Genomic DNA, 108,441 nt, shown 5'->3' on the forward strand with positions numbered 1-108,441 from the left:
TGTCCCGCGCCTGCTCTTTTTGCAGCGCCAGTTCAAAGGTTGCCATGTCCTCGGAGTAATCCAGACCCTTCTGGGCCTTCCACCGCCAGATCAGGCCCAATGTCAGCAAACGGCCATCCAGAACAAACTCATCATCGTCCGCCGTGAATTGAGCCTTCGGCTGTCCGCTTTCCGAACGCGCCCATTGATTGGAAATATACGGAAACGCCGCCTGATCAGTCGGGGCCGGATAGAACTGGAATTCCCCGCCAATGATGATCCATCCACCGGGCTGCACCAGGCCATACCCGCCATTGACGAACTGCATCCACTCATTGACTGACCGGAAGGGGTGATAGCCCCAGAACCAATTGGCCACGTCATCGACAGCAGACGACCCGACCATGCGATCATAGTCCGCAGGCTTCGGGAATGCGGTCTGCACCCCGTCGCCCGTGATCGTGTGGACTTTGGTCAGGTCGCGCCAGTCATGGCCTTTCGCGATATCCGCCGCGACCTCGTTTGCCAGATCCGCCATTTCAAGCGCCACCTGATCCGACGACGAATATGCCTCGGTGATGGTCGTTCCGGATGTCCGAAGGACAGCGCGCTTGATGCTGGCGAATACGGTCATATCAGACACCCTGCGGCTGGAGTTCGGACAGCGTCTTTTCCAGCGTCTCGACGGAGGGGTTCCCCTTCGGACGTGCGCCGGTCAGTTCCTCGATCTTGTCTTTCAACGCCACGCGGGGATCGTCCTCGCCGGTGTTGGCGCGCTCCAGCGCAGCTTCCAGCGCCTCGATGCGCGCCTTCATTGCCGCTTTGTCCTCGGCGTCGGCCAGCGCGTCACGGCTGCCCTCGGCTGTCTGCAAGAACGCCAGTGCCTGCTGCTGCCATTTCCGACCCGAAGGCCCGAGATTGCGCAGCGGTGCGCCGCCCATGTCGGAAAGCTGTTCGACGCTGTAGATGTTCTGGGCCTCCAGCATCGACACCTCGGCTTTGCTGAGGAACGGGCAGTGTTTCAGCGGCAGCCCGGTGATGGCCGCGCCCTGACCGCTCTGGAACCGCTCGTAATCCTCGGGGAACCGCTCGCAATAGCGAACCTGATCGCCGCTCGGCATCGTGCAGGACGAATTGGCCGGGGCGTTGATCGTCAGTTGCTTGTCGCCCGGGACGTTGATCGAAACCATCTCGACATTCTCGTAAACGGCATAGCCGCGCTCGCGCGTCAGCTTCTCGTTCTTCCGGTCATCGATGAAGAATTTCACAACCAGATGCTCATCGCCGGGAAACGGGCGATAGGTCGAGTTGTTGCGGGGGGAATAGTGCATGCCGTGCTGCATGGCTTGGCCTTTCTGAGAGGATGCGCATTAAAAAAGGGCAGCCGAAGCCGCCCTTTCCGTTATCGTTGACGGGATTAACCGTCGCCGCCGCCTTCTTCCTCGACTTCGACCCAGCCAAGCGTGGTCATCTCGTAACGCGCGCTTTCGCCGGTATCGTCATCGAGAACATCGACAATCGAGCCGAGTTGCGGGGATTTGCCCGCGTCAACGCCGGTCCAGTAGGGGATGGCGTCGGGGGCGGTGAAAACTTCCGGGGTGAAGCCCAGAACGGGGGTGGTGCAGATGAGCATGGTGATGCCTTTCTACTGATGTGGGATTGTCGGGGCGGATCAGCCGCCCCGCTCAAGATCAGTTTGCCGGATCGCTGTCATACAGACGGGCGTGGAACACGGGGTTCGTCATCGTCATGTTGCCCATCCAGCCGACGAACTGCGCGATGGCGTCCTGGTTGATCGGCTTGGCACCGTCGCCCGAGAACAGCGTGTCGAAGTTGCGCTCGGGATTGTAGCGCATGCGCAGCGTGTCGGTGTTCAGGAAGAAGCTGGTGTCGTTGGGCATATTCGTGCCGCGACCCCCGCCCCAGACGATTTCCGCCCGGCCACCCGGCCCCACATATTGCAGGGTGCGGAAGCCGAGACGGCCAACGCCGCCCTCGTTGGTGTTGATCCGCTGGATCGCGACCGTGGCAGCAGCATAGGCTTCCCAGTGTTGCGCCGACGCGAGGATCAGGTCCGGAGCGTTGTTCCCCCGGGTGTGTTGTCCCATCACGCGGTCGAAGATCGGCTTGACCGTGGTGGCATCCAGTTGCGTCCCGATATCAGGGAAGTCGCTGTCGATATCGTAGCTTCCGGTCTGCCAGATGGTTTCCGTCGACCGGTTGATGCCGCCATACAGGTTCGTCGGCGTCACGGGCACAGCAGCGCCCAGACCGTCCAGCGCTTTGCCGCCAGCCCCGGTGCCGTCGCCATACAGCGCAGCATCCAGACCCTGCGCCAGTCCGGTTTCAGCGGCGCGGATATACTCGCGCAGCACCGGCAGAAGCTGGTTTTCACCGCGGTTGTTCAGAATCTCGGTCATCGACAGCGAGATCGGAACGGCGGCCTGCTTCGGCGTCCAGTATGCGTCGTTGAACAGTTCGCGCGGCGCATTCTGGAGGAAATCGTAGTCACGATACCACTGGATGCCCGGCAGATCGATCAGAAGGGTCTGACGGATGCGCGGGCCGCTGTAGCTTTCCCACAGGCCTTTGCGGCGCAGAACGTCGAACAACGGGATGTTGTCCGAAACAAGATCCTGCCATGCGGTGGAGCGATCCTCCAGCGCCATCGACAGCACCTGCTGATAGTGAACGTTATCGTTGATGGGCATGACCCATTACTCCGTTTGCTCAGGAAGCCCGGCGCACTGCGTTGGCAAGGGCTTCATCGATTGAGGGGGGCGATTTCTTCTTGCCTGACGGTGTGAGCGTCCCGGCGGAAGGAGATCCGCTGATCGATTTCCGACCCTCGGGCTTTGGCTGCCGGGGTTCGGGGGTCTGGGTCTGAGCCAGTGTGTCAGTGCCGGTATGAGCGGCGCTCGGAGCAGGGTTGCGGGCAATGACGATGGCATAAGCATCGGCAAGGCGCTCCCTGATCGTTATGTTATCACTCGCCGGATACTTTTTCAATGTATCCGCGATTTCCTCTTGCAATTCCTCGGCGCGCGGGTTCTCGCGGGCGAAGGATTCCCATTCGCTGGATGCGGCTGCCTCTCGCTGCTGCACCTCTTGGCGCTGGAAATGCTGCTGGACGCCGCCAAGCTGTTGCGTCAGGGCCTGAACCTGCTGTCGCAACTGCATGATGGTCGCGTCCTGCTGTGACGTCACCTTGTCCTGCGGCTGACCGACGACATGCGCCGCGATGGCCCGGAATGTCAGCGGCTGGCCGTTCGGACCTTTCAGACCCATGTTGCTCACGATCTGCTCAAGCCCCGCAATGGGGTTCTGGCGCAGCGCCTGCTCAAGGCCAACATAGCTGTCCAGAGCGGCTTTCAGCGTCGTTCCGCTCTGCTTTGCCATATCCGCGTATTGGCGGACCTCTTCGTATTCCGCGACCTGCTGCCGGTATTTCTCGATCCCCGTTTCCAGCTCTCGCTGCATCCGGTGGACATTGCCCCGAACGCTTTCCGGAACCGCTTCCCATTCGCCCTTGGCGCTGTCGTCGAACCGCTGGGGCGGCTCGCGGAATGCCGTGGGTTTCGTCTGAGGGTTATCCTTGGCGATTGGCTCGGCAGGCTTATCCTCGGCTGGCTGTTCTTCGGCAGGTTTCGCCTCAACCTTCTCGGCCTTGGCTTCCGCCTTCCTCTCGGCAGCCTCGCGGCCCTTCTTGAAGGCCTCTTTCAGGCTGTCATCGAGGGATTTTTTCGGCTTCTCGGCCTCAACAGGCTCGGCTTTCGCTTCCGGCTGTTCCTCGGGCGTTTCAGGCTCGGGGATGTTCATCTGCCCCTCAAGCGCGGTCGGGCCGGGCTGCGAGGGTTCAACAGGGATCATCTCCGGCGCGGGTGCGTCAGTCATGGCAGTTCCTTTCTGAGAGGATGCGTCAGGCGTTGAGGCGCGAAATGGCCTTCTGGATGCTGGCGTCGATGCCAGAGGTGTCAGTCTCCGGCGGCGTCAGCGGGATGGTTTCATTGCCCACTTCGTCGTAGCGGATGCCGTCCGGGTTGCCGCTCGGCAGGTAGGATGCCCGCAGCGCGGCCTTGCTGGTGTAAAGCTTGCCGTCCGCGCCGCTGTAGAGCGGTTCATCCAGCATATCGCTGGCCAGCATCGGGCATGGAAAAGCCCCGCGCGCTGGTGCGATGCGGGGCTTGTGGATCTTCGGCAGAGGTTTTGACCAGTCGATGAGGTCATACCCGCGCCGGTATGCGTCGTCAGCCATCGCGGCCTCCTATTCCGGGATCATGTGCGCGGCGCTGGCGTATGCACCTGTCACTTCGCGGCTGAATGTTTTCATATCAGCACGGGAAAGAACGCGTCCCGACAGGGGGCACGCGGCGATTGGGTGCTGTTGATTTTCAGGCCCCAAGGGAAACGTTCTTGCCTTGCAGATTGCACACTCGAACGCGTCATTTTGTTGGCCCTGAACAAGCAAAGACATGACTACCTCAAAAATTGGCCCGATCAGCGGGAACTTGGTGCTTGACAAGCGGTCCGCCAATAAAACTCCATCTGTCGGCATCGACCAAGGGAAATTTATCTGCATTATCCACGGCGTCGAACCGTCCGTCAGAGTGTATCCACTCGTGATCTTCATTAGTCCCCGAGCAACCCCAGATAACCGGGCAGCGTGGGCTTGTGATATCTGCCGCGTAACGGATGCAGGTCGCCAGATCGCGCGGTGAAATCCAGATTGCGCGATCTCGTCTCGTTCCTCTCGGCTTTGGCGATACAACCCCTATGCGGATGATGCTGGCCGACAGCCCAAACTCCCTAACCATCTTCTCTCGAAGCACATGCATTTGCCCATAGAAGCTGCTCGTCCTCGGAGGGGATGCAGGGGATATGCCTTCGCCTAGTTCGTAGTCTGCCACGACGTGCATGCTGCTCAGCAGAACAATGCGCTTCACGCCAGCAACCTTCATCGCATCGAGGACGCACCGAAAGGGCGGGATCATGGATGCCTCGATCTCAGCATCCGGCTTCTTCCACCCCACCCCGACAGCGTGAATGACCGTGTCATGGCCCGCCATCGCCTCGGCCACGAGACGCGGATCGCACAGGGCCAGTTCCGCGACATCATCTGCGCGTCTTACATCCGTTCGTGTGATCTCGTCGCGGTCGAAGTAAGGCGAAATGAGAGTCGCCGCCACACCGGCACCGCCTGTCATGAAAAATTTCTTCGCCATCCCGTCCTCCATCACACCGTTACGTCACGACGGGATCGCGTCGGCGAGCGCCTGTAGCGCCTCCGTCAGCGATCCGCCCGCGAAGCTGAAATTGGCAGCCGTGATGGCCCCGATCTGGATGTTGTCCGGGTGCGAAGGCTCTAACCACCCGGAGCCGTCCCACCAGATCGGCCTACCAATCGTCATGTCGAAACTAAGTTCGCCAAGCTGGGCGTTGGTTGGGCGGGCCGCTGTCGTCGTCGCCTGCTGCGTGGCGAGGAACATCCAAGTCGTCCACGCATTTCCGGTCGTGTTGCGGTGCCGGATCGCCATGCGGTTGCGCCCGTTGAAGGTGTTGCAATATGCGATCTGGGTGGAGACGGTTTCTCCGGTATAGATGTTCTCGATCACCCATCCTTGGTTGGCGATGGGGTTTCCGGTCGCACTGAGGGCGGTCCTGACGCGGCGATGTGCGTTGGCCATCGTGTCTATGTTCGCGACTTGAGGCGGCAGTCTCTGGCCCGTCATGGCCCCGTGCCCGATCTTCATCAGCCGACCTTCGGTGCTGTCGTCGGGGTTGCTCTCGACGGCTGTTCCGGTCACTTCTCCCGGAATGATCGTGATCTGATCCGTTCCCGCTCCGCCGCGATCTACGGTCATTTCAACGCGGTCCTGCGTTCCGACCGTGCCGGTGTAGGCAGGGTTTCCATTGCCGATGAATACGGTGGCAAAATATTTGTTGTAGTTCCCGCCATCGAAATCAAACGGTGTCAGGCCACCAGTAGCCGACACGGTGAATTCGCTCTTATCACCAGAGTTGCTCACAATTGGGATAGTGGTTGACCCAAGGCCGCCCGGCTGACACACCACGTCGAACAGGTTGTAGTAGCCCTCGTTGCGGACATAAGCCCCGTCGATCTGGTTATAGACATAGACCGAAAAGCGGTTGCGGTCGCCAGCATTGAAAACGCCCGCCGTCTTGGCAGTCTCGACGTTGACGCCGAAATACGACCCGCCGCCGCCTGCGACCACGCCGATGCCGTAGCGGTGGCAATTCGTATGGATGCCCTTGCGCCAGATCGCGCCATTGGACCAGCGCACCAGCTTGGTGATGTGCGCGGCGTCGAAGGTGTTATCAGCCGCCTGCGACGGGCTGGCGATGTTGATGTTTGACCAGTTGCTGTCGCTAATTTGCCAGTCAATCCCATGCCCGCCGCATACGTCGATAAAAACGCCCTCAAGGTTGGCGTTATACGGGCTGGTCCCCGACCCGCCGACATTCATGTAATAGCAGCGCAGGCCATGCCGAGGCGCATTGCGAACGTAAAAATTACGCAGCAGGAAATCCCGACCGTAGATGCAGACGCCATCGCCTGCCACATCGCTGAAACCGCCGCGGCCCGATTGGTTCGCGTCAATCTCCAGATCATCGAGGACGAAGCCCTGTGAGCCTCCCGCCGCGCTGTTGCCGTTGGCGGAAAGCGTAGCCCAGTCCCGCGTCTCCAGAACGTTGCCGGTCAGGCTATCCAGCGCCCGGATAACCGCCCGTCCCGCGTGACCCCTGATCGAGGTCTTGGTCCCAAGCAGCAGCGTCTGGCCCGTATTCCACGCCCATCCGAGCGCAGGCAGCCAAAGCGTCCCGCCGCCTTGATCGTCCAGAAAGTCCAGAGCCGCCTGAATGGCGGGGCCATCGTCCCCGACGCCGGTTGCTCCGAAGTCGAACGGGGTGACGCCAGCGGCCAGCTTGGCGCGCTCGGCAATCGCAAGCGCCTCGGAGCCATCCGCCTCGTCGATCTCTTTCGCGACCTCGACCGACAGTCGGTAGGGCATGCCCAGACGCGTGAACCGCAGCGATTTATGCATGGCCATACGTCACCTCAATGCAAAAAGCCCCGCGCGGGGCGGGGTTGGTGTGGTCTGTCTGGCGGGTCATTTCGGCGGCTGCCTCTCGGCTATCTGCTGCTGTCGGTCAGCCCGTTCCTCGCCTCGCGCCCGGAACTGAGCCTCGGTCTGCCGGTCCTGCGCAGCCATTGCCTGATCGGCGCTGCGCATCTCGATATCGACCGCGGTCTTGATGTCCTCGCGTTCCTCTCGCTGTGCTTCCAGCCCCAGCTTTTGCTCGGCAAGCATGATTTCCGCGTGGATCTTCTCGATATCCGCCTGCGTCTTGGCGATCTTGCCTTCCGCATCCTGAACGGACAGCGCGAATTCCTGCTGCGACTGGCTGGCCTTCTCTTGCGCCTCTGCCGCCTTTAGCTGCAACTCCTGCATCTTCAACTGCGCATTCGCCTGATTAGCCTCGGTCTGCGACTGGACCTTGGCCATTTCCGCCTCTGCCAGCTTCATCTGGGCGGCAGCCAGACCTTCATCTTCGCCTTCGCCTTGCTGACCCATGCGGTCGGCGATCTGCGGCGCGCTATCCACGAAATCATCAATCAGGCCCTCAAGTTCTCGACCCACACGATACGGGGCCAGAGCGAATTTGATCGTCGCTCCAGCCAGCGCCAGCGCCTCAGGACCCATCTGCGCCATAGGTGCAAGCCCCGCCATCGACCCCATGAATACCTGCATGAACTCGGCCCGGCTGGCCTTTTCCTCGGCCTCGTCGGGATAGATCGTGCTGTCCGTCTCGATATCCAGCACGAAAGGCCGAAGCTTCTCGTCCTGCAAAAACTCCATGACCTGATCAATCGTGACCTGATCACCAGCCTGACGGATCTGCGGTGCCCATTTGGCTAGGATTTCCTGCTGCTGCGCCTGTAGCTGCTGCGGGTCCGCCTGACCCTGCTGGACAGCCTGTTCCGCCTGCTCGGCAAAACCCTCCAGTTCGTCCTTGGCCTGCTTCTCCAGCGCCGCGACCTGTTTTTTCACGTCAGCATCAGTCGGCAGGTCCATCTGCGCCATATCGATCAGCGTGTCCTGGTCGAAATCCTCGGCCATGATTTCCGCGCCGAGGCGAACCAGATCCCGCGCAATGCGGACCAGCGCCTGCTGTTTGTCGCGGACCCGCGCCGAACCATTCTGCTGTTTGATCCGCTGCGCGCCATACGTCTCATCAGCCTGCGTCTGACCGCGCATGATGTCGGACAGGCCGACGATCTGATACACGTCATCGATCAACTGACGGCGCAATTCAGCGCAGGCGAGGATGGTCTGCGCCACCTGATCGATCGGCAGCCATACAATCCCGTCGCTGCCGCTGCCGAATGCCGCCAGAGACGACACCGGCACCATGATTTTGCCATCGTCCTGCAGGCTCATCGCCGCCTCGATGGCGTCACCAATCTCACCGCCCGCTGCGTAAAATCCCTTTAGAACCAGCGCCTTGCCTAGACCATGCATGCGGGACGTAAGGTCGTTAATTTCCTCCAACTGATCCTTGTAATAGACCATATCCGGCACGGGGATGAGTGTGCGCCGCTGCACAGTCGAATATGCAGGCTCGGGGCACGGAAAGAACCCCTCCAGCGTCAAATGCGGCTCGGCGTCCTCCAGCACCGTCTCGACGCCCTCGCTGACCCAGACGACGCGATTGCCGGGTTTGTGCCAGATCTCCCAGACCCCGCATTTCTCGCGGTGATCCGTGGCACCTGTGACGACCTGTCCCTCACCGGGTCGCGTCGAATAGCTGGCATTCGCGGCAGCCTCTGCGCCGAAACGCTCGCGCATCTCCCTGCGGGTCAGCCAGCCACGCCGGGCAACCCATGACACATCGCACCAGCGGCGCGCAGGCTCGTGCAGGAAATCGCGCCGGTCAACATGCTCGTAGCAAACACGCTCGCCGTTGTCGTCGTCCTCGTAGCGCACCCACGCGGCCCCACGCCCGACAATCGCCAGATCATCGCGCAGTGCCTGCATGGTCCCGTCGATATCGGCCATGTCGAAACTGACCACGCAGCCGCGTTCGAGGAACTCAGACGCCGTGCGATACAGCGGGCGGCGGTCCTTGAATTTCGGCGTGACAACCGGGATTGGCGACCGGGCATAGATCGCGGGAAGCATGACCTGGATGTTGGACCAGAACAGCGCAAACTGCCGATCACGCGCAGCCCCTGCCATCCGCTCCAGATCGGAATACAGCCGGTCGATATTGTCGGCCTTGCCCTGCCATCCGTCGAAATACCGCTCGGCATCCTCGATCATTTCCAGCCATTCAGCCGACCGGGACGGCTCGTCGATGTCGTCAATGTCGGTCATAGGCTAATTCTCCCGCTCTTGTTGAGCGTCGGCGGCACCATGCGGACACGGGCGGCGGTGGTTTCTGCGATGTGGGGGCGCAGGAATGCAGTTGACGGCACCGTGCGCCATGCCAGCGACAGGTAGCGAAAACTATCCGCTAGGTGGCTCGTCCAGTCATGCAACGGGTTGGCCTTGAATGCCTTTTTGTCGTCGTCCCACTCGCGTCTGTATTGCTCCAGCGCGGACAGGCCTACATCCTCGCACCGGCTGTGGAACACGCAGCGTGGCAGCGTCTGGCGCACCGCGTTGATGCCGTCCAGCAATCCTGCGTTCGTCACTAGCTGAGGATGCAGGCCAAGACCTCTCATCGTCTCGACGCGCGTCCGCCCGCTTCCCCATTCCTTGACTTTGGCATCATGCGGCACGAAATCAATGCCGTCCTGCCAGCCGTGCTCATCGCGGCGCTTGGCGATCACCTCAGCGTAGTGATCAACCCCAGCCCCGCTGGCGCTGTAGCAGTCCAGCACGAACACCTGACCGCCTGCGACCTGAAACCACCAGATGCTGGTATCGTCCCGCACCCCGATGTCCCATGCGCGATGCACGGGCCTGCCGGGGATGGCCTCCAGCGTCGGATCGATCCGCCCCTCGTTGCGAACCGCCACCATCTCGCGGGCGTAGAATGCGCCGAGGATGGCAGCGTTGAAACTGCACAGGTATTCCTGCTCGAATTGAGCCTGCCCGATATCCTCGCCGAACAGGGCGATGTAATCCGTCAGCCGGATTTCCTCTAACTCCGCGCCCTCATATGCCCGCGTATGCTCAACGCTCAGGCGCTCAGCGAACCAGTCAGGGTTATCCTGCGCCATGTTGAACAGGGCGTGGGCGTGGTTTCGCCCCCTAGGGGTTGTGATAAACGCAGCCCAGCCGTCATTCTCTCGCATCATCGGACTGATGAAGCCCCACGACGCCGGATTGCAGAGCGCCCACTCGGAAAACGTGACCCCGGCAACACCAGCCCCCACGAGGCTGTTATAGCGGTCTGACCCGATCACCTGCCATGTCGCCCCGTTCTTGAAGCGAATGAACATCTCGTTATCGTTGATGCCGTCCCTGATGGCGTTAGGAAACGCCTCGTCTATCCGCCTGATGCCCGTGTGGGGGTTGACCGCGTTCCAGATGGCTTTCCGCGCCTGCGCATATTCAGGCAGGCAATGCCAGTATGTCGCGGGCCTCTCAAATGCAGCGACAGCAGCACGGTGCAGCATCAGGTCGTCTTTACCTGCTCGTCGGTGCCATATGCCGATAGCGCGCTTGCCGCCCTTCTCCAGATAATCCCACAGCGGGCGCTGATATGGCCGAGGCGCCCAGCCGTTCGGCAGATCAATCGTCGCCATATCGCCGGATGATTACCTGCAACGGGCCACCATCAGCATCTGCCAGACCGAGAGACTGGTGCGGCCTGCCAAATCCTCGATCCAGAATGGCATTCGCGGCGGACACCCTGGCGCTATGCGGAGCCTCTGCATCCTGCATGACATCAACCAACGCCGACAGCGCGGCCTCTCCGTGCGTCTTGGCCCGCTCTGCTATGTCCATCTTGGCCTTTGCGACAGCGCCCGGCCTACGGCCTGCGCCGGGGCGCGCGCCTCCATGACCCTTTGCCATCTTGATTTCCTTGATTGTTATTCAAGTCTCCGCTGTCAGACTTGCTGCTGATGTGAGCGGGATGGTTTGCCAGAATCACCGGCCTGTGCTGAGATGGGGTTTCAGCTTTGAAAGGGTATGGCGATGAGCGATAATATCAGCGTTAATTCCGAACCGCTTCGTGAAGCTATTTCGCGAGCCATTCTTCAGGCTTGCTCTGATCTGGGAATCTCTGAAAAGGATGCCGTTGAAATCCACGACAGGGCAATTCGGAACCTGAAAGATCAGGGATCTGTAGATCTTACCGTAAGCGAGTGACCCGCACAGAATTGATTGATTGTAGAACCCCACGCTACCGAGCCGGGAACTCCATCAGCTGATCCGCACCCCGAAGAAAGCGAATACGGCCAGTTTGTGACCGGGACGCCGGGGTATGGCATCATCTTCATCGGAACGCACGGGCATCTCGTGACGCTTGGCGCGTTGCCGCCGCCGCATTTAGGGCAAATCCATCCCTGCATCCCGATGCCCTCCTTGAATGAATGACCCGGCCACCGCGTTAGCGACGCCGGGCTGTGCCTGCCTACAGGCTTGGCGGATGACAGGCGGTGGAGGCCATCCCACCGGCCACGCTCTGAACGTGGACTTCAAGCCCGGATACTTGCGGTGATCAATCCGCGCAGAGCCGGATACGATGTGAGCGCGGGCCTCAGCCACGATCGGCAAGCAACACCATGTCGTCACATGGCCGGTGGCACGGTTGCCGCTGTTGCGTTGGCTCTGTTCCGCGTGATCCGCGCTCAGGAGGATGTGACGGATGGGATTTGCACCCACCTGCCCGTGAGGGTCTGCAACTTGGCATCACATCCACCAAAGAGCGGAAGTGAGAAAAGGCGCAGCTTTCGCATACGCCCGTCCCGATCTTATAAAAATCACCATAGCGACATCATGGATATTGTCAAGCGCCTTATAGCCTGCCTCTATATTGCATGCGTTTTCCCTTGATCCCATCAGACACACAGCGCAGAGCCGATATCAGCCCGGCAGTGTCCACGCAGATGGCATCATCCAGGACAACCCGCTTTGCCTCACTGGCGGCGGTCTTGTCGGTGTAGCCCAGCCACCCCTCTATCCGCATCAGGGCTGACGTCGCCTGCCGCTGTTTGTCGGCATCGCTGCGTGTGTCGGCGGGCGGCGTCTCTGCGTCTGCCTCCATTGCGTCCATCGGGGCCAGAAGGCGCAGGCAGACGGCGTGGCGGCGAGGCGCGCCGATGGCGGCGTCATGTGACGTGACCACCCGGCGCATATGGACGATAGCCGACCACAGGTCTTTGCGCGTGGTTTCGTCCATGATCTCCCGACCAATCACCCTGCCTGCGGTGCAGCCCCACCACGGCGCGCGCATCTCTCTGATATTTGCTGGCGTGATTTCTTTCCCCATCTGGATGCACCTCGCTTTCAGGGTCTCGATATCAGGGCTGCGCGCCTTCCCTCGGCGGGATGGCTGGCCGTTCCTCTCTCGTCTGGGGATGGGTGCCAGACCGGGCATTTCGGCGTCTGACGCATTGCGGTTGCGCTTGTCTGCCAGCTTCCGTGCTTTTGTCCGCGCCTTCATTGCTTGTCCCTCGTTAGCTTGTGGTCTGCCTGCTTCCTCGCCCTGCGGGCCTTGCGTTTTTCCAGCCGCGCCTGCTCTTTCAGGCTGCGGTCTTTGCGGCGGGTGGTCGTCGGCGGGTCGGGTTTGTCCGTCATGGCAGGTCCCCCACCGGCTCGCCGTTGCCGTCGATGCGCACATTCCGACCGTCCAGCGCCACGGTGTAGCGGTCTCCTGCGCAATACGCGCCATACCACGCCATGATGTCAGGCACCGATGCTGTGTCGCAACGGATCGTCGTGTTTTTCGGTGTCGCGTCGGCATTGCTGAATACGAGTGTGCGGATCATATCGCGAGCCTCCCCTGTTCTGGCGTGGTGTCGATTGATGCTGCCTCGGCACGGGCGCGGGCGGCGCATTCCAGCAGCCATTCCGCGAATTCAGGCTGGTGCTGACGGGCTGCGGCTTCCCGCTCATCCACGGCTGCGATGTAAAGCAGCGTGGCGAGTCGCTCGGCTGGGGTCTGCGGCCTCATGCCTCTGCCCTCACGATGATCTGACTGACACGCTGCTGACAGACCCCGACGCGCCTGCCGATCTCCGACAGGGACACCCCCGCATCTCTCATGGCAAATATCTCGCGCTCGCGGTCGATTTTGCGATTGGGCCGGATAGGGCTGCCCAGCATTTCCAGATGGCCATACCGCTCCAGATGATTTCGGACCGTATTTTTATGGACGCCAGCCGCCTCTGCTACCTCGCGCTGGGTGTCGTATAGCTGGTCGCGCCATAGGTAGGTCATGCTGCGGCCTCCACGATCTTTTGCCGGGCTGCCACGATGGACGCCGCGCCGCCGGTGACAAACGCCATCGCCATGTCGGGCCGGTAGCCGATGCCTGCCAGATCGCAGACCTCGCGCCAGTCCGGGCTGTTGAAATACATGCGGGCCTGCTCGATCTCGCGGGCCTCGCTGCATACGATGTGGCGGACGCTGTCGATGACGGCGGAATGACCGCGGCGCGCGGCGCTGATGCGGCGGTGGTGGTCTTTCAGCGCCATGACGGCCACCGACTGCCAGAGATTGCGCATCCCCTCGATTTCGTGCGGTGTCATGCTGCCCTCCCATTCCATGCGCGGCTCACCGTGGTTCTGGCGCAGCCCATCATTCTCGCGACCTGGCTGTAGGACAGGCCCTGACGAACCAGCGCCACGATCTGCTCATCGCGCTCTGTGTTTTTGGTCCTGATCGGTGCCGGGATGTCATGCTCGCGGATGATGCGTTTTACGGTCCCCTCGCTCACTCCGATGCGATCTGCGATCTGATGCACATGCAGGCCCTCGATGCGCAGTCGGCTGACCTCGGCTGCGCGTTCATCGCGTCTCTGCCGGGCGCTTTCGCAGGCACCGCCAGCCATGCGCAGATCCTGCCGCTGTGGGCGCAGTTCCTCGGGGATGCTGGCCAGCCAAGCCTCGCGGATCGCGTCTTGCAGAGAGACGCCGGGGGCCATGTAGGGGGCGAGACGATCCATCATAGCAAAACCTCCTGTCGTGCATCGATCCTGTCCATCCACCGAAAATCCGGGTCGGCCTTGCCCTGCGCCCGCCCGCGCGGATCGCGCCGGTCCCAGACGAACCAGGCATTGCGCTGCGGTGGGCTTCCCTCGCCGGTGAAGTCCAGCTTCCAGCGCATCAGGTAGCACCAGCTGAACGGGTGACGGTCCAGCAGCTCGCCTAGTCCGTTGGCGCGGGCGGCAGGCCAGTCCCACGACAGCAGCAGCGCCAGATAATCCCAGCCCGGTAGATCGAGAGTATGACGCAGCCAGCGGCCCCTGCCGTCGCGCGCGTTGATCTCGCAAAAGGGCGGATTCGTGATGATCGCACCAGCCGGACTGTGGGTCGCGCTGTAGAAGTCCGCCACCGTGCTGTCGGGGCAGCCCCGATCAATCAGGTCCGACGCGGCGCATTTGAGGCCCAGTGCGCGGATCTCGCGCACAAGAGCGCCGTCGCCGCAGGCGGGTTCCCACACGCCCCCGCTATCCCAGATTCGCTGGCCGTCATAGGCAAGCAGCGCCCGGATCGCCTCGGGCTGGCCGGTGGGGTAGAAATCTTCAGCGCGGCGTGTGGCGGTAGGTTGCGGCTTGGCCTGTTCCGGCAGGTCCGCGAACATCGGAGCGGCAGCAGGCGCACGCTTGGCCTTGCCGCTGATGGCGCGGAACAGGGGCTTGGCGGACGGTGCGGCGGTGCGGTTCTGGGTCATGCCGATGCCTCCGATTTGCGCTTGGCGACTGCGTGGATAGCGTGACGCACCGATGACGGATGGCAGCAGAATTGCCGGGCAATCTCGTTCATCCGCATGCCGTCATCGTAGAGCCGGGCCTGTGCGCGCTGGCGAGCATGGGCGATCATCGGCTCCTTGCTGTCGCTGAGAATGGCATCGCGCGATACGCCGGTTTCCAGCGCCACGCAGTCGATGGCAGCGCTGGCCATGTCGGCTGGACGCGGTGCGTCGATGAAGCGGGGGAGCATCATTCCTTCACCTCGGGCATGCGCTTGGCGATGGTCGGGAAAAGCTGAGAGACGACTTCCAGATTGCGCTGGCGGGCTTCCTCGGTGACGACCGGCTGCGCTTCCGCAGGCTTCGGCAGCGCGGCCAGCTTCTGGGCGTATTGCTCGCCACGGCGTTTTTTCAGCATCTGCACGATGTGGCCGGGGTTCGGGCGGCGGTTCGGATTGTCCATCTGCCACGCGATCAGAGCGCCACGAACCTGATCCAGCGGCCAGTCCTCCAGCGCGTCCAGCCAGTGAGCGAGGACCGCCTTCTGCATCTCGGGGCTTTCGTCAGGCTGCCAGTATCCGTTGAGGATGATCCGAACCTCAACGCCAATCCGCCCCCGATGTTCTGCGCATTGCTGCGGCGTCATTGATGAGGTCGCGGAAGGCGTCGGATTGGGCAGCGGCGCGAGGCTGTGAACGGGAAGATTTGCGGTCATCGTATTGCCCTTCCATCAAACGGGTGAATTTTTCTTTGCTGATGAGGAAGTCGAAACTTGCGACCCATCCGCGTTCATTGTCGCCAGTGCAGAGCGGCGAAGCGCGGGCCTTGGACATGGCGACCCGCCATCCCTCGATCCCTCCAGCTTCACGGAGACGGGCAGCCAGTTTGCCCCGGCGCTCACGGCTCAGCTTCTGAACCTTTGACCACCCGACAGCTTCGGCCGCTTCGTTGTAAGCCGAGACAGCCTGCGAAATTTCATCGACATGGGCGAGGTCCGGCAAAGTCGGCTGTGCCGACAAGGAAGCTTTAGCTTCCTCTCTTGTTGTATTGTTATATTCTTTCTTTACTGCGTCTTCGGCGCGTCCCCGGTGCGTCCCCGGTGCGTCTTTGGTGCGTCCGTCTATCTGATACTTGTCGTAATTACATATAGTTACATGCGTCTTTGGTGCGTTCGCCGAGCCCACTGTCGTGCGTCCGATCATGCCCTCCCTTTCGAGCACGGTCAGAAACGTCCTGACGCGCTTGTCAGACCGCCACATGAAAACGGACTGCATCTCGCGGAGCGTGGTGACGAACGATCCTCTCGGGACCTCGATCATCTCAGAGCCTACACGGTGGCGGGTATCGTCCCACGCCGACTGCGCCAGCATCCACATCCATGCTTCGCGCTCGGTCATCTCAGAGCGCTTGAAAAGCGGGTGATCCCACAGGTCGCGCTCAATGGTGATGAAGCCAGCCATTATTCCGCAGCCTCCGACACGATCCGGTCACGCAGATCGCGATAATCGTTGGGTTTCCACGCAGGCCATTCGGCCATGATTTCGCGCGCCAGAAGGCAGAAGCCGTCCAGCGTGACCTCGGCCCATTGATCGGCAGGCCATGCGTCACACAGGGCGCTGAGGGGGATGGCAACGCGGGTCGGCTGGCGGTCGAACCGGAAGATCACCGCCGGGCGCTTGCCGGTGGCGGTGGCGGCTGCAACGGCCTGCACCTTCCATGCGGCCAAACAACTGATGCCGGTCGCATGGCGCTTGCATTCCAGAGCGAACGGGAAGGCCGGATCGTCGGCAATCAGGTCGCCATGCTCGGCTGCGCGGTATTGTTCCAGATCGCGGCGGAAGGTGATGCCGAGGCGGTCATGCAATTGCCCTGCGACCTCGCGCTCGAATGAAGCACCCTTTTCACGGGATTTGCGGCTCATGCCCTACCCTCCGAACAGGTCAGATTGAGCAGCAGCATCGTCAGCGCCTGTGCCTGCCCTTGGTGGTAGCGCCGGTTCGGTCCGGTCTTGGCGAGGCGGCAGGCCCGTTCCCGAGCCTCCGTAATGCTGGCGATGCCAATCTGATGCGGCATCGACATGCGCGGCGCAGGCCCAGACGGTTGGCCCTTGCTGATCATGGGCCGGTCCGAAGCCTCGGATTGCCCATGAGCCGCAGCGGCCACAGCGATGTGCGCGAGGGGCCATGTCATTACCGCGCCCCTTGACGTGAGGGGAAACTATCCCCACGTCCAGATTTATGCACAGCGCCGTTTTCATCCATGAAGGCGCGGAGCCTGTCGGCCACCTTCATGGTCGGGCTGGATTCGCCGATCTTCCACTTCTGCCATTGGCCCCATTGGGCGTTGATGGCGTCACGCAGCAGCTTCTGTGGCGTGATGCCGACACGCTCGCAGTAAGCCTCAATGTCTGAGATGAGTTGTTCCATGCGTGACATTATGGGGTATAAATACCCCACAAAGCAAGAGCATATTTACTCCATTCATGCCGCAACGACCATAGGGTATATTTGCCCCATGGAAATGTCGTTTAAAGAAGCACTTGAGCATGCAATGCGCGTGTCTAAGCGCGGGAAATCCAAGCGTAATGTCGCCATTCTGGCTGGCATATCTCCTGACATTATGAAGAACATAAGTCAGAACAAATCGCGGACGCCCAACGCCGAAGCAGCAACGAAAGTGGCCGATTTCTTCGGTGTGTCATTGTCCGACTTTTATGCGGGAAACATTCCTGAGGATATCGGCGAGGACGCGACCGAGATTGCAGAGGATGCAGCCAAGGTCAGCGGGGTTGTTCGAGGACTCAGCAAGGAAAGTCGGGAGAAGGTTCAGGCGTTTGCTGAAGCCCTTCGTCAGACAGAAGAAGCTGCTCGGCGTAGCGAATGACCTCCTGCCGCCCTTCCGGACTCAGCCCTTTGAATGTCATTTCAACCCACTCATCTACATCATCCATTCCACGTCTCCCTCACCCTACACGAGAACAATAGGCGAACTCCCGCCGATTCTGGCACCTGTCTAAAACGACAAGTTTTGCCGAGATGCTGTGCTGACGGGGTGAAATATCTAGATGTTGTGTCTAATTGGAGAGTCCCGAGATGAACGATAAAGACCGCATAGCCCAACTCGAAGCCGAACTCGCCGCCACCAAGCGCGCCGCCACGCACATGATGGTCGGCATGGCCATGGGCATCGCGTCAACGCCTGAGGGGCGCGAGGAACTGGCGGCGGGGTTTGCCGAGGCGGCAGACGATCCAGACCCGGCGATTGCCGAGATGGCGCAGGCTGTGGCGGATGCGATCAGGGCGGCGCTGTTGGCGGATGAGTGAGTGGGGGTGATGTGAGTGAAATTATTGTCCCGCTAATTGGGCAGCTAAGCTACCCAAGCGTTGTAGTTGATCTGAACTCAGCGGGCTTGATTGTGACAATCCCACCAGAAATGGTTATATTTGACCTTGCGAGGGTTGGGTTTGTTGAGCCGTCAGGCGTGGTGATGCTCCACAACCTCACTCGCTTCCTCATCCATCAGGGATGTCGGGTCGCCTACCGAAATTATGCGGTCCAGCGTCCCGGCCTGATGTTCCTTGATGGAGCAGGGTTCTTTGAGGATGTGCTAAAGCAAAAAGCTTTCGTCGGCACGCGGAAACAACCGACAACACTAAGTTTGAGGGAAATCCGAACGATTGACGCTCACGGTTGGGTGCAAACTGACTTCCTGCCATGGCTATCGCATTGCTCAAGACGATCTGCGGCGGCTCTTGGGCACTTCGGCTCGTGCATCAGCGAAATCTTCAATAACATTCGTGACCACAGCGCGCATCAAGTCGGCAGCATATTCGCTCAGTGGTATCCAAACATAGACACTCTGAAACTAGCCGTTGGCGACTTCGGTCGAGGCATCCCCGCGACGGTGGCAACGGTGGAGCCGGGCCTGACGGGCGCTGCCGCAATAGAACGTGCTTTCGCCCCCAACTTCACCAGTCAAAGCACGCCCAAAAACCGGGGCGCAGGGCTGGACTTCACACTCAACAACGTGTGCATCGGGCTGAACGGAATGATGACCGTCTACTCCGGCGGCGCTGCGCTGCAAGCCCTTGCAGGTGGACAAATCCGGCACCTTAACCCTATATTTGGGAATAGCGGCTATACTGGAACATTGTTCGAGATCATCCTGCCAACCCATGCGATACCAGAGTTCAACCCGCAAGAAGAGGAAATGATATGGTAATTCACGTCAAAGACCACCTCTCGGGGTGCGCCACCAATGAGGACGGGGAAGCCCTGCTTACTCTGGTGGACCGCGAGATTCGGGACCGTGGTGTCGCGCATGTCGATTTCCACGGCGTGATCTACGTCACCACATCATTCGTGAATTCTGCCTTCCTTCCGCTTCTCGACCGAATGTCATTTGATGAGGTAAAGGGCCGCCTGAAAGTGACAGGCGCCCTTCCGCAGATCGCTGACATGGTGCGAAGAAGGATGGCGGACACCGCCTCACGAGTAGCAGCCTAACCCCAGCCCCGCCCCGAGCGGGGCTTTTTCATGCCTACCAGCGCCGCATCTTGTACGGCCTGTTCCGCCTCCCATTCGTCACATGCGGCGAATTGTAGACGATGGATTCCGTCCCATCCGCCAGCTTGAACTCCGGGAACGCCTCCAGGAACCGCACCGCGTCGGCCAGTGACCGCGTGTAGAGCGCGTATCCGTCCCGCTCGTGGACCGTTGACCAGCCGTAGAACTCTGCGTTGCCCAGCCCGTATGTCTCGCTGAGCCAGATGTGCGGATCGCGTCCCGGCCCCAGATCCTTCGCGAAACCGCCCGGCAGCCCTTGTAGCAAAACGCGCACGGGGAATGCGAGGTCGTCGGTTTTTTTCTGCGGTGTCCGGGCCATGGCCAGAGCATGCCCTGAACGCGGGTGATTCTGGAAGGGCGGTGGAGTAGGCAGATATGCCCGAAATCATTTATGGAGTTATTTTACCCTTTTCTGGTTGACAGTGGGGTAAAGTTACCCCATTCTTCATCTCATAGCAGGACGCGAAGAAGCACCCGCCGATCCGCCTGCGTCCCTCAAGAGATGGAGATTTCAGTGAACCATTCCGTTGCATTCCCCGACGCCCCGGCTCGCATTCAAGCGGCCATCGACGCTGGCATCCTCAAGGCTGGATCGTGGGGCGATGGCACCGAAACCGTATGCATGATGAGCGCCATCGTCACTGGCGCGGACAGCACGAGTGATTGCGTGACTGCTGGCTGGCCGGAATGGCTGGCGTCGCTCAATGTGTCGCTGTTTGACGCCCAAGTCGGCGCTGTCGATGAAGGTAAGGCGCGAGCGCAATTCGCGCTGGACCTGACCATGTCAGCCTCGGAGCCGTTCGATCACGAAGCAGCTCGCACCCGGTTCCTGATCTCCCGGATTGATACAGGCGAACATAGCGCGCTCAAGTCTCTCCGTCTCAATCCTGTGGATGCAGATTGGTGGCGAGAGGCCGAACGGGTTGTCCAGTGGATCAGCGATCTGCTGCGCCGAAAGTTGGCAGGTGATGATGTGGCGGAAGAAATGGACGCCGCCGATGCCGCCGCCTATGCCGCCGATGCCGCCGCCGATGCCGCCGCCGATGCCGCCGCCCGTGCCGCCCGTGCCGCCGCCTATACCGCCCGTGCCGCCGCCTGTGCCTCCGCCGATGCCGCCGCCTATGCCTCCGCCGATGCCGCCGCCGATGCCTCCGCCGATGCCGCCGCCGATGCCGCCGCCGATGCCGCCGCCCGTGCCGCCCGTGCCGATCTCATCAGCGCAATCGAACAGTCGAGGATTGAGTAATGACCCTGATCGACCGCGAAACCCTCAGCCGCGATCCGCGATACTACCGCGCGCTGGCTGACGAATACGAGCGCCAGAACAGCATCAAGCTGACCCGCTCACCGTGGGACGTGCGCAACAGCATCACGCTGGACGACTACCATGCCATCCCCGCTCACATCGCAGCCGACGCGCTGGCGAAAGGAGGCCGCAAATGACCCGCATTGACCCTCTCAACGCCACCATCTGGATCGGCGGTCTGATCTTCGCCGCCGCCGTCTGGGCGTTCGCCATCTGGGGCGCATTCGACATCGGCAGCCGTGTCATTCCGTGGCTGTTTCAGGACGCCGGGACGCTGACGGGCTGTGAGGCTCTGAACGCGGCGGATTGTGTCGCCTTCGCTCAAGGGGGCCTGTGATGACCGACTACAACGATGGGCGCTGGCATGGCTGGAATGGCGGGGAATGCCCGGTTCATCCTGAGACGCTTGTGGAAATCGTGTATTTTGAAGAAGGAATTACCCACAACGAGGCCCTCTGCAAATATTGCGATTTCAGTGATGAGGCTGATCTGCCCATCATCGCCTTCCGCGTCGTGAAGGAACACCGCGAGCCGCGTGAATGGTGGATCGTGCCCGGTCGCACTGAAATGCCCTGCAGCATTCCGGGATATTACACGAAACCGTGCGTCGGCGCTGTCCGCGTTCGCGAGGTCTTCGATGACGAAAAATCGGAGGGGCTGTGATGCGCTGGACGTTCTACTACGACCGCGAGGCCGAAAATCATTTCATCAGCGACAGCCGCGACAAAACCGTTGCGATGGTCCATCAGCCCGACCTGGTACCGCTGCTGGCATCAGCGCCGGATCTGGTGGACGAGGTTGCGAGGCTGCAATCGCTGCTGACCCGCGCGCAAAAACTGGTCCCGGCCTGCCACTCACGCTGGCATATCGACGCCACCGCAATTCTGTCTCGCGAGGTGGCAGCATGATGGACGACAACGCCGCAGATTTCCGCATCGACTGGTTGCGCGACGATGATGGGCACGAGTTCACCGGGTTCACCGACGAATACCGCGCCATCGTTATGGAGGATGAGACGCGCAAACGCGAGGCGTTCGAGGCCTACCAGCGCAGCTTTTCCGACGACGCCGTCACCGGCCCAGACGCCTGCCGCGTCTGCAATGGAGAGGGGCATATCGTGGAGGCATCAGAGCCGTATCGCGGTCGTGAACTGATCCCATGTTTCGCCTGTGCTGGCAGCGGTGGCCGCGCCTCGATCACGCCCGAAGTCGCTGATTACACCGGACAGATGCTGACCCAGATGTTGGGTCGCGTCACCTGAACCCTGCGCTACTGTCCCGCAGGAAACTGCCGGGAAACCGGCTCTTTTATTCGAGAGGATGCAATGGAACGCCCTCAATTAACCCACCCCCTGCGCCCCTTCACCGCTGCATGGCTGGCCGGGGGAATCACCGCGCTGCAATCGCTGGAAATGCAATACCGCGCGGAAATCCAGCGCCACACCGCAATTCTGCGCGACTGTTGGACGCCCGGCAACATCGGGTTTCACCGCCGTGAGCGGGCGAAGGCCTACGGCAAGCTGCGCGCGCTGCGCAAACGGAGGATGCAATGACCAATCTCGCACATTGGGATCGGTTCGCCGACATCGATCCCCAATTCACCAAGCCGATCACCGGCAAGCAATACAAAGGCACGTCGCCCAATCCGCAATATGTGATCCGCTGCCTGACCGAGATGTTCGGCCCTGTTGGTCATGGCTTTGGCTGGGATGTGGTGGCCGAGGATTTCATCCCTCTCGGCGATGAGGTGCTTCACTGGTGCCGGATCAAATTCTGGCACACCGACCGGAGCAATACCTTCGACGCATACGGCCAGACCAAGGCGCTGATGAAAACGCGTAACGGCATGATGATGGACGAGGATGCACCGAAAAAGAGCCTGACCGACGCCATCATCAAGGCAGCGTCACAGATCGGGATCGCCGCCAATATCTTTCTGGGGCGTTGGGACGATCAGAAACACGTCGCCAAAGTCGAGGCGGAATATCGGGCCGAGGACCGAAAGGCCGAAGCCGATGCCGCGCAGATCGCCATCGACAGCCTGAACAGCGCCGCCACCATCGAGGCGATGGCCGCGATCTGGTCTGACCTGCCCCGCAATATCCAAGCTGACCGCCGCGTCATCGCAGCGAAGGATCAGCGCAAGAACGAACTCCAACCGAAAGCAGCAGCATGAAAATGTCCCTGATGTGCGATGCGAGCGGGTGTGACCATATCGAATATGTCGATGGCATCACCTCAGACCTCATTGGTAAGCCATGCCCAAAGTGCGGCGAAAACCTCCTGACTGATGAGGATTACAAGGAATCAATGCCCATTTTTGCTGCCTGGAAAATCATTCTGGCAATGGGCATTATTTCATCCCCCGATGACCCACGTAGCGAAGGCACCCTTGTGGAAGTTCGACACCATGACGGGGAAACCACCGTAAAAACGAAAGTCCACAAGCCATGAAAAATCTTACCATCGCAGGCGGCATCGGCAAAGACGCCGTGACCCGCACCACCCAAGGCGGTGACAAAGTGACCGGATTTTCGGTCGCGGTCGAGGAACGCAACGGGCAGGACAAGCGGACGCTGTGGTTCGATTGCTCGCTCTGGGGCCGTCGCGGCGAGGCTCTGGCGCAGTATCTGACCAAAGGCACCCGCGTCACCGTTTCTGGCGATCTGTCCACGCACGAGCATGAGGGCCGCACCTATCTGACTGTGCGGGCCAATGATGTCACCTTGCAAGGTGGAGGTCAGCGCAATGACAGCGGCTCGGCAGCGGGTGGCGCTGCAACCGGATCAGCGCCGGGTCGCGCGGACTACGAGGACTCGATCCCGTTCGCCCCACAGGTTTTGTGATGCGCCGCCTGCCGACATACACCCCTGACCAGATCCGCGATGCCCTGCGCACAGCGGTTCTGCAAACGGGATGGAGCGAGACAAGCCCCGACACCGCGTCAGTCGCTGCATGGCGGCTGGCAGGGTATCAGGCTGATGATGTGGCGCTGGATCACGCGGAAGCCGCTGTGGCTGCCTATCAGGCGGGGACGAAATGAGCCGTCACGCCATCACCATCCGCCCAGAGACGGAACCGCGCGACCGTGCCCGTCTGGCTCACTGGATCAGCCGGATACCGGTCGGGTGGCGATGCGAATTCAAGGAAGCCAAACGCAGTCACGAGCAAAACGACCGCCTGTGGGAACTGCTAGGCCGCGTGTCGAAGCGCATGACCGTCAATGGCGCGCGGTTCGATCCTGAAAGCTGGAAGTGCATCTACATGAAGGCGATGGGCAAAGAGGTCCGCGTTCTGCCGATGCTGGACGGAAACGGTATTTTCCCCACTGGTTTCAGGTCATCTGACCTGTCTGTGCGCGAGATGTGCGACCTGCAAACATTCATCGAGGCTCATTGCGCCGAGCAGGGCGTGGATATCTGGGCGACGGAGGACGCATGATCCACCAGAACCACACCCAGCAATTCACGCCCCCGCCACACATCGCGGGATGCACCGGCAAGCGGTCATTCGCGACCCAGAAGCAAGCCGCCCGACGCGCCAAGCTGATGCGCCGGAAATACGCCGAACCGCTGACGGAATATTTCTGCCGCCACTGTAACCGCTGGCATATTGGAGGGAACGGGGAATGAGCTTCATCCGTCTGGAAGGTCCGCAATTCAAGACGCCGCCATGCGTCAGCAAGGCTGCGCGAGACTTCGCCCGAGGCCAGACATGCACCCTGCGGCTGGATGGCTGCAACGGGGGCACGGACACAACCGTCCTGGCGCATATCAGGCGGTATGGATGGGCGGGCGTGGGGCAGAAACCGCATGATTTCCTCGCGGTCCATGCCTGCCAGAATTGCCACGATCTGCTCGATAGCAGGTCAGCATCTGCGCCCATCGGAGATGACGACATTCTGCGCGCCCTCGGCGAGACGCAATCACGCCTCTACGCCGCTGGCCTGCTCACGCTGAAAGGATCACGGAAATGACTGACACGGCAGAACTGGAACGGCTGGCGGCAATCATCCCTCATAGCCCTTGGATATCGTCAAATGACCATCCAACGAATGCCTGCGCTTATGTGCGGGACCAAGACGGTCATGATGTGTGCACGATTTATGAGGCGGGCGATAACGTCCCATCACCGCGCGATGGTGAGAGTTGGGCGGATCAACCCATCAGGGACCAAACCGCCCGCGCCATCGCTCTTGTGCCTGAACTTCTGGCCGAGGTGATCGCGCTGCGGGCCGAGGTGGAGCGGTTGGCGGAGGCGCTGACATCCCTTGTCGAATTGAACGACGAATATTCACCGTTCGGTGGCGAGATTTATCAGGATCGTATCGAACGGACATGGGACAGGGGGCGACAATCCCTCGCTGCCCACACCCAGCGCGTGAACGCAAAGGAGAACAGCCAATGACCGACGACCCCGTGGCCGATCTGGTGGCCGTGCGCCAGAAGATCGCAAAGATTATCTCTGAAGATTGGGCGGACTTCGTGGGGGTCGGTCCATCCGAACTGGCGACCGCTGATCGCATCCTCGCCGCCCTGACCCCGACCAGCGCGGAGCCGGTGGCGGTGGCGGTGCGACATTCATTCGATGGTTATGGGTGGCAGTATGCTGACCAAGGGGACGGGTCAGATTGGCTCGCCCGTGCATTAGCAAAGCCGGACGCACAGCCCCTCCGCGCCCTGACCGGGGAGAAGTCGTGATGGATGACCAGAACAAACCCCCTGAGCGGATTTGGGCAACCGGGGACGCCAGAAACGGCAGTTGGACTGATACTGCACCGGCTCGGGATTGGGATGCACACGCGGTTGAATACGTCCGCGCCGAGAAAGCAGGGGCCGAACGTGACCACTGGAAACGTATTGCAAGACACGCTGGCGTTTGCATGACTTGCCAAGGACCTAATGGCGCACCGGAACCTTATGGCTGTTCCGATTGCCTCAACACTGGATGGTCTGGGGAGTATCACAACGGTTTGGCCGATGCCGAAAATGAACTCAGCCAAGCCCTTGCCACAAACGAACGCTGGCGGCGAAACAGCACAGAGACGTGGGAAGCCATGACGGCCATGCGTAATGAAATCAATCAGCACATTCCCATGCCCAGCATTGAAAGCGATCTACTGCAAGGGCCGGAAAACAGCATATTCTGCGCATCGGTCGCGGAAGCCGTCATAAGCGGCATTCAAGCCCGTGCAGCCGCTGCGGCGATGGAAATGAGGGAACGGGCGGTGTCACTAGCAACATATGAACCAGAGGAATGTGATCGGCTAGGGTCAACCTCACAAATGGAAGTTTGCGACTTTGGCGAGTGGATAAATATCGATGACGTCCGCGCCCTGCCCATCGACCCCGACGCCCAGAAGGCGCTGGATAAGATGCTGGCGAGGGCAAGGGAAGATGCGATCCGGGAGGCGGCTCATTTGATCGAATGCGACGGTGACGCATTGGGAGGCAAGTCTGGCGCTGCTAATGCCATCCTCGCCCTGCTCAACGATGGTGGCCAGCCATGACCCACACTGACCTGATCGCCCGGCTGCGGGTTAACTCAAACCCCGACAATTACGACCCTCGTTCTCTGCTCTGCAAATACGAGATTGAGCGCATTGAAGCCGCCGGCGCGCTGACCGCCGCGCAGGAGCGGATCGAGGCGCTGGAGGAGGCGTTGCGTGAGACAATTCGTGCCATACCGAAGCAGAATTATCATTGCGAAAACGATGAGCAGGATACCACGCTAACATCCCGGAGAAACGCAATCGCGTCAGCCCGCGCCGCTCTCGACGCCACCGGGAAGGGGGAAGGGTGATGGATTACCAATGCCCCGACTGCGGCGGAGGAATGCATACATCAGCAATTCTTTCCGATCCCCCCATATACGAGGCGCGGTGCAGCGATTGCGGAGTCTTGTATCGAAAACGAGCGGTTTTAAAGCGTCAGCTACCGAGGGAATATGAGCGGATTGGAAAGACCTCCCGCCGCGCCGCACAGCAGCCGACACAGGAGGGGTAGATGGCAGCCACAACACCATTCACGCCGGAAACACTTGCCGACAGGTGGGGCGTCAGTGCAGCGTCAATCCGCAACAAGTGCAATGCCGGGGATCTGCGCCATTTCCGTTTCGGACGGCTTTACCGTATCCCGGCGGCAGTCGTAGAGGAGATTGAGGCATGCCAGACATCAGCATCGGACGATTCAGGGGCGGGTTCTGCGTCTATTGGCGCGTCGATGGCCGAAGAACACGGCATCAGCTTGCGGCACGCACCCGAGCGGAAGCGGAAGCAGAGGCAATAGACGTCTATCGGCGCGAGACATTCCATCGCGCCCCAAAGGGCCAAACAGTCGCAGAGATGTGGGAGGCCTATCGGCAGGATCTGGGCGACAAGCCGACCGCCACGACGATGGGCTACACCGGCAAGGCCGTTCTCGCGCATTTCGGCCACTATCGCCCCGACCAGATCACCACCGCCCTATGCCGGGACTATGCGAAAAAACGCACCGACAGCGGCATATCGCAGGGATCTGTCCACACCGAATTGGGCCACCTGCGCAGCGCAATGACATGGGCGAAGAACAACCGTCTGATCGATGCCGCGCCGCATATTGAGCGCCCAGCCAAGCCCACGCCCAAAGAGCGATTCCTGAGCAAGGCCGAGGTGGCATCACTGATCGAGAGTGCAAGCGCCCCTCATATTGGCCTCGCGATCCACCTGCTTTTCGCCACCGCTGGCCGGGTGGGCGCGATACTGGACCTGACATGGGATCGGGTGGACATGGACCGCGCCATCATCAACCTGCGGCTGGACGACGCCACGACACGCAAGGGCCGCGCCATTGTGCCGATCAACCGCGGCCTCATGGCTGCGCTGCAAACCGAAAAAGATGCCGCCCTGTCGGATTATGTCGTTGAGTATGGTGGCCAACAGGTCAGCAGCATCCGCAAAGGGTTCACGAATGCCGTGACGCGCGCCGGTATGGACGGGATCACCCTGCACACCCTGCGTCACAGTTCTGCCGTGGCCATGGTGTCCAGCGGCATCCGCATCGAGAAAGTCGCGCAGTATCTGGGGCACAGCAATGTGGCCGTGACCTATTCGACCTATGGCAGATTCGCCCCCGAACACCTGACAGACGCCGCCGAGGTGCTGGAATTCACGAACCTGAGGGTGGTCAAGTGAAGCGCCCCTTGAGTTCGCTGAACTCGGGGACACTTCGTAAATTCAGGCTAAGCTATTGAATAATGGTGGGCGGTGAGGGATTCGAACCCCCGGCATCTTCGGTGTAAACGAAGCGCTCTACCAGCTGAGCTAACCGCCCTCATTGTTTTTCTAATCAGAAAAAAAAGAATGAACAGCACTTTTTCTTCACGTTCCTGGTAATCCTGGAACTACTCCCCGATCATTGGCAGGATCTGGCGTAATTTAAGCTACTCTCCGCACCTGCTGGTCGGTTTTGATCTGGTTGACGTAGACCACGGCGGGCGGCTGTCCGCCATGGGTGGCGTGAGGCCGCTGGTGGTTATGGAATAATCCATCTGCCAACGCCGGCCCTGGCCTGCGATTCGGTTTCCCAGGTGCGCAGGTAAACGCACTCATACTTCAGGGATCGCCACAGGCGTTCAATGAAGACGTTGTCGATGCACCGCCCCGTGCCGTCCATCGAGATCCGGGTGCCGATCCGCTTCAGCCGATCGATCCAGGCAAAGGAGGTAAATTGCGAACCTTGATCGGTGTTAATGATAGCGCCGGGCGGCGGGGCCGCCCGTCCTCTGGATTGCGAGCTCACACCCCCAGGCACCACCTCATCACCGCCTTTTGTGCATGCAGACGGTTCTCGGCCTCGTCCCAGATCACCGAATGCGGGCCGTCCATGACCGCGCTGGTCACCTCGTCCTCGCGATGGGCGGGCAGGCAATGCATGAACAGCGAATCGGGTCTGGCCCGGGCCATCAGCGCCTCGTTCACCTGATAGCCGCGCAGTTGGTTGTGGCGGCGTTCCTTGGCCGATTGCGGATCGTGCATGCTGACCCATGTATCGGCCAGCACCAGATCGGCGCCCTCGACCGCCTTTGCCGGATCGCGTTCGATTGCGGCCTTGACGCCCTGCGCGCGGGCGAATTCCAGCGCCGCGGGTTCAGGATCCAGCGTCGGCGGCCCCGAGAAGGTGAAGTCGTAACCGAACTGCCCGGCACCGTGGATGACGCTGGCGCAGACATTGTTGCCGTCGCCCACCCAGACCACCTTCTTGCCCGCGATCGGGCCGCGATGTTCCTCGAAGGTCATGACATCGGCCATGATCTGGCAGGGATGGGTGCGGTTGGTCAGCCCGTTGATGACCGGCACCGTCGCATATTCCGCCATCTCTTGCAGTGTCGCCTCTTCGAAGGTGCGGATCATAATCAGATCGACATAGCGCGACAGGACGCGGGCGGTATCGGCGATGGTCTCGCCATGGCCCAGCTGCATTTCCGAGCCCGACAGCACCATGGTCTGTCCGCCCAGCTGGCGCACGCCGACATCGAAGCTGACGCGGGTGCGGGTCGAGGGTTTTTCGAAGATCAGCGCGACCATGCGGCCGGCCAGCGGCTGCTCATCATCCGGCGTGCCCTTGGGCCGGCCATTCCGGGCCAGTTTCATGGCAAGGGCCTGATCGATGATCGCGCGCAGGTCGGCCTTGTCCGTGGCGTGGATGTCGAGAAAATGTTTCATCATTGTGACTTTCGGCGATGTGACTCAAAAAAGCCTGCTTGTGTCGCGGGGGTCAAGAGGGGCTCTGCCCCCGCCGCGCAAAAGCGCGGCTCCCCCGGGATATTTGTTGCACCAAAGATAGGCTGAAAATGGAGTTATCGTCGGCGGGTCAGGATCCGGCAGGGCTGTCCTTCGCCATCCGGGCGGATTTCGTGACCGCTGAACCCGGCCTTTTCATAGGCACGGATGGCGCGCAAATTCCGGGGATCGGGATCGATCACCAGAAGCGGCGCCTGTTGCAGCAGGCGGTCGCCAAGCAGGCGCAGCCATGCGCCTCCATGTCCCATGCCAGCGGGGCCTGAGAATACGTCGATGGCGATGGCGTCCTGTGGCAAGTCGGCGAAATGCGGGGCGGGCCATTCATGGGCCGGGTAGTGCTGGGCATAGGCGATGGGTGTGTCATCATGCAGCACGATCAGTTGCCGCATGGCGGGGTTGTCCAGATCCTCGACCACCAGCGCCCGCTGATGCTCGGGGTCCAGCCACCAGAGCGCGACCTGCCCTGTCGCCAACCATTCGGCCAGCATCGGCAGGTCGGCCCTTGTGACCGGTCTGAAGCCATAGTCAGGCATTGAGGTCGGCGGCGGCCTTGTCCAGCCTGCTGACCGCTTCGGCGATATCCTCGTCGCTGATATTCAGCGGCGGCAGCAGGCGCAGGGTATTGTCGGCGGCGGGCACGGTCAGGATCTGCCGGGCATAGCCCGCCTTGACCAGATCGGCAGGCGCCACCCTGCATTTCAGGCCCAGCATCAGCCCCTGCCCGCGCACACCCTCGAACACCTGCGGGTGGGCGGCGACCAGACCTTCCAGCTTTTGCCGGAACAAGGCGGATTTGCGGTTCACCTCGGCCAGAAAGGCGTCGTCCGCGACGATCTCCATCACCCGGCTGCCCACGGCGCAGGCCAGCGGGTTGCCGCCATAGGTCGAGCCATGCGTGCCGGCGATCATGGGTTTCGCGGCCTTTTCCGTGGCCAGCACCGCGCCGAGGGGGAAGCCGCCGCCGATGCCCTTGGCGACCATCATGATATCGGGGGTGATGCCCGCATATTCATGCGCGAACAGTCGCCCGGTCCGGCCCATGCCGCATTGCACCTCGTCCAGAACCAGCAGCGCGCCGGTCTGGTCGCAAAGCGCGCGGATCTCGCGCAGGTCGGCGTCGGGCAGCGGGCGGATGCCGCCTTCGCCCTGTATCGGTTCCAGCAGCACGGCCGCCGTCCGGTCGGTGATCGCGGCTTTCAGCGCCTCGATATCGCCCCAGGGCAGCGTGCGGAAACCCGGCATCAGCGGGCCAAAACCTGCGGTCATCTTTTCCGACCCTGCCGCCGCGATGGCCCCGGTCGAGCGGCCGTGGAAGGCGCCCTCGAAGGTCAGGATCTCGATACGGTCGGGCTGGCCCGCGTCGTGCCAGTATCTGCGCACCATCTTGATCGCCAGTTCGGCGGCCTCGGTGCCGGAATTGGTAAAGAACGCGGTATCGGCGAAGGTCTTTTCCACCAGCAGATCGGCCAGCCGTTCCTGCTGCGGGATCTGGTAGAGGTTCGAAACATGCCAGATCCGGCCCGCCTGTTCGGTCAGGGCGGCAACCAGTTCGGGATTGGCATGACCCAGCACGTTCACCGCGATCCCGGCGCCAAGGTCCAGATATCGGGTGCCGTCGGTGGCAATGGCCCAGGCGCCCTCGCCGCGTTCGAACGCGACAGGGGCACGGTTATAGGTCGGCAGAACGTGCGAAATCATGGCGGATTCCCCGAATGGCATGACAGATTGTAATGGCAGAAAGGATCGGACGGTGACAGTTTCCCCAAGGCGGGGTTGTCAACGTCGGGGACGGGCGGCAAGGGCGGTCCATGCGATCATGCCACCGCCCATAGCGCGGATTTCGGGGTTGTGCAATCACGCTTTGAGACGATAGCCGGATTTCAGCCAGCGCCATGCCAGCATCAGCACCCCCAGCACGCACAGCCCGCAGATCGCCAGCCCGCGCAGCGCCGGCGCATCGCTGACGCCGGTCACGCCAAAGCGGGCGCCGTCGATCAGATAGAAGATCGGGTTCCAATGCGACAGCGTATCGAAGGGCGCGGGCAGGTTCTGCACCGAATAGAAGGTGCCCGACAGGAAGGACAGCGGCGTGATGACGAAATTGTTGATCGCCGCCATCTGGTCGAATTTCTGCGCAAGGATGCCCGCAAGGATGCCCAGACCGCCCAGCAGCAGCGCCGCGAGCAGCACGAAGGTCAGCGCCCACAGCGGATGGGCGATGCCCCGCCCCGTCACCAGCACCACGCCCAGCCCGATCACCAGCGCCACTAGCCCCGCCCGCGCGACGGCCCCGATCAGATAGCCCGCCAGCAGCTCCCCGGCCGACAGCGGCGGCATCAGCGTATCGACGATATTGCCCTGCACCTTGGCCGAGGTGATCGAGCTGGAGGTATTGGCAAAGGCGTTCTGGATTACCGTCATCATCAGGATGCCGGGGCCAAGGAAAACCAGGTAGGGCAGGCCCATCACCTCGCCCCGGTTCTGTCCCAGCGCCAGGGCGAAAACCAGCACGAACAGCCCCGCCGTCATCAGCGGCGCAAAGACGGTCTGCTGCCAGACCGCGGCAAAGCGCATGATCTCTCGCCGGGCCAGCGTCCACAGCCCCAGCCAGTTCACGCGGCCAAAGCGGCGCACCCCCATCGCGGGTCGGTCAGTCATGATCTGGCGTTGCATCGGCTTGTCCTTCTGCGGTCCTTGAATTTCCGCTGCTGTGCGGCTATTTCTCGGCATCCCGTTTCTGACGGGGTCAATCGCAGGTTTCAAGATGGGGCGGCAGGTCAAACCCGCCCGGAAAGGCAACCATGTCCTGGACGGATGAACGTGTCGAGACGCTGAAGCGGATGTGGTCCGAGGGCCAGTCGGCCAGCGCCATCGCCAAGGAACTGGGCGGCGTGACCCGCAACGCGGTGATCGGCAAGGTGCATCGCCTTGGCCTGTCGAACCGCACCGAGGAACCGGCCGAGGCCGCCGCAGCGCCTGCGGCCCCCGCTTCCGCACCCGCGCCGGACAAGAAGGCGGTCAGGAAACCGGCCGCCGCAGCCCCCCGCGCCGAGACCCCCGCGCCCGAGGCACCGGCCCCGAAACCTGCCGAGGCCGCAGCGCCGCAGCCTGCCTTTACGCCCGTGCCGCGGCGTCCCATCGTGCCGGCGGGCCAGCCCCTGCCGCCGCAGCCTTCGGCCAACGAGATCAGCCCCGAGGCGCTGGCCTCGGTCCGCGAGGTCGAGAAACGCGCCCGCAAGCTGACCCTGATGGAACTGACCGAGCGGACCTGCAAATGGCCCATCGGCGACCCCGCGACCGAGAAATTCTGGTTCTGTGGCCTGCCCAGTCAAGCCGGCAAACCCTATTGCGAGGCCCATGTCGGTGTCGCCTTCCAGCCCATGAGTTCGCGCCGCGACCGCAGACGCTAAGCCGTGGGCCGCTGGTCGGAACTGTGTGCGGGACTGATCTGTGCCGCGCTGTTTCTGCTGTGGCGATTCGGTTATCCGCATACCTCGGCGGCGGCGCTGGTGCCCGTAATCGCGCTGCTGCTGGTCGGTGCGGGAATTTATCTGCGCCGGGTCAGGCTGACGCTGGCCATGCGCGAGGGGATCTTCCTGCCCGGCTCGCGCTATAAGCGTTGGTTCAGCGGGCGCATGAGCGGCCTGATCCTTGCCGTGGTCGAAGGCACCGCCATCGTTCTGGGCATGTGCCATTTTGCGCTGCATGCCCGCCTGCCCGAAGTGCTTCTGGCCGCCGCCATCGGCATCTGCACGCTGGCGGTTATCGCATGGCTGCGCAGGGTCATGGCGCGGGAGCTGCGGCCCGAATTCGCCGTCGCCGCCAGCGCCTGGGTGGCAGCGGCGATCGCCCTGCCCTTCTGCCTGCTGCATTTCTGGATGCAGCAGGATATCCTGCCGCCGCCCGTCTGGCTGGAAGCCGGCGGCTTCATGGAGGTGATGAAAGCCTCGCTGGCCGAACTGCCCCTGCGTCGGGACGGCATCATCGAGGCGCTCAGCGCCATGCAGCTGCTGGAGGCCGCGATTCACTGGATGCTGCGCGCCATGAGCGACGTGTGGGGCGTCTCGGCGCTGCTGTTTATTTACAATTCTGCCATTTGCCTTGCCGTTGGGCGGTTTTTTGCCGACTCTGCCGCGACATTCAATCTGGTCGGGCTTACCCATGAACTCCCCTTCGGCACGCGCAGCCAATAAGCGCGGCATCGGCTTTTATTTCTGGAGCACCATCTTCGCCCTGATCGGCATCACCGCCGTGCTGGTCATTCTGGCCATGCTGCGGCCCGTCCCGGATCAGTCCGCGTCCGATACCGCCCAGTCCCCGCAGATCAGCATCACGCAGGAACAGCTTGCGCAGGTCGAGGTTCGGGCGCGACAGGCCGGATATCAGGCGATCGAGGCCAATCTGGATGATGCGCTGGAGCAGATGTTCCAGCCCGTCTATGCCAGCATCCCAACCTATGCCGATTTCCATTATTCGGTCTGGGGGCAATATGCCGAACTCTGGGCTGCCGGGAAGGAAACACTGGGTCTCGAGGAAGAGATCGGCAGTCTGATGCGCAAACATCTGTTCGAGGATTTCGAGACCCGCCACGTTCAGCAGATAGAGCATCTGCGAAAGGCCTATCAACAAAGCGTTTCCGGCATTTTCGCGCAAGAAGGCGAAAGGCTGGCGGGCGAGACCGGACAGCCGCTGCCCGAGGCGCTGCAACTGACGCTGGATGATGCGAAACGGCGCATGATCGTGACATTGCCCGCCGCTGCGACGGGTTCGGCGGCAGCGACAGCCGTTGTGGTGGCCATCGTGAAACCCATCGCCACCAAGGTGGTCGCCTCGACCGCGATCAAGGCGGGTGCCAAGGGCGTCGGCAAGGCCACCGGAATCGGCGGAACCGCAGCGGCGGGCGCGGTGGCGGGCAGCTTCCTCGGCCCCGTCGGCACTGCGGTGGGCGGTGTTGGTGGTGCCGTGGTCGGCTGGCTGGTCGTCGATTACGCCGTGGTCAGGCTGGACGAATATTTCAACCGCGATGAGTTCGAGGCCGAATTGCGCGACGCCATCGACGTCGAGAAGGCGCGTCTGCGGTCCGGCATCCTTGCCGGTTACGCCACACAGCAACCGTAAGCTGGCCCTTGGTCTCTGGTGTTTTGCACGGCAAGGCCCTAGAGAAGCGCCAGACACAAGGACGCAGACATGGCCCGCCACCTGATTACCTCGGCAATCCCCTATATCAACGGCATCAAGCATCTGGGCAACCTCGTCGGTTCGCAATTGCCCGCCGATCTTTGCGCCCGCTATCTGCGCGGGCGCGGGCATGAGGTCATGTTCATCTGCGCCACAGACGAACATGGCACGCCCGCCGAACTGGCCGCACAGAAGGCGGGCCAGCCGGTGGCAGAGTTCTGCGCCCAGATGCACGGGGTTCAGGCCGATATCGCCCGCCGCTTCGGCCTGTCCTTCGACCATTTCGGGCGTTCATCCAGCCAGCGCAACCAGGTGCTGACCCAGCATTTCGCCGGGCAGCTGGCCGATAACGGCTATATCGCCGAGGTCAGCGAGAAGCAGGTCTATTCCGTCGATGACGGGCGTTTCCTGCCCGACCGCTATATCGAGGGCACCTGTCCGAATTGCGGTTACGACAAGGCTCGCGGCGATCAATGCGAGAACTGCACCAAGCAGCTGGACCCGACCGACCTGATCGATCCGCGCAGCGCGATCTCGGGCAGCACCAATCTGGAAGTGCGCGAGACCAAGCATCTCTATCTGCGCCAGTCGTTGCTGAAGGATCAGATCAGCGACTGGATCGACAGCAAGCATGACTGGCCGATCCTGACCACCTCCATCGCGCGGAAATGGCTGAATGACGGCGACGGGTTGCAGGACCGGGGCATCACCCGCGACCTGCATTGGGGCGTACCGGTCAAGCGCGGCGATCAGCCGTGGCCAGGGATGGAGGGCAAGGTCTTCTATGTCTGGTTCGACGCGCCCATCGAATATATCGCCGCCACCGCCGAATGGGCCGATGCGCATGGCAGGCCCGATGCCGACTGGCGCCGCTGGTGGCGTCTGGACGAGGGCGCCAAGGACGTGACCTATACCCAGTTCATGGGCAAGGATAACGTGCCCTTCCACACGCTGTCCTTCCCCGCCACCATCATCGGTTCGGGCGAGCCGTGGAAGATGGTCGATTACATCAAGTCCTTCAACTATCTGACCTATGACGGCGGGCAATTCAGCACCTCGCAGGGGCGCGGCGTCTTCATGGATCACGCGCTGGAGATCCTGCCCGCCGATTACTGGCGCTGGTGGCTTCTGTCCCACGCCCCGGAATCGGGTGACAGCGAGTTCACCTGGGACAATTTCCAACAATCGGTGAACAAGGATCTGGCCGATGTGCTGGGCAATTTCGTCAGCCGGATCACCAAGTTCTGCCGTTCCAAATTCGGCGAAACCATCCCCGAAGGCGGCGAATACGGCCCCGAGGAATCCCGCCTGATCGAGGCGCTGACCACCCGCATCCACGCCTATGACGGCTTCATGGCCGCGATGGAGGTGCGCAAATCCGCCGCCGAGCTGCGCGCCATCTGGGTTCTGGGCAACGAATATCTGCAAGGCGCGGCGCCGTGGTCCACCTTCAAGACCGACCCGGAAAAGGCCGCCATGCAGGTGCGTCTGGGGCTGAACCTGATCCGGCTTTACGCGGTGCTGTCGGCGCCCTTCATCCCGTTCACGGCGGATGCGATGCTGGCGGCGATGCAGACCGACAACCGCGACTGGCCCGATGACGTGGCGACGGCCCTGACCGCCCTGCCCGCCAGTCACGCCTTCACCGTGCCCGAGGTGCTGTTCGCCAAGATCAGCGACGAAAGCCGCGAGGAATGGCAGGCCCGCTTTCAGGGCGTGCGGGCCTGATCCCGCAATCCCTGCGGAAAGCCGCCCCGTTCCGGCCAATGTGATCGCCGGTGGCGGCCCCCCTACTTGTGAACTGGCCCCGTTTCGACCGGACAGCTTGGCGTAGCCAAGGAGGCTTAAGGCTAGCCTTAAGCATATGCTTATGTCGGAATTTGAAATCATCAGTGATGGTGACCGTCGCCGCCGTTGGTCAGCATCCGAGAAGCTGCGGATCGTGGAAGAAGCCCTGAGCGAGGGTGAAAGCATTTCCGGGGTTGCCCGGCGTAATGGTGTCGCTCCCAATCTCCTGTATCGTTGGCGCAAGCTGATGTTGGAAAGGGGCACGATTGCCGTGAGTGGAGATGACAGCGTCACCAGCAGCAAGACCGTCCGCGAGATGGAGAGCCGTATCCGAGAACTGGAGCGCCAGCTCGGCCGCAAAACGCTGGAGGCCGAGGTCTTGAAGGAAGCGCTTGAACGGGCAAGGGCAAAAAAACCGATCTTGCATGCGCTGTCGCTGCGACCGGACGATTTCCGATGAAGGCGGTGGCCAGGACAATGGCGGTGCGCGCTCGAACCTGCATGAACGGTTGCACGGGAGCGCGAAGCTGCGTCGGAGCTATCATAAAGCTCAAGACGCGGCGGTTCTGCCCCGCATCCAGAGGCTGATGGCGAAGCGCCCAACCTATGGCTATCGCCGGGTCACGGCAGTTCTGAGCCGGGAATTGCGGGCCGAAGGGTTCGCGGCGGTAAACCACAAGCGCGTGTATCGGATCATGAAAAACAACAACCTTCTGCTGGAACGCAGCGGCTTCGCTCACCTGGAACGCAGCCATGACTGCAAGGTGGTGATGATGCGCTCGAACCTGCGATGGTGCTCAGATGGCCTGGAGTTCACCTGCTGGAACGGCGAAATCATCCGCGCGGCTTTCCCGATCGACGCCTGTGACCGCAGGATCATTGCCTGGCGGGCCGTGGTCAATGCCGGGATCAGCGGATCGGATGTGCGCGATATGATGCTGGAGGCCGTCGAAAAACGGTTCAATGCATTTCGTGCACCGGGAGTGGTCGAGCTACTGTCCGACAATGGCAGCCCTTACACCGCGAAGGACACGCGCATCTTCGCACGTCAGCTTGGGCTGAAACCCTGCTTCACGCCGGTGAAAAGCCCGCAGTCCAACGGCATGTCAAAGGCATTCGTGAAAACCCTGAAGCGCGACTATGTCAGCGTCACGCCACTGCCGGATGCCGAAACCGTTCTGTCATTGATAGGAGACCGGATCGAAGATTATAACGAACACCACCCGCATTCCGGCCTGAAATGGCGCTCGCCGCGAGAGTTCATCACGGCCGCAACCGAAACCGCTTAGGTTCCGGTGAAACGGGGGCTCATTCAACTTGCGCTTTTGGGCGTCCGGTCCTATGGCGGGGCGCTGACCCAGGGACGGGTGTTTTTCCCTCTCGCCCCGACCCAGGCAAGCGCGCCATCCCCGCATCTGTGGACATTCCTGTCCGGCCATTCTTATCTCGGCCGTGAACCAACAGGAGAATCGGATGACCCATTGCATTCTGATCGGTGCCCCCGTCGATGAGGGCCAGCGCCGTCCCGGTTGCCTGATGGGGCCTGCCGCCTATCGCGTGGCGGGGCTGGCGGGGACGCTGACCGCTCTTGGCCACACGGTCGAGGATCTGGGCGATGTCACCCCGGACGCGCCCGGCTCCGAGACCTGCCCGAACCCGGCCATCCACCACCTGCCCGAGATGGTCGCCTGGACCCGCGCCCTGCGCGCCGCCGCCGAAGCCGCGATGCCGCAGGGAATGCCGATCTTCATGGGCGGGGATCACGCGCTGGCGTTGGGAACGGTCGCGGGCGTCGCGGCCCATGCCGCCCGCAGCGGACGCCCGCAATTCGTCATCTGGCTGGACGCACACAGCGATTTCCACACCTTCCGGACCACGACCTCGGGCAATATTCACGGCACCCCGATGGCCTATGCCAACGGGCTGGCGGGCTTCGATCCGCTGCCGCCCTTTCCCACGCCGATCCCCGGCGAAAACATCTGCATGTTCGGCATCCGCAGCGTCGATCCGGCCGAGCATCAGGCGATGCAGTCCAGTTCGATCATCGTGAACGACATGCGGGTGCTCGACGAACAAGGCATCGTCGCCCCGCTGCGCAGCTTTCTGGAACGGGTGAAGGCCGAGGACGGGATGCTGCATGTCTCGCTGGATGTCGATTTCCTCGACCCTTCGATCGCGCCCGCAGTCGGCACCACGGTTCCGGGCGGCACGACCTTCCGCGAGGCGCATCTGGTGATGGAGCTGCTGCACGAATCGGGGCTTGTCACCTCGCTGGATCTGGTCGAGCTGAACCCGTTTCTGGACGACCGGGGCCGCACGGCCAAGCTGATGGTCGATCTGGTCGGCAGTCTGATGGGCCGCAAGGTCTTCGACCGCCCGACGCGCAGTTTCTGAACCCGGTTTATGGAATGTCGCGCTTGCCAAGCCTTTGCGGTTTGCGCTAGCCACGACGGACCGGTTTTCCGATTTTCCGGTGATTGCCCGCGCTGCGATCCATCGCTGCCGCGCAATCGGCCCGTGCGGGCGTGATGGAATGGTAGACATATCAGACTTAAAATCTGTGGGCCGTCAGGCCGTGTGGGTTCAAGTCCCACCGCCCGCACCATCTCACTTGTAGAGTGAAACAAACCAGCCAACACCTTGGACGGTATGGCTGCTTCTACAGTTCAACCGCCTGTTTCCCTGCTAACAGCGAACGGCTTCCGCAAAGACAAGTTGCAGCACCGTCCGTCTCGGACATCCCAAGCATTGCACAGAATCACGCTTGTGGCCGCGAACAGTTCTCTGCGCGACTGGAGCGAGCGCAGGATATCGCGACGCCATCCTTGATCCTCGCGCGGGAGATGGATTTACGGTGGCCGGCGCGGCGCACCCATATCCTCTGCCCGTCAACTGATTGAGGTTCTGCGACAGCGGCGAAGCCCCCGGCAGCGCCGGCATCTCGACCCGTGCCGACTTGGCCCTTGACCGGACACCTGTCCAGCATCCGGCGCGGGGGGCATCCCCGAACAGCCGCCGGCGGATCACCGCCAGCGCGAAGGCGGCCAGCAGCACATCGCTGGCGCCGCCACCGCGTCAGACAACGCACCTGCCGTCAATTCGCTTGTCTTTTCGCCACCACGGTTCGAAGCCGTCGCAATCCGGCCCCGCCCGTCACGGCGCAAGGATGCGTGCCGGGCCGGCCTCCATCCCCTCGCCCAGCCGGTCAAAGCGGACATGCGCAATGGCGCGGCCGCCCGATTGGGTGAACAGGGTGCCGACCTCGCGGCCATCGCGCCGAATGGAGGTGCCGATGGCGGCCTCGCCTTCGATTCCCAGCACCGTCAGGCCCTTGCGCAATTCGGTCTTGTGCTTCATTCGCGCCGTGACTTCCTGCCCGACATAGCAGCCCTTGCGGAAATCGACGCCGTGCAGACGCTCGAATCCGACCTCCAGAATGAATGTCTCGTTCGGGATCAGTTCGATCAGGGTTTCGGGGATGCAATGCTCGACCCGGATCGCATCCCAGTCACTGCCGTCATCGCCCTCGGCCCCATACAGCCGCCAGCCAAGCGCCTCGTGCCGCGGATCGGCAATCGCACCGTCCGGCGCCGGGCCGGTACCACACGCGACGGTCATGTCGGTCTCTTCCAGCAGCACCTTCGAGCGCAGCTTGTACATCGACAGTCGCCGCATCAGGTCATCCGCCAGACGCGCATCCACGTCCAGCAGCAGGGCATCGCCATCCGGCACGATCAGGAAATCGGCCAGATATTTCCCCTGCGGCGTCAGCAACGCCGCCCAGCACGGCGCGCGGGTCACATCATTGGTGACCAGTCCCTGAAGGAAATCCCTGTGATCCTCTCCGCTGAGGCGGATAATCCGGCGGTTCATTCATCTTCTCCGAATTGCAAGGCGACAAGGCGGGCATATGTGCCGCCCTTTGCCATCAACTGGTCATGGCTGCCCTGTTCGACAACCCTGCCCGCGTCGATCACCACGATCTTGTCGGCATTGCGGATGGTGGACAGCCGATGCGCGATGACCAGCGTCGTGCGGCCCTGCGACAAACGGTCCAGCGCATCCTGCACCAGCTTTTCGCTGGCGGTATCCAATGCGCTGGTGGCCTCGTCCAGCAGCAGAACCGGCGCATCGCGCAGTACCGCCCGGGCGATCGAGACCCGCTGGCGCTGCCCCCCCGACAGGGCCGTTCCGCGTGGCCCAACGCGGCTTTCCAGCCCCAGAGGCTGCGCCCGCGCGAAATCGCTGACATGGGCGACCTCCAGCGCGCGCTGAAGCGCATCCTCCGAGGCATCGGGGCGGCCCATCAGCACGTTCTCGCGCAGGGTCTCATCGAACAGCGCCGAATCCTGCGCCACGGTCGAGAACTGGTCGCGCAGCACCTCCAGGCCATAATCCTGAACCGGCACGCCACCCAGCAGAACCTGCCCACGGTCGGGATCGACCATACGCGTCAGCAGATTGAACACGGTGGATTTACCCGCCCCCGAAGGCCCGACCAGGGCAGTGGTCTGCCCGGCTTCGGCGGCGAAAGTCAGCCCGTTCAGCACGGTCTGGTCGTCATAGGACAGCCAGACATCTTCCAGCCGGATCGACATATCATCGGGTGGCTGCTGCCTTGGCCCCGACAGAATATTGGGTCTTGTGTCAAAGACCTGATAGATCCTCTCAAGACTGGCCGCCGCCGTCTGCCAGCTGCCGGCCAGCATGCCCAGCCGCCGCATCGGCTGAAAGGCCAGCGCCAGCGCGCTGAAAAAGGCCATGAAATCGCCGACGCTGCGCTCTCCCTCCATGACCTGCGCGCCGCCAAGCGCCAGCACCGAGACAAAACCGATGCCGGTGACGATATCGGTCAGCGCCGGGATCACCACGCTGGTGGCGGCGACCTTGACCTCGGCCTGACGGATGCGGTCGACGATCTCGCCGAAACGCTGCTGCTGCACCGCTTCGGAACGGTTCAGACGGATCGAGGTAACACCATGCAGAACCTCGTCCAGCCGCGTGGCGCGGGCGCTGGCATTGATCCGGCTTTGCGCCACCTTGCGCCGGATATAGCGCTGAACCAGCGCCGCCGGTGCAATCAGGATCGGCGCCCCGATCAGCGCCGCCAGCGTCCAGACCGGGTCGATGGCGATCGCCACGCCGAACAGCATCAGCAGCGCAATCACATCGCGCGTCGCCCCGGTGATCAATGTGGCCCAGACCCCCTGAACCGCGATGGTGTCGCCCTGTATCCGCTCGATCAGGGCGCCGGGCGGATTGTCGCGGAAGAAACGTCCATCCAGCGTCAGGATATGCCCCAGCAGATCGCGCTGCATCAGCGTCGAGATCCCCAGCGAAATGCGCGTCAACAGCGACCGCCCCGCCACCAGAGTCAGCGCACGCAGCAGAAAGACACAGAAAATCGCGCCGCCCACCCACCAGATCGCGCCGGTCTCCTTGCCGACGAAGACCCGGTCGAACAGTGGCTTCAGCATCCACGAGATCAGCGCCAGCGTCGATCCCTCCAGCGTCATCAGCAGGAAGGCAACGCCCATGCTGCCGCGATGCCGGCGCAGATAATCCGTCCAGAAACGGCGGAACAGCGAGGAGGTTTCTGGGGACGACTGGGCCACGGCATCCTGCAAGTTGTTGTCATCGCGAGCATGACCAGAGCCGTGTCCGGATGCCGCCATACCGCCCCCAGCCTTACCCTGCCCACAGGACCGCAAGCAAGTCACTGACCGACATGAAAGCAAAGGGGGCTCGCCGCCCCCTCTTGGCCTGCGGCCAGTTCACCCCGCAGGTATTTTCAAGGAGCGCGAGAAGCTGACCCTCTCTCGACTGCCCAACCCTCGCACTCCTCCAAAATACCTCGGGGGAGTCGCGGAACGCGACGGGGGCAGCGCCCCCGCCACGCCTCTCCACGATCAACTGCAGCTTCAGGGTCACACCGGTGGTCCGTGCTACAGGCAGGACGCCCCCGGCATCCGCGCCAGTGTCACGATGCTGTCACCATAACGCCGCTGGTCGATCTGTGTCAGGGGGGCGGGAATGATCGGGGAACGGGATTCTTCCCAGACAATCATGGCACCGGGCGCGAACCAGCCGCCAGTAAGGGCCGAGAACATGGCAGCCTCGCCCAGGGATTGACCATAGGGCGGATCGAGAAAGATCAGCGAAAAGGGAGTACCGCGATTGTCCCCCATCCGGGTGGCATCCCGCCGCCACAGATCGGTGACGCCCATGGCCCGGGCCCGTTCGATATTCGTACGGATCAGGCTGCGCGCCTTTGCCCCGTCATCCACGAAGGTCACATGGGCGGCACCCCTCGACAAGGCCTCCAGCCCCAGCGCGCCGGTTCCGGCGAACAGATCCAGCACCCGCGCCTGCGGCACCGGATTGCCATATGCGCCATTGATCAAGAGGTTGAAGATCGATTCGCGTACCCTGTCGCTGGTGGGGCGCAAATGGGCGGCACGGTCGCCCTCGCCCAGTTCGGCCAGTTTGAGGCCGCGCAGATTACCGCCCACGATCCGCATTGCCGTCTCCGTCCGTTCCGCTGGCCTGTTGCCGGACCGCACCCTATAGTCGCCGCGAATCCGTTGCAATTCAGGAGGACGTCCCATGACCATCACCGTCGGAGACAAACTGCCCGCGGGCAAGGCCCTGCGCGTCGGCGACAGCGGCCCGGAAGAGGTCGATCTGGCCGAACTGGCCAGCGGCCGGGTGGCGGTCTTCGGGCTGCCGGGCGCCTTTACCGGCACTTGCACCAATGCGCATATGCCCAGCTTCATCCGCAGCGCCGACGCCTTCCGCGACAAGGGTATTTCCCGCATCGTCTGCCTGACCGTGAACGACCCCTTCGTCACCGACGCCTGGGCCAGGGCAACCGGCGCCGACAAGGCCGGGATCGAGGTTCTGGCCGATGCCGATGGCAGCGTCACCAAAGCTCTGGGTCTGTCCTTTGATGCGCCCCCAGCCGGGCTTTACGGTCGCTGCAAACGATTTGCCGCATTGCTGAACGAGGGCAGCTTCGAGGTGGTCGAAATCGAGGATTCGCCCGGCACATGCAGCGTCAGTGCCGGCGAGGCTTTGCTGGAAAAAGCCTGACCCACCTTCCTCGCACTCCTTGAAAATACCTTCGGGGGGTTCCGGGGGGCAGACAGCCCCCCGGCCATCGCGGGACGCAAGGAACACGCTCAGCCCTTGCGGAACGGCGTCCAATCGGCCAGCGCCTCGATCTCCTGCCCCATCGCCTCGCGTTCACGGTCCAGATAATCGGCAAGGGCGCGCAGGAAGCCTTCGTCCCGCACCCAATGCAGCGAATGGATCTCGACCGGCTCATAACCCCGCGCCAGCTTGTGCTCGCCTTGCGCGCCCGCCTCGACCCGCGCCAGCCCATGCGCGATCGCATAGTCGATGGCCTGATGATAACACAGCTCGAAATGCAGGAAGGCGTGATCCTCGACGCAGCCCCAGTAGCGGCCATAAAGCGCGTCGGCGCCTATGAAGTTCAGCGCCCCGGCGATCGGCTGACCGTCGCGCTCGGCCAGAACCAGCAGGATATCCTCGCGCATCGTCTGCTGAATACAGTCGAAGAAAGCCCGCGTCAGATAGGGCCGCCCCCATTTGCGGCTGCCGGTGTCCTGATAGAATTGCCAGAAGATATCCCAATGCTCTGGCCGCAAATCATCGCCGGTCAGTTGCCGGATCGTGCCACCGAAATCGGCCGCGCGCGCCCGTTCCTTGCGGATCGCCTTGCGCTTGCGCGACGACAGCGCCGCCAGAAAATCGTCATAGCTGCCATAGCCCCGGTTCAGCCAGTGGAACTGCTGGGTCACGCGGGGCAGAAAGCCCGCCCCGGCCCCCTCTTGCGCCTCGGCCTCGGTGCAGAAGGTGATATGCGCGCCCGAACAGCCTGCGCGCCCGGCGATCTGCGCCATGCCCGACAGCAGCGCCTGCCGGATGGCCGGATCGGGCGACAGCAGGCGCGGCCCCGTCGCGGGCGTGAAGGGCACCGCGCATTGCAGCTTGGGATAGTAATGCCCGCCCGCCCGCGTATAGGCGTCGGCCCAGGCGTGATCGAAGATATATTCGCCCTGACTGTGCGATTTCGCGTAAAGCGGTGCTGCACCAAGGATCTTCCCGTCACCTTCGACCGTCAGATGCAGGGGTTGCCAGCCGCTGCCCCGCCCGACCGAGCCGGAATCCTCCAGCGCCGCCAGAAAACGGTGGCTGACAAAGGGGTTGCCGCCCGCCAGCCGGTCCCAGTCGGCAGCGGGGACGGCGCTGATCGCGTCATGGGTGCTGATGGTCAGGGTCGTGTTCATGGGCCTATCCTGACAGGGTGCGCAGACCATCCCGCAATGCGGCAACAGGGACATGAACCGGCCCGCGACGTTGGGCCGGTTCTGCGCGAAGGGCGCTATTTCGGCGCCGGATAATGTTCGAACGTGATGTTATGGGCGATGCGGCGCGCGGCGGCCTCTTGACCCGGCGAACGGATCGTCCAGCACAGTATCCCGGCCCCCATCGCCTTCAGCGCATCGACGCGCGGATTGTCCAGATCGTGGTGATCATGCGAGATGAAGCTGGCCCCCACTGCATCGTAATCCGTGATCGCGGCCAGATGCTCACGCTCTTGCTCCGACAGGGTCGGGAAATCCCCGGCTGCGAAGGCGCAGGTGGTCAGGCCGACCGGTATCTCGGGCGCGATGGCGTGAAAGGCGGCGACGATCTGCGGATTGAAGGACATCAGCGCCACCGGCCCGGCATAGCCCTTCAGCGCCTCGGCCACCGGGACATGCAGCGGCACGGCTTGCCCGCCCTGCCCGTCCGGCTGGTCCTTGATCTCGATCAGCAGCGGCACCCGACCCGAGACCAGATCCAGAAACTGCGCCAGAGTCGGCACCGTTTCCGCGCTGCCCAGCAGGGCCACCTGCCCCAGCGTGGCGGCATCCAGCCCGTCCACACGCCCCTCGCGCCCGGTCAGGCGATGCAGGTCATAGTCGTGAAACACCATAGCCACCCCGTCCGAGGATGGCTGGATATCCAGTTCGATCCCATAGCCCGCATCGATGGCCGCCTGCGCGGCGGCAAGGCTGTTTTCCGGGATGCCCGGCCCATGCAGCCCGCGATGGGCGATGGGCAGGGTCAGGAACTTCTGCGGCAGGATCATCAGGCGATCTCGAACACCGCCTCGATCTCGACCGAGACGCCAAGCGGCAGCGACGGGGCCGAAACGGCGGCGCGGGCATGGCGGCCGGCATCGCCGAACACCTGAACCATCAGGTCCGAGCAGCCGTTGACGACCTTCGGCTGTTCGGTGAAATCCGGGGTCGAGTTCACGAAGCCGGTCAGTTTCACGACGCGCTTCACCCGGTCCAGATCGCCGACGGCGGCCTTCAATTGCGCGATCAGCGCCAGACCGCAGCGGCGCGCGGCCTCGGCGCCCTGCTCGACCGACATCGCATCGCCCAGCTTGCCGGTGATCAGCCCGGCCTCATTCTGGCTGATCTGGCCCGAGATGAAGACCAGATTGCCGGTCTGCACGAAGGGCACGTAATTGGCGGCGGGGGCAGGCGCGTCCGGCAGGGTGATTCCCAGCTCGGTCAGTCGATTCTCGATGCTCATGTTAACCTCGTCATGGCAGATTCGAGCGGCACCGTAACAAGGCCCGCGTCAGGCGACCAGAGCCTCGGCGCGTTTCAGATCGACACTGACCAGCTGGCTGACGCCCTGTTCCACCATCGTCACCCCGAACAGCCGGTCCATCCGCGCCATGGTCACCGCATGGTGGGTAATGATCAGAAAACGGGTTTCGGTCCGCCGGGTCATTTCGTCCAGCAGATCGCAGAAGCGGCGGACATTGGCGTCGTCCAGCGGCGCATCGACCTCGTCCAGCACGCAGATCGGCGCGGGATTGGCCAGAAACACCGCAAAGATCAGCGCCAGCGCCGTCAGCGTCTGTTCGCCCCCCGACAGCAGCGACAGGGTGGACAGCTTCTTGCCCGGCGGCTGGCACATGATTTCCAGCCCGGCCTCCAGCGGATCGTCGGATTCGACCAGCACCAGACGCGCCTCGCCACCGCCGAACAGGGTGGTGAACAGGGTGGTGAAATTGCCGTTCACCGTGTCGAAGGCGGTCAGCAGGCGTTCGCGCCCCTCGCGGTTCAGGCTGCCGATCCCGGCACGCAGCTTGCGGATCGCCTCTTCCAGATCGGTTTTCTCACCCGCCAGCCGGTCGCGCTCCTCTTCCAGTTCCCGCTTGTCCTCGTCGGCGCGCAGGTTAACCGCGCCAAGCGCGTCACGCTGGTTGCGCAGCCGGGCGATCTGATCCTCCAGCACATGCGCGGGGGTGTCGGTGCTGACATCGCCCAGACCGTCCAGAAGCTGCTGCGGCGTGCCCTCGGTTTCCTCATGGATGCGGGCGCGGGCGGCGGATTCGGTATCGCGGGCGGCCTCGGCGCGGGCCTCGCAGGCGGCGCGGGTTTCGCGCGCCTCAGACGCGGCGCGTTCGGTATCGCGCTCGGCATGGGCGGCGGCGCGGGCGGCGTCGTCGGCTGCCCCCAAGGCATCGCGGGCCCGCGCCAGCCGCGCCCCGGCATCCTCTTCGCGCGCGGTCAGGCTGTCGCGCTTTTCGGCCAGAAGCGCAGGCTGAGCCTCGGCCCCGGCCAGTTCATCGGCGGCAGCGTCACGCCGCGCGGCCAGTTCGGCGGCGCGCGTCCCGGCCTGTTGCAGGCGCAGCTTCCAGCCGGATTCCTCTTTGGCGATCTCTTGCAGACGCTTCAGCCGGGCATTGCTGTCGCGCCGCAATTCGTCCAGCGCGGCGCGGCGGGTCATCGTGGCGATCCGCGCGGCCTCGACCCCGGTGCGGGCATGTTCGACCGCCGCCGCCGCATCGGCCCGGTCGGGCAGTTCGGCCAGCGCGGCCTCTGCCTGCCGCAACCGGGCGCGCGCATCCGCGGCATCGGCCTGATGCCGCGCCAGTTCGGCCCGCGCCGATTCCGCCCGGCTGTTGGCCAGCGACAGATCCGATTCGGCCCGCGTCACCGCCCGCGCCGCATCCGACAGCAGACGTTCGGCCTCGCGCCGCCCATCACGGGCGGATTTTTCCAGCGCCGAGGCATCGGCCAGCCGGGCGCGGGCGTCCTCGTGCGCCTCGACGGTGGTATCGGCACGCGCCTGCGCCTCGGTGGCGGTTTCCTCAAGCTCGGCCAGTTGGTTGACCTTTTGCAGATGCAGCGCCGCGGCGGACGAAGCCTCGCCCGCCATCACCCGCATCCCGTCCCAGCGGAACAGATCGCCCGCCTGGGTCACCAGCCGCTGACCCGGCTGCAAACGGTCCTGCAAACCGGCCGCTGCCGCCGCGTCAGTCACCAGCCCGACCTGAGACATCCGCCGCGCCAGCGCCTCGGGCGCGGTCACATGCGGCGCCAGAGGGGCCACCCCGTCCGGCAGGGGCTGTGGCGCGTCCCAGCCCGGCAGGACATGCCAGCCGCTGCCGCCATCCTCGGCCAGACCGGCGCGCAGATCGTCGCCAAGCGCCGCGCCAAAGGCCATTTCATAGCCGCGCGCGACCGTCACCTGATCCAGAATCGCACCGCCGTCCGACTGCCCGCGTTCCACCAGACGGCGCAGGGCGGCCATTTCGGCGGCCAGAGCACTGGTTTCGCCCTCGGCCTCGGCGCGGGCGGTGCGGGCGGCGGTCTCGGCGGCCTCGGCATCGCTGCGCGCATATTCCGCACCCGCCAGGGCTTCCTCGGCGGCCTCGGCCCGCGCCCGCGCGGCGTCCTGCGCGGCTTCGGCCCCGGCCAGCGCGGTTTGCGCCGCCTGCCCGGTATCCGAAGCCCGCGCCGCGCTCGAATCCGCCTCGGCCGCCGCGCGTTCGGCGCGTTGCAGCATCGTATGCAGATCGCTGGCCAGCCTTTCGGCCGACTGGTGACGAGCCGCCAGACGCGCGGATTCGTCGGTCAGTTCGGCCAGCCGTCCCTCGATCCCGCGCAGCGCCTCGGCGGCTTCATCCGCCGCCTCGGCCGCCGCCGCCAGCCTGTCCTCATGCCCCTGCCCGGCTTTTTCCAGCTCGGTTCGTTCCCAGTCCAGCCGCTCGATCACCTCACCCGCATCGCGGTTCAGCGCCGATTCCCGCTCGATATCGTGATCCAGTTGAGAGATGCGCGCGGTCAGCGCGCGGATCGCAGCGGTCGCCCGCGCCTCGGCCTCGTCCAGCGCCTCGCGCTCGACCACCAGCCGCGACAGGATCGCCGCCGCCACCTGTTCCTCTTCGCGCAAGGGGGGCAAGGCGCTTTCCGCCGCCTCGCGCGCTTCGCTGGCCTGACGGGCCGCGGCTTCGGCCTCGCCCGCCGCCTTCACCGCCGCCGTCAGCGCCCCCGCTGCCGCCAGCCGCGCCGCCTCGGCCTCGGCCCACCGACGATAGAGCAGCACCCCCTCGGCCAGCCGCAGCGCCGTGCCGACCTCGCGGTATTTCGCCGCCGCCCGCGCCTGACGCGCCAGACTGGCCGCCTGCGCGGACAGCTGATCCAGCGTGTCATCAACCCGCGTCAGGTTGGTTTCCGCCGCATTCAGCTTCAGTTCGGCCTCGTGGCGGCGCTGATAGAGACCGGAAATTCCCGCAGCCTCTTCCAGAATCCGGCGGCGACTTTTGGGCTTGGCGTTGATCAGTTCGGAAATCTGCCCCTGCCGGACCAGCGCGGGCGAATGCGCCCCGGTCGAGGCATCCGCGAACAGCATCTGCACATCGCGCGCCCGCACATCCTTGCCGCCGATCCTGTAGGCCGACCCGGCATCACGGGTGATCCGGCGCACGATGTCGAAATGATCGTCGTCGTTGAAACCCGCAGGCGCCAGCCGGTCGCGATTGTCCAGGGTCAGCGTCACTTCCGCATGCCCACGCGCAGAGCGGCGCGAGGTACCGGCGAAGATCACATCCTCCATCCCCTCGCCGCGCATGGCGGTGGGGCGGTTTTCGCCCATGACCCAGCGCAGGGCCTCCAGCAGGTTCGACTTGCCGCAGCCATTGGGGCCGACAACACCGGTCAGTCCTTCGCGGATGACCAGATCGGTCGGGTCCACGAAGCTTTTGAAGCCGTTGAGTCGCAGCCGGTCAAAGCGCAAGGAGATTCCTTTCGTCGTCTTGCCGTGGATTGTGGCAATTGACGGGCGCGAGTCAACCAAAACCGCCATATCTGGGGGCAGCGGCCGGGGTTATCCACAACATCCGCAGGTAAACACTAGATGCGGACCACGCCTATCGCCTTGCAACGACCTCGCGCAGATGGGTCATCCGGGCCGCAAATTCGGTCTCGAAATCATGCGCCTTGGCATAGTCGAGCGCCGCATCTGATGCCATGGCGATGTCATCGCGACCCAGTTCCGTCAGCCTGCCCGCAAGCCGCCCGACATCCCCCAGAGGCACCGACCAGCCCGCCCGCGATGCCAACAGCAGCCCCGACCACATCGCATTGTCGTAACCAAGAACCGGCAGGCCACAGCCCATCGCCTCTATATAGGCGCAGGACGGATCATCTTGGCGATGACAGCTTAAAAAGATATCCGCATTTTCGCGCAGCCACGGCACCAGTTCGGTTGCAAACTCTGCCGGTGGGTGCAGCGTCACGCAATCGGCAAGGCTGTTGCGGGTAATGCTGTCGCGGATCTCCGCCTCCAATTCGCCGGTGCCGAAGATATCCAGCCTGAAGGGGAAATTCAGTTCCTTCAGTTTTCGCGCGAAAGGCAGCAGATCCTGCGCGCCCTTCATACGCTCCAGCCTGCCGAAATTGACCAGCCGCAGCGGGTGCCCGTCCTGCAACCGGGTCTTGCGCGTTGCCTGATCGGCAGCTGTGGCGAACATCCTGTCCGTCATGCGGCCATCCAGAAACAGCATCGCATCACGCGTCATCCCCCGATAGGCATCATGGGCGGGAAAGCCATTGCATTGAATGGCAGCCGCGGCGCGGAAGGCGCGGCGCATCCGCCGCTCGGTATTGAGCAGCCACAATGCCGAACGCAACTTGCGAACCGGCGAGGCCTTGCCCAACCGAAGGATGTCCAGCCGCGTCTTCAGAGTATATTCGATGGTATAGACGATGGGGATCCGCGCGTCGACAATGGCGGGCAGATCATGGGTCAGGAACAAATCCGCAGATGCAAGTATCGCATCCGCCCCGGACAGATGCGCGGATTGCAGACGCATACCGGCAGGCAGAACCGTTATAGGCACGGTCAATTGCGCCGGATCACAATCCCGCCCGAAGGGGATCGCGGTTGCACCCTCCCACAGCAGACATTCGACGGGCCCATCCCACGAATCCGCGTGTTGCGGCAATCCTTCCAGAAACTTGACATCCAGACGCAACCGGCCATCCGGCAGTTTCTGGGCAGGCGCGCTCATCACGATCAACAGTCTTGGCATGTCAAACATCCAACTCTCAGCAAAATCATCAGAGCGCGTCACCGGACCGTTTCACGGGTTCGCCGCCAGCCGGATCATATCTGCCTCGACGCGGAAGGCACAATGCCGCAGATGCTGTTTTTCATCGACCGCCGCCATTCCGGATGACAACCAGGTCAGGCCGATTTGGGGCGAAAAGCCTTGATCCTGGCCGGGTCGGTTTCGATCCGCGCGGCACCGATCAGATCGAGGCAATAGGGCACTGCCGCAAAGACCGCATTCAGGCAGGTGGCGATGGCTGCGGGCTTGCCCGGCAGGGTGATGATCAGCGTGGCATCGCGGATGACGGCGGTCTGGCGCGACAGGATCGCGGTCGGAACCTCGGCCAGCGAAGCGCGGCGCATTTCCTCGCCAAAGCCGGGCAGTTCCTTTTCGGCAACATCGGCCACGGCCTCGGGCGTCTGATCGCGCGGGGCGGGGCCGGTGCCGCCGGTGACGAGGATCAGATCGGCGCCGCCCTCGACCAGTTCGCGCAGCCGGGCGGCAACGGCCTCGCGCCCGTCGGGGACGATATGGCGCACGATCTGCATCGGCGAGGTGACCACATCGCGCAGCCAGCTTTCCGCGCCGGGACCGCCCTTGTCCTCGTATTCACCACGAGAGGCGCGGTCGCTGACCGTGACGATGGCGATCCGGGCGGTCTGGCGCTGCGTGGTCATTTGACGCGCGCGTTGCGGTTGCCGATCAGCTTCAGGCGCAGCGCGTTCAGCTTGATGAAGCCCGCCGCGTCCTTCTGGTCATAGGCGCCCGCGTCATCTTCGAAGGTGACGTGCTTTTCGCTGTAGAGCGAATGGTCAGACCAGCGCCCGACCGTGTTGACGCTGCCCTTGTAAAGTTTCAGCCGCACGGTGCCGGTGACATGTTCCTGCGATTTGTCGATCAGGGCCTGCAACATCTCGCGCTCGGGGCTGAACCAGAACCCGTTATAGATCAGTTCGGCATAGCGCGGCATCAGGCTGTCCTTGAGGTGCCCCGCGCCGCTGTCCAGGGTGATCTGTTCGATGCCGCGATGCGCCTCCAGCAGGATGGTGCCGCCCGGCGTTTCGTAGATGCCACGCGACTTCATGCCGACGAAGCGGTTTTCGACGAAATCCAGCCGCCCGATGCCGTGCTTGCGGCCATATTCGTTCAGATCGGTCAGGATCGTGGCGGGCGACAGCGCCTGGCCATTGATCGCCACCGCATCGCCCTTCTCGAAGGTCACTTCGATATATTCGGGCTGGTCGGGCGCGTCCTCGGGGCTGACCGTGCGCTGATAGACATATTCGGGCGCTTCGACCGCCGGATCTTCCAGCGCCTTGCCCTCGCTGGAGGTGTGCAGCAGGTTCGCATCGACGCTGAACGGGGCCTCGCCGCGCTTGTCCTTGGCGATGGGAATCTGGTTCTGCTCGGCGAATTCGATCAGTTTCGTGCGCGAGGTCAGATCCCATTCCCGCCAGGGCGCGATCACCTTGATCGAGGGATCCAGCGCATAGGCCGACAGTTCGAACCGGACCTGATCGTTGCCCTTGCCGGTCGCGCCATGGGCCACCGCATCGGCACCGTGCTGATGGGCCAGCTCCACCAGACGCTTCGAGATCAGCGGGCGCGCGATCGAGGTGCCCAGCAGATACAGCCCTTCATAGACCGCATTGGCGCGGAACATCGGAAAGACGAAATCGCGCACGAATTCCTCGCGCAGATCCTCGATATGGATGTTGCCGGACGCGATTCCCAGCATCTCGGCCTTGGCGCGGGCGGGTTCCAGTTCCTCACCCTGCCCCAGATCGGCGGTAAAGGTGATGACTTCGCAGCCATATTCGGTCTGAAGCCATTTCAGGATGATCGAGGTGTCCAGGCCCCCGGAATAGGCAAGGACGACTTTTTTCGCCGCGTCGGACATGCAAATGACCCTTCATCGAAGTTTTGCAGGGAATAGGCCCATTCGCGCAGCGTCACAAGAGGCGGCCGGCTTTCCTTCGTCAGCGGTGTCCGGCATGTATCAGCCGCCGGTCCAGCGCGTCCGGATTTCCCGGGCAGCATTCCGCAGCACCGATGGCACAAGGCGCTGCACGGGCGATTTCTTCGGCAACAGATCAACGATATGCCGGTCCTCGGTCGAAAGGGTGATCTGCGTTTCGGGCGGGCGGTATTCTGGCGCCGCCAGCACCGCATCGAAACATCCCGGTTGCGCAGCGAGAAAATCGCTGTCTCGCTGCTGGCAGCGTCGGATGATATCGTGGAAATTCCGCCCGCCATGAAGATCGAAACTGCGGCCATGATCTTCGGGTCGGTCGAAATACCGCGCGATCCGTTCGCCGCGCTCCTCGACCAGGCCGACCGGATGCCGCTTGTAAGCATCGGACATTGCCAGAAGCGCGCGCGCCGAAAAACGAGCGTTGCGTGGCCTGACCAGGTAATCCTGTGCATCCAGACAGCCTGCCTCAGCCGCAAGATGGACGACCACATCGTCACCCAGATCAGAGCGGTGCATGGAAACGATCTTCAGCCTGCATTCACCAATCTGATCCCCAACCGCCGCCAGCGTGTCGCGATAGCTGAAGGAATAGGTGCCGTCCCGGGCATGAAGCAGCCGGAAATATCGCGCAATCGTGCCACCCTGCCGCCGAAAGAAACGCCTTCTGTCGGCATCGTAAAGCCCGGCGCGGATGAATTGCGCGTAGACGGAATGGGCAAATTCAAAATGCTTCCTGATGACGACCAGAACGGTGATATTTTCGGCGCCGAAACGGCGCGAAAGCTCGTCCGTGCAGCGCCGTAGCATCCCGTCCTCGTTCAGCCGTCCTACCCCGGCTTCCGAAGACAGGAAGATGGTCCGGGCCTGCCCAGTCTCGCTCTGAATATCATCCATGATTCCACGCAGTTCCGCGCCATCCCGCGCAGCGCGAAAAAGCGGCGCGTGGCTGCGATAACCCCCGCGCGATCGACCCGAGGACGGATAGTACAATCCCTGCCCGCGATTTCGGCGGGCATTAGCCGCGAAGAATGCCTGGATACTGGACGAGGCGCATTTTGGAAAACCGATATGAAAGATGACTTGTCTGGCGGACATTTGCCCCACTCCGTCAACGATGCCATGGGGCTATACCGCGCCCGATCCGCGGGCAACCCCCTTGCCAATCACGCACATTCGCGGCATGGGCGGGGCATGGAAAATTTTGTCGCCTCCGTCCGTCAGGCCGAGGCCGCTCTGCGCGACCTGTTCGAGCCTACCCCGTTGCAGCGCAACGACCATCTGTCGGCCAAATATGGCGCCGACATCTGGCTCAAGCGCGAGGATCTGACCCCGGTGCGCAGCTACAAGCTGCGCGGCGCCTTCAATGCCATGCGCAAGCTGGTGGGCGACAAGCCCGGCTCGAACGCGCATTTCGTCTGCGCCAGCGCCGGAAACCATGCGCAGGGCGTGGCCTTTGCCTGCCGCCATTTCGGCGCGCGCGGCACCATCTTCATGCCGATCACCACGCCGCAGCAGAAGATCGACAAGACCCGGACCTTCGGTGGCGACGCGATCGAGATCGTGCTGACCGGCGACTATTTCGACCAGACGCTGGCGGCATCGCAAGCCTTTGCCCGTGAACATGGCGCAGAGTTTCTGGCACCATTCGACGCGCCGGACGTAATCGAGGGTCAGGCGACCGTCGGGCTGGAGCTGCTGGACCAGCTGGGCCGCGCCCCCGATCTGGTGGTGCTGCCGGTGGGTGGTGGCGGGCTGGCTGCAGGGGTAACCCGCTATCTGCATGAGCAGGCGCCCGACACCCGCTTTACCTTTGCCGAACCATTGGGCGGCGCCAGTCTGCAAGCGGCGTTGCAACAAGGTGCGCCGGTCGCGCTGCCCGCCGTGGACAGTTTCGTCGATGGTGCCGCCGTCGCCCGGATCGGCGCCCTGCCCTTCGAGGCGCTGCGGCATTTCCGCCCCGCTGATGTGCATCTGGCCCCCGAAGACCGCATCTGCATCACCATGCTGGAAATGCTGAACACCGAGGGCGTCGTGCTGGAGCCTGCCGGGGCGCTGGCCGTCGATATCCTGCGGGATCTGGACGACATCAGGGGCAAGACCGTCGTCTGCGTCTGTTCCGGCGGGAATTTCGATTTCGAGCGGCTGCCCGAGGTCAAGGAACGCGCACAGCGTTTTTCCGGCGTCAAGAAATACTTCGTGCTGCGCCTGCCCCAGCGTCCCGGCGCGCTGCGTGATTTTCTTGAGTTGCTGGGACCGAATGACGATATCTCGCGTTTCGAATATCTGAAGAAATCGGCGCGGAACTTCGGCTCGGTCCTGATCGGCATCGAAACCGACGATCCCGAGAACCTGACCACGCTGAAACAACGTCTGGATCATGCCGGTTTCGCCTTCCGCGACATCACGTCTGACAATCTGCTGTCCGAATTGCTGGTCTGATATCAGGCCACGCCGCTGCTGCGGGACAAGTCGTCGCCCAGAACCGCGTAGAGATCGCGCATGAACTCCTTTTTGGAACTGGCATAGCAGCCACGCAGCCGGTCAAGCAGCGCCTGTGGCGCCTGCCCCGGCCCGGTTTCGATCTGACGGCACAACGACACCAGCTCGCTGAAGCCCAGATTGACCGCGCTGCCGCGGATGAAATGCAGATCATCGGTCAGCCTGACCGGATCCTCGGCCTGCAACTGAGCCAGAACCGTTTCGATCTCGTCAATGAACAACTCCAGCAAGGGACCGAATTCGGTCGCGCCCACGTCATCGCGCAGTTGCACCACCCTTCCCCAATCGATCATCCTGTCCTCAACCTTTCGAATCGCCCTTTGGATCCGATCTAGCACCGGGCGGTTACCGACAGGTTAATCCGCAAAAAATCTGCCGCGCTTTACCGCTTCTTTACCGCCCGGCCCCTATCAAGCGGGAATGAAAGCCTCGAATCGCCCTGTCCATCCCACCCCGCGCCCTGCCCGCCAAAAGGCCAGGCGGATTCTGCTGGTCGATGACAGCCGCGCGCAACGCAAGGTGCTGTCCATCCAGCTGCGCCGGGCGGGCTATGTCGTGACCGAGGCCGCATCAGGGGCCGAGGCGCTCAGGGCGTGCGAGGCTCCGACCCCGGATTTCATCATCTCGGACTGGCGCATGCCGGAAATGACGGGAACCGAACTGTGCCGGAATTTCCGCAACCTGAAGCGTGACCGTTACGGTTTCTTCATCCTTCTGACCTCGAATTCCGACAGTGCGGATATCGCGGTCGGGCTGGATGCGGGGGCGGATGATTTCCTGACCAAGCCGGTCTCGGGCGCGGAATTGCTGGCGCGGCTGAATGCGGGCGAGCGGCTTTTGCGGGTCGAAGAGGAGTTGCGCCACAGCAATGACAAGCTGCGCGCGGCGCTGGAGGAGCTGCATGAGACGCAGGACGCGATGGAGCGGGACCTGCGCGAGGCGCGCAAGCTGCAACAGGGGCTGGTGCGCGAACGCAGCGGGCGGTTCGGCAATCACGAATTGTCGCTGCTGCTGCGCTCCGCCGGTCATATCGGCGGCGATCTGGTCGGCTTCTTTCCGATCGGGGCGGAAAAGGTGGGAATCTATGCGCTGGACGTGTCGGGACATGGCGTGACTGCCGCCCTGCTGGCCGCGCAGTTGTCGGTGCACCTGTCGGGCTCGGCCGATCAAAACGTCGCGCTGAGGGCGGCGCAATCGGGGCAAGAGGCGGTCGATCCCGCCACATTGGCGCATTTCTTCAACAACATGATGCTGGAGGAGATGTCCACCGACACCTATTTCACCATGATCTATGCCGAGCTGAACCATGTGACCGGCCGGATCAGCATGGTGCAGGCCGGGCATCCGCATCCGGTGGTGCAGCGCGCGGATGGACGGATCGAACGGCTTGGCAATGGCGGCATGCCGATCGGTCTGTTCGAGCGGCCTGTCTTTGACGAGATCTCGGTCAGGCTGGAACCCGGCGACCGGCTGCTGCTGACTTCGGACGGGCTGATCGAGGCGGTGGGACCCAATGACAGAATATTGGGGGAAGAGGGGCTGGATGCCATCATGCGCACCAATGCGTTCCTGTCGGGCCATGCCTTTCTGGAATCCATGGCCTGGTCGGTCTCCGAACATTCGCGCGGGCAACGCAATGACGATATCTCGGCCGTGCTGATCGAACATCGCGCCCCGGCTGAAACCCTGTCGCTGAAACGCCGCTGATGCCGGCATCCCCGCCCTTCACAGCCCGTCCACCACCCGTCGCAGGAACGCCCTCGAACCCGGGTCGGGCAACAGCCCCGACGCATGTCGCAGATCGACGAAATGGGCGCTGTGGCCGGGTTCGGAGGGCGCACCCAGCCTGCGGACCGGACGCGCCAGCCAGATCGAGCAGATCTTTTCGGCAAAGAACCCGTAATCCGGCATGAAGCAGAAGCGCCGATAACATCCCAGCATCCGCGGCGTGGCAATCGACCAACCAGTTTCCTCGGCCACTTCACGATGCAGCGCCTGCAAGGGCGATTCGCCCGGGTCGATTCCGCCGCCGGGCAACTGGAATTCGGGCTGGGGCGATTGCTGGAAGGTCAGCAGCACCCTTCCCTCGCGCAGCAGGACCGCATAGGCACCGGGCCGCCGGCGATAATGCAGACCGGGGCGGGCGGGCTGTCCGAAACGGGGTATCACGGGCGTCTCCTGCAAGGGTGATCCGGGCGGCACAGTGCTAGACCAGCGGCGACGGCAGGGAAAGACCCGCGCATCCGGCCCCCTTGGGATCAGCCGCGAAAAGACTATATTGGGCGCAAACGGGCTGGCGCTGCGGCGCGGCCAGAGGCAATTCAGGGAAGACCATGAGCAAGATCAACCAGATCGCCTGGGACGATACGGTTCTGCCGTTCCAGCTGGACCGTTCCTCGATCCGGGGCCGCGTCGCCCGGCTGGACGGCGTGCTGGACAATATCCTGTCGCGGCACGATTACCCGGCCAGCGTCAGCGCGCTTGTGGCCGAACTGGCCCTGCTGACCGCGCTGATCGGTCCGACGATCAAGCTGCGCTGGAAGCTGAGCCTTCAGGTTCGCGGCAACGGTGCCGTGCGCACCATCGCCACCGATTACTATGCGCCCGAATCCGACGGCGCGCCCGCGCGGATGCGGGCCTGGGCCAGTTTCGACGCCGACCGGCTGGACGACCGCCCGGCTTTCGAACAGATCGGCGAGGGCTATTTCGCGATCCTGATCGATCAGGGCAGCGGCTCCACGCCATATCAGGGCATCACGCCGCTGGCGGGCGGATCGCTTGCGGCCTGTGCGCAGACCTATTTCGCGCAATCCGAACAGTTGCCGACGCGGTTTCAGGTCGCCTCTGGCCGGTCCCAGCTGTCGGGCGAGGCCGAGCATTGGCGCGCAGGCGGCATCATGCTGCAAACGCTGCCCGCCAAGCCCATGTCTCCGGCCGAGGGCGGCAGCGGCGAAGAGGGGCTGATCGAGGCCGCCGATATCCTGCAAGGCGCCGAATCCGAGGACTGGAACCGCGCCAACCTGCTGCTGGACACGGTCGAGACGCTGGAGCTGATCGGCCCCACCGTCGGCCCGACCGATCTGCTGCTGCGCCTGTTCCACGAGGAAACGCCGCGTGTTTTCGATGCGCAGCGGGTCGAGTTCGGCTGTTCCTGCACCGCCGACCGGGTGCGCGGGACGCTGTCGATCTATTCGGCCAAGGACATCGCCCATATGACCACCGATGCGGGGATCGTCACCGCCGATTGCCAGTTCTGCGGCGCGCATTACGAATTCGATCCGCAGAGTCTGGGCTTCGAGGCCACGGTCGATGCCGATGGCCAGCCGCTGTCGGATGCGGGCAGCCCGGACAAGGCCGCAGAGTGAGCGGGCGCTGGTCCGAGGACAGATTACGCGCGGCCCTGTCGGTTCCGGCGGGGCCAAGTTCGGATTTCGACCTCAACACCGACAACCCGCCCCCTTCCACCAGCTTGCGCCGGGCGGGTGTGCTGGCCGCCTTTCACGAAAGCGACGGGCGGCTGATCCTGACCAAACGCGCATCCGGCCTGCGCCATCATCCCGGCCAGATCGCGTTGCCGGGCGGCAAGGTCGATCCTCTCGACGCCGACGAACAGGCCGCTGCCCTGCGCGAGGCGCAGGAGGAAATCGGGCTGGACCCCGCTCAGGTTCAGGTGATCGGCGCGCTTGCCCCGCACCGGACCGTGACCGGCTTTGTCGTAACCCCCATCATCGGCATCGTCCGCGGCCCCTTCGCCCCCGTCCCCGAACCCGGCGAGGTCGAAGAGGCGTTCACCCTGCCCTTTGGCCATATCGCCGATCCCGCCAGCTATCGCATCGAAAAGCGGCGCTGGCTGGGCGACTGGCGGCATTACTATGTCGCGCCCTGTGGCCCCTATTACCTGTGGGGGGCGACCGCGCGGATCCTGCTGGAGCTGGCGCGAAGGTTGCCCGCATGACCGTCCTGCCCACGCATATCCTTGACGATCCGGCGTTGCAGGCGGTGCTGCAGGCGATCGGCGCGGACGGGCATCGCGCCTTTCTGGTCGGCGGCGCGGTGCGCAATGCGCTGCTGGATCAGCCGGTCCAGGATATCGACATCGCCACCGATGCCCGGCCCGACCAGGTCATTGAACTTGCCGCGCGGGCCGGGCTGAAATCCGTGCCCACCGGGCTTGATCATGGCACCGTGACCGTGGTCGCGAAGGGCAGCGGGTTCGAGGTCACCACCTTTCGCCGCGACGTCGAAACCGATGGCCGCCGCGCCACCGTCGCCTTTTCCGGTGATCTGGCCGAGGATGCCGCGCGGCGCGATTTCACCATGAACGCGCTTTACGCCGATGCCTCTGGTCAGGTCATCGATCCGGTTGGCGGCCTGCCCGATCTGCATGCGCGGCGGCTGCGATTTGTTGGCCAGCCCGAGCAACGCATCCGCGAGGATTATCTGCGCATCCTGCGGTTTTTCCGCTTCCTCGCCTGGTATGGCCGCGAAGCCGAGCCTTCGGCGGTGGCGGCCTGCCGCGCACTGCGTGACGGACTAGACGGCATCTCTCGCGAAAGGGTTGGTCAGGAGATGCGCAAGCTGCTGCGCGCGCCCGATCCCTGCGCAAGCATCCGGCTGATGATCGACACCGGCGTTCTGGACAAGGTGCTGCCCGGTGCCACGCCCCTGCGCTTTTTCGGGTTCGAGGCGCTTGGCGGCAATGGCGGGCTGTGGCTGGGCCGTCTGGCGGCGCTGTCGCAGGGCGATCTGACCGACGCCCTGCGCCTGTCGCGCCACGAGGCGCAGGGTCACAAGGCGCTGGTGACGGCAATGGCCGGAAACTGGTCCTTCAACCGGATCGCCTATCATCTGGACGGCACGCAGGCCGAATCCGCCGCGCTGCTGGTGCAGACCTGCGACACCGGCCAGGCGCGGCCCCGCAACGGCTGGCCCGAGGCGAGAGAGGCCGCGCGCAACGCCCGCCTGCCGATTTCGGCCCGCGATCTGCAACCGGATCTGAGCGGCCCCGATCTGGGCAGGGGGTTGAAAGCGGCGGAACAGGCGTGGATAGACAGTGGCTTCACGCTGGTCGCCCCGGCGCTGATCAGCACGGCGCTGCACGCCGGCAAGGAGGACATATGAGTCTGCATGCCCGTTTCAGCCGTATGGTCGATGCGTTCCGCCCCGCCGAAGGGCCGCCGCCCGATACGCTGCTGGCCTTCTTTCGCTGGTGCCTGTCGGGCGCGTGGCGGGGGCTGGGGCTGGCCGGGCTTGCCTCGGCGCTTGGCGGCGTGGTCGATGTGGCCGCCGCGATGCTGCTGGGGCTGGTCGTCGATGCCGTCACCACCACCAGTCCGGAAAACCTGTGGGCCGAAAACGGGCTGCTGATCCTGTTCTTCGTCGCCTTCTTTCTGGTGATCCGCCCCGCCGTCTTTGGCCTGTCCACCGCCAGTTCCAACGTCATCATCGGCCCGAACGTGCTGCCTTTGGTGCTGTCGCGGCTGCATCGCTGGACGATGGGCCATTCGGTCAGCTTCTTCGACAACGATTTCGCCGGGCGGCTGGCGCAGAAACAGATGCAGACCGCGCGGGCGGTGACCGATGTCGCCTCCGAGATGGTCAATACGGTGGCCTTCGCGCTGGCCTCGGTCATCGGCTCGGCGGCGTTTCTGATCGCGGTCGATGGCTGGGGCTCGGTCGCGCTGATCCTGTGGCTGGCGGCCTATCTGGCACTGATCCGGTTCTTTCTGCCGCGCATCCGGGCAAAATCGGGGGCACGCGCCTCGGCCCGGGCGCTGATCACCGGGCAGGTCGTCGATACGATCACCAATATCAAGACCGTCAAGCTGTTCGCCCATGCCCGGCACGAGGATCGCGCCGCCCTTGGCGCCATGGCGGGCTTTCGCGAACGCGCGCTGGATTTCGGCATTGTCTCGACATGGTTCCGCCTGTCGCTGATGTTCGTCGCCGGGATCCTGCCGGTGATCCTTGTCGGCGGCTCGATCATCCTGTGGCGTCAGGGGCAGGCGACGGCGGGCGACATTGCCGCCTCGGGCGCGATCGCGATGCGGCTGGCGCAGATGACCGGCTGGGTCAGCATGTCGCTGATGGGCATCTGGGGCAGCGTCGGCGAGGTCGAGGACGGCATGCGCACCCTGTCACCCCCCCACAGCCTGACCGACGTGCCCGGCGCGCTAGAGCTGGACCATGTCCGGGGCCGGATCGAATATCGCGATGTCAGCTTCAACTATGGCCACGGAGAGGGCGGCATCGACGGCCTGAACCTTGCCATCGCGCCGGGCGAGAAGATCGGCATCGTCGGCGCATCAGGCGCGGGCAAATCGACGCTGGTCGCGCTGTTGCTGCGGCTTTACGATGTGGAAAAGGGCGCGATCCGCATCGACGGTCAGGACCTGCGCGACGTCACCCAGGAAAGCCTGCGCCGCCAGATCGCGATGGTCACGCAGGAAACGGCGATGTTCAACCGCTCGGCCCGCGACAATATCCTCTATGGCCGCCCCGGCGCCTCGCAGGATGAAATCATCGCCGCCGCACGCGCCGCCGAGGCACATGATTTCATCCTTGGGCTGCATGACCATGCCGGGCGCACCGGCTATGACGCGCATCTGGGCGAACGCGGGGTGAAACTGTCAGGCGGACAGCGCCAGCGGATCGCGCTGGCCCGCGCCTTCCTCAAGGACGCGCCGATCCTTGTGCTGGACGAGGCCACCAGCGCGCTGGACAGCGAGATCGAGGCGCAGGTGCAGGACGCGCTGGTCCGGGTGATGCACGGCAAGACGGTGCTGGCCATCGCCCACCGCCTGTCCACCATCGCCGAGCTTGACCGCATCGTGGTGTTGCAGGCGGGCCGGATCGTCGAACAGGGCACGCATGAGGAATTGCTGGCGAAAGGCGGGCTGTATTCGCGTTACTGGACCCGGCAATCGGGCGGCTTTCTGGGCACCGAAGAGGCCGCCGAATGAGCCTTTGGCGCGTCGAGCGTCTGGGCCGTCGCGGCGACGGCGTTGCCATCGGCGCGGATGGCCGGGCGCTGGCCCCGCTGACCCTGCCCGGCGAAGAGATCGAGGGCGAGGCACAGGATGGCCGCATCGCCGCACCGCGCATCCTGACCCCCTCGCCCCGGCGCGTGCGGCCCATCTGCGCCCATTACCGCGCTTGCGGTGGCTGTTCGCTGATGCATGCCGATGACGGTTTCGCGACCGAATGGAAGCGGCAAGTGGTCGAGACCGCGCTGGCCGCGCAGGGTCTGGCCGCGCCTGTTCAAGGGGTCCATGTCTCGCCGCCGCTGTCGCGCAGGCGGGCGGTGCTGTCGGGGCGGCGCACGAAAAAGGGCGCGCTGCTGGGCTTTCACGCGCGGGCCTCGGATGTGATTACCGATCTGGCGCAATGCCATGTCCTGCGCCCCGAGATCACCGCCGCGCTGCCCTTGCTGCGGCAGATGGTGATGACGGGCGCCTCGCGCTCGGCCGAGCTGTCGATCACCGTCATCAGCGGCCCCGCCGGGCTGGATGTCGCGATCAGCGGCGGCAAGGCGCTGGAACCCGCCCTGTTTCAGGATCTGGCGCGGCTGGCAGAGACCGGCGATCTGGCGCGGCTTGACTGGAACGGTCAGGCCATCACCCGCCGCCCGCCCACGCTGCCGATGGGCCGGGCGCGGGTGATCCCGCCCCCCGGTGCCTTCCTGCAAGCCACCGCCGAGGGCGAGGCCGCGCTGCTGGCCGCCGTGCGCGACATCACCCGCGACGCCACCCGGATCGTCGATCTGTTCGCGGGCTGCGGCACCTTTTCCCTGCCTCTGGCTGAGCGGGCCGAGGTGCTGGCCATCGAGGGTCTGGCCGCCCCGCTGGCCGCGCTGGATGCGGGCTGGCGCGGCGCACCGGGACTGCACCGAATCGCGACGCAGACCCGCGATCTGGCCCGACGCCCGCTTCTGGCAGATGAGCTGGCGGATTTTGACGCAATCGTGATCGACCCGCCCCGCGCCGGGGCCGAGGCACAGGCCCGCGAAATCGCCCGTTCGACCGTGCGCAAGCTGGCCTTCGTCGCCTGCGATCCGGTGAATTTTGCAAGGGATGCGCGGATTTTGGCCGATGGCGGCTATATCTTGTCACGGGTTTTCATCGTCGATCAGTTCCGCTGGTCCCCGCATGTCGAAACCGTTGCCGAGTTCGCGAAAAACTGGCCAGCGGTAAGGGTTTCGTGATATTTGTTCGAATATATAAAAAGACGACAAATCCCCCGAGGCAGTGATGTTCCGAGCCGACCGACGCCATTTCTCCATGATGATGCTTGCCGCGCTGGCGGGTTGCAGCAGCAAACCCGCCCCGGCACCCCGCCCGCAGTTCAAGACCTATTCCGGCCCGCCGGTCACACAAGTCGTTGTCAACAAGGGACAGCGACGGATGCATCTGGTCAGCAACAGGTCGGTGCTGAAATCCTATGATGTCGGGCTTGGCAATCAGCCGGCCGGGCACAAGCAGTTCGAGGGCGATGGCAAGACGCCCGAAGGGTTGTATTTCATCGACCGCTTCAACCCGCGCAGCCGCTATCACCTGTCGGTCGGCGTCTCCTATCCCAATGAGCACGACCGCGCCTATGCCGCCGCTTTCATGCGCGAACCGGGCGGCGACATCTTCATCCATGGCCGCGGCCCCGAAGGCAACAAATTCGCGCCGAAGAACCGCGACTGGACGGCGGGCTGCATCGCGGTCACCGATGAAGAGATCGAGGAAGTCTTTGCGATGCTGCAACCGGGCGTCCCGATCATGATCTATGCCTGACGGCGAAATGCCGCGCCGGGTCTGACCCGACTCTGGCCATCGGCCGGCAGGTGGATATGTTTGACATGCGGCGACCGGGGATTTCCGGGCGCAATCCATGATGCCCGGCCGGGACCAGCGGCCCGCAGCAAGGAAAACAAGGCATGACGGACGCATATCGCATCATCCGGCAGCACGCGGCGCTCAGCCTGTCGCTGTTTCGGCGCTATGGCGCGGTGCTGACGGCGGTCTGGGCGGCGGGCATGTTGCTGAATCAGATCCTGCTGCATGTCGCGGTCGAGGTCGGGATAATGAACCGCCTGCTGGGGCTGGTGGCCATCGCCCCGGTGATCCTGCTGCAACTGCTGATCGTCGTGGCGATGTTCGTGATCCTGCGCAGCGGCCTGCCGCGCCTGCGCCGGCCTGCGCGACGGCCCCCTTCGACGCCCGGGACCGCGCCCGACAAGGATGCCGATGGCGGGGTTTTCGCCGTCGCGCTGCTGGCGGTGCTGATACCGTTTTATGGCTATTACGCCGGCTGGGGGCTGCTGGGCGATACGCTGCGCAACTATTCGCAGATCTTCTATACCACCCAGATGTCGCGGATCGACTTTGCCAATCCCGAATTCCCCCCGACCGCGCTGGAGATCGGGCAGACCGGCTGGGTCATCCTTGCCGTGGTGCTGATCTGGGCGATCCGGCGCGGAGCCAAGGCCATGCATGGACGCAACAAGGCCGGTTTCTGGCCCCTGCTGGTGGTGGCCTGCGAGGCGACCTGGGCGCTGCTGGGCCTTTACGTCCTGTCGGGCTGGAAGGACGCGCTGGCGGCGTGGCTGGCGGCCTATCCCTCACCCGCCGATCTGATCGAGCAGATCATCCCCGCCGCTGCCGCCGCCGTGACCGATGTCGCGACAAGGCCCGTTGACTGGCCAGCCGCGCCGCAGCCCCGGGCGGTGCTGAACACGCTGTTCTGGTATGCGCTTCTGCCGCTGATCTGGTTCAATCTGGGCGCCATCGTTTACGGCCATGACATGCATTCGGTCCGGCCCGAGACGCAGCGGATCGCAGGCCGCGCGATGGATCGCTGGCGGATGCTGCCCAAACCCGTGACCGATTTCATCGGCCATTTCTGGGCCGGGGTCATCAAGCGGTGGCATGCGGTGACGAATGGCGTGCTGCTGGCGGCCTCGGCGGGGATTGCTCTGACGGCCTCGGTTCTGGTGCTGTGGCGGCTGGTCGATTGGCTGGGCAACTGGGCTTGGGTCGGTCTGGCGCATCTGATCGGGCCGCAAGACATGCTGACATGGCAGATGCTGTCAGCCCCACTGAACCTGCTGCTGGGTGCGCCGGGGGCGCCGCCCGGCGGGTTGCTGGTCAGCCCGCTGCAATTCTGTATCCTCGCCGCCGGGCTGGAGTTGGCGGGCCGCGCACAAACCCCTAACCCGGAGGCGGCTGCAACACCGGCCTGAACGGAAGCGAGATCGCATCGGGCCGCGTCGCCATCCCCGACAGTTCGACCCGCAGATCGTCCAGCACCCCGGCGGGCACCAGAAAGGCCTGACCCGAGAATGAGGGGCTGCCATCCTCGGGCGGCAGGTTCAGCGATTGCGGGCAACCGGGCTCGGTCCCGCTGCCGTCGCCCAGCAACCGGACGATCTCGATCCCGGCAAGGTTGCTCAGCGGCAGCCATTTGCGCCCCTGCCCGTCGGTCAGCCCCAGATCGCAGCCCAGCCATTCGCGCATCAGTTGCGGATCGCCCTGCGCCCCCAGCCGCAGATAGACGATGGCCCGCTCGGGCGCGGCGGGCAGGATCATCGCCCGGCCCTGATCGACAAAGATGCGGACCCCGGCCAGTTCGCCCTCGGGCTGCTGGCTGTGGGTGACGTTCCAGTTCTTGCCACGGCGCAGTTCCTGCCAGTCGGCCCAGCCGGTCAGCGCCACGGTCAGCACGAACAGGACCAGTGCGGCGGCTATGGCCAGAAGATGCCTCATCCGTCGAACCTCGCGACGGCTTCGTGCGGTGCGGGATCGGTCGGCGCATCCAGCAGGATCGTGCCATCCAGCGGCGGGTTCAGCCGCAACGTCAGCAGCACGGCGCCACCTTCCAGCTCATCCGGCGGCAGCTCGAAGATCGCGATGGCCTTCATGTCCAGCCCCGGTTGCAGCCAGACATCCTCGATCTGCTGGCGCAGCCCGCTGACCCGCGAGGTGGTGGCATAGTGGCGACCGCTGGCACCCACCCATTCCGCCGCAACCAGCGTCGAGGTCGATCGCCCCGTCAGCGACAGTTCGGCAATCAGGAACACGCCATCCGTGCGGCGCAGCTTGTCGCCGCTGTAATCGCTGAAGGCGATGGTGTCGGCGGTGCGCCAGCCGGTCAGGCGCCCCTCGATCAGCCGCGTCGCGCCGCTTTCCCCCGGCCCGGCATGGCTGACGAAAGGGCGCACGATGCTGTTGTAATCCGGGTTCGTCAGCATCATCCCCGCCAGCATCACGGCGGCGGCAAGGATGACGGCCACATGCCCCGGCCGGATCACGGCTGCACCTCGGGCAGAGCCGCCAGCCGGGCCGCAGGCTCGAATCCCAGCCAGTTCGACTGGCCGTACAGATTGTCCCGCAGCTTGAATATCTGTTTCGCGAAATCGACGCGGACTTCTGCCGGTTGCCATTCCGGCGGCAGGGTCCAGAGCAGCGCGATCCGTTCCGGCATGCGCGGATGCAACTGGCGCAGGGTTTCGCCGTCGCGGGTCAGCACGACCTCGGCCGGGTCGATCGGCGTGCCATCCAGAACCAGTTGCGGCGGATGTTCCGGCATGCCGAAAACCGCGCCTTGCGTGCGCCCGGTCACGTTCTCGATCATCGCGTCCAGGATCAGCTGGCCGTCCTGATCGGACAGGCGCAGCGACAGTGGCGTGATCACGCTGCGGCCCAGGTCGATCCTGTCGCCCAAAGCCACCACCGGAACCTGATCCGGGCTGCGGGCCTCGTCGATGCGCCACCACCAGCTGAGCAGAATCGCGGCAGCCAGCCCGGCTGTCGCCAGCAGGCGCACCCACAATCTGCGAAAGATGGTCGTTTTCCGGCCTGCCGTCATGCCCGTATCTGGCCATTCAACGGCGCCCAGTTCAAGCGGGCAGATCGTCCTGACCGGCGCAATGGCAGATACATGCCTTGCAAACCGCCAGATCGCATCTTCGTGACCACAGCGGCCGGAAAAACCACCATATCGGGCGATTGTTTCCGAACGGTTAGGATTTCTGCTGCTAAACTGACAACAACTTGGATGATGCTGTGACCGACGGCACAAATTCCAGCCTCGGTATCCACCGACGCGAATAGGGGCAGATACGGACAGGATCTTCAGCGTGCATTTCCGATCACTACTGACAATCGCGATGCTTGCGCTTTTTGCGTCGGGTGTTTCCGCCCCCGCGCAAGAGACGCCGACACCGGGCTATGTCGTCGCAAGGGAATCGGTGGTGCCGGTGCGGGTGTCGCTGATCGGGCGCGCGGTTGCGCGCAACGCGACGCAGTTGCGCCCGCAGGTGGGCGGCACCGTGACCGAGATCCTCTACCGCTCGGGTTCGCGGGTCGAGGCAGGAGAGCCGTTGTTCTCGATCGATCCGCTGACCTATGAAATCGCCGTGTCGATCGCGGTGGCCGAACATGCGCGGGCCGAGGCCGATCTGCACAGCGCGCAATCCGCTTTTCGCCGGGCCGAGCAGTTGCAGGGCACCACCGCCAGCCGCGCCATGTTCGAGGATGCCGAGGCCAATATGCTGAAGGCCCGCGCCACGCTGGCCGAAAGCGAGGCGAACCTGACCCTTGCCCGCGCGCAACTGGAATGGACCACGGTGCGCGCGCCGATCAGCGGCATCGTCGGCGTGCCGCAGGTGGCGGTGGGTGATCTGGTCAGTCAGGGTCAGGCGACGGTGCTGGCCGAAATCGTGCAGACCGATCCGGTCTATGTCGATCTGATCGAGCCCTATCCGACCCGGATGCGGATCGAGGCCCGCGCCGCCCGAGGAGAGATCGAGCTGGCCCAGACCCCCGGGCTGGCGCTGCATCTGGCCGATGGCCGCAGCACCGAAGGCGCGGGACGGCTGGTCTCGACCTCGGCCACGGTCTCGGCCACCACCGGCACCCGCGTCCTGCGCTTCGAGATGGACAACCCCGCCGGTATCGTCGCGCCGGGCATGTTCCTGCATGCCGATCTGATCGTCGGCGACGAACGCGCGGTGCTGGTGCCCCAGCGCGCGGCACAGCGGGAACGCGACGGCACCCTGTTCGCATGGATCGCCCGTGACGGACACGCGGAAAAGCGGCAACTGTCGGAAAACGGCTCTCATGCCAATGCATGGGTGATCTCGGACGGGGTCGAGGCGGGCGAATGGATCCTGATCGACGGGCTGACCAACCTGCGTGAAGGCGATCCCGTCGCGCCGATCCCGGTCGAGATCGACGAGTTGGGCGTGGTGCGCGACCTGGCCTCGATGCAAGAACCGGTCGCGGCCAACTGATGGCGCAATTCTTTCTTTCCCGCCCGGTTTTCGCGTGGGTGCTGGCCATCGTGACCATGCTGTTCGGCGGCTGGGGCATGACGCTGCTGCCGATCGAGCAATATCCCGATATCGCGCCACCGCGCATCAATGTCTCGGTCACCTATCCCGGCGCCTCGGCCGAGGTGGCGGAAAACTCGGTCACTTCGGTGATCGAGGGGGCGATGACCGGGCTGGACGGGCTGTTGTTCATGACCGCCAATTCCAGCTCCAGCGGCAGATCCTCGGTCGCGATGACCTTCTCAGATCGGATCGACCCCGATCAGGCGCAGATTCAGGTGCAGAACAAGCTGCAACTGATCGAATCGCAACTGCCCGACATCGTGCGCCAGCGCGGCCTGAATGTCAGCCGCAGCGACGATACCTCGCTGCTGGTGGGGGCGTTGGTTTCGCCCGACGGGCGCTATTCGACGCTGGAACTGGGCGACATGGCCGAACAGATGGTCGTGGACGCGGTGTCGCGAACCGAAGGCGTGGCCGTGGTGGACAGTTTCACCTCGGGCTATGCGATGCGGATCTGGCTGAATCCGGTGCGCATGGCCGAATACCAGATCACCAGCAGCGATGTGCTGTCGGCGATTTCCGAACAGAACAGCACCGTCTCGGTCGGCTCTCTGGGCGCGCAGCCGGTGATCGCGGGTCAGCAGCTGTCGGTGCCGCTGACGGCACAGACGCAGCTGTCCTCGGTCGATGAATTCGCCCGCATCACCCTGCGCGTCACACCCGAAGGCGGCCGCGTCCTGCTGAGCGACGTGGCCGAGGTCGAGATCGGGCAGGAACGCTATGGCCAGTCCAGCCTGTTCGAGGGTGCCAATGCCGCGGGCTTTTCGGTCACGCTGGCCACCGGCGCCAACGCGGTCGAGACCGCCAACCGCGTCCGCGCCACGCTGGAGACGATCCGCCCCGCCCTGCCCGAAGGGGTCGAGATCGCCTATCCCTATGACACCTCGCCCTTTATCGAGGAATCGATCAACACCGTCTATCACACCCTGATCGAGGCTGTGGGGCTGGTCTTTCTGGTCATCCTGATCTTTCTGCAAAGCTGGCGGGCGACCGTCATTCCGGTGATCGCGATTCCGGTCGTGCTGCTGGGAACCTTCGGCATGCTGGCCGTGCTGGGCTTTTCGATCAACACGCTGACCATGTTCGCGCTGGTTCTGGCCATCGGCCTGCTGGTCGACGACGCCATCGTCGTCGTGGAAAACGTCGAGCGGGTGATGGAACACGACAAGCTGCCCGCGCGCGAGGCCACCGCGAAATCCATGGGCCAGATCTCTTCGGCGCTGGTCGGCATCGCCGTGGTACTGTCCTCGGTCTTTCTGCCGATGGCCTTCATGTCGGGCTCGACCGGGGTGATCTATCGGCAGTTCTCGGTCACGATCATCACCGCCATGATCCTGTCGCTGGCCGTGGCACTGATGCTGTCGCCGGTCATGTGCGCGGGTCTGCTGCGGCCGGCCGGCCATGGCGGCGGTTTTGCCCTGACGCGCGGCTTCAACCGGGGAATGGACGCGCTGACGCGCGGCTATGGCCGGGCCGCCAGCGTCCTGATGCGCCGCCCCTTCATCGCGGTGATGGCACTGATTGCCATCGTCGCCACCGTGCTGATGATGTTCCGCGAACTGCCCTCGTCTTTCGTGCCGCAAGAGGATCAGGGCGTGATGATGGTCATCCTGCGGCTGGATGAGGGCACGACCATTGCCCAGACCACCGCCGTCGCGGAAGAAGTCACCCAATGGCTGCGTGACGAACATCCCGACAGCGTGGACACGGTGATGACCGCGCTTGGCTTTGCCTTTGGCGGCGGCGGGCAGAATACCGCGATGCTCTATGTCAAGCTGAAACCCTTCGACGCCCGTCCCGGCCAGTCCGCCGCCGATCTGCAACAGGCGGGGACCAGCCGCTATCGCGGCCACCGCGCGGGCAATATCATCTTTACCCAGCCGCCGGTCATCCAGGGTCTGGGCGGCAATGCCGATATCGCCTTCTCGCTGATCGACCTTGCCGGCCACGGTCAGGACGCGCTGGAGGAAGCCGCACGCACGCTGGTCCAGCAGGCCGAGGCCGAAGGCACCGCCGCGGGCTTTCGCGGGCACGAGCCGAACCGCCGCCCCTCACTGCGGCTGGATATCGATCAGGATCAGGCGCGGGCGATGGGCCTCAGCGTGGCCGAGGTGAATTCGATGCTGTCGGTCATCTTCTCGGGGAGAGAGGTCAATGATTTCACCCTTGGCGCCGATCTGCGCCCGGTGATCGTGCAGGGAACGGCGCAATGGCGGATGCAGCCCGACGATATCGACGGCTGGTTCGCCCGCAACACCGCCGGAGAGATGGTGCCCTTCGCCTCGTTCATGCAGCAGTCCTGGACCGAAAGCGCGCCGTCGCTGAACCGCTATGACGCGGTGCGTGCGATCTCGATCTCGGCCAACAGGGGCGATGTTTCCACCGGCGAGGCGATCGAACGGATCGAGCAGATGGTCGCCGAAATGCCCGGCGGATACGGGATCGCCTGGACCGGGCTGTCCTATCAGGAACGCCTCGCGGGCAATCAGGCGCCAATGCTGTTCGCGATGTCGGCGCTGGTGGTGTTTCTGGCGCTGGCCGCGCTTTACGAAAGCTGGACGGTGCCCTTCGCGGTCATGCTGGTGGTCCCGGTGGGTATCCTCGGCGCCCTTCTGGCCGCCTGGTGGTTCGGGCAATCGAACGACGTCTATTTCAAGGTCGGCCTGCTGACGACCATCGGGCTGGCATCCCGAAACGCCATCCTGATCGTCGAATTCGCCGAATCCATGCGACGTCAGGGGCTGGACCTGCTGGACGCGACCCGGCAGGCCGCCGAGGTGCGGCTGCGCCCGATCCTGATGACCTCCTTCGCCTTCGCCTTCGGTGTCCTGCCGCTGGCACTGGCCACCGGCGCGGGTTCCGCCGCGCAACACGCCATCGGCATCGGCGTCCTCGGCGGAATCGCCGCATCGACCGTGGTCGCGCTGTTCATGGTTCCCGCGCTCTATGTGCTGGTGATCCGGATGTTCAAAAGCGGCTGACGGCGGATTGACGGTTGTGCTGATGCCAGTTGTTTGATCCCCGGTTTGCTGGTGCGATCCTTTCTCGGGACTGGCAGGAGGCCCTATGGGCCAAGTCCGTCCCAGGAACGACACGACCACGCGCGCCGTCAGAGCTGCAATGATGAGGCCCTGCCCGAATGATCGTAAGCCCCGCTCGCGACGCTGCGCCGGGAACTTGGGACCGATCCCCAAGACCGTCGCCAAGTGGCGAGAGCGCCAGGCGGTCGATGACCTCAGGACCCGGCAGGTGCTGCCCCATCGGCGTTCATGCCCTCACGCCATGCCGACATCACCGAGGTGTAGAGCGCCGAAAGGGATCTCTATTTCTTTGTCGCAATTGACAGAACCAGCAAGTTTGCCTTCGTTCGCCTTGTCCGGAAGGCAGGAAAGATGGCCGCGGCGTCGGGTCTGCCGCATACCACCATCCACCGGATCTGGACCGCGTTCGGCCTGCAGCCGCATTGCAGTGAAACCTTCATGCCTTCCACCGACCTGAAGGAGGGCATTGTCGCCTTCATCGACGCGCATAACGAGAACCCCAAGCCCGTCCGCAGCGGCGATGAGGAAATCGAGTGTTTGTGGAAATGCGCGGGCGCAGGGTCGCTCCGAACCAGTTCGTTCCACGCAAGGGCAACCGAACCGGAAGCGCCAAGGCCTCCGGTTCGGGGTGTGGGATCACAACTGGCTGGCGATCTCTTCGGACAGGTCGAAATTGCCGGTGACGTTCTGCACGTCGTCGTCGTCTTCCAGCGTGTCGATCAGACGCATCAGCTTTTGCGCAGTGTCCAGATCGGTGATCTCGGTCGGGGCCTGCGGCTTCCAGATCAGCTTGGCGGTCTCGGATTCGCCCAGGGCTGCCTCCAACGCATTCGAAACCTCGTTCAGCGCGGTATCGGCGCAATAGATCCAGTGGCCGTCCTCGTCGCTTTCGACATCATCGGCACCCGCCTCGATCGCGGCCATCATCACCGTGTCGGCGTCACCGGCCGAGGCCGGATACATGATCTCTCCGACCCGGTCGAACATGAAGCTGACCGAGCCGGTCTGGCCCAGATCGCCGCCCGACTTGGTGAAATAGCTGCGCACATTCGACGCGGTGCGGTTGCGGTTGTCGGTCATCGCCTCGACCACCAGCGCGATTCCGTTGGGGCCGTAACCCTCGTAACGGATTTCCTCATAGTTGTCGGCGTCACCACCCAGCGATTTCTTGATCGCGCGGTCGATCACGTCCTTGGGCACCGAGTTCGACTTGGCCTCTTTCACGGCCAGCCGCAAGCGCGGGTTCTTGTCGGGATCGGGGTCGCCCATCTTGGCGGCGACGGTGATCTCTTTGGACAGTTTGGAAAACAGCTTCGAGCGGGCAGCGTCCTGCCGGCCCTTGCGATGCTGGATATTGGCCCATTTGGAATGGCCTGCCATGGTCGTCCTTCCCAGTTTTTCCGAAATCTGTGGCGCTTTTATGCCAGCGGGGGTGCCCATCGCAAGACGCAGCACCACCGCTGAGCAGCTACATATCGAAGAAAATCGGGATCGAGATGGTGGTGACGATGGCCATCAGCACGTTCAGCGGCATGCCGACCCGCACGAAGTCCATGAAGGTATAGCCGCCCGGCCCATAGACCAGCGTATTGGTCTGATAGCCGATCGGCGTGGCAAAGCTGGCGCTGGCGGCCATCATCACCGCCACGACCAGCCCGCGCGGATCAACGCCGACATGGTTGCCGATGCTGATCGCGACGGGGGTCATGATCACGGCGACGGCGTTGTTGGTCACCGCCTCGGTCAGGGTGCTGGCCAGCGCATAGACCGCAAAGACCAGCGCCCAGGGCGGCAGCGATTGCAGCGCCGGACCGATGGCCTGAACGATCAGCTCGACCGCGCCCGAGCTTTCAAGCCCTGCCCCCACTGCCAGCATGCCAAAGATCAGCGCCATCAGGCGGCCATCGACGAAACCAAGCGCCTCGTCCGCGTCGATGCAACGTGTGATCAGCACCACCGCCACGCCGACAAAGGACAGCACCAGCATCGAGGCGACGTTGAACGAGGACAGCAGCACCACCCCCGCCAGCACCGCCACGACGATGGGCGCATGGCTGCGGCGGAAGGCGCGTTCCGTGGGCTGGATGACCTCGACCATCTGCATGTCGGCGGCCAGCCGCTGAATATCCGCAGGCGCGCCTTCCAGCAGCAACGTATCGCCCACCCGCACGACCAGATCATCCAGTTGCCGCCCGATATTCTGGTTCTTGCGATGCGCCGCCAGCACATAGACGCCATAGCGTCTGCGCAGCCGCAGCGCACCAAGGCTGCGCCCGATCATGTGACAACCGGGCGTGATCAGCACCTCGACCGTCGAGGTCTGGACCGAACTGAGCTTGTCCACCGTCTTCAGTTCCTTGTGGCTTTTCAGGCCCAGAACCTCGGACATCGGGGTGCGCAGGACGACGCGGTCGCCCGCCTCCAGCTGCACCGCCGCCAGATCGCGGCGCAGCGAGGCATCGCCGCGCAGCACGTCGATCACCCGGGCGCTGTCACGGCTGAAAATATCGACCTCGTTCAGCGCCTTGCCGACCAGCGAGGAATCCTCGGGGATGGCGACCTCGGTAAAGAATTTCATGTTGGATTTGCCCGACAGCATCTGCGACATGGATTGCCGCTCGGGCAGCAGATGCGGGGCGATGAACAGCAGATACAGCATGCCCACCGTGGCGATGACCAGCCCGACGGGGGTGATCTCGAAAATGGTGAATGGTTCCATCCCGGCCTGCCGCGCAACCCCGTCCACCAGCAGGTTGGTCGAGGTGCCGATCATCGTCAGCGTGCCGCCCATGATCGACAGATAGGACAGCGGAATCAGCACCTTCGAGGGCGCGGTACTCGTTTCCTTGGCCAATTGCATGAAAAGCGGCAGCATCACCACCACCAGCGGCGTGTTGTTCACGAAGGCCGACATGATGCAGACAAGGACGGACATCACCAGCATGGTCAGCATGGGATGGGTGCCCACATGGCGCGAGGCCTTGCGCCCGAACCATTCCAGCGCCCCGGTCCGCACCAGCCCGCCGACGATGATGAACATGAAGGCGATGGTCCACGGCGCCGGGTTCGACAGCACGGCGGGGACATGCGACACGTCCAGAATGCCCAGCAGCAACAGCGCCAGTGTGCCAAGGATCGCCGTGACTTCGGGGGGATAGGTTTCCCGCACGAACAGCGTCAGCATCGCGATGATCAGAAAAATGGTGGTGACGGCGGCAGCCGTCCCGGTCAGTTCAAATCCGAGCATTAAGCACTCTTGTCTTCAGACCGCTGCTGGCCCATCGCCCGCATACTGCGACGATTAGCCAGCGGGCCGCAAGTGCGGCTGACGCGACCCCGCCCGTCGGGCCCGCCTTCGGGGCCGGGTATGAGGCGCGGGTGGGGCAGCATTTGCAGGGGTTCAGCCCGCTTCGGGATGGGTTTGCGACAACCTGCCGCCGTCGCGCAGGGGGGTGACGCTGCGGGCCAGACCGGTGCGGTCATCGGTCTCGACCAGTACGCCGGACAGGGTCGCCTCGGCCTCGGCGGGGGTGAAACGGTCGCGAATCATGCCGGTCAGGAAGCGGCGCAGGGGTTCGGCCTTTTCCATTCCGATGACGCTGTCGTAATCGCCGCACATGCCCGCGTCGGACAGATAGGCCGTGCCGCGATTGAGGATCTGGGCATCGGCGGTCGGCACATGGGTATGGGTTCCCACCACCAGACTGGCGCGACCGTCGCAATAATGGCCCATCGCCATCTTCTCGCTGGTCGCCTCGGCATGGATGTCCAGCACCGCCGCCTGCACCATGCCGCCCGAAGGATGCGCCCGCAGCACCCCGTCCACGGCGGAAAACGGATCGTCGAAGGGCCGCGACATGAACACCTGACCCAGTGCCTGCACCACCAGCACCTTGCGCCCGCGCTGGTCGCTGAAGATGCCGTAACCCCGCCCCGGCGCGTCGCGCGCGATGTTCAGCGGGCGGATCACGCGGGGTTCGCGGTCGATATAGGCCAGCATGTCCTTCTGATCGAAGGCATGGTCGCCCAAGGTGACGCAATCGGCCCCCGATTGCAGCAAAAGCTGCGCGTGACCGGCGCTGAGCCCGCGACCGCCGCTGGCGTTCTCGCCATTGACGATCACGAAATCCACCTTCAGCCGGGCCCGAAGTCCGGTCAGACGTTCCGAAATTGCGCGGCGGCCGGACCGCCCCATGACATCGCCAAGAAACAGAATACGCATGACGCCTAGGCGTAAGCGAAACGCGCGCCACCCTCAAGCCGGGTTCTGCCGCTGGCGCGCGCGCGGATGGCCCAAGGATCGACACTGGCGCGGCGGGCGGAATAAACTGGCGGCGCGCGCGTTCTGGTCAAGGCCCCGCCGGTTTTCACTGATACAAGGTTTGCATTCATGTCCACGACCCATCGCCTTTGCCTGATGGCCCTTCTTGCGGGGGCCACGATCCTGACCGGCCTGCCCGATCCGTTCCCCGGTCCCGGCGGCTGGCAGCAGGCAGCGTGGGCGGGCGATGACGACGACGATGATGATGACGACGATGACGGTCCGCGCCTGAGGCTGCGCATCCCGCAGGTCCAGCGCCGCGCCGCGCCCGCCCGCGCGCCCGCGCCCGTGCCGCCCCCGCCCGCCAACGCGCCCGAGCTGGTGGTGACCGATCTGGGCGAATCCGATCTGCAACTGCTGCTGGACGAGGGTTTCGGCGTGATCGAGACCCTGCCGCTCGGCTCGATCTCGTCCACGCTGCACCGGCTGTCCGCGCCCTCGGGTCAAAGCCTCGACGCCGCGCGCGACCGGGTCCGGCAGTTGCCCAGTGGCGGCAATGCGGACCTGAACCATTATTACCGCACCGATCAGTCGGTCACGACCGCCGCCGCGCCGCCGGGCGGGGCGGTGGAATGCACCCATGCCAATTGCGCCTCTTACCGGCTGGTCGGCTGGCCCGATCAGGATCAGCGGCGGCAGTCCTGCCCGATCGGCCAGCCCATCGGCGTCGTCGATACCGGCGTGAATACCGAACATGAACTGCTGGAGGGCGCCCGGATCGAGCTGACGCATCTGGGGACCGAGGACAACCCTTCCGCCAAGATCCACGGCACGGCGGTTCTGTCGCTGCTGGCGGGAACGCCCGGATCGCGGGTCAGCGGGCTGGTCCCCGAGGCGGAACTGGTGGTGGCCGATATTTTTTCGCTGGCCGGACAGGATGAACGCGCCGATCTGTCCGCGCTGCTGCGCGGGCTGGACGCGATGGATCAGCGCGACATCCGGGTCGTGAACCTGTCGCTGACCGGCCCGGCGAATACCGTGCTGGAAAATGCCGTCAGCCGGCTGGTTCAGGATCGCGGCATGGTGCTGATCGCGGCGGCGGGCAATGACGGACCGGCGGCGCCCACGGCCTATCCGGCGGGTTATGACGGGGTGATCGCGGTGACGGCGGTGGACGGGCGCGGGCGGATCTATCGCGATGCGCAGCGGGGTGCGCATATCGACATCGCCGCGCCGGGTGTCGGGCTGCTGCTGGCGACCTCGATCAGCGGGGCCCGCACCAAGACCGGCACGTCCTTCGCGACCCCCTATGTCACCGCCGCCGCCGCGATGCTGCTGTCGCGCGATCCCGAACTGACCGCCCAGGACATCGCGCGCCGCCTGTCCGAGGCGACGCGCGATCTGGGTGCCGAAGGCCGTGACGAGGTTTACGGCCACGGTCTGCTGATGGCCGACGAGTTATGCCGCGAGGGGTGATCGGCAGGGCCGCGCCCTAGCGCGACCAGCCTGCGGCGATGGCGGCGGCTTCCTCTGCCGGGGTCAGGGTCATCCCTGCCCCGCGCCGCTCCAGCCAGTAGTCCAGCAGAACCGATTCCTTGCCGCTGGCGGGCAGGAAATCCCGGCCCTCGATCACCGGGATCAGGGTTTCGGACATGGCGACATCCACGTTCCAGCCGCGATCGTTCCGGCAGGCCAGCGCGACCTGCACCCAGCCGGAATCGCGGTTCAGCAATTCGACCTCGCGGCAGAAACCGCCAAGCGCGGGCAGCGTGGCCAGCACCGTCAGATCGGCCCCGCCAAAATCGACCCGCTGGCCCGAGGGCTGGCTGTCCAGCACGCGGCGCAGCTCACTGTCGGGCGCGACCGCCCCCGCGCTGAGCGTCCGGTCAACCGGGGCCGACGGCATCAGCACCAGCGCGCCTACAAAGACGGCGGCCAGCGCGGCACCGATCCCGGCCCAGACCGGGGCGCGACGCGGACGGAAGGCAACCACCCTGCCCCCCTGCGCGGGCTGCGGGGCATCCTCGCGCGGCATCACCAGATCGCGCAGGCGGTCCGGCACCGGTTCGCTCATCGGCGCGGAAAAGGCCTGCACCAGCGCCACATTCGCGGCCATCAGATCATCGACCCAGGCCTGATCCTCGGGATGGTCGGCCAGATGCATGACGACGCGCGCAGCCTCTTCGGGCGACAGATCGCCATCGGCGAAGGCGGCCAGCAATTCCTTGTCCATAGCGGTTTCCTGTGTCATTGGCGGCGTCCCTGGCTAAGGCCCAGTTGCGGCAGCAGCGCCTCTCGGGCGCGGGAAAGGCGGCTCATGACGGTGCCAAGGGGGATGTCCAGCACCTCGGCCGCATCCTTGTAGCTGAGCCCCTCGATCGCGACCAGCGACAGCACCGCCCGCTGCGGTTCAGGCAGGGTCTGCATCGCGTCGCGCACCTTGCCCAGCATCATCCGGTCCTCGGGCAGGTTCGCGCCGCGCCCGCCATCCGACAGGTTGGCATCCTCGGGGGCGATGGTGGTGCCACGGGTGCGGTTGCGGCGGCGGTCGTCGATCCACAGCGTCTGGACGATGCGATACATCCAGCTGTCCATCCGCGTGCCCGGTGTGAACTGGGCCGCATTGCGCAGCGCCTTTTCGCAGGCCGCCTGCACCAGATCGTCGCCGTCCTGCGGGTTGCCGGTCAGGCTGAGCGCGAAACGACGCAGCCGGGGCAACAGCGCCACAAGCTCGGTCCTGAAAGCATGGGTCGCGGCGGGGGGCATCGCTTTCTCCTTTGCGCAGCGTTCAGGATCAGAACGGAACAGGCGGCGGGTTATTCCCTGCCAAAACCGCTGTTTCGCAGATTACGGGGAAAATGCCACGGGATTCGCCTGCCCCTCGGGGAACCCTGACCCGAGCGTGACTTGACGCAGCCACGCCGGCTGGCCCAGATGGCCCCATCGAGAAGGAGGCGTCGATGCTGCGGACCAGTTTGAAGCCCGGTCTGGGAATCGGATTGCTGATCGCGATGCTGTTGCCGGGCGTGGCACCGGCCCATGCGCCCGACCGCGACTGCGCGGTGCTGCTGCACGGGCTGGCGCGCAGCGATGCCTCGATGATGCTGATGGAAACCGCGCTGGAAGAGGCCGGTTATCAGGTGGTCAGCGATACCTATCCCTCGACCGATCTGCCGATCGAGCAGTTGCTGGGTTACGTCGATCGCGCCGTGGGGCAATGCGGCCCGGGGCGGGTGGATTTCGTCACCCATTCGATGGGCGGCATCCTGCTGCGGGCATGGCTGATGGAACACCGGCCCGAGCGGATGGGCCGGGTGGTGATGCTGGCCCCGCCCAATCACGGCTCGGACGTGGTGGATGTGTTCGGCGATCTGGCGCTGTTCCGCTTTGTCAACGGGCCTGCCGGGTTACAGCTGGGCACCGATGCGGCCAGCGTTCCCAACCGCCTGCCCCCCGCCGATTACGAGTTGGGCATCATCGCCGGCGACCGCACCGTCAACCTGATCCTGTCGCTCAGCTTCGAGGGGCCGAATGACGGCAAGGTCTCGGTCGAAAGCACCCGGCTGGAGGGGATGGCCGACCATATCGTGCTGCCGGTGACCCATACATTCATGATGAACAACCCCATTGTCATCGCGCAGGTGCTGACCTTCCTGTCCTCGGGGCGGTTCGATCACCAGATGGGGCTGGGCGGCGCGCTGAACCGGCTGACCGATCTGGAATAGGCCGGCCTAACCGCCACGACGATCCGATTCCTGTGCCGCCTCGCCCGCCAGCCTTTCGCGCAGACGCTCCAGCGCGTCGGTGCTCCAGCCGGGCGGACGGGTGACGGCCAGCCAGGCGTCCAGATAATGTTCGGGCGCATAGACATGGCCGTAACCCATCGGCGTGCCGGTTCCGACCGCCATGTCCAGCGCCAGTTGCAGCATCGTCACCACCGGATACCAGCGCAGCTCGGCCGAGACATCGGGGCCGCGCGGATCGGACAGCCATGCGGGCGGGCGATAGAAATCGCGCGGATCGAAGAAAACGATCGGATCGCTGGCATATTGCAGATAGACGATCCGCATCCGCCCCCACAGCGCATCATCCGGCGCGGTCAGCCCGTCCTGATTGGCAAAGCGCACCAGCGAATCGTCGCCGTAACGTGGCAGCCATGCGGGCGATCCGGGCTGGCGGGCATCGGTGATGGCGCGCCACAGACGGCTTTCAAAGGGCGGCCCGCTCCACAAGGCGCCGTCGATGGGATCGGGCAGGATCCCCGACAGCTCGACCAGACGTTCCGAATTCATCGCCCCAAGGCTCAACCCGTGCAGATAGAAGCGCGGACGCTCATCCGCGGGCAGGCTGCGCCAGTGACCATAGATGGCGTTGAACAGCGCCGTGGTCGCCTCGGCTCCGTATTCCGGCTCGACGATCAGCGACAGCGGGCTGGTCAGATAGCTGTATTGCTGCGCCACGCTGGCCACATCGCCGCCATGCAGGATCTCCAGCGTATCCAGCGATGCCGGATCGACCCAGCCGGTGCCGGTTGGCGTCACCACCACCAGCACCGAGCGGTCGAACCCGCCCTGCCGGATCAACTCGGCCAGCGCCAATTGCGCGCGCTCTTCGGCATCGGCCCCGGCGGGCAGCCCGGCATAAACCCGGATCGGACGCATGGCGGGCCTGCCGGACAGCGCCCCGATCCGCGCGGCACCGGGGGCGTTGGCGATGAATTCACGACCGGCGCGGCCCAGCATCTCCCAGGCGATCAGCGATTCCATGCTGCCGGTCACCTGCGGATCCTCGGGGCGGGGCTGGTCCGGCACCATCAGCGCGTCATATTCGCGATAGGATCCGTCCAGAACATAGAGAACCGACCGGAACAGCACACCATTGGCCAGCGTCCAGAAGATCAGGGCCGCCAGCACCACGCCCACGACATTGGCGATGCGGCGCGGCACGATCCGATGCGCCCGGCCCGACAGGTAACGGGTGGACAGCACGAACAGCCGCGCCAGCAGCAGCAGCGCCACAAACACCGTCAGCGCCAGCAGGAACAGGCGCACCGGATGGGCGCTGTCCACCGGCTCCATCCCCATCGGCAGGCGGATCGAGTTCTGCCAGTCCGGCACCTGCGACAGAAAGGTCAGCACCACCGCCAGACAGAAGATGGTCAGCACGACGTTGAAGGCGGGCCTGACCCGTTCGGGCAGGAACGGCAGCCGCATATAGCGCCATGTCATCGCCAGCCCCGCGCCCAGCCCGTAACCCGCGCCAAGGCACATCCCCGCCAGCGTGCCCTGCATGACATCGCTGCGCGGCACCAGACTGGGCGTCAGCGAGGCCGCCAGAAACAGCGTTCCCAGCACCATTCCCGTTCCACAAAGCGAGCCGAGCAGATGCCGGAACATACCAACAAGCGGGGAAAGGGCGGCTGGGATCATGCAGAAGGGGCCTGACGGACTGCGGATGCGATTCGTGCGGCAGGATAGACCAGCCGCTTTGCGCTTGTCAGGACCGGTTCTGTCCAACCCTTCCGGCGCGGGCACAGCTCATGAAAAAACGGACCGGTGCTGGACCGGCCCGTTCCTATTGTCAGCCGATATCGGCCTGTGGCGCGATCATTCCGCCGGCAGCTGGGTTGCCAGTTCGTTGACCAGCGACTCGATCTGCTGGCACTGGGCCTCGGCGGTGGTGCCCTGCTGTTCGGCGGCATCGGCCAGCGAGACCTCGGCGCCCATCGCCGAGACGACGCCTTCGGTGCCCTTGGCCTCGGCTGCGTCGCCCGCAGCGGCATCGCCCGCCGGGATCATGCCGATCATGCGCTCCTGCACGGCGATGGCCTCTTCGCCGCTGAAGCCTTGGGCGTTACAGAATTTCAGGATGCCCAGCTGGTTGCGCGCAGCCTCATAGGCGGCGGCAGGATCGGCCTGCTGCGGTGCGGCCGGGGCCTCGGCGGGTGCTTCGGCCGGTGCCTCCAGCGGGGCTTCGACCTCGCCCTGCGCCAGAACCGGCGTTGCACACACGGCCAGCACGGCCAGAAGGGAAAACTTGCGGATCATAGTCTGACTCCTCAGTCGTTTGATCGTCCCACGGACGGCACGGCGCCCGCTTGCCACCAGACCTAAAGCCCGCCTTTCTGCGCCACCACCCCATGATGATACCCACAGCGAAACCGTGCCGAATCAGCGCCTTCGGATGGATCGGATGCCGCCCCACGGGGCGCAAACCGGCCATCGCCCGCGCACCCTTTCACTTCGTGATCGGATGTGACCGGGCATAGCTGAACTGCCCGGTCTGCGCAAGAAACTGAAATGAAACGGGGTTTTTCGAGGCACCCGACCAAAATCGCAGATCGCGGGCGGGATCCGGCACAAAGTGGCATTTCGGCGGGAACCTGCTGCCGCCTCAGCGCTCCAGCACCAGCAGATCGCCCTCGAAGCCCACGCGGGCGAAACGGCGCAGATAGGACATGCCCAGAAGCGAGCCCGGCATGCCCCCCTCGATCACCATCGCGGGCACATCGCGGTCCACGATATCGCCGATGGCGAACTCGTTGATCCTGACCGGCGCGGTGCGCACCCGGCCATTCGCGGTCATGGCAGTACCGACAAAGGCGATCTGGCCGGTGTCGATGCCGATGCGGGCCGCATCCTCGCGGCTGAGCGCCACGGTCGAGGCCCCGGTATCCACCACCATGCGGACCTGTTGCCCGTTCAGCGTCGCGGTCAGATGAAAATGGCCGTCGCGGGAAATCGGGATCTCGACCCGCCCGCCCTCCAGCACCTGCTGCTGCGGTTCGGACCAGTCCAGCCACAGATTCGCGGCAAAGATCGCTCCGGTAAAGATCACCACCCACAGCACGATCTGGCGCAGGGCACGACCGCCGCGCCCGGCCAGCTCGAACAGCATCGCCCCGCCGATCACCACCAGCAGCAGGATGTAATAGCCCAGTTGCGCCCAGTCCTGCCCCAGCATCACACCAGCCCCGATCCCTTCAGCCCATCGATGATGAACTGCACCGACAGCGCCGCCAGCAGCATCCCGAACAGCCGCGTCATCACCATCGTGCCGGTGCGTCCCAGCGCATTGGCCAGCCGCGAGGACACATGAAACAGCGCCACCACGATGACCAGAACCAGCAGCATGACCAGATTGATCATCACCAGATGCAGCCAGCCATCCTGCTGCCCCGACAGCAGGATCATCGTCGCCAGCGCACCCGGTCCGGCCAGCATCGGCATGGCCAGCGGAAAGACCGAAGGATCGTCGGCATCGCCGCCCTGCCCCTCGCGCCGTTCGGTGCGGCGCTCGAACAGCATGTCCAGCGCGGTCAGGAACAGCAGCACACCCCCCGCGATACGGAAGGCGGGCAGAGAGATGCCGATTGCCGACAGGATCGCCTCTCCGGCAATACCGAACAACATCAGCAGGATGCCGGCGATGACCACGGCGCGAAAGCCGATGCGGCGGCGCTGCGCGGCGTCCATGCCCGGCGTCAGCGCCACGAATATCGGCACCAGCCCGACCGGGTCGATGACCACGAACAGCGTCACGAAGGCAGTGATATAGACCGCAATGTCCATATCGCCTTATCACCTGCCCGCGCGCCCCTGCCAAGGCATTGTCGCGTGCCCGTCCATGCGGGCCACCCGCGACGAAACCGCCCGTCCATCACATAATAGCGCTTTGCATTCCCCCTGCCGAAGCCCTAAATATCATGCGCGGGCGGCTGGACCGTCCCAGCAAGGGAGCTTCTTAGATGCTGAACAATATCGGCCTTCCCGGTCTGCTTCTGATCGCGGTCGTCGTGCTCGTGCTTTTTGGCAGGGGCAAGGTGTCCTCGCTGATGGGCGAAGTGGGCAAGGGAATCACCGCCTTCAAGAAAGGCGTGAATGATGGCACCAAGGAAATCGAAAGCGCCGGCGAAGAGCCGCGCGACGTGAACCGCGACGTGCCGGGTGAAAAGGCGCGTGACGTGACGCCGCATCCGACCGACCGCAGCTGACCGGCGAAAGGCGCGGCCATGTTTGACATCGGCTGGAGCGAGCTTCTGCTGATCGGCGTCGTTGCATTGATCGTGGTGGGCCCCAAGGACCTGCCGCATCTGTTCCGTGCACTTGGCCGTTTCACCGCAAAGGCCCGCCATATGGCGCGGGAATTCTCCTCGGCGATGGAGGATGCGACGCGCGAATCCGGCATCGACGAGGCCACCAATTCGCTGCGCGACCTGAAATCGCTGACCTCAAAGAAATCGCTGGGGCTGGATGCGCTGGACCGCGCCGCCGACCGGTTCGAGAAATGGGACCCCGCCCTGCCCGGCAAGGGCAGCAGCGCGAAACGCGACCCCGCGGCCCCTGCCCCCGGTGCGCCCATGCCCGGTTCGGGCAGCCCGATGCCCGGCCCCGCCGCATCCGCCTCCGCTTCTCCGGCGCCCGCTGCCCCGGCACCTGCCGCTCCGGCACCCACCGCTCCGACCGGGACCAAACCCGACAGCGCAGGGGCTGATAATGTGCGGGGTGCGCCCCGGCGACGGCTTCACGCGGTGCGGCGTTCGGACATGAAAGACAGCTGACTTGGCCAAGAACACCGTTCCCGAAGACCAGCTTGACGACAGTTCCGCCCCGCTGATCGAACATCTGGCCGAATTGCGCAGCCGCCTCATCTGGTCGGTGCTGGCCTTCATCGTGGCGATGGTGCTGTGCTATACCGTCTGGAAACCGATCTACAACTTCCTGACCGAACCGATCTGTCACGCGCTGGAAACACGCGGCCAGAACTGTCAGTTGCAGATCATCAAGTTGCAGGAAGGCTTTTTCACCGCCATCAACATCTCGTTCTTCGGCGGCTTCGTGCTGGCCTTTCCGGTGATCGGCTATCAATTGTGGCGTTTTGTGGCGCCGGGGCTGTATCGCTCGGAAAAGGCGGCCTTTCTGCCGTTCCTGCTGGCGTCGCCGGTGATGTTCCTGATCGGCTCGGCCTTCGCCTATTACGTCATCCTGCCGATGGCCTATGACTTCTTTCTCGGCTTCCAGCAGGCCCCGGTCGTGGCCACCGCGGACGAGGTCACGACGACCGGAAATGTCGCGGGCATCGCCTTTCAGGGCTCGATGCAGGAATACCTGAATCTGACGATCAAGTTCCTGCTGGCCTTCGGTCTGTCCTTCCAGTTGCCGGTCGCACTGACGCTGCTGGGCAAGGCGGGGTTGGTGTCATCGGCCGGGCTGGCTTCGGTGCGGCGCTATGCCGTCGTCGGTATCCTGATTCTGGCCGCCGTCGCCACACCACCCGATGTCATCTCGCAGATCGTGCTGTTCGTGGTGATCTTTGCGCTTTACGAGGTCTCGATCCAGCTTGTCCGGCGGATCGAGAAGCGTCGCGAGGCTGAATTGCGCGCGCAGGGCCTGTGGGTCGAGGATGAGGACGAGGAAACCAACGAGGCCGCGAAATGACCTTCGACAGCACCCCCGCCCGCGACCCGCTGGCCGATAACGCCCTGGACCGCATCGCCGACGCGCTGGAGCGGCTGGCACCGCCGCCTGCCCCGGCCCCCAGCTTTACCGAGGCTTCGGCCTATATCTGGCAGCCCGATCCCGACCGGCTGGAGCCGGTGGAAACCGTGGCCCGCGTCGATCTGGTGCAATTGATCGGGATCGAGCGCGCCAAGGAAATCCTGCTGGCCAATACCCTGCAATTCGCGCGCGGTTACGGCGCCAATAACGCGCTGTTGTGGGGCGCGCGGGGGATGGGGAAATCCTCGCTGGTCAAGGCCGTTCATGCCGAGGCCGTGGCGCAGGACCTGCCGCTGGTGCTGGTCGAGATCGCCCGCGACGATCTGGATTCCGTGGATCGCCTGCTGAGCATCCTTGGCCGGGCCAAGGATCATCGTTTCCTGTTGTTCTCGGACGATCTGTCCTTCAGCCATGACGATACGCAATACAAGTCGCTGAAGGCGGTGCTGGATGGCGGGATCAGCGGGCGACCCTCGAACGTGATCCTTTACGCCACCTCGAACCGGCGTCACCTGATGCCGCGCGACATGATCGACAATGAACGCTCATCGGCGATCCATCCGGGCGAGTCTGTCGAGGAAAAGGTTTCGCTGTCGGACCGTTTCGGGCTGTGGCTGGGCTTCCATCCCTGTTCGCAGGACGAATATCTGGCGATGATCCAGGGCTATTGCGCCGCGTATGACCTGACCGTCGATCCCGAGGAACTGCGCGCCGAGGCGATCGAGTGGCAGGCCACGCGCGGCGGGCGTTCGGGCCGGGTGGCGTGGCAGTTCTTTACCGATCTGGCCGGGCGCAACGGAATCGCGCTGTAGGCCGTGATGGCGGGTCACCCCGCCATCAGCGCCGCATTGCCGCCCGCCGCCGTGGTATCCACGCAAAGGTGACGTTCATGCAGCACATGTGCCGCGTCGGGCATACCGCCGATCAGCGGCAACAGCGGCCCGTCCCGCCCTGCCAAAGCCTGCGCATAGGCCCGGCCCGTCTGCGCATCGCCCCACCAGATCGCGGCGGCCAGACCCTGCGCCCGTGACAGCGCCTCGGGCGCGATCAGACCGCCCGCCGCCACCGCCACACCGCCAAGGGCCGTGACCGCCTGCGCCTGACGCGCGGCGGCGGCGCGCCCCGGACCCAGGCACAGAACCGGGCCGCGCGGTGACAGGCCCAGCCGGTTCAGCTCTCCCGTCGGGCCGGGCATCAGGCGATGCGACAGCTCGGCCTGCGGCACCGGCGGCAGCGGGGGCAGATCGGCGGGGCCATCCCATTCACCCGCCTGTGGCGCGGGGCTGGCGAAGAAACGCGGCAGATAAAGCGGCCCGCCCGCCTTGGGTCCGGTACCCGACAAACCCTCGCCCCCGAAGGGCTGGCTGCCCACCACCGCGCCAATCTGGTTGCGGTTCACATAGAGATTGCCCGCATGAACCTGCTGCGTGATGTGCTGGACGCGCGAATCGATCCGGCTGTGCAGCCCGAAGGTCAGCCCGAAGCCGCGCGCATTGATGTCCGCAATCACCCGGTCCAGCCCGTCGGCGCGATAGGTCGCGACATGCAGCACCGGGCCGAAAATCTCGCGCTGCATCTCTGCGATGCCGTTGATGCCGATCAGCGTGGGGGCGATGAAATGTCCCGTTTCCGGCGTGGCCAGCTGGTGCAGCACCTGCCCCTGAACCTGCGCCAGATAATCCGCGATACCCTGCCGCGCCTCGGCGTCGATCAGCGGGCCGACATCGGTGGACAGCAAGGCGGGATCGCCCACCGAAAGCTGATCCATCGCGCCCTTGATCATCGCGATCAGATGCGGCGCGATATCCTGCTGGACATAAAGGCAGCGCAGCGCCGAACATCTTTGCCCGGCCGAGCGGAACGCCCCGGCGACGATATCGCGCACCGCCTGTTCGGGCAACGCGGTCGAATCGACGATCATCGCATTCAGCCCGCCGGTCTCGGCAATCAGCGGCGTGCCGGGGGCCAGATGATCGGCCATGCTGCGCGCAATCAGCCGCGCGGTCTCGGTCGAGCCGGTAAAGACCACGCCGCGCACGCGCGGATCACGGGTCAGCGCCGCCCCCACCGTGGCCCCGTCACCTGGCAGCAATTGCAGTGCGGACGCCGGCACCCCCGCCTGATGCAGCAGCCGCACGGCGATGGCGGCGACCAGCGGCGTCTGCTCGGCCGGTTTGGCCAGCACCGCATTGCCCGCCATCAGCGCGGCGGCGATCTGGCCGGTAAAGATCGCCAGCGGAAAATTCCACGGGCTGATCGCAACGATGGGTCCGCGCGGGGCCGCCGGGACGGACGCGCCCTCGGCGGCATAATAGCGCAGGAAATCCACCGCCTCGCGCAGCTCGCCCACGATATCGGGCAGGATCTTCCCCGCCTCGTGCCGCATGGCCGCAAAAAGCGGGCCGAAGTTTTCCTCATAGAGATCGGCAGCACGGCGCAGCACGCGGGCGCGATCCGGTGCCGGGGCCTGCCATATGCGGGCGTCCGCAATGGCGCGGGCGACGGTCGCATCATCGGCCTCGGTCACCTGCGCCACGACCGCGCCGCTGGCCGGGTTCACGACCGGGCGGGTCGTTCCGGTGGCCGCTGTCATGGACAGCGGCGCGGCGTCGGGCAGCGGGTCGGTCATGGCCGCTTCGATCCGGGCCAGCGTCTGGGCGTCGGACAGATCGAAACCGCGCGAATTGACCCGCCCCTTGCCAAAGATCGCGGCTGGTGCGGCCAGTCCGGCGGGGGCTGCGGCGGTCGCCACGGTGGCGAAGGGATCGGCGGCGATGGTTTCGGGCGCGACGGCCTCATCCACGATCTGATGCACGAATGACGAATTCGCGCCGTTTTCCAGCAGCCTGCGCACCAGATAGGCCAGCAGGTCGCGATGCGCCCCCACCGGCGCATAAATGCGGCAGCGCCCCCCGGTTTCGCGCAGAACGATGTCGTGCAGTCGCTCTCCCATCCCGTGCAGGCGCTGGAATTCGAAGGGAACCCCCTCGGCCAGTTCCAGAATCGCGGCGACGGAATGGGCGTTATGGGTGGCGAATTGCGGATAGATGCGGTCGGCATAGCCGATCAGCTTGCGCGCATGGGCGACATAGCTGACATCGGTCGCGACCTTCGAGGTAAACAGCGGGAAATCCGCGAATCCCTCGACCTGCGCGCGCTTCATCTCGGTGTCCCAATAGGCACCCTTGACCAGCCGCACCATGATGCGCCGGTTAAGGCGGCTGGCCAGCGCATGCAGCCAGTCGATCATCGCCCCCGCGCGCTTGCCATAGGCCTGCACCACAACCCCGAAACCGTCCCATCCGGCCAGTTCGGGATCGGACAGCACAGCCTCGATCACCGCCATCGACAGCACCAGCCGGTCCTGTTCCTCGGCGTCGATATTCAGCCCCATCCCCGCCGCCCGGGCCTGACGCGCCAGCCGTGTGACCACCGGTACCAGTTCACGCAGCACCCGATCCTGCTGCGCGACCTCATAGCGCGGATGCAGCGCCGACAGCTTGATCGAGATGCCGGGATTGGTCTCGACCGACCCGTTCGTGCAGGCACGCGCGATGGCGGCGATGGCGCGGGCGTAATCCTCGGCATAGCGGGTGGCATCGGCGGCGGTCATCGCGGCCTCGCCCAGCATGTCATAGCTGTAGGTAAAGCCCTGCGCCTCGCGCACCCGGGCGCGGTCAAGTGCCGCGTCGATGGTCTGGCCCAGCACGAACTGACGGCCCATTTCGCGCATGGCGCGGGTGACGGCGGTGCGGATCACCGGCTCTCCCAAACGGCGGATGGCGCCGCGCAGGGTTCCGGCCAGCCCCGGACGCGCGTCCTCCAGCACCTTGCCGGTCAGCATCAGCGCCCAGGTCGAGGCGTTGACCATGGGCGAGGACGCCTCGCCCAGATGGCGACCCCAGTCCGAGGGCGCGATCTTGTCCTCGATCAGTTCGTCGATGGTGGCGCGGTCGGGGACGCGCAGCATCGCCTCGGCCAGACACATCAGCGCCACGCCCTCGCGGGTGGACAGCCCGTATTCGGCCAGAAAATTCTCCATCAGCGACGGGCGGGCCTCTTTGCGGATGCGGCGCACCAGATCGGCGGCGCGGTCCGAGATCCTGGCCCGCGCATCGGGCGACAAGGCCGCCTGCGCGACAAGCTGGTCGATCAGCGCCGCTTCGGGCGCGAATTTGGCGTCGGATCCAAGGTCGGAAAAGGGCATCGGGTTCATCGGCGGCGCTTTCTGGTTGCACGGCCCCAGAATATCAAAGAGCACATGGACGATGTGACTATAAAATGCCATCATCCCAGACGAACCGAACATTATCACGCTGAATTTCAGATCATGACGACGCCTGACACCCCGCATCTGGACGCAACGGATCTGAAGATCCTGAACGAGCTGGTGACCAATGCCCGCATTCCGATCACCGAACTGGCGCGCAAAGTCGGACTGTCCAAGACGCCGGTCGCCGCCCGTATGCGCCAGCTTGAGGAGATCGGCCTGATCACCGGCTATCGCGCGATCCTGTCACCGCTGCGGCTGGGCCTGACCCATGTCACCTATGTCGAGATGCGGCTGTCCGACACCCGCCACCGCGCGCTGGAACAGTTCAATCAGGCAGTGCGCAACATCCCGGAAATCGAGGAATGCTACATGATCGCCGGCGGGTTCGATTATCTGCTGAAGGTGCGGTCACGCGACATGGCCGATTATCGCCGCATCATGGCCGAGAAACTGTCAGCCCTGCCCCATGTCCATTCCACCTCCAGCTATGTCGCGATGGAGGCGGTGGTGGAACAGACATGGACCAGTCTGTGACCAGCCTGTAACGCTGGCCCGGCAGGCGTGGCCGGACCAGCGCAGCCGCATCAGAACGGGCTGTCGGGATAGTAGAAGGTTTCCGCATTCTCGGGCGTGACCAGTACCGAGCCGATGATGAATTCGCCCGAAACCGGCGCGCCGGAGACCAGCCCCGCCGCCGTCACCTCGATCGCGGTGGCGATCATGGCGGGCGGATAGGTCACGTTGGCGGGCACCATTGCGTCGCCCTCCATCGTGCGCTGGATCATCTCTTTCATGCCGGCACCGCCCAGCACGAACTGGACATCCTCGCGCCCGGCGGCCTCGATGGCGGCCAGCACGCCGACCGCCATATCATCGTCCGAGGCCCAGACCGCGTCGATTTCAGGGAATTTCGACAGGAAATCCTGCATGACGGTAAAGGCCTGATCGCGGTTCCAGTTGCCGTGTTCCATGCCCAGGATCTCGATCCCCGAACCTTCGACAGCGGCCTGAAAGCCCTCGACCCGTTCATTGTCGATGGTGGTCGGGATGCCGCGCAGCACCACGACCTTGCCGCCATCGGGCAGCGCCTCGGCCATGTATTCGCCCGCGACACGCCCGAAACCGGGATTATCGCCCGCCACATACAGATCCTGAATCCCCTCGACCGACAGGCCGCGATCAACGACCGTGACCCATGCACCGGATGCCTTGACGTTCTGGACCGGGCCGGTCAGCGGCTCGGATTCGAAGGGCAGCACCACCAGCGCGTCGATATTGCGGGTGGCGACCATGTCCTCGATGTCATTGACCTGCTTGGCCGGATCGGACGCGGTGGCCAGCACGAAATCAAGCTGCGGATAGGTTTCCTCCAGCCGCTCGACCGCCGCCTGCGCGAAATAGTTCATGCCGCCCGCCCAGCCATGCGTCGCCGCCGGGATCGACACGCCGATCACCTTGGTGTCGCCGTCCTGCGCCATGGCGGGCATGGCAAGCGCCGCGGCCAGTGCAAGGCCCGATACGAAATGTTTCATCTCTTCCTCCCATGAAATGCCGGATTCACGATCCGGCTTTGCCTTCGCGCTGCAAGACGACAGCGAGAATGATGATGGCCCCCTGAATGGCACCGTTCAGATAGGGCGATACGAAGTCGGTCAGGTTCAGCAGGTTGCCGATCAGCGACAGGATCAGCACGCCGATCACCGTGCCCCACACGCGGCCGAAACCGCCCTTCAGCACCGTGCCGCCGATGATGACGGCGGCGATCGCCTCCAGTTCCCACAACATGCCGGTCGCGGATGAGGCCGAGCCGAGGCGCGGCACGTACATGATCGTCGCCACCCCCACCAGCAGCCCCAGCGCGGCATAGGTGATCAGCCGCACCCGCGCCACGCGGACCGAGGAATATTTCGCCACCTGCTCGTTCGAGCCGATGGCCGCGCAATGCCGCCCGAAGGCGGTGCCACGCATGATGATTTCCCCGATGATGACGACCACGGCAAAGACGATGATCGGCCAACTGATCCCGAACAGCCCGCCGTAATAGACCGGCTGATAGAAACTGCGCAGGCTGAAATCCAGCGACAGCGTGCCGCCATCGGCCAGCCATGTGACAAGGCTGCGATAGATGCCCATCGACCCCAGCGTGACGATGAAGGGTTCGATCCCCAGCCTTGTGATCAGCAACCCGTTCAGCAGCCCCGCCACCAGCCCGGCGAACAGCGCCACCGCCATGCCCAGCAGCACGATGCCGATGCCCACGCCCATGCCGGGCAGCGCCGTGTTCATCACCAGAATCATCAGCCCGGCGATGAAGGCCGCCATCGAGCCGACCGACAGATCCAGCCCTCCGGCAGTGATCACGAAGGTCATGCCCACCGCGATGATGCCGATGAAGGCCGAGCGGGCCAGCACGTTCGAAAGGTTGCTCCAGCCCAGAAAGTTGGGGTTGAGCAGCGCCCCGATGATGAACAGAACGATCAGCGCCAGTATCGGCCCGATCACGGTCATTCGAAGGCGGAAGGGGGCCTTGGCGGCGGTCATTGGGCGGTCTCCTGTTCGGGGCTGAGGGGGGCGACGCCCATGGCCAGCCGGACGATGGCGTCCTCGGTGGCGTCTGCGCCCAGCTCTCCGGTGATGCGGCCGTGGCGCATGACCAGAATCCGGTCGGCCAGCCCGATCACCTCCTGCATTTCGGATGAGATGACGACGATGGCGCGGCCCTCGGCGGCAAGGCGGCGGATGAAGTCATACATCTGCTGCTTGGTGCCGATATCGATGCCGCGCGTCGGTTCGTCGATGATGATGATTTGAGGATCGGCCAGCAATGTCTTGGCGAACAACAGTTTCTGCTGGTTGCCGCCCGACAGGTTGCCGACCAGCGCGCCGCGATGGCCGCGAATGCCGAAATCGGCGATGGCCTGATCCAGCGCGGCTTCCTCGGCTCGGCGGTCGATCAGCCCGCGGTCGAATTTCGCCAGCGCCTGAAGGGTCAGGTTCTCTCGCATGCCCTTGGTCAGCAGCAGGCCGCGGGTCTTGCGATCCTCGGTCAGGTAACACATGCCGCGCGCCTGCGCCTGCCAAGGATGGTCGATGCGGACCGGCTGGCCGAATATCCTCACCTCTCCGGTCGCAGGGCGCAGCCCGCAAAGCCCCTCGAACGTCTCGGTCCGGCCCGAGCCGATCAGCCCGGCCACGCCCAGAACCTCGCCCCGGCGCAGGGTAAAGCTGACATCCCGCGAATGGCCCGGCACCGACAGCCCGCTGACCTCCAGCGCCATATCGCCCGGCTGGCCCGTCTTGTCGGGGAACAGATCGGACATTTCGCGCCCGACCATCGCCGTCGCCATGCCGTGCTGATTCATCCGGTCGGCGGCACCGGTCCAGACCACGCGCCCGTCGCGCATGATGGTCAGATCGTCGGCGATCTCTTCGACCTCCTCCAGCTTGTGAGAGGTGAACAGCACCGCCGTTCCCGCCTCGCGCAGCGCCCGGACCTGCCGCAGCAGGATCGCGGTTTCGCTGCGGGTCAGCACGGCGGTCGGTTCGTCCATGATCAGCACGCGGGTGTCGCGCAGCAGCGCCTTGGCGATCTCGACCATCTGCTTGTCGGAATTGGACAGGCTGGACACCACCCGATCGGGGGATACGCGACATTCCAGCCGCGCCAGCAATTCGCGGGTTCTGGCCCGCATCGCCGGTTTGTCCAGCAGCAGGCCGCGCTTCATTTCGCGGCCCAGAAAGATGTTCTGCTCGACCGTCAGCTGTTCGGCCAGATTGAACTCCTGATGAATCATCGAGATGCCGCGCGCCTCGGCCTCGCCCATCGAGGCAAAGCCGACCTGCGCCCCGTCCAGCAGCACATCGCCCGATGTGGGCGGCTGATAGCCGGCAAGGATCTTCATCATGGTGGATTTTCCGGCGCCATTCTCGCCGATCAGCGCATGGACCCGACCGGGGCGCAGGGCGATATCGACGCCATGCAACACCTCGATCGGGCCGAAACTGCGGCTGACGTCGCGAAGGGCCAGAACCTCGGTCACAAGGTCACCCATGCGGCATCCTGCGCCGATGAACGCACGCAGGCGTCGATGAAGCGCATGCCCGCCAGCCCGGCCTCCAGCCCCGGCAGCAGATCCAGAACCGGATCGCGCTGCCCCGCCTGTGCCGCCCGGATCGCCTGCGCAGCCCCGGCATAGATATTGGCGAAGCCCTCGAGATAGCCCTCGGGGTGCCCGCCGGGGGTGCGGCTGACAGCATTCGCGGCGTCATTCGCGCCCGCGCCGCGCCGGGTCAGCAGGCGCTTGGGTTCGCCGAAGGGCGTGAACCACAGATAGTTCGGATCCTCCTGCGCCCATTCCAGCCCGCCCTTTTCGCCAAAGACACGCAGCCGCAGGCCGTTCTCGCAGCCCGGCGCGACCTGCGAACACCACAGCATCCCGCGCGCGCCACCCTGAAACCGCAGCAGGATATGGGCGTTGTCATCGACCCGCCGCCCCGGAACAAAGGATTGCAGATCGGCGGACAGTTTTTCGACCGCCAGCCCGGTCACGAAACAGGCAAGGTTATGGGCATGGCTGCCGATATCCCCGACAGAGCCGCCCGCGCCCGAGCGTTCCGGATCGGTGCGCCATTCGGCCTGCTTGTTGGTGCCGGTCGTCTCGGCGGCCTCGGTCAGCCAGTCCTGCGGATATTCGACCTGCACCACCCGGATCCCACCCAGATCGCCGGATGCGATCATGTCCCGCGCCTGCCGGATCATCGGATAGCCGGTATAGTTATGCGTCAGGATGAACAGCGCATCGGATGCCTTGATCGCGGCCGCCAGTGCCTCGGTCTGTGCCATGGTCGCGGTCAGAGGCTTGTCGCAGATCACATGGATGCGGCGTTTCAGAAACGCCGCCGCCGCGGGTCCGTGAACGTGGTTGGGCGTAACGATGGCCACGGCTTCGATCCCGTCGGGGCGCTCGGATTCAACCTCGGCCATCTCCTCGAACGAGCCATAGCAGCGAGCCGGGTCCAGCCCCAATGCCTCGCCGCTGTCGCGCGATTTTTCCGGGGTCGAGGACAGCGCCCCGGCCACCAGCTCGAACTCTCCGTCGATACGGGCGGCGATGCGGTGGACCGCGCCGATAAAGGCATCCTTGCCGCCGCCGACCATGCCCAGCCTGATACGCGCCATCACGAAATCCCCAGCATACGGCGGTTCGCGGCATCATCGGTGCCGCCATCCGCGAAATCGTCAAAGGCCCTTTCGGTCACCCGGATGATATGCTGCCGCACGAATTCCGCGCCTTCGCGGGCGCCGTCCTCGGGGTGCTTCAGGCAGCATTCCCATTCGACCACCGCCCAGCCGTCGAAGTCATTGGCGGTCATTTTGGCAAAGACCGCGCCGAAATCCACCTGCCCGTCACCAAGGCTGCGGAACCGCCCCGCCCGGTTCACCCAGGGCTGGAACCCGCCATAGACGCCCTTGCGCCCTGTCGGGTTGAACTCGGCATCCTTGACGTGGAACATCCGGATCCGGTCGCGATAGATGTCGATATTATCCAGATAATCAAGGCATTGCAGGACATAATGCGACGGATCATACAGCATGTTGGCGCGGGCGTGATTGCCGGTGCGTTCCAGAAACATCTCATAGCTGTCGCCGTCGTGCAGATCCTCGCCCGGATGGATCTCATAGCAGATATCGACGCCGCATTCCTCGGCATGATCAAGAAGCGGGGTCCAGCGGCGGGCCAGTTCGTCGAAGGCGGCCTCGACCAGCCCCGCCGGACGCTGCGGCCAGGGATAGACGAAGGGCCATGCCAGCGCGCCGGAAAAGCTGGCCATCGCGGTCAGGCCCATATGGCGGCTGGCGGTCAGCGCCTTGCGGACCTGATCGACCGCCCATTCCTGCCGCGCGCGGGGATTGCCGCGCATGTCCGGCACGGTGAAGCCCTCGAACGCCTCGTCATAGGCGGGATGGACGGCGACAAGCTGGCCTTGCAGATGGGTTGACAGCTCGGTCACCTCGACGCCGTTCTCTGCCGCAACGCCCTTGAATTCGTCGCAGTAATCGCGGCTGTCGGCGGCGCGGGCCAGGTCGATCAGCCGTCCGTCCCAACTGGGCACCTGCACCCCCCGATAGCCGCAATCAGCGGCCCATTTCGTGATGCTGTCCCATGAATTGAACGGCGCCTCGTCGCCGGCGAATTGCGCCAGAAACAGCGCCGGTCCCTTGATGGTTTTCATCCCGTTCCCCCCTCAGACATAGCGGTTGACCAGATTTTCCAGAATTTCCTGCCGCCCCGATACCGGCTGCGGGTCCAGCCCGTCCGCCACCGCCCGGTCGGCAATGCCTTCCAGCGTGGCGCCCTCGGCCAGCATGGCCTGCGCCTCGGGGTGGTTCCAGCCGGCGTAACGGTCGCGGCGGGCGGCCTCGAGCCGGTCATCTTCCAGCATCTTCGCCGCCGCCTTCAGCCCGCGCGCGCAGACATCCATCGCGCCGGCATGGGCCATCACCAGATCCTCGGGCTCCAGCGACTGGCGGCGCAGCTTGCTGTCGAAATTGGTGCCGCCGGTGGTAAAGCCGCCCGCCTTGAGGATCTCGTAATAGGCCAGCGCGGTTTCCGGCACGTTGTTCGGGAACTGGTCGGTATCCCAGCCGGACTGGTAATCGTTGCGGTTCATGTCGATGGAGCCGAGGATGCCCAGTTCCCGCGCCAGCGCCAGTTCGTGTTCAAAGCTGTGACCGGCAAGGATCGCGTGGCCCTGCTCGATATTCAGCTTCACCTCGTTTTCCAGACCATAGCGGCGCAGGAAACCGTACACCGTCGCCACGTCGTAATCATATTGATGCTTGGTCGGTTCCTGTGGCTTCGGCTCGATCAGGATGGTGCCCTTGAAGCCGATCTTGTGCTTGTAATCGACCACCAGCGACAGGAAGCGGCCCATATGGTCCAGTTCCTGCCCCAGATCGGTGTTCAGCAGCGTCTCATAGCCCTCGCGCCCGCCCCAGAGGACATAGTTCTGACCGCCCAGCCGATGGGTCACGTCGATGCAGTCGCGCACGGTGGCGGCGGCATAGGCAAAGACATCGGGGTCAGGATTGGTCGCGGCCCCGGCCATATAGCGGCGGTTGCTGAACAGGTTGGCGGTGCCCCACAACAGGCGCGGCCCGCCCTCGGCCATCTTTGCCTCGAATATGTCGGCGATGCGGTTCAGCCGGTCGCGGCTTTCCGTCAGGCTGCCGCCTTCGGGGCGCACGTCATGGTCGTGAAAGCAGAAGAACGGCGCGCCGAGGATGCGGAAGAAGTCGAAAGCGGCTTCGGCGCGGGCTTCGGCCAGTTCCATCGTGTCGGCGGGAAACCATGGGCGGTCGAAGGTGCGCCCGCCGAAGGGGTCGCCACCTTCCCAGCCGAAACTGTGCCAATAGGCGACGGCAAAGCGCAGATGATCCTCCATCCGCTTGCCCATCACCACCTCGTCGCGGTCGTAATGGCGCAAGGCCGGGCCTTCGGCATCGGGATCATAGGCAAGGGGTTGGACGGGTCCGAAATATCCGCTCATGCAATCTCTCCGTTCCCGGCGGCGCCGGGCAGGTTGTCTTTCAGGAAAATGGTTGGTGTGATGTCGGTGGGCGGCGGCTCGACCCCGTCGGCGATGGCCCGCATGGCGTCCAGCGCGCGGGCGATTTCCTCGGCGGGTTTCTGGTCGATCACCACATCGATCAGATCGGCCTCCAGCGCGGCGCTGGTATGCGGGGTCAGGTCGTGCAGCACGACAAAGGGACGCGCCCCACCCGCCTGCCGCAGCAGATCGATCAGCGCCCGGTTGCCCGCCCCGATGGAATAGATGCCCGAGATCGCCGCATCCTGCGTCAGCGCCCGGCCCAGCCGGGACAGCATCAGTTCGGGCCGGTCCTGCACCTCGATCGGCGGCAGCAGGGTTAGTTGCGCACCCCTCAGCACTTCGGTCACGCCCTCCAGCCGGTCGCGATGGTCGCGCACGCCAAGCGATCCCAGCACCGGCAGGATGCGCCCCGCGCCGCGATTATGGGCCAACCGCAGCAGCCTGCCCGCAGTCCGTCCGGCCACGATATTGTTGATGCCGACATAGATCCGGCGCGCCTCGGCCGCGGTGTCCGAAACCAGCGTCACCACCGGAATGCCCATCCCCGCCAGCCGTGCCACGGCATCGTTGAGATCATCGGAATCGACGCCGACGATGGCCACGCAATCGCAGTCGTCAGCCTCGATCTGCCGCAATTCCCCGGCCAGCGTCGCGGCGTCCAGCACAGGCACCTGCCGCAGCGAGATCACCACACGTTCGGCGGCGCGGCGGTCCCTCTCATCCTCCAGCGCCTGCCGCAGAACCGAGAAAAAGCCGTGATCGCCCTGCGGAAGATAGAAGCGGAAACGGTAATTGCGCCGCCGCGACAGGTTCGCCGCATGGATGTCGCGCTTATAGCCCAGATCCTCGATGGCCTGCAAAACGCGCCGGACCGACTTGTCAGCCACGCCGCCACGTTCGTTCAGCACGCGGTCCGCAGTCGAATAGCTTACGCCAGCCGCCCGCGCCACATCATGCAGCGTTGGTATCCGCATCCCCGATTCTCCTCCGACATCCAGCATTGGGGATATTTGACAGACGTCAATCATTTTTTGACCGACGTCTGTCAAAACACGCCGAACGGCACGGTAATCATTAAAATCTCAAGTATTTTCACGCGGCACCCCCGCGCTTGACGGCTTTGGCCCCCGATCCTAATCTGATCGCGGCTGATGCTGCCTGCCGCTCGCGCCCGCAAGGTGATGGTGAAAGCATCGTTCGCCTTTGATATGGACATTCATCCCCACGGCGTTCCCTCGGCAACCGCGAGCCCCCGACCAGATCGCGCCGTAACCGGAGAATGACCATGGTCACCATCGACCAGGCCAAGGCAATGGCCAAACACCTGCGCAACCAACTGGCGGCAGAGGATATCCCACGATCTCACTCCGCCTGCCTTGAAATCACCGCCCGGCAACTGGGTTTCCGCGACTGGAACACGGCTGCGGCGCAACTGCCCGAGACCGGCACCGGGCCGTCATTCACCCGCGCCATCCCCATCCTGCGGATCTTCGACGAAGCCAAGGCCCGCGAATTCTATCTGGATTTTCTAGGCTTTACCGTCGAATTCGAACATCGTTTCGGCACGGGAATGCCGCTTTACATGGGCGTCATACGGGCCGGACTGATCCTGCATCTGTCGGCCCATCATGGCGATGCCACCCCCGGCTCGACCGTCTTTGTGCCGATGACCGGGATCAAGGGCTTCCATCGCGAACTGCTGGATACGCATTACGGCTATAACCGCCCCGGTCTGGAACGGGCGCCATGGGGGCAGCAGGTCGAGGTCCATGACCCCTTCGGCAACCGCATCCGCTTTTGCGAATACCACATCGGGGACGAGGCCCCGGATGCCGCAAAAGGGGGATGACAAGCCGCTGCACGGCCGTTATCAAGAGTGCATGTCGCAACAGATCGCCCTCGCCTGCTCGTTTTATTGGTTCCGCTGTACCCAGCGGACACGGGCTGCCGTCTAGCGTTCCGACGCGACACCACCCCCGAAGCCGCTGGTCCGACCGGCGGCTTTTTTGTTTTCAGCGCATCCGGTCCGACCTTCCAGCAAGAGAAAGACCCATGCCGATCCAAACCGAAAACCTGCATATCGACGCGCTGCGCCTGCTGCCTGCGCCTGCCGATCTTGCCACCCTGCTGCCCCGCGATCAGGCGATTTCGCGCACCGTATCGGACAGCCGTGCCGCGATCCGCGCGATCCTGTCGGGTGCCGACCACCGCCTGCTGGTCATCGTCGGGCCCTGCTCGATCCACGACCCCGATGCCGCACTGGATTACGCGGCGCATCTGGCCCGCGAACGCCACCGGCTTTCCGACCGGCTGGAGATCGTGATGCGGACCTATTTCGAAAAGCCGCGCACGACGGTCGGCTGGAAGGGGCTGATCAACGACCCGCATCTGGACGGCTCGGACCGGATCGAGGACGGATTGCCCGCCGCCCGCCGCCTGCTGCTGGAGATCAACCGGCTGGGCCTGCCCACCGCGACCGAGTTCCTCGACCCGATCCTGCCGCAATATTTCGCCGATCTGATCGCATGGGGCGCCATCGGCGCGCGCACGACCGAAAGCCAGATCCACCGGCAGCTTGCCTCGGGCCTGTCCTGCCCGGTCGGTTTCAAGAACGGCACCGATGGTGGCGTGCAGGTGGCGCTGGATGCGATCCGCTCGGCCGCGGGGGCGCACAGTTTCCCGGCGATCACCGCCGAAGGCCGCGCCGCCATCGCCAGCACGACCGGCAACCACGCCTGTCATCTGGTCCTGCGCGGCGGCCATGACGGACCGAATTACAGCCCCGCCCATATCGAAAGCATCTCCCTTGCCGCCGCGCAGACCGGAATCGATCCGGGCATCGTCATCGACGCCAGCCACGCCAACAGCGGCAAGGATCCCGCCCGCCAGCCCGCGGTGATCGCCGATATCGCCACGCGAATCAGCGCGGGCGAGAACCGCATCCGTGGCGTGATGCTGGAAAGCAATCTGGTCGCCGGTCGTCAGGACCCGGTTGCCGGCCAGCCGCCGATTTATGGCCAAAGCATCACCGACGGCTGTCTTGGCTGGGACGACACGCAGGCGCTGCTGCGCCGGTTGGCCGAGGTCGCGCAATCGCGACAGCCACTGGCCGCATGACATCCGCGACGCCGGGGCAGGTCAAAAGCCCTGCCCCGGCTGCGCGCTCCGCCCCCCGAAGGGGTGATCCGACACCGGTGGCGAAACCCGCCGAAGGCTTGCAGAGGCAATATTGCCGTCCGCGATGATCTGTGCTATCGGTCCTTCCGCTACGTCTATTCTAATCGCACCTGTCTCCTATCTGGCTTCAGTCTGCTACTCGAACTGACCGGCCGGGCCGCTGCGCAGTGTGGGCGGTGCAACTGAAGGAGACATCACGATGGCCAATGGCACCGTGAAATGGTTCAACCACGACAAAGGCTACGGCTTTATCGCGCCGGAAAGCGGCGGCAAGGATATTTTCCTGCACATCTCGGCGGTCGAGCGTGCGGGCATCCGCAAACTCGATGACGGCCAGGCCGTGTCGTTCGACATCGAAACCGGCCGCGACGGCCGCGAATCGGCCTCGAACCTGCAGCTTCTCTAAGCTGACGCCTGAACGCGCGGCTTCGCGGAAACGGTAAGCTCACTTACAGACCCGAAGCCCGCACCTGACCCAGCCCCACGCCCCATACCGGCGCGGGGCTTTTTGCGTTTCGAATACACGACTCCGACGTGTGGATGGCCTATCTCGCACCCGAGGTGCTGAAGCGGCTGACCTGCGGGCGCGAGGCCTCGGCGGTCAGCCTCCACAATCTGTGCTTTCTCGCGGGGGAGACGTGGTAACGGCCGCGACCTACAAGCGCTGGCTCGCCCAGATGCACAGCGGGCGCCCCTTCAAGGCGGTGGGCAGGCCGCGTCTGACGCAGGAGCTGCGCGATGTCGTCATCCGCATCGGGTCGGAAAACCTCCTCTGGGGTTACAAGCGGATCGCCGGGGAACTGAAGAAGCTCGGGCTTTACGCCGGCGCCAATTCGGTCAAGCGCATTCTCAATGAGGCGGGCATCCACCCGAGCCCCGAGAAGCGGAAGAAGAAGCCGGCCCTGCCGTGGACCACCTTCGTCAAGGCGCATATGGAAAGCATGGTCGCCTGTGATTTCTTCACCAAGACCGTGTTCACCGCGCGCGGGCCACTGACGGCCTATGTGCTGATCTTCATCCATCTCGGCAGCCGCCGCGTGTTCTGCAGCGCCCCGACCTACGCCCCCGACTCGGCATGGGTGACGCAGCAGGCCCGCAACACGCTGATGTGGTGCGCTGAGCAAGGGATCACGCCGCGCTTTCTGATCCGCGACGCCGACACCAAGTTCAGCGCCAGCTTCGATACCGTCTGGGCATCGGAAGCTGCTCGGGTCATCCAGATCCCGCACAGGGCACCGAACGCCAATGCTTTCGCCGAATCCTTCATCGGCACCATCAAGCGCGAATGCCTGGATTTCTTCGTCTGCTTCAGCCGGTCGCAACTCGACTACATCCTGCGCACATGGGTGCGCCATTACAATGTCCAGCGTCCGCATCGCGGCCGGGAGATCGGGAACAATGTGCTGCAGGTCGACTTTCGGCCAGCCCGCGACGGCCCGATCCGCTGCCGGCGCCAGCTTGGCGGCATCATCACATCCTACACGCGCGAGGCGGCGTGATCCGTGGTTCGAGAGCGAGCCGCAGAAAGCCTGACGGCTTTGACGCCGAAGGCATCCGCCAGAGCCTCTCCCACAGCTGCCACATCCCCAGTCTCTGCCTCGATACCGTGTGTCCGGCACATCGCGATGCCGTCAGGGGAGAGCGGCAGCAGCACGATCACATTGGCGTGCAGCTCATAGCGGAACTTGTGTTCCAGCTGGTCGGGCTGGATCAGGCCAGATTGCAGCAGGCGCGTGATGAATGTGCCAGTGCCGGTGAAGGGGTCGATGATATGGACGCCCTTGGATCCAAGGGTCTGGTCGAACTCATCCTGCAGCACGTCATTGACGGAGCGGATGATGAAATCGACGATCTCGACCGGGGTGTAGACGATGCCCAGCTTGTCGCGGGTGCCCTTGAAGGCGACGCCGAAGAAGTTGTCGTAAAGCTGGCGGATCAGGTCCTGCTTGGCGGCGGGGTTGGTGATCCCCTGCGCCTTCAGCCGGACCGAGCGGTAGAATTCGTCGAGATCGCGGCTCTCCTTTTCCAGATGTGCGCTTTCCAGCACGTCCAATACGCCCTGAATGGCGCGGGAGACCGGGTTTTCCGTGGTAAAGGTGTGGCCTTCAAACAGGGCGTCGAAGACCGGGCGCGTGATGATGTGCTGGGCCAGCATCTCGATGGCCTCGGCCTCGGTGATGCCCGAGTTCAGGTCATCGCGGATTTCGGCGAGGAAGCGGTCGAACTCTTCGCGCGCCGGGCCGGGCTGCGACAGGATCGCCTCCAGCCGGGTGATGTGGGCGATGGCGATGTCTCGCAGGCTGGCGGCCCAACGGTCCCAATATTCGCGATCTCCGCATTTCTTGACGATCTTGGCCATGATGGCGCGGCTGAAATCGTCGAGGATGATGCCGGGCAGTTCGGGCTGGCTTTCGTCCTCGATGACGAAATCATCGTCGCCGCGATCACGGCCCTCGCCGGTGATGCCGGAGCGTTTGGCCGCCGGGCGGCTCGGCAGGTTCTCGACTGTTGCGGTGATGGATTCCAGTTCCTGGCTGCCGATGATCTGGATGCGGTCGGACACGTCCTGACCTAGCGACATCTGGTTGATGGTGGCATCGAACCGTTCATCATGGGCGCGAAGAGCGTTCAGGATCTGCCAGACAACCCGATATTTGTCGTTGTCGTTCAGGGCCTCTTCAGGTGTCTTGTCGGCGGGGACACCGACCGGAAGGATGACATATCCCATCCGCTTGCCCGGCGCGCGGCGCATAACACGGCCCACTGACTGGACCACGTCGATCTGGCTCTTGCGCGGGTGCAGGAACATGATCGCGTCCAGCGCAGGAACATCAACGCCCTCGGACAGACAACGGGCGTTGGTCAGGATGCGGCAGGTCTGGTCTTCGGTTTCGGCCTTCAGCCAGTCGAGCAACTCGCCACGGGTCTTGGCATTGAAGGTGCCGTCAACGTGCTGGATCTCACAGTTGAGATGGTGCCGCGCCAGATCGGTTTCGCGGGTCTGCACCTCGGCTGAGGCTAAATATTCGTCAACAACCGGGTTGAATTCGCTCTGGACCAGTTTTGAGGACTTGATGTCCCGGCAAAAGGCCAGCGCACGGCGCATCGGCTGGGTATCGGCACCAAGATCGGACTGGATGTCCATCTTCGCCAAGGCTTTGTAACATCCCAGGATGCGTGTGGCATCGTCAAGAACGAGACCACTGGTTGGGTCGGCGAGTCGAGCCTGCAGGGAGGTTCCTACAAGCTTCTGGTCCATTGCCAAGACAATGACCTTGTAGTCGGTCAGCAGGCCTTCCTGCACCGCCCAGCCGAACCCCCGGTAGAACAGGGTGGGTCCGAAATCCTCTTCATGGTCCATCGAGCGCAGAGTGACGCCGATGTCATTGGCTTTGGACTTCGCACCATCACCATAGATGCGCGGCGTGGCGGTCATGTAGATCCGTTTGTCGCCGCCGATCACCTCGTCCCGGTGGATGCGGATGAAGTTGCTTTCTTCCTGGCCGTCGAGTGCCGCGCCAGTGGTCCGGTGAGCTTCATCACAGATGATCAGGCTGAACCTGCCCATACCGTGGTGGAGCTGAGCATCGGAAACGGTCTGAATCGACTGATAGGTGGCGAAAACCACGGTCATGTTGCCCGGTGCGGGATTGGCAACACCGGCCGCCAATGCTGCAGCGTCCGTAGTCGCGGGGAAGGCAAGGTCGAGCGAGCTGATCTCGGCCACGTCGTCCTTTGCCACCCGTCGCTTGCCGACCTGGGTGTCGGAGCAGACCGCGAACGATCGGAGCGGAGTGGTCGTGTCGTTGGTCCACTCGCGGACTGTCTGCGCCATGAGTGCGAGCGAGGGCACCAAGAAGAGAACCCGCCCATCCGCACCCACTAGATCTTCGGCGATTTTCAGTGAGGTGAAGGTTTTGCCGGTCCCGCAGGCCATGATGACCTTGCCCCGGTCGTGAATAGAAAGTCCCTCTCGCACGGCATCAAGTGCGTCCTGCTGGTGCTGACGCAGTTCTTTCTTGGGCTCCAGCACCACCTCCTGCTTTGACCCGAAGAGCGCCCACTGGATCGGCGACGCGCGCATATCGACCAAGCCTATCCGCAGGACGGGGATGATCTGCCCGACCAGCATAGCTTCGGCATTTTCCGACCATTCCACCTCAGTCGAATCCATCACCACGCGGCGGACGAACGGCGCCTTGCTGGAAGCGGAGAGAAATGAGTCGATGTCCGATTTTGCGATCCTGTGCTGGGAGGAGAAGAATTTGCATTGGACCGCAGCGAAACCTTCGTGCCCGCGCAGTTTGGCGACAAGGTCTATGCCAACGTCCTTGGCAGCCCAGCCATTTTCGCCGGCCCAGGCCGCCCAGGTCCAGACCTGCTCATACAACTCGGCCTGAACCGGATCATGCACGAGATAGGCTGCACACAACCGCTCGTAATAGGTGCCCTTCTCCCGCTCGCTCAGCGCCGTAGCCCGGTAGCTATCGAGAAGGGTGCCGAGCGAAGCAGTCATGAGGGTCACCATCTGGATTCTGTCATGGCGACCATAGGTTTGAAGTTCTGCGTCGGCAATCTATCGCTTGTCGGGCCGCCAGTTAAGACTGTCGCGCCACCGAATCTTGAAATAGCGCCAAGCTGCGAGGGAGCCGACGCCCACAAGGACATAGATCATCAGGACGACATCCCACTGCCAGCCGTTCCGGTAAAACCCGAAAATGGCCGCTGCGATAAGAATAATGCCGATATTACGAAAGTTGCCGATCATGGCCTTCCGCTGCTCGTATCTGGCGCGTTCGACGTCACGAACGATCTTGACCATCCAGATTCCTCCTCGTTGATGGTTTCACTCAAATGTAATACCGCATCTCGATGAGACCGTCGGGTGGGACAAAGCGATCTGTAGTCATCCCCAGCAATAGCTGACGGTCTGGCGTGTGCACATGACGCCCATGACCCGGCTCACCACCGCGCCGGTGATAGCCGCCTGCCACTCGGAGTTGTTCTCGCCCGCGCCTCCTAGCCGGTCCGGGCGGCGCGGGTGATCAGGCTTTCCGGCGTCATGCCGCCATAGCGCTGATGGGCCTTGGGCATAGTTCCCTGATCGTGGTATGGCCACCGCGCTGCCTCCGACGATGATGAACGGCGACAGGTTCATGGTTGTGGAAGATCTCGATCATGCGATGCGTGAGGCGGACTTCGACCTGCCGGCCGATCAGTCGGTGCGGCACGGAATAGAAGCCGTGCAGCACCTCGATGTGATAGTCGGGATGCACTTTGGCGCGCTTCCATACGGCGTATTCGAAGGGCGTATCGGGCAAGGAGCCGAGCGCGGGGCGTTCGATCTCTTCAAACAGCTCGCGCCGGGACCGTCCGACCCGGCGCATGATCCGCCCGTTCAGCTCATCGAGCAGTTCCGCGATCGCCACGTTCAGCGCCTCGATGGAAAAGAACTGCCGGTTGCGCAGGCGGGCCAGTATCCAGCGCTCCACGATCAGCACGGCGCCTTCGACCTTGCCCTTGTGGCGGGGTTTGCGCGGCCGGGTTGGCAGCACCGTCGTATCGTAATGCATGGCCATGTCGGAGAAGGTTCTGGTCAGCGACGGCTCGAACCAGAGCGGCTTGGCCACGGCGGCCTTCAGATTGTCGCAGACGATCGCCTTGGGCACGCCGCCCCTGAACTTCAGGGCCCGGACCTGGGCCTCGATCCAGTCCGGCAGCCTCTGGCTGAGGCTGGTCCAGGCGAAGGTGTAGTTCGACGCTCCCAGCACGGCGACGAAGATCTGTGCGCCGTGCGCGCGGCCGGTGCCTGAGTCGATGATGGGGATGGTGTGACCGGCATAGTCCGTCTGCATCACCGCCCCGGCCTCGTGACGATTGCCAAGGTGATGGCAGAGGTGCAGTCCAGCGGCACCCACGAGGTCCGGTTCCGCGATGCGCAGGGCAAGGATCATTGCGCCGTGCTCTCGGTCCGGCACGCTACAATGACGGTCCGCCCGCCGATCGGAAAGCAGCGGAAATACCGGCATCAGAATCTTCAGATCATCCATGCCGAGGAGCTTGACCCGCCGGAAGGCCGGGTGCCCGTCTTCTGGAAGCTGATCACGAACTTGCCGGTGGCGACCCACGCGGACGCAATCCACAAGCTCCAATGGTATGCGCTGCGCTGGAAGATCGAGACATTCTTCCGGACCCTGAAGACCGGGTGCCGGATCGAAGAGCTGCGCCTGGCCACGGCTGATCGACTGGCAAACTGTATCGCGTTGTGCTGCGTCGTGTCCTGGCGCGTGTCATGGATGACGATGCTCGGCCGAGAGGTGCCGAAAGCATCGCCTGCTGCCGTCTTCACCGACGCCGAACGCCAACTGCTCGAGCGCACAGCGCCCGAGAGCAAGCAAAAGCTTCCGCGTGACCTCGATTTCTATGTCAGACTCGTCGCGCGGCTCGGCGGCTATCTTGATCGGACCTCCGATGCGCCACCAGGAACCACCGTCATATGGCGCGGCCTCTCCCGCCTCGCCGATCTTGTCGAAGGCGCTCGCATCGCCGAAACACCATCATCCGAGACATATGGGTAACTGCAAGAACAATCGGGCCGTTACCATCCAGCCAAGGAAGCCCTATGAAAGCCGTCTTGTATTGCAACCTCTCAGGGCCGAGGTTCGTGAAGTTCCGTCGCCCGGCGGCAACGGCGTCCCGCTTGATATTGAGGCCTGCGGACCTGCGGAACCGATCTTGCCATCTACCAGGGCGCCCATCCACAATCCAGAGCACCCTTGGTTCTGGGCCACGAATTCGTGGCCAGAGTGGCCAAGGGCGGCGACGGATTCATACGAGATGACTGTGTCGTCAGTTATCCGCTGATATCCTGCGGTAGACCCCTCAGCCCCCGACCTCGACGACCGGCTTTCGGTGCTTCGCATGCCGCGCGATCAGGCTTTTCTGCCGCGCATTGGGTGGCACCGGCCGCACCGGAGCCACATCGTGGCAATGCGTAATCGCGTCGGGAAACAGTGTCAGAATCTCAACCCGCGCTTCGGGCGTCATCGCGGCCAGCGCCTGAGGACCAATAAGCAGGCTTTCGGAGGCGGCGCCCTCAGCGAACAGGATCTGATGTTCGTCCAATACCAGATGAAAATACTCCAACGCTTCCGGCGATTCCTCGACGAAAATTCCCGGCAGAACGGTCAGCCGGATGGCCGGAACCAGCACCTCACTGGTGCCGAACATGCGCCCTGCAATGCGCGAACTGACCAGCATCCGGTGTTGCCGCGAGACGCGCAGGTCGCGCCTGGGCAAACCATTGCCAAGCGCACCGGCCATGATCCTGACCGGGCGCAGTTTTTCGTGTCGCGCCAGCATCCGTGCATCAACCCCGCGCAGCAACGCCAGCAGCAACGGCTGAAAGCCGTGATCGGCGGTGCGCAGCAACATGCCGGGGCGCAAATCCTCGACCGCGACAAGCCCGTCCACCGTTTCGATCAACGTGCCATTGGCAAAGCAGATCGTATCGAACTCGTCATCGAATTGCGTAAAATCGATGGATAGCAGTTCATCATATTGGTCGCTCAGATCCACGCGAAGGATATCATTGCGCGAATAATCACGCTCGTTGATGAAATACATCGCATCATCATTGACGCGCAGCACCGTTCGTCCATCTGCAAGTCGGAAGACATAGACAGCGGCATATTCAGTCCGGCCGTCCGCCATCTGAAAGCGGACATCACTGAATACGCCCATCTCGACGATCACTTGTGGCGGCTCATCCTCGCTGAAAGAGATCCCCTCGTCCGGCTGGTT

The 108,441-nt window shown here is 64.0% G+C and carries 118 protein-coding genes, 2 tRNA genes and 5 pseudogenes (2 of these 125 only partly in view); 57 read left to right on the forward strand and 68 right to left on the reverse strand.

The window, feature by feature from the left end; all coding sequences use genetic code 11:
- From JHW40_RS13670 to JHW40_RS13715, 10 genes are all read right to left on the reverse strand, one after another.
- Nucleotides 1–613: the 5' portion of a phage adaptor protein gene (locus JHW40_RS13670; RefSeq protein ID WP_090611319.1), read on the reverse strand. Its footprint begins 80 nt before the window's first position; the window shows 613 of its 693 coding nt (coding positions 1–613); the start codon lies at nucleotides 611–613; its stop codon lies beyond the left edge, outside the window.
- Between the two features lies 1 nt (nucleotide 614).
- Nucleotides 615–1,310: a PspA/IM30 family protein gene (locus tag JHW40_RS13675; RefSeq protein WP_139208135.1), complete on the reverse strand. Its 696-nt coding sequence runs from the start codon at nucleotides 1,308–1,310 to the stop codon at nucleotides 615–617.
- Nucleotides 1,311–1,396: 86 nt separating this feature from the next.
- Nucleotides 1,397–1,612, reverse strand: coding sequence for a hypothetical protein (locus JHW40_RS13680; RefSeq protein WP_090611317.1), 216 nt, complete (start codon nucleotides 1,610–1,612; stop codon nucleotides 1,397–1,399).
- 58 nt (nucleotides 1,613–1,670) lie between these two features.
- Nucleotides 1,671–2,648 (reverse strand): phage major capsid protein, encoded by a 978-nt coding sequence (locus JHW40_RS13685; protein WP_211657258.1) that lies wholly within the window; start codon nucleotides 2,646–2,648, stop codon nucleotides 1,671–1,673.
- A gap of 61 nt (nucleotides 2,649–2,709) precedes the next feature.
- Nucleotides 2,710–3,873 carry a hypothetical protein gene (locus JHW40_RS13690; protein WP_090611315.1) on the reverse strand — a complete coding sequence of 388 codons (1,164 nt, stop codon included), beginning with the start codon at nucleotides 3,871–3,873 and terminating at the stop codon, nucleotides 2,710–2,712.
- Between the two features lie 25 nt (nucleotides 3,874–3,898).
- Nucleotides 3,899–4,234 carry a hypothetical protein gene (locus tag JHW40_RS13695; protein ID WP_090611314.1) on the reverse strand — a complete coding sequence of 112 codons (336 nt, stop codon included), beginning with the start codon at nucleotides 4,232–4,234 and terminating at the stop codon, nucleotides 3,899–3,901.
- Between the two features lie 226 nt (nucleotides 4,235–4,460).
- Nucleotides 4,461–5,201: an NAD-dependent epimerase/dehydratase family protein gene (locus JHW40_RS13700; RefSeq protein WP_170851779.1), complete on the reverse strand. Its 741-nt coding sequence runs from the start codon at nucleotides 5,199–5,201 to the stop codon at nucleotides 4,461–4,463.
- A 24-nt stretch (nucleotides 5,202–5,225) separates the two neighbouring features.
- Complete coding sequence (locus JHW40_RS13705; protein WP_139208133.1) at nucleotides 5,226–7,043, reverse strand: hypothetical protein; 1,818 nt, start codon at nucleotides 7,041–7,043, stop codon at nucleotides 5,226–5,228.
- Nucleotides 7,044–7,109: 66 nt separating this feature from the next.
- Complete coding sequence (locus tag JHW40_RS13710) at nucleotides 7,110–9,377, reverse strand: hypothetical protein (protein ID WP_090611311.1); 2,268 nt, start codon at nucleotides 9,375–9,377, stop codon at nucleotides 7,110–7,112.
- Nucleotides 9,374–10,756 (reverse strand): hypothetical protein, encoded by a 1,383-nt coding sequence (locus JHW40_RS13715; protein ID WP_139208132.1) that lies wholly within the window; start codon nucleotides 10,754–10,756, stop codon nucleotides 9,374–9,376. The genes JHW40_RS13710 and JHW40_RS13715 overlap by 4 nt, the downstream gene beginning before the upstream one ends.
- Nucleotides 10,757–11,150: 394 nt before the next feature.
- Between JHW40_RS13715 and JHW40_RS13720 the strand changes: the two genes are divergently transcribed.
- A complete protein-coding gene (locus JHW40_RS13720; protein WP_170851778.1) occupies nucleotides 11,151–11,324 on the forward strand; it encodes a hypothetical protein in 174 nt (57 codons plus the stop codon).
- Between the two features lie 649 nt (nucleotides 11,325–11,973).
- On the opposite strand, the gene JHW40_RS13725 is transcribed toward JHW40_RS13720, so the two are convergent.
- From JHW40_RS13725 to JHW40_RS13790, 14 genes are all read right to left on the reverse strand, one after another.
- Complete coding sequence (locus tag JHW40_RS13725; protein ID WP_090611308.1) at nucleotides 11,974–12,621, reverse strand: hypothetical protein; 648 nt, start codon at nucleotides 12,619–12,621, stop codon at nucleotides 11,974–11,976.
- Nucleotides 12,618–12,755 carry a hypothetical protein gene (locus tag JHW40_RS13730; protein WP_170851777.1) on the reverse strand — a complete coding sequence of 46 codons (138 nt, stop codon included), beginning with the start codon at nucleotides 12,753–12,755 and terminating at the stop codon, nucleotides 12,618–12,620. Before JHW40_RS13730 ends, JHW40_RS13725 begins: the two co-directional genes overlap by 4 nt.
- Nucleotides 12,752–12,946 (reverse strand): hypothetical protein, encoded by a 195-nt coding sequence (locus tag JHW40_RS13735; RefSeq protein WP_090611307.1) that lies wholly within the window; start codon nucleotides 12,944–12,946, stop codon nucleotides 12,752–12,754. The genes JHW40_RS13730 and JHW40_RS13735 overlap by 4 nt, the downstream gene beginning before the upstream one ends.
- Entirely contained in the window at nucleotides 12,943–13,131 is a 189-nt protein-coding gene (locus JHW40_RS13740) for a hypothetical protein (protein ID WP_090611306.1), read from the reverse strand. Before JHW40_RS13740 ends, JHW40_RS13735 begins: the two co-directional genes overlap by 4 nt.
- Nucleotides 13,128–13,397, reverse strand: coding sequence for a sigma factor-like helix-turn-helix DNA-binding protein (locus tag JHW40_RS13745; protein ID WP_170851776.1), 270 nt, complete (start codon nucleotides 13,395–13,397; stop codon nucleotides 13,128–13,130). Before JHW40_RS13745 ends, JHW40_RS13740 begins: the two co-directional genes overlap by 4 nt.
- The gene (locus JHW40_RS13750; RefSeq protein WP_170851775.1) at nucleotides 13,394–13,708 is read right to left on the reverse strand and encodes a hypothetical protein; all 315 of its coding nucleotides are present in this window, start codon (nucleotides 13,706–13,708) and stop codon (nucleotides 13,394–13,396) included. Before JHW40_RS13750 ends, JHW40_RS13745 begins: the two co-directional genes overlap by 4 nt.
- Entirely contained in the window at nucleotides 13,705–14,127 is a 423-nt protein-coding gene (locus JHW40_RS13755; protein WP_090611304.1) for a helix-turn-helix domain-containing protein, read from the reverse strand. Before JHW40_RS13755 ends, JHW40_RS13750 begins: the two co-directional genes overlap by 4 nt.
- Nucleotides 14,124–14,852, reverse strand: a complete 729-nt coding sequence (locus JHW40_RS13760; protein WP_090611303.1) for a hypothetical protein — start codon at nucleotides 14,850–14,852, stop codon at nucleotides 14,124–14,126. Before JHW40_RS13760 ends, JHW40_RS13755 begins: the two co-directional genes overlap by 4 nt.
- Complete coding sequence (locus JHW40_RS13765) at nucleotides 14,849–15,124, reverse strand: helix-turn-helix domain-containing protein (protein ID WP_090611302.1); 276 nt, start codon at nucleotides 15,122–15,124, stop codon at nucleotides 14,849–14,851. Before JHW40_RS13765 ends, JHW40_RS13760 begins: the two co-directional genes overlap by 4 nt.
- Nucleotides 15,121–15,420: a hypothetical protein gene (locus tag JHW40_RS13770; protein ID WP_090611301.1), complete on the reverse strand. Its 300-nt coding sequence runs from the start codon at nucleotides 15,418–15,420 to the stop codon at nucleotides 15,121–15,123. The genes JHW40_RS13765 and JHW40_RS13770 overlap by 4 nt, the downstream gene beginning before the upstream one ends.
- A 49-nt stretch (nucleotides 15,421–15,469) precedes the next feature.
- Nucleotides 15,470–16,330 carry a hypothetical protein gene (locus tag JHW40_RS13775; RefSeq protein WP_090611300.1) on the reverse strand — a complete coding sequence of 287 codons (861 nt, stop codon included), beginning with the start codon at nucleotides 16,328–16,330 and terminating at the stop codon, nucleotides 15,470–15,472.
- Nucleotides 16,330–16,791: a putative PDDEXK endonuclease gene (locus JHW40_RS13780; RefSeq protein ID WP_090611299.1), complete on the reverse strand. Its 462-nt coding sequence runs from the start codon at nucleotides 16,789–16,791 to the stop codon at nucleotides 16,330–16,332. The genes JHW40_RS13775 and JHW40_RS13780 overlap by 1 nt, the downstream gene beginning before the upstream one ends.
- Entirely contained in the window at nucleotides 16,788–16,988 is a 201-nt protein-coding gene (locus JHW40_RS13785; protein WP_139208131.1) for a hypothetical protein, read from the reverse strand. The genes JHW40_RS13780 and JHW40_RS13785 overlap by 4 nt, the downstream gene beginning before the upstream one ends.
- Nucleotides 16,989–17,059: 71 nt before the next feature.
- Nucleotides 17,060–17,296, reverse strand: coding sequence for a hypothetical protein (locus JHW40_RS13790; protein WP_090611297.1), 237 nt, complete (start codon nucleotides 17,294–17,296; stop codon nucleotides 17,060–17,062).
- Here JHW40_RS13790 and JHW40_RS13795 point away from each other — a divergent pair.
- The 4 genes from JHW40_RS13795 to JHW40_RS13810 all read left to right on the forward strand — a co-directional run bounded on the left by JHW40_RS13795 (nucleotide 17,295) and on the right by JHW40_RS13810 (nucleotide 19,376).
- Nucleotides 17,295–17,753: a helix-turn-helix domain-containing protein gene (locus JHW40_RS13795; RefSeq protein WP_090611296.1), complete on the forward strand. Its 459-nt coding sequence runs from the start codon at nucleotides 17,295–17,297 to the stop codon at nucleotides 17,751–17,753. The two genes, JHW40_RS13790 and JHW40_RS13795, sit on opposite strands and share 2 nt — an antisense overlap.
- A 209-nt stretch (nucleotides 17,754–17,962) precedes the next feature.
- Nucleotides 17,963–18,193, forward strand: a complete 231-nt coding sequence (locus JHW40_RS13800; protein WP_139208130.1) for a hypothetical protein — start codon at nucleotides 17,963–17,965, stop codon at nucleotides 18,191–18,193.
- An 11-nt stretch (nucleotides 18,194–18,204) separates the two neighbouring features.
- On the forward strand, nucleotides 18,205–19,092 hold the full coding sequence (locus JHW40_RS13805; RefSeq protein ID WP_139208129.1) for a sensor histidine kinase: 888 nt from the start codon (nucleotides 18,205–18,207) through the stop codon (nucleotides 19,090–19,092).
- Nucleotides 19,086–19,376 (forward strand): STAS-like domain-containing protein, encoded by a 291-nt coding sequence (locus JHW40_RS13810; protein WP_090611293.1) that lies wholly within the window; start codon nucleotides 19,086–19,088, stop codon nucleotides 19,374–19,376. Before JHW40_RS13805 ends, JHW40_RS13810 begins: the two co-directional genes overlap by 7 nt.
- A gap of 34 nt (nucleotides 19,377–19,410) precedes the next feature.
- Here JHW40_RS13810 and JHW40_RS13815 read toward each other — a convergent pair whose 3' ends face one another.
- Entirely contained in the window at nucleotides 19,411–19,755 is a 345-nt protein-coding gene (locus tag JHW40_RS13815; RefSeq protein ID WP_090611292.1) for a hypothetical protein, read from the reverse strand.
- A gap of 195 nt (nucleotides 19,756–19,950) precedes the next feature.
- Between JHW40_RS13815 and JHW40_RS13820 the strand changes: the two genes are divergently transcribed.
- The 19 genes from JHW40_RS13820 to JHW40_RS13910 all read left to right on the forward strand — a co-directional run bounded on the left by JHW40_RS13820 (nucleotide 19,951) and on the right by JHW40_RS13910 (nucleotide 27,912).
- Nucleotides 19,951–20,682: a hypothetical protein gene (locus tag JHW40_RS13820; protein ID WP_170851774.1), complete on the forward strand. Its 732-nt coding sequence runs from the start codon at nucleotides 19,951–19,953 to the stop codon at nucleotides 20,680–20,682.
- Nucleotides 20,682–20,879, forward strand: coding sequence for a hypothetical protein (locus tag JHW40_RS13825; RefSeq protein ID WP_090611291.1), 198 nt, complete (start codon nucleotides 20,682–20,684; stop codon nucleotides 20,877–20,879). The genes JHW40_RS13820 and JHW40_RS13825 overlap by 1 nt, the downstream gene beginning before the upstream one ends.
- Complete coding sequence (locus tag JHW40_RS13830; protein WP_090611290.1) at nucleotides 20,876–21,079, forward strand: hypothetical protein; 204 nt, start codon at nucleotides 20,876–20,878, stop codon at nucleotides 21,077–21,079. The genes JHW40_RS13825 and JHW40_RS13830 overlap by 4 nt, the downstream gene beginning before the upstream one ends.
- Entirely contained in the window at nucleotides 21,079–21,405 is a 327-nt protein-coding gene (locus JHW40_RS13835) for a hypothetical protein (RefSeq protein ID WP_090611289.1), read from the forward strand. The genes JHW40_RS13830 and JHW40_RS13835 overlap by 1 nt, the downstream gene beginning before the upstream one ends.
- On the forward strand, nucleotides 21,405–21,650 hold the full coding sequence (locus JHW40_RS13840; RefSeq protein ID WP_090611288.1) for a hypothetical protein: 246 nt from the start codon (nucleotides 21,405–21,407) through the stop codon (nucleotides 21,648–21,650). Before JHW40_RS13835 ends, JHW40_RS13840 begins: the two co-directional genes overlap by 1 nt.
- The gene (locus tag JHW40_RS13845) at nucleotides 21,647–22,003 is read left to right on the forward strand and encodes a hypothetical protein (protein ID WP_139208128.1); all 357 of its coding nucleotides are present in this window, start codon (nucleotides 21,647–21,649) and stop codon (nucleotides 22,001–22,003) included. The genes JHW40_RS13840 and JHW40_RS13845 overlap by 4 nt, the downstream gene beginning before the upstream one ends.
- Nucleotides 22,004–22,066: 63 nt before the next feature.
- Nucleotides 22,067–22,294, forward strand: coding sequence for a hypothetical protein (locus JHW40_RS13850; protein WP_090611286.1), 228 nt, complete (start codon nucleotides 22,067–22,069; stop codon nucleotides 22,292–22,294).
- Nucleotides 22,291–22,917, forward strand: a complete 627-nt coding sequence (locus JHW40_RS13855; RefSeq protein ID WP_211657256.1) for a hypothetical protein — start codon at nucleotides 22,291–22,293, stop codon at nucleotides 22,915–22,917. Before JHW40_RS13850 ends, JHW40_RS13855 begins: the two co-directional genes overlap by 4 nt.
- Nucleotides 22,914–23,195 carry a hypothetical protein gene (locus JHW40_RS13860; protein ID WP_139208127.1) on the forward strand — a complete coding sequence of 94 codons (282 nt, stop codon included), beginning with the start codon at nucleotides 22,914–22,916 and terminating at the stop codon, nucleotides 23,193–23,195. Before JHW40_RS13855 ends, JHW40_RS13860 begins: the two co-directional genes overlap by 4 nt.
- Nucleotides 23,192–23,587 carry a single-stranded DNA-binding protein gene (locus JHW40_RS13865; protein ID WP_090611284.1) on the forward strand — a complete coding sequence of 132 codons (396 nt, stop codon included), beginning with the start codon at nucleotides 23,192–23,194 and terminating at the stop codon, nucleotides 23,585–23,587. The genes JHW40_RS13860 and JHW40_RS13865 overlap by 4 nt, the downstream gene beginning before the upstream one ends.
- Nucleotides 23,587–23,784: a hypothetical protein gene (locus tag JHW40_RS13870; protein ID WP_090611283.1), complete on the forward strand. Its 198-nt coding sequence runs from the start codon at nucleotides 23,587–23,589 to the stop codon at nucleotides 23,782–23,784. Before JHW40_RS13865 ends, JHW40_RS13870 begins: the two co-directional genes overlap by 1 nt.
- Nucleotides 23,781–24,182 (forward strand): recombination protein NinB, encoded by a 402-nt coding sequence (locus JHW40_RS13875; RefSeq protein ID WP_090611282.1) that lies wholly within the window; start codon nucleotides 23,781–23,783, stop codon nucleotides 24,180–24,182. The genes JHW40_RS13870 and JHW40_RS13875 overlap by 4 nt, the downstream gene beginning before the upstream one ends.
- A complete protein-coding gene (locus tag JHW40_RS13880; protein ID WP_090611281.1) occupies nucleotides 24,179–24,373 on the forward strand; it encodes a hypothetical protein in 195 nt (64 codons plus the stop codon). Before JHW40_RS13875 ends, JHW40_RS13880 begins: the two co-directional genes overlap by 4 nt.
- Complete coding sequence (locus JHW40_RS13885) at nucleotides 24,370–24,717, forward strand: nuclease domain-containing protein (RefSeq protein ID WP_090611280.1); 348 nt, start codon at nucleotides 24,370–24,372, stop codon at nucleotides 24,715–24,717. The genes JHW40_RS13880 and JHW40_RS13885 overlap by 4 nt, the downstream gene beginning before the upstream one ends.
- Nucleotides 24,714–25,148, forward strand: a complete 435-nt coding sequence (locus tag JHW40_RS13890; protein WP_090611279.1) for a hypothetical protein — start codon at nucleotides 24,714–24,716, stop codon at nucleotides 25,146–25,148. Before JHW40_RS13885 ends, JHW40_RS13890 begins: the two co-directional genes overlap by 4 nt.
- Nucleotides 25,145–25,441, forward strand: coding sequence for a hypothetical protein (locus tag JHW40_RS13895; protein WP_090611278.1), 297 nt, complete (start codon nucleotides 25,145–25,147; stop codon nucleotides 25,439–25,441). The genes JHW40_RS13890 and JHW40_RS13895 overlap by 4 nt, the downstream gene beginning before the upstream one ends.
- Nucleotides 25,441–26,250, forward strand: coding sequence for a hypothetical protein (locus JHW40_RS13900; RefSeq protein ID WP_139208126.1), 810 nt, complete (start codon nucleotides 25,441–25,443; stop codon nucleotides 26,248–26,250). The genes JHW40_RS13895 and JHW40_RS13900 overlap by 1 nt, the downstream gene beginning before the upstream one ends.
- Nucleotides 26,247–26,543: a hypothetical protein gene (locus tag JHW40_RS13905; protein ID WP_090611277.1), complete on the forward strand. Its 297-nt coding sequence runs from the start codon at nucleotides 26,247–26,249 to the stop codon at nucleotides 26,541–26,543. The genes JHW40_RS13900 and JHW40_RS13905 overlap by 4 nt, the downstream gene beginning before the upstream one ends.
- Before the next feature lie 361 nt (nucleotides 26,544–26,904).
- Nucleotides 26,905–27,912, forward strand: a complete 1,008-nt coding sequence (locus JHW40_RS13910; protein ID WP_090611276.1) for a tyrosine-type recombinase/integrase — start codon at nucleotides 26,905–26,907, stop codon at nucleotides 27,910–27,912.
- A 63-nt stretch (nucleotides 27,913–27,975) separates the two neighbouring features.
- On the opposite strand, the gene JHW40_RS13915 is transcribed toward JHW40_RS13910, so the two are convergent.
- The 6 genes and pseudogenes from JHW40_RS13915 to JHW40_RS13940 form a co-directional block, all read right to left on the reverse strand.
- Nucleotides 27,976–28,051: transfer RNA gene (locus tag JHW40_RS13915), tRNA-Val, on the reverse strand.
- Nucleotides 28,052–28,155: 104 nt separating this feature from the next.
- Nucleotides 28,156–28,474, reverse strand: a pseudogene (locus tag JHW40_RS13920) (transposase); the annotation flags it as partial.
- Between the two features lie 41 nt (nucleotides 28,475–28,515).
- Nucleotides 28,516–29,442 (reverse strand): ornithine carbamoyltransferase, encoded by a 927-nt coding sequence (gene argF, locus JHW40_RS13925; RefSeq protein WP_090611354.1) that lies wholly within the window; start codon nucleotides 29,440–29,442, stop codon nucleotides 28,516–28,518.
- 134 nt (nucleotides 29,443–29,576) lie between these two features.
- Entirely contained in the window at nucleotides 29,577–30,053 is a 477-nt protein-coding gene (locus JHW40_RS13930; RefSeq protein ID WP_090611274.1) for a GNAT family N-acetyltransferase, read from the reverse strand.
- On the reverse strand, nucleotides 30,046–31,218 hold the full coding sequence (locus tag JHW40_RS13935; RefSeq protein ID WP_090611273.1) for an aspartate aminotransferase family protein: 1,173 nt from the start codon (nucleotides 31,216–31,218) through the stop codon (nucleotides 30,046–30,048). Before JHW40_RS13935 ends, JHW40_RS13930 begins: the two co-directional genes overlap by 8 nt.
- A gap of 156 nt (nucleotides 31,219–31,374) precedes the next feature.
- Nucleotides 31,375–32,193: an ABC transporter permease gene (locus JHW40_RS13940; protein WP_244519143.1), complete on the reverse strand. Its 819-nt coding sequence runs from the start codon at nucleotides 32,191–32,193 to the stop codon at nucleotides 31,375–31,377.
- Nucleotides 32,194–32,321: 128 nt separating this feature from the next.
- Here JHW40_RS13940 and JHW40_RS13945 point away from each other — a divergent pair, with 128 nt between their 5' ends.
- The 7 genes and pseudogenes from JHW40_RS13945 (at nucleotide 32,322) to JHW40_RS13975 (ending at nucleotide 39,091) form a co-directional block, all read left to right on the forward strand.
- Nucleotides 32,322–32,930, forward strand: coding sequence for a GcrA family cell cycle regulator (locus JHW40_RS13945; protein WP_090611272.1), 609 nt, complete (start codon nucleotides 32,322–32,324; stop codon nucleotides 32,928–32,930).
- Nucleotides 32,931–32,933: 3 nt separating this feature from the next.
- Nucleotides 32,934–33,713: a hypothetical protein gene (locus tag JHW40_RS13950; RefSeq protein ID WP_090611271.1), complete on the forward strand. Its 780-nt coding sequence runs from the start codon at nucleotides 32,934–32,936 to the stop codon at nucleotides 33,711–33,713.
- The gene (locus JHW40_RS13955; RefSeq protein WP_090611270.1) at nucleotides 33,682–34,638 is read left to right on the forward strand and encodes a hypothetical protein; all 957 of its coding nucleotides are present in this window, start codon (nucleotides 33,682–33,684) and stop codon (nucleotides 34,636–34,638) included. The genes JHW40_RS13950 and JHW40_RS13955 overlap by 32 nt, the downstream gene beginning before the upstream one ends.
- A 69-nt stretch (nucleotides 34,639–34,707) precedes the next feature.
- A complete protein-coding gene (gene metG / locus JHW40_RS13960; protein ID WP_090611269.1) occupies nucleotides 34,708–36,426 on the forward strand; it encodes a methionine--tRNA ligase in 1,719 nt (572 codons plus the stop codon).
- A gap of 142 nt (nucleotides 36,427–36,568) precedes the next feature.
- Nucleotides 36,569–37,775: pseudogene (locus JHW40_RS13965) on the forward strand (IS3 family transposase).
- 184 nt (nucleotides 37,776–37,959) lie between these two features.
- Nucleotides 37,960–38,880 carry an arginase gene (gene rocF / locus JHW40_RS13970; RefSeq protein ID WP_090611268.1) on the forward strand — a complete coding sequence of 307 codons (921 nt, stop codon included), beginning with the start codon at nucleotides 37,960–37,962 and terminating at the stop codon, nucleotides 38,878–38,880.
- A gap of 125 nt (nucleotides 38,881–39,005) precedes the next feature.
- Nucleotides 39,006–39,091: transfer RNA gene (locus JHW40_RS13975), tRNA-Leu, on the forward strand.
- 548 nt (nucleotides 39,092–39,639) lie between these two features.
- On the opposite strand, the gene ygfZ is transcribed toward JHW40_RS13975, so the two are convergent.
- The 3 genes from ygfZ to rsmD all read right to left on the reverse strand — a co-directional run bounded on the left by ygfZ (nucleotide 39,640) and on the right by rsmD (nucleotide 43,007).
- Nucleotides 39,640–40,359, reverse strand: a complete 720-nt coding sequence (gene ygfZ / locus JHW40_RS13980; protein WP_090611267.1) for a CAF17-like 4Fe-4S cluster assembly/insertion protein YgfZ — start codon at nucleotides 40,357–40,359, stop codon at nucleotides 39,640–39,642.
- A complete protein-coding gene (locus JHW40_RS13985; protein ID WP_090611266.1) occupies nucleotides 40,356–42,161 on the reverse strand; it encodes an ABC transporter ATP-binding protein in 1,806 nt (601 codons plus the stop codon). Before JHW40_RS13985 ends, ygfZ begins: the two co-directional genes overlap by 4 nt.
- Before the next feature lie 270 nt (nucleotides 42,162–42,431).
- On the reverse strand, nucleotides 42,432–43,007 hold the full coding sequence (rsmD, locus tag JHW40_RS13990) for a 16S rRNA (guanine(966)-N(2))-methyltransferase RsmD (protein WP_244519142.1): 576 nt from the start codon (nucleotides 43,005–43,007) through the stop codon (nucleotides 42,432–42,434).
- Nucleotides 43,008–43,092: 85 nt separating this feature from the next.
- Here rsmD and JHW40_RS13995 point away from each other — a divergent pair, with 85 nt between their 5' ends.
- Entirely contained in the window at nucleotides 43,093–43,578 is a 486-nt protein-coding gene (locus tag JHW40_RS13995) for a peroxiredoxin (protein WP_090611263.1), read from the forward strand.
- 89 nt (nucleotides 43,579–43,667) lie between these two features.
- Here JHW40_RS13995 and JHW40_RS14000 read toward each other — a convergent pair whose 3' ends face one another.
- From JHW40_RS14000 to JHW40_RS14035, 8 genes are all read right to left on the reverse strand, one after another.
- Entirely contained in the window at nucleotides 43,668–44,798 is a 1,131-nt protein-coding gene (locus JHW40_RS14000) for a GNAT family N-acetyltransferase (RefSeq protein ID WP_090611262.1), read from the reverse strand.
- 95 nt (nucleotides 44,799–44,893) lie between these two features.
- The gene (locus JHW40_RS14005) at nucleotides 44,894–45,646 is read right to left on the reverse strand and encodes a glycerophosphodiester phosphodiesterase family protein (RefSeq protein ID WP_090611261.1); all 753 of its coding nucleotides are present in this window, start codon (nucleotides 45,644–45,646) and stop codon (nucleotides 44,894–44,896) included.
- Complete coding sequence (locus tag JHW40_RS14010; RefSeq protein ID WP_090611260.1) at nucleotides 45,646–46,101, reverse strand: RidA family protein; 456 nt, start codon at nucleotides 46,099–46,101, stop codon at nucleotides 45,646–45,648. Before JHW40_RS14010 ends, JHW40_RS14005 begins: the two co-directional genes overlap by 1 nt.
- A 48-nt stretch (nucleotides 46,102–46,149) precedes the next feature.
- Nucleotides 46,150–49,602: a chromosome segregation SMC family protein gene (locus JHW40_RS14015; RefSeq protein WP_090611259.1), complete on the reverse strand. Its 3,453-nt coding sequence runs from the start codon at nucleotides 49,600–49,602 to the stop codon at nucleotides 46,150–46,152.
- A 133-nt stretch (nucleotides 49,603–49,735) separates the two neighbouring features.
- Nucleotides 49,736–50,899 carry a glycosyltransferase gene (locus tag JHW40_RS14020; protein ID WP_170851773.1) on the reverse strand — a complete coding sequence of 388 codons (1,164 nt, stop codon included), beginning with the start codon at nucleotides 50,897–50,899 and terminating at the stop codon, nucleotides 49,736–49,738.
- A 155-nt stretch (nucleotides 50,900–51,054) separates the two neighbouring features.
- Nucleotides 51,055–51,597, reverse strand: coding sequence for a molybdopterin adenylyltransferase (gene mog, locus JHW40_RS14025; RefSeq protein ID WP_090611257.1), 543 nt, complete (start codon nucleotides 51,595–51,597; stop codon nucleotides 51,055–51,057).
- Nucleotides 51,594–52,820 (reverse strand): argininosuccinate synthase, encoded by a 1,227-nt coding sequence (locus JHW40_RS14030; protein ID WP_090611256.1) that lies wholly within the window; start codon nucleotides 52,818–52,820, stop codon nucleotides 51,594–51,596. The genes mog and JHW40_RS14030 overlap by 4 nt, the downstream gene beginning before the upstream one ends.
- A 99-nt stretch (nucleotides 52,821–52,919) precedes the next feature.
- Nucleotides 52,920–53,789, reverse strand: coding sequence for a hypothetical protein (locus JHW40_RS14035; protein WP_090611255.1), 870 nt, complete (start codon nucleotides 53,787–53,789; stop codon nucleotides 52,920–52,922).
- Between the two features lie 297 nt (nucleotides 53,790–54,086).
- On the opposite strand from JHW40_RS14035, the gene ilvA reads away from it, so the two are divergent.
- Nucleotides 54,087–55,334, forward strand: a complete 1,248-nt coding sequence (gene ilvA / locus JHW40_RS14040; protein WP_090611254.1) for a threonine ammonia-lyase IlvA — start codon at nucleotides 54,087–54,089, stop codon at nucleotides 55,332–55,334.
- Between the two features lie 2 nt (nucleotides 55,335–55,336).
- On the opposite strand, the gene JHW40_RS14045 is transcribed toward ilvA, so the two are convergent.
- The gene (locus JHW40_RS14045) at nucleotides 55,337–55,687 is read right to left on the reverse strand and encodes an Hpt domain-containing protein (protein ID WP_090611253.1); all 351 of its coding nucleotides are present in this window, start codon (nucleotides 55,685–55,687) and stop codon (nucleotides 55,337–55,339) included.
- Nucleotides 55,688–55,814: 127 nt separating this feature from the next.
- Here JHW40_RS14045 and JHW40_RS14050 point away from each other — a divergent pair, with 127 nt between their 5' ends.
- Complete coding sequence (locus JHW40_RS14050) at nucleotides 55,815–57,101, forward strand: PP2C family protein-serine/threonine phosphatase (RefSeq protein WP_090611252.1); 1,287 nt, start codon at nucleotides 55,815–55,817, stop codon at nucleotides 57,099–57,101.
- Nucleotides 57,102–57,119: 18 nt separating this feature from the next.
- Here the strand turns inward: JHW40_RS14050 and JHW40_RS14055 are convergent, their stop codons facing one another.
- A complete protein-coding gene (locus JHW40_RS14055) occupies nucleotides 57,120–57,563 on the reverse strand; it encodes an NUDIX domain-containing protein (RefSeq protein ID WP_090611251.1) in 444 nt (147 codons plus the stop codon).
- A gap of 164 nt (nucleotides 57,564–57,727) precedes the next feature.
- Here JHW40_RS14055 and hslO point away from each other — a divergent pair, with 164 nt between their 5' ends.
- From hslO to JHW40_RS14090, 7 genes are all read left to right on the forward strand, one after another.
- On the forward strand, nucleotides 57,728–58,759 hold the full coding sequence (gene hslO / locus JHW40_RS14060) for an Hsp33 family molecular chaperone HslO (RefSeq protein ID WP_090611250.1): 1,032 nt from the start codon (nucleotides 57,728–57,730) through the stop codon (nucleotides 58,757–58,759).
- Nucleotides 58,756–59,349, forward strand: coding sequence for an NUDIX hydrolase (locus JHW40_RS14065; RefSeq protein ID WP_090611249.1), 594 nt, complete (start codon nucleotides 58,756–58,758; stop codon nucleotides 59,347–59,349). Before hslO ends, JHW40_RS14065 begins: the two co-directional genes overlap by 4 nt.
- Entirely contained in the window at nucleotides 59,346–60,515 is a 1,170-nt protein-coding gene (locus tag JHW40_RS14070; protein ID WP_090611248.1) for a CCA tRNA nucleotidyltransferase, read from the forward strand. The genes JHW40_RS14065 and JHW40_RS14070 overlap by 4 nt, the downstream gene beginning before the upstream one ends.
- Nucleotides 60,512–62,356, forward strand: a complete 1,845-nt coding sequence (locus JHW40_RS14075) for an ABC transporter ATP-binding protein (RefSeq protein WP_090611247.1) — start codon at nucleotides 60,512–60,514, stop codon at nucleotides 62,354–62,356. The genes JHW40_RS14070 and JHW40_RS14075 overlap by 4 nt, the downstream gene beginning before the upstream one ends.
- Nucleotides 62,353–63,597, forward strand: coding sequence for a class I SAM-dependent RNA methyltransferase (locus JHW40_RS14080; RefSeq protein WP_090611246.1), 1,245 nt, complete (start codon nucleotides 62,353–62,355; stop codon nucleotides 63,595–63,597). Before JHW40_RS14075 ends, JHW40_RS14080 begins: the two co-directional genes overlap by 4 nt.
- A 46-nt stretch (nucleotides 63,598–63,643) precedes the next feature.
- Nucleotides 63,644–64,174, forward strand: coding sequence for a L,D-transpeptidase family protein (locus JHW40_RS14085; RefSeq protein ID WP_090611245.1), 531 nt, complete (start codon nucleotides 63,644–63,646; stop codon nucleotides 64,172–64,174).
- 143 nt (nucleotides 64,175–64,317) lie between these two features.
- Nucleotides 64,318–65,622, forward strand: coding sequence for a hypothetical protein (locus JHW40_RS14090; RefSeq protein ID WP_090611244.1), 1,305 nt, complete (start codon nucleotides 64,318–64,320; stop codon nucleotides 65,620–65,622).
- Here JHW40_RS14090 and JHW40_RS14095 read toward each other — a convergent pair.
- Genes JHW40_RS14095 through JHW40_RS14105 form a run of 3 tightly spaced genes read right to left on the reverse strand, consistent with a single transcriptional unit; the run spans nucleotide 65,591 to nucleotide 67,247 of the window.
- Nucleotides 65,591–66,145 carry a hypothetical protein gene (locus JHW40_RS14095; protein WP_090611243.1) on the reverse strand — a complete coding sequence of 185 codons (555 nt, stop codon included), beginning with the start codon at nucleotides 66,143–66,145 and terminating at the stop codon, nucleotides 65,591–65,593. The two genes, JHW40_RS14090 and JHW40_RS14095, sit on opposite strands and share 32 nt — an antisense overlap.
- Complete coding sequence (locus tag JHW40_RS14100) at nucleotides 66,142–66,690, reverse strand: hypothetical protein (protein ID WP_090611242.1); 549 nt, start codon at nucleotides 66,688–66,690, stop codon at nucleotides 66,142–66,144. The genes JHW40_RS14095 and JHW40_RS14100 overlap by 4 nt, the downstream gene beginning before the upstream one ends.
- A complete protein-coding gene (locus JHW40_RS14105; protein WP_090611241.1) occupies nucleotides 66,687–67,247 on the reverse strand; it encodes a hypothetical protein in 561 nt (186 codons plus the stop codon). The genes JHW40_RS14100 and JHW40_RS14105 overlap by 4 nt, the downstream gene beginning before the upstream one ends.
- A gap of 301 nt (nucleotides 67,248–67,548) precedes the next feature.
- Here JHW40_RS14105 and JHW40_RS14110 point away from each other — a divergent pair, with 301 nt between their 5' ends.
- From JHW40_RS14110 to JHW40_RS14120, 3 genes and pseudogenes are all read left to right on the forward strand, one after another.
- Nucleotides 67,549–68,673: an efflux RND transporter periplasmic adaptor subunit gene (locus JHW40_RS14110; protein ID WP_090611240.1), complete on the forward strand. Its 1,125-nt coding sequence runs from the start codon at nucleotides 67,549–67,551 to the stop codon at nucleotides 68,671–68,673.
- Complete coding sequence (locus tag JHW40_RS14115) at nucleotides 68,673–71,756, forward strand: multidrug efflux RND transporter permease subunit (protein ID WP_090611239.1); 3,084 nt, start codon at nucleotides 68,673–68,675, stop codon at nucleotides 71,754–71,756. Before JHW40_RS14110 ends, JHW40_RS14115 begins: the two co-directional genes overlap by 1 nt.
- A 300-nt stretch (nucleotides 71,757–72,056) precedes the next feature.
- Nucleotides 72,057–72,233 (forward strand): annotated as a pseudogene (locus JHW40_RS14120) (IS481 family transposase); the annotation flags it as partial.
- Between the two features lie 219 nt (nucleotides 72,234–72,452).
- Here JHW40_RS14120 and JHW40_RS14125 read toward each other — a convergent pair.
- The 3 genes from JHW40_RS14125 to JHW40_RS14135 form a co-directional block, all read right to left on the reverse strand.
- Nucleotides 72,453–73,196 (reverse strand): YebC/PmpR family DNA-binding transcriptional regulator, encoded by a 744-nt coding sequence (locus JHW40_RS14125; RefSeq protein WP_090611237.1) that lies wholly within the window; start codon nucleotides 73,194–73,196, stop codon nucleotides 72,453–72,455.
- Between the two features lie 88 nt (nucleotides 73,197–73,284).
- Nucleotides 73,285–75,063, reverse strand: a complete 1,779-nt coding sequence (locus tag JHW40_RS14130) for an SLC13 family permease (protein ID WP_090611236.1) — start codon at nucleotides 75,061–75,063, stop codon at nucleotides 73,285–73,287.
- Between the two features lie 153 nt (nucleotides 75,064–75,216).
- Complete coding sequence (locus JHW40_RS14135) at nucleotides 75,217–76,038, reverse strand: TIGR00282 family metallophosphoesterase (RefSeq protein ID WP_090611235.1); 822 nt, start codon at nucleotides 76,036–76,038, stop codon at nucleotides 75,217–75,219.
- A 168-nt stretch (nucleotides 76,039–76,206) separates the two neighbouring features.
- Here JHW40_RS14135 and JHW40_RS14140 point away from each other — a divergent pair, with 168 nt between their 5' ends.
- Entirely contained in the window at nucleotides 76,207–77,553 is a 1,347-nt protein-coding gene (locus tag JHW40_RS14140) for a S8 family serine peptidase (protein ID WP_090611234.1), read from the forward strand.
- 16 nt (nucleotides 77,554–77,569) lie between these two features.
- On the opposite strand, the gene JHW40_RS14145 is transcribed toward JHW40_RS14140, so the two are convergent.
- Together JHW40_RS14145 and JHW40_RS14150 are read right to left on the reverse strand one after the other, a co-directional pair.
- Complete coding sequence (locus JHW40_RS14145; protein WP_090611233.1) at nucleotides 77,570–78,328, reverse strand: anti-sigma factor family protein; 759 nt, start codon at nucleotides 78,326–78,328, stop codon at nucleotides 77,570–77,572.
- The gene (locus JHW40_RS14150) at nucleotides 78,325–78,843 is read right to left on the reverse strand and encodes an RNA polymerase sigma factor (protein WP_090611232.1); all 519 of its coding nucleotides are present in this window, start codon (nucleotides 78,841–78,843) and stop codon (nucleotides 78,325–78,327) included. Before JHW40_RS14150 ends, JHW40_RS14145 begins: the two co-directional genes overlap by 4 nt.
- 194 nt (nucleotides 78,844–79,037) lie before the next feature.
- Between JHW40_RS14150 and JHW40_RS14155 the strand changes: the two genes are divergently transcribed.
- The gene (locus tag JHW40_RS14155; protein WP_419182445.1) at nucleotides 79,038–79,802 is read left to right on the forward strand and encodes an esterase/lipase family protein; all 765 of its coding nucleotides are present in this window, start codon (nucleotides 79,038–79,040) and stop codon (nucleotides 79,800–79,802) included.
- Nucleotides 79,803–79,808: 6 nt separating this feature from the next.
- On the opposite strand, the gene JHW40_RS14160 is transcribed toward JHW40_RS14155, so the two are convergent.
- The 4 genes from JHW40_RS14160 to JHW40_RS14175 form a co-directional block, all read right to left on the reverse strand.
- Nucleotides 79,809–81,434 carry an alpha/beta hydrolase gene (locus JHW40_RS14160; protein ID WP_211657255.1) on the reverse strand — a complete coding sequence of 542 codons (1,626 nt, stop codon included), beginning with the start codon at nucleotides 81,432–81,434 and terminating at the stop codon, nucleotides 79,809–79,811.
- A 249-nt stretch (nucleotides 81,435–81,683) separates the two neighbouring features.
- Entirely contained in the window at nucleotides 81,684–82,124 is a 441-nt protein-coding gene (locus JHW40_RS14165; protein WP_090611230.1) for a pore-forming ESAT-6 family protein, read from the reverse strand.
- Nucleotides 82,125–82,470: 346 nt separating this feature from the next.
- Entirely contained in the window at nucleotides 82,471–83,040 is a 570-nt protein-coding gene (locus JHW40_RS14170; protein WP_090611229.1) for a retropepsin-like aspartic protease family protein, read from the reverse strand.
- Complete coding sequence (locus JHW40_RS14175) at nucleotides 83,040–83,648, reverse strand: MarC family protein (protein ID WP_090611228.1); 609 nt, start codon at nucleotides 83,646–83,648, stop codon at nucleotides 83,040–83,042. Before JHW40_RS14175 ends, JHW40_RS14170 begins: the two co-directional genes overlap by 1 nt.
- A gap of 176 nt (nucleotides 83,649–83,824) precedes the next feature.
- On the opposite strand from JHW40_RS14175, the gene JHW40_RS14180 reads away from it, so the two are divergent.
- From JHW40_RS14180 to JHW40_RS14195, 4 genes are read left to right on the forward strand one after another with little or no spacing between them, the layout of a single operon-like run.
- Nucleotides 83,825–84,070, forward strand: a complete 246-nt coding sequence (locus tag JHW40_RS14180) for a twin-arginine translocase TatA/TatE family subunit (RefSeq protein ID WP_090611227.1) — start codon at nucleotides 83,825–83,827, stop codon at nucleotides 84,068–84,070.
- Between the two features lie 18 nt (nucleotides 84,071–84,088).
- The gene (gene tatB, locus JHW40_RS14185; protein WP_090611226.1) at nucleotides 84,089–84,637 is read left to right on the forward strand and encodes a Sec-independent protein translocase protein TatB; all 549 of its coding nucleotides are present in this window, start codon (nucleotides 84,089–84,091) and stop codon (nucleotides 84,635–84,637) included.
- A 1-nt stretch (nucleotide 84,638) separates the two neighbouring features.
- Nucleotides 84,639–85,514 carry a twin-arginine translocase subunit TatC gene (gene tatC, locus JHW40_RS14190; protein ID WP_090611225.1) on the forward strand — a complete coding sequence of 292 codons (876 nt, stop codon included), beginning with the start codon at nucleotides 84,639–84,641 and terminating at the stop codon, nucleotides 85,512–85,514.
- Nucleotides 85,511–86,386 carry an ATP-binding protein gene (locus tag JHW40_RS14195; protein WP_419182446.1) on the forward strand — a complete coding sequence of 292 codons (876 nt, stop codon included), beginning with the start codon at nucleotides 85,511–85,513 and terminating at the stop codon, nucleotides 86,384–86,386. Before tatC ends, JHW40_RS14195 begins: the two co-directional genes overlap by 4 nt.
- A gap of 14 nt (nucleotides 86,387–86,400) precedes the next feature.
- On the opposite strand, the gene putA is transcribed toward JHW40_RS14195, so the two are convergent.
- Entirely contained in the window at nucleotides 86,401–89,790 is a 3,390-nt protein-coding gene (gene putA, locus JHW40_RS14200; protein ID WP_244519141.1) for a bifunctional proline dehydrogenase/L-glutamate gamma-semialdehyde dehydrogenase PutA, read from the reverse strand.
- A gap of 114 nt (nucleotides 89,791–89,904) precedes the next feature.
- Between putA and JHW40_RS14205 the strand changes: the two genes are divergently transcribed.
- Nucleotides 89,905–90,381 (forward strand): Lrp/AsnC family transcriptional regulator, encoded by a 477-nt coding sequence (locus JHW40_RS14205; RefSeq protein WP_090611349.1) that lies wholly within the window; start codon nucleotides 89,905–89,907, stop codon nucleotides 90,379–90,381.
- 50 nt (nucleotides 90,382–90,431) lie between these two features.
- Here the strand turns inward: JHW40_RS14205 and JHW40_RS14210 are convergent, their stop codons facing one another.
- From JHW40_RS14210 to JHW40_RS14240, 7 genes are read right to left on the reverse strand one after another with little or no spacing between them, the layout of a single operon-like run.
- The gene (locus JHW40_RS14210; RefSeq protein WP_090611224.1) at nucleotides 90,432–91,379 is read right to left on the reverse strand and encodes an ABC transporter substrate-binding protein; all 948 of its coding nucleotides are present in this window, start codon (nucleotides 91,377–91,379) and stop codon (nucleotides 90,432–90,434) included.
- 25 nt (nucleotides 91,380–91,404) lie between these two features.
- Nucleotides 91,405–92,388 (reverse strand): ABC transporter permease, encoded by a 984-nt coding sequence (locus JHW40_RS14215; protein ID WP_090611223.1) that lies wholly within the window; start codon nucleotides 92,386–92,388, stop codon nucleotides 91,405–91,407.
- Nucleotides 92,385–93,899: a sugar ABC transporter ATP-binding protein gene (locus tag JHW40_RS14220; protein ID WP_090611222.1), complete on the reverse strand. Its 1,515-nt coding sequence runs from the start codon at nucleotides 93,897–93,899 to the stop codon at nucleotides 92,385–92,387. The genes JHW40_RS14215 and JHW40_RS14220 overlap by 4 nt, the downstream gene beginning before the upstream one ends.
- Nucleotides 93,884–95,026 carry a Gfo/Idh/MocA family protein gene (locus JHW40_RS14225; RefSeq protein WP_211657253.1) on the reverse strand — a complete coding sequence of 381 codons (1,143 nt, stop codon included), beginning with the start codon at nucleotides 95,024–95,026 and terminating at the stop codon, nucleotides 93,884–93,886. Before JHW40_RS14225 ends, JHW40_RS14220 begins: the two co-directional genes overlap by 16 nt.
- A complete protein-coding gene (locus tag JHW40_RS14230) occupies nucleotides 95,026–96,081 on the reverse strand; it encodes a sugar phosphate isomerase/epimerase family protein (RefSeq protein WP_090611221.1) in 1,056 nt (351 codons plus the stop codon). Before JHW40_RS14230 ends, JHW40_RS14225 begins: the two co-directional genes overlap by 1 nt.
- Before the next feature lie 12 nt (nucleotides 96,082–96,093).
- Complete coding sequence (gene xylA, locus JHW40_RS14235; protein ID WP_090611220.1) at nucleotides 96,094–97,398, reverse strand: xylose isomerase; 1,305 nt, start codon at nucleotides 97,396–97,398, stop codon at nucleotides 96,094–96,096.
- A complete protein-coding gene (locus JHW40_RS14240) occupies nucleotides 97,395–98,435 on the reverse strand; it encodes a LacI family DNA-binding transcriptional regulator (RefSeq protein WP_090611347.1) in 1,041 nt (346 codons plus the stop codon). The genes xylA and JHW40_RS14240 overlap by 4 nt, the downstream gene beginning before the upstream one ends.
- A gap of 311 nt (nucleotides 98,436–98,746) precedes the next feature.
- Here JHW40_RS14240 and JHW40_RS14250 point away from each other — a divergent pair, with 311 nt between their 5' ends.
- From JHW40_RS14250 to JHW40_RS14265, 4 genes are all read left to right on the forward strand, one after another.
- On the forward strand, nucleotides 98,747–99,310 hold the full coding sequence (locus JHW40_RS14250; RefSeq protein ID WP_090611219.1) for a glyoxalase superfamily protein: 564 nt from the start codon (nucleotides 98,747–98,749) through the stop codon (nucleotides 99,308–99,310).
- A 203-nt stretch (nucleotides 99,311–99,513) separates the two neighbouring features.
- The gene (locus tag JHW40_RS14255; protein WP_090611218.1) at nucleotides 99,514–100,578 is read left to right on the forward strand and encodes a 3-deoxy-7-phosphoheptulonate synthase; all 1,065 of its coding nucleotides are present in this window, start codon (nucleotides 99,514–99,516) and stop codon (nucleotides 100,576–100,578) included.
- 259 nt (nucleotides 100,579–100,837) lie between these two features.
- Nucleotides 100,838–101,044 carry a cold-shock protein gene (locus JHW40_RS14260; protein WP_090611217.1) on the forward strand — a complete coding sequence of 69 codons (207 nt, stop codon included), beginning with the start codon at nucleotides 100,838–100,840 and terminating at the stop codon, nucleotides 101,042–101,044.
- 232 nt (nucleotides 101,045–101,276) lie between these two features.
- Nucleotides 101,277–102,137 carry an integrase core domain-containing protein gene (locus tag JHW40_RS14265; RefSeq protein ID WP_244519140.1) on the forward strand — a complete coding sequence of 287 codons (861 nt, stop codon included), beginning with the start codon at nucleotides 101,277–101,279 and terminating at the stop codon, nucleotides 102,135–102,137.
- Here JHW40_RS14265 and JHW40_RS14270 read toward each other — a convergent pair.
- From JHW40_RS14270 to istA, 3 genes and pseudogenes are all read right to left on the reverse strand, one after another.
- Nucleotides 102,116–105,154, reverse strand: coding sequence for a restriction endonuclease (locus tag JHW40_RS14270; protein WP_090611346.1), 3,039 nt, complete (start codon nucleotides 105,152–105,154; stop codon nucleotides 102,116–102,118). The two genes, JHW40_RS14265 and JHW40_RS14270, sit on opposite strands and share 22 nt — an antisense overlap.
- 60 nt (nucleotides 105,155–105,214) lie before the next feature.
- Nucleotides 105,215–105,460 carry a hypothetical protein gene (locus JHW40_RS14275; RefSeq protein WP_090611215.1) on the reverse strand — a complete coding sequence of 82 codons (246 nt, stop codon included), beginning with the start codon at nucleotides 105,458–105,460 and terminating at the stop codon, nucleotides 105,215–105,217.
- 200 nt (nucleotides 105,461–105,660) lie between these two features.
- Nucleotides 105,661–106,517 (reverse strand): annotated as a pseudogene (istA, locus tag JHW40_RS14280) (IS21 family transposase); the annotation flags it as partial.
- A gap of 9 nt (nucleotides 106,518–106,526) precedes the next feature.
- Here istA and JHW40_RS14285 point away from each other — a divergent pair.
- Together JHW40_RS14285 and JHW40_RS24225 are read left to right on the forward strand one after the other, a co-directional pair.
- Entirely contained in the window at nucleotides 106,527–107,216 is a 690-nt protein-coding gene (locus JHW40_RS14285) for an IS4 family transposase (protein WP_272848992.1), read from the forward strand.
- A gap of 198 nt (nucleotides 107,217–107,414) precedes the next feature.
- A pseudogene (locus tag JHW40_RS24225) lies at nucleotides 107,415–107,459 on the forward strand (hypothetical protein); the annotation flags it as partial.
- 61 nt (nucleotides 107,460–107,520) lie between these two features.
- Here the strand turns inward: JHW40_RS24225 and JHW40_RS14290 are convergent.
- On the reverse strand, nucleotides 107,521–108,441 hold the 3' portion of the coding sequence (locus JHW40_RS14290; protein ID WP_090618125.1) for a Hint domain-containing protein. 150 nt of this gene lie beyond the right edge of the window; only the last 921 of its 1,071 coding nucleotides appear in the window; its start codon lies beyond the right edge, outside the window; the stop codon is at nucleotides 107,521–107,523.

Source organism: Paracoccus alcaliphilus (genome assembly GCF_028553725.1).
Classification (GTDB): Bacteria; Pseudomonadota; Alphaproteobacteria; order Rhodobacterales; family Rhodobacteraceae; genus Paracoccus; species Paracoccus alcaliphilus.

Excerpts from the sequence above, each read along its gene's own strand:
- hslO (WP_090611250.1), top strand. The coding sequence starts at position 57,728 with ATGAGCAAGATCAACCAGATCGCCTGGGACGATACGGTTCTGCCGTTC.
- JHW40_RS13955 (WP_090611270.1), top strand. The coding sequence starts at position 33,682 with ATGAACTCCCCTTCGGCACGCGCAGCCAATAAGCGCGGCATCGGCTTT.
- ilvA (WP_090611254.1), top strand. The coding sequence starts at position 54,087 with ATGGAAAATTTTGTCGCCTCCGTCCGTCAGGCCGAGGCCGCTCTGCGC.
- JHW40_RS13885 (WP_090611280.1), top strand. The coding sequence starts at position 24,370 with ATGAGCTTCATCCGTCTGGAAGGTCCGCAATTCAAGACGCCGCCATGC.
- JHW40_RS14255 (WP_090611218.1), top strand. The coding sequence starts at position 99,514 with ATGCCGATCCAAACCGAAAACCTGCATATCGACGCGCTGCGCCTGCTG.
- JHW40_RS13790 (WP_090611297.1), bottom strand. The coding sequence starts at position 17,296 with ATGGAACAACTCATCTCAGACATTGAGGCTTACTGCGAGCGTGTCGGC.
- JHW40_RS13945 (WP_090611272.1), top strand. The coding sequence starts at position 32,322 with ATGTCCTGGACGGATGAACGTGTCGAGACGCTGAAGCGGATGTGGTCC.
- JHW40_RS14250 (WP_090611219.1), top strand. The coding sequence starts at position 98,747 with ATGGTCACCATCGACCAGGCCAAGGCAATGGCCAAACACCTGCGCAAC.
- JHW40_RS13720 (WP_170851778.1), top strand. The coding sequence starts at position 11,151 with ATGAGCGATAATATCAGCGTTAATTCCGAACCGCTTCGTGAAGCTATT.
- JHW40_RS14140 (WP_090611234.1), top strand. The coding sequence starts at position 76,207 with ATGTCCACGACCCATCGCCTTTGCCTGATGGCCCTTCTTGCGGGGGCC.
- JHW40_RS14095 (WP_090611243.1), bottom strand. The coding sequence starts at position 66,145 with ATGAGGCATCTTCTGGCCATAGCCGCCGCACTGGTCCTGTTCGTGCTG.
- JHW40_RS13860 (WP_139208127.1), top strand. The coding sequence starts at position 22,914 with ATGAAAATGTCCCTGATGTGCGATGCGAGCGGGTGTGACCATATCGAA.
- JHW40_RS13940 (WP_244519143.1), bottom strand. The coding sequence starts at position 32,193 with ATGCAACGCCAGATCATGACTGACCGACCCGCGATGGGGGTGCGCCGC.
- JHW40_RS14160 (WP_211657255.1), bottom strand. The coding sequence starts at position 81,434 with ATGGTGCTGGGAACGCTGTTTCTGGCGGCCTCGCTGACGCCCAGTCTG.
- JHW40_RS14105 (WP_090611241.1), bottom strand. The coding sequence starts at position 67,247 with ATGACGGCAGGCCGGAAAACGACCATCTTTCGCAGATTGTGGGTGCGC.
- JHW40_RS13765 (WP_090611302.1), bottom strand. The coding sequence starts at position 15,124 with ATGATGCTCCCCCGCTTCATCGACGCACCGCGTCCAGCCGACATGGCC.
- JHW40_RS14115 (WP_090611239.1), top strand. The coding sequence starts at position 68,673 with ATGGCGCAATTCTTTCTTTCCCGCCCGGTTTTCGCGTGGGTGCTGGCC.
- JHW40_RS14030 (WP_090611256.1), bottom strand. The coding sequence starts at position 52,820 with ATGTCCGACGCGGCGAAAAAAGTCGTCCTTGCCTATTCCGGGGGCCTG.
- JHW40_RS14195 (WP_419182446.1), top strand. The coding sequence starts at position 85,511 with ATGACCTTCGACAGCACCCCCGCCCGCGACCCGCTGGCCGATAACGCC.
- JHW40_RS13715 (WP_139208132.1), bottom strand. The coding sequence starts at position 10,756 with ATGGCGACGATTGATCTGCCGAACGGCTGGGCGCCTCGGCCATATCAG.
- JHW40_RS14155 (WP_419182445.1), top strand. The coding sequence starts at position 79,038 with ATGCTGCGGACCAGTTTGAAGCCCGGTCTGGGAATCGGATTGCTGATC.
- argF (WP_090611354.1), bottom strand. The coding sequence starts at position 29,442 with ATGAAACATTTTCTCGACATCCACGCCACGGACAAGGCCGACCTGCGC.
- JHW40_RS14070 (WP_090611248.1), top strand. The coding sequence starts at position 59,346 with ATGACCGTCCTGCCCACGCATATCCTTGACGATCCGGCGTTGCAGGCG.
- JHW40_RS14035 (WP_090611255.1), bottom strand. The coding sequence starts at position 53,789 with ATGGATGATATTCAGAGCGAGACTGGGCAGGCCCGGACCATCTTCCTG.
- JHW40_RS13830 (WP_090611290.1), top strand. The coding sequence starts at position 20,876 with ATGACCCGCATTGACCCTCTCAACGCCACCATCTGGATCGGCGGTCTG.
- JHW40_RS13700 (WP_170851779.1), bottom strand. The coding sequence starts at position 5,201 with ATGGCGAAGAAATTTTTCATGACAGGCGGTGCCGGTGTGGCGGCGACT.
- JHW40_RS14045 (WP_090611253.1), bottom strand. The coding sequence starts at position 55,687 with ATGATCGATTGGGGAAGGGTGGTGCAACTGCGCGATGACGTGGGCGCG.
- JHW40_RS14215 (WP_090611223.1), bottom strand. The coding sequence starts at position 92,388 with ATGACCGCCGCCAAGGCCCCCTTCCGCCTTCGAATGACCGTGATCGGG.
- JHW40_RS14270 (WP_090611346.1), bottom strand. The coding sequence starts at position 105,154 with ATGACTGCTTCGCTCGGCACCCTTCTCGATAGCTACCGGGCTACGGCG.
- JHW40_RS13850 (WP_090611286.1), top strand. The coding sequence starts at position 22,067 with ATGGAACGCCCTCAATTAACCCACCCCCTGCGCCCCTTCACCGCTGCA.
- JHW40_RS13760 (WP_090611303.1), bottom strand. The coding sequence starts at position 14,852 with ATGACCCAGAACCGCACCGCCGCACCGTCCGCCAAGCCCCTGTTCCGC.
- JHW40_RS13735 (WP_090611307.1), bottom strand. The coding sequence starts at position 12,946 with ATGATCCGCACACTCGTATTCAGCAATGCCGACGCGACACCGAAAAAC.
- JHW40_RS13845 (WP_139208128.1), top strand. The coding sequence starts at position 21,647 with ATGATGGACGACAACGCCGCAGATTTCCGCATCGACTGGTTGCGCGAC.
- JHW40_RS14165 (WP_090611230.1), bottom strand. The coding sequence starts at position 82,124 with ATGATCCGCAAGTTTTCCCTTCTGGCCGTGCTGGCCGTGTGTGCAACG.
- JHW40_RS14090 (WP_090611244.1), top strand. The coding sequence starts at position 64,318 with ATGACGGACGCATATCGCATCATCCGGCAGCACGCGGCGCTCAGCCTG.
- JHW40_RS14020 (WP_170851773.1), bottom strand. The coding sequence starts at position 50,899 with ATGCCAAGACTGTTGATCGTGATGAGCGCGCCTGCCCAGAAACTGCCG.
- JHW40_RS13785 (WP_139208131.1), bottom strand. The coding sequence starts at position 16,988 with ATGATCAGCAAGGGCCAACCGTCTGGGCCTGCGCCGCGCATGTCGATG.
- JHW40_RS13795 (WP_090611296.1), top strand. The coding sequence starts at position 17,295 with ATGCGTGACATTATGGGGTATAAATACCCCACAAAGCAAGAGCATATT.
- JHW40_RS13800 (WP_139208130.1), top strand. The coding sequence starts at position 17,963 with ATGAACGATAAAGACCGCATAGCCCAACTCGAAGCCGAACTCGCCGCC.
- JHW40_RS13840 (WP_090611288.1), top strand. The coding sequence starts at position 21,405 with ATGCGCTGGACGTTCTACTACGACCGCGAGGCCGAAAATCATTTCATC.
- JHW40_RS13740 (WP_090611306.1), bottom strand. The coding sequence starts at position 13,131 with ATGAGGCCGCAGACCCCAGCCGAGCGACTCGCCACGCTGCTTTACATC.
- JHW40_RS14125 (WP_090611237.1), bottom strand. The coding sequence starts at position 73,196 with ATGGCAGGCCATTCCAAATGGGCCAATATCCAGCATCGCAAGGGCCGG.
- JHW40_RS14240 (WP_090611347.1), bottom strand. The coding sequence starts at position 98,435 with ATGCGGATACCAACGCTGCATGATGTGGCGCGGGCGGCTGGCGTAAGC.
- JHW40_RS14110 (WP_090611240.1), top strand. The coding sequence starts at position 67,549 with ATGCTTGCGCTTTTTGCGTCGGGTGTTTCCGCCCCCGCGCAAGAGACG.
- JHW40_RS14230 (WP_090611221.1), bottom strand. The coding sequence starts at position 96,081 with ATGAAAACCATCAAGGGACCGGCGCTGTTTCTGGCGCAATTCGCCGGC.
- JHW40_RS14210 (WP_090611224.1), bottom strand. The coding sequence starts at position 91,379 with ATGAAACATTTCGTATCGGGCCTTGCACTGGCCGCGGCGCTTGCCATG.
- JHW40_RS13695 (WP_090611314.1), bottom strand. The coding sequence starts at position 4,234 with ATGGCTGACGACGCATACCGGCGCGGGTATGACCTCATCGACTGGTCA.
- JHW40_RS14205 (WP_090611349.1), top strand. The coding sequence starts at position 89,905 with ATGACGACGCCTGACACCCCGCATCTGGACGCAACGGATCTGAAGATC.
- JHW40_RS14135 (WP_090611235.1), bottom strand. The coding sequence starts at position 76,038 with ATGCGTATTCTGTTTCTTGGCGATGTCATGGGGCGGTCCGGCCGCCGC.
- JHW40_RS13755 (WP_090611304.1), bottom strand. The coding sequence starts at position 14,127 with ATGATGGATCGTCTCGCCCCCTACATGGCCCCCGGCGTCTCTCTGCAA.
- JHW40_RS13905 (WP_090611277.1), top strand. The coding sequence starts at position 26,247 with ATGACCCACACTGACCTGATCGCCCGGCTGCGGGTTAACTCAAACCCC.
- JHW40_RS13770 (WP_090611301.1), bottom strand. The coding sequence starts at position 15,420 with ATGCAGAAGGCGGTCCTCGCTCACTGGCTGGACGCGCTGGAGGACTGG.
- ygfZ (WP_090611267.1), bottom strand. The coding sequence starts at position 40,359 with ATGAACCGCCGGATTATCCGCCTCAGCGGAGAGGATCACAGGGATTTC.
- JHW40_RS13930 (WP_090611274.1), bottom strand. The coding sequence starts at position 30,053 with ATGCCTGACTATGGCTTCAGACCGGTCACAAGGGCCGACCTGCCGATG.
- JHW40_RS14275 (WP_090611215.1), bottom strand. The coding sequence starts at position 105,460 with ATGGTCAAGATCGTTCGTGACGTCGAACGCGCCAGATACGAGCAGCGG.
- JHW40_RS14170 (WP_090611229.1), bottom strand. The coding sequence starts at position 83,040 with ATGCTGGGGCAGGACTGGGCGCAACTGGGCTATTACATCCTGCTGCTG.
- JHW40_RS13935 (WP_090611273.1), bottom strand. The coding sequence starts at position 31,218 with ATGATTTCGCACGTTCTGCCGACCTATAACCGTGCCCCTGTCGCGTTC.
- JHW40_RS13890 (WP_090611279.1), top strand. The coding sequence starts at position 24,714 with ATGACTGACACGGCAGAACTGGAACGGCTGGCGGCAATCATCCCTCAT.
- rsmD (WP_244519142.1), bottom strand. The coding sequence starts at position 43,007 with ATGCGGATCGTGGGCGGTAATCTGCGCGGCCTCAAACTGGCCGAACTG.
- JHW40_RS13685 (WP_211657258.1), bottom strand. The coding sequence starts at position 2,648 with ATGGCGCTGGAGGATCGCTCCACCGCATGGCAGGATCTTGTTTCGGAC.
- JHW40_RS13675 (WP_139208135.1), bottom strand. The coding sequence starts at position 1,310 with ATGCACTATTCCCCCCGCAACAACTCGACCTATCGCCCGTTTCCCGGC.
- JHW40_RS14050 (WP_090611252.1), top strand. The coding sequence starts at position 55,815 with ATGAAAGCCTCGAATCGCCCTGTCCATCCCACCCCGCGCCCTGCCCGC.
- mog (WP_090611257.1), bottom strand. The coding sequence starts at position 51,597 with ATGACCACGCAGCGCCAGACCGCCCGGATCGCCATCGTCACGGTCAGC.
- JHW40_RS14180 (WP_090611227.1), top strand. The coding sequence starts at position 83,825 with ATGCTGAACAATATCGGCCTTCCCGGTCTGCTTCTGATCGCGGTCGTC.
- JHW40_RS14130 (WP_090611236.1), bottom strand. The coding sequence starts at position 75,063 with ATGCTCGGATTTGAACTGACCGGGACGGCTGCCGCCGTCACCACCATT.
- JHW40_RS14285 (WP_272848992.1), top strand. The coding sequence starts at position 106,527 with ATGGCAGAGGTGCAGTCCAGCGGCACCCACGAGGTCCGGTTCCGCGAT.
- JHW40_RS14225 (WP_211657253.1), bottom strand. The coding sequence starts at position 95,026 with ATGGCGCGTATCAGGCTGGGCATGGTCGGCGGCGGCAAGGATGCCTTT.
- JHW40_RS14085 (WP_090611245.1), top strand. The coding sequence starts at position 63,644 with ATGTTCCGAGCCGACCGACGCCATTTCTCCATGATGATGCTTGCCGCG.
- JHW40_RS13900 (WP_139208126.1), top strand. The coding sequence starts at position 25,441 with ATGGATGACCAGAACAAACCCCCTGAGCGGATTTGGGCAACCGGGGAC.
- JHW40_RS13780 (WP_090611299.1), bottom strand. The coding sequence starts at position 16,791 with ATGAGCCGCAAATCCCGTGAAAAGGGTGCTTCATTCGAGCGCGAGGTC.
- JHW40_RS13750 (WP_170851775.1), bottom strand. The coding sequence starts at position 13,708 with ATGACACCGCACGAAATCGAGGGGATGCGCAATCTCTGGCAGTCGGTG.
- JHW40_RS13855 (WP_211657256.1), top strand. The coding sequence starts at position 22,291 with ATGACCAATCTCGCACATTGGGATCGGTTCGCCGACATCGATCCCCAA.
- JHW40_RS13825 (WP_090611291.1), top strand. The coding sequence starts at position 20,682 with ATGACCCTGATCGACCGCGAAACCCTCAGCCGCGATCCGCGATACTAC.
- JHW40_RS13745 (WP_170851776.1), bottom strand. The coding sequence starts at position 13,397 with ATGACCTACCTATGGCGCGACCAGCTATACGACACCCAGCGCGAGGTA.
- JHW40_RS13775 (WP_090611300.1), bottom strand. The coding sequence starts at position 16,330 with ATGGCTGGCTTCATCACCATTGAGCGCGACCTGTGGGATCACCCGCTT.
- JHW40_RS14150 (WP_090611232.1), bottom strand. The coding sequence starts at position 78,843 with ATGCCCCCCGCCGCGACCCATGCTTTCAGGACCGAGCTTGTGGCGCTG.
- JHW40_RS13730 (WP_170851777.1), bottom strand. The coding sequence starts at position 12,755 with ATGACGGACAAACCCGACCCGCCGACGACCACCCGCCGCAAAGACCGC.
- rocF (WP_090611268.1), top strand. The coding sequence starts at position 37,960 with ATGACCCATTGCATTCTGATCGGTGCCCCCGTCGATGAGGGCCAGCGC.
- JHW40_RS13910 (WP_090611276.1), top strand. The coding sequence starts at position 26,905 with ATGCCAGACATCAGCATCGGACGATTCAGGGGCGGGTTCTGCGTCTAT.
- JHW40_RS14005 (WP_090611261.1), bottom strand. The coding sequence starts at position 45,646 with ATGATCCTGCCGCAGAAGTTCCTGACCCTGCCCATCGCCCATCGCGGG.
- JHW40_RS13710 (WP_090611311.1), bottom strand. The coding sequence starts at position 9,377 with ATGACCGACATTGACGACATCGACGAGCCGTCCCGGTCGGCTGAATGG.
- JHW40_RS14075 (WP_090611247.1), top strand. The coding sequence starts at position 60,512 with ATGAGTCTGCATGCCCGTTTCAGCCGTATGGTCGATGCGTTCCGCCCC.
- xylA (WP_090611220.1), bottom strand. The coding sequence starts at position 97,398 with ATGAGCGGATATTTCGGACCCGTCCAACCCCTTGCCTATGATCCCGAT.
- JHW40_RS13835 (WP_090611289.1), top strand. The coding sequence starts at position 21,079 with ATGACCGACTACAACGATGGGCGCTGGCATGGCTGGAATGGCGGGGAA.
- JHW40_RS13875 (WP_090611282.1), top strand. The coding sequence starts at position 23,781 with ATGAGCCGTCACGCCATCACCATCCGCCCAGAGACGGAACCGCGCGAC.
- JHW40_RS13690 (WP_090611315.1), bottom strand. The coding sequence starts at position 3,873 with ATGACTGACGCACCCGCGCCGGAGATGATCCCTGTTGAACCCTCGCAG.
- JHW40_RS14080 (WP_090611246.1), top strand. The coding sequence starts at position 62,353 with ATGAGCCTTTGGCGCGTCGAGCGTCTGGGCCGTCGCGGCGACGGCGTT.
- JHW40_RS13870 (WP_090611283.1), top strand. The coding sequence starts at position 23,587 with ATGCGCCGCCTGCCGACATACACCCCTGACCAGATCCGCGATGCCCTG.
- JHW40_RS13880 (WP_090611281.1), top strand. The coding sequence starts at position 24,179 with ATGATCCACCAGAACCACACCCAGCAATTCACGCCCCCGCCACACATC.
- JHW40_RS14260 (WP_090611217.1), top strand. The coding sequence starts at position 100,838 with ATGGCCAATGGCACCGTGAAATGGTTCAACCACGACAAAGGCTACGGC.
- putA (WP_244519141.1), bottom strand. The coding sequence starts at position 89,790 with ATGAACCCGATGCCCTTTTCCGACCTTGGATCCGACGCCAAATTCGCG.
- JHW40_RS13725 (WP_090611308.1), bottom strand. The coding sequence starts at position 12,621 with ATGAAGGCGCGGACAAAAGCACGGAAGCTGGCAGACAAGCGCAACCGC.
- JHW40_RS13895 (WP_090611278.1), top strand. The coding sequence starts at position 25,145 with ATGACCGACGACCCCGTGGCCGATCTGGTGGCCGTGCGCCAGAAGATC.
- JHW40_RS14175 (WP_090611228.1), bottom strand. The coding sequence starts at position 83,648 with ATGGACATTGCGGTCTATATCACTGCCTTCGTGACGCTGTTCGTGGTC.
- JHW40_RS14220 (WP_090611222.1), bottom strand. The coding sequence starts at position 93,899 with ATGGGTGACCTTGTGACCGAGGTTCTGGCCCTTCGCGACGTCAGCCGC.
- metG (WP_090611269.1), top strand. The coding sequence starts at position 34,708 with ATGGCCCGCCACCTGATTACCTCGGCAATCCCCTATATCAACGGCATC.
- tatB (WP_090611226.1), top strand. The coding sequence starts at position 84,089 with ATGTTTGACATCGGCTGGAGCGAGCTTCTGCTGATCGGCGTCGTTGCA.
- JHW40_RS13985 (WP_090611266.1), bottom strand. The coding sequence starts at position 42,161 with ATGGCGGCATCCGGACACGGCTCTGGTCATGCTCGCGATGACAACAAC.
- JHW40_RS13810 (WP_090611293.1), top strand. The coding sequence starts at position 19,086 with ATGGTAATTCACGTCAAAGACCACCTCTCGGGGTGCGCCACCAATGAG.
- JHW40_RS13705 (WP_139208133.1), bottom strand. The coding sequence starts at position 7,043 with ATGCATAAATCGCTGCGGTTCACGCGTCTGGGCATGCCCTACCGACTG.
- JHW40_RS13815 (WP_090611292.1), bottom strand. The coding sequence starts at position 19,755 with ATGGCCCGGACACCGCAGAAAAAAACCGACGACCTCGCATTCCCCGTG.
- JHW40_RS13865 (WP_090611284.1), top strand. The coding sequence starts at position 23,192 with ATGAAAAATCTTACCATCGCAGGCGGCATCGGCAAAGACGCCGTGACC.
- JHW40_RS14000 (WP_090611262.1), bottom strand. The coding sequence starts at position 44,798 with ATGAACACGACCCTGACCATCAGCACCCATGACGCGATCAGCGCCGTC.
- JHW40_RS13995 (WP_090611263.1), top strand. The coding sequence starts at position 43,093 with ATGACCATCACCGTCGGAGACAAACTGCCCGCGGGCAAGGCCCTGCGC.
- JHW40_RS14010 (WP_090611260.1), bottom strand. The coding sequence starts at position 46,101 with ATGAGCATCGAGAATCGACTGACCGAGCTGGGAATCACCCTGCCGGAC.
- JHW40_RS14145 (WP_090611233.1), bottom strand. The coding sequence starts at position 78,328 with ATGACACAGGAAACCGCTATGGACAAGGAATTGCTGGCCGCCTTCGCC.
- JHW40_RS13680 (WP_090611317.1), bottom strand. The coding sequence starts at position 1,612 with ATGCTCATCTGCACCACCCCCGTTCTGGGCTTCACCCCGGAAGTTTTC.